This window comes from Roseateles violae (assembly GCF_030410485.1).
Classification (GTDB): Bacteria; Pseudomonadota; Gammaproteobacteria; order Burkholderiales; family Burkholderiaceae_C; genus Roseateles_D; species Roseateles_D violae.
In genome coordinates this window covers 1-111,476 of sequence record NZ_JAUHHC010000006.1, presented here as the reverse complement: position 1 = coordinate 111,476, position 111,476 = coordinate 1, and the positions used below count along the sequence as shown (strand labels likewise).

97 protein-coding genes, 2 tRNA genes and 1 pseudogene (1 of these 100 running past the window's edge) are annotated in these 111,476 nt (G+C 69.7%); 59 read left to right on the top strand and 41 right to left on the bottom strand.

From position 1 onward, the window contains the following. From QWJ38_RS21095 to QWJ38_RS21070, 6 genes are all read left to right on the top strand, one after another. Nucleotides 1–775, top strand: partial view of a phosphoadenylyl-sulfate reductase gene (locus tag QWJ38_RS21095; protein ID WP_290361111.1) — the 3' portion only. 8 nt of this gene lie to the left of the window's left edge; the window shows 775 of its 783 coding nt (coding positions 9–783); its start codon lies off the left edge, out of view; its stop codon occupies nucleotides 773–775. Next, nucleotides 772–1,743: a sulfate adenylyltransferase subunit CysD gene (gene cysD / locus QWJ38_RS21090; protein ID WP_290361110.1), complete on the top strand. Its 972-nt coding sequence runs from the start codon at nucleotides 772–774 to the stop codon at nucleotides 1,741–1,743. The genes QWJ38_RS21095 and cysD overlap by 4 nt, the downstream gene beginning before the upstream one ends. A 2-nt stretch (nucleotides 1,744–1,745) precedes the next feature. After that, nucleotides 1,746–3,044 (top strand): sulfate adenylyltransferase subunit 1, encoded by a 1,299-nt coding sequence (locus tag QWJ38_RS21085; RefSeq protein WP_290361109.1) that lies wholly within the window; start codon nucleotides 1,746–1,748, stop codon nucleotides 3,042–3,044. A gap of 13 nt (nucleotides 3,045–3,057) precedes the next feature. Next, on the top strand, nucleotides 3,058–3,831 hold the full coding sequence (gene cobA, locus QWJ38_RS21080; protein WP_290361108.1) for a uroporphyrinogen-III C-methyltransferase: 774 nt from the start codon (nucleotides 3,058–3,060) through the stop codon (nucleotides 3,829–3,831). A gap of 69 nt (nucleotides 3,832–3,900) precedes the next feature. Continuing rightward, nucleotides 3,901–4,224: a ferredoxin FdxA gene (fdxA, locus tag QWJ38_RS21075; RefSeq protein ID WP_290361107.1), complete on the top strand. Its 324-nt coding sequence runs from the start codon at nucleotides 3,901–3,903 to the stop codon at nucleotides 4,222–4,224. A gap of 42 nt (nucleotides 4,225–4,266) precedes the next feature. Next, nucleotides 4,267–5,379, top strand: coding sequence for an NAD(P)/FAD-dependent oxidoreductase (locus QWJ38_RS21070; RefSeq protein ID WP_290361106.1), 1,113 nt, complete (start codon nucleotides 4,267–4,269; stop codon nucleotides 5,377–5,379). 51 nt (nucleotides 5,380–5,430) lie between these two features. Here the strand turns inward: QWJ38_RS21070 and QWJ38_RS21065 are convergent, their stop codons facing one another. Further along, nucleotides 5,431–6,126, bottom strand: coding sequence for an anti-sigma factor family protein (locus tag QWJ38_RS21065; RefSeq protein ID WP_290361105.1), 696 nt, complete (start codon nucleotides 6,124–6,126; stop codon nucleotides 5,431–5,433). 1 nt (nucleotide 6,127) lies between these two features. Next, nucleotides 6,128–6,616 carry an RNA polymerase sigma factor gene (locus QWJ38_RS21060; protein WP_290361104.1) on the bottom strand — a complete coding sequence of 163 codons (489 nt, stop codon included), beginning with the start codon at nucleotides 6,614–6,616 and terminating at the stop codon, nucleotides 6,128–6,130. A 68-nt stretch (nucleotides 6,617–6,684) separates the two neighbouring features. On the opposite strand from QWJ38_RS21060, the gene QWJ38_RS21055 reads away from it, so the two are divergent. The 6 genes and pseudogenes from QWJ38_RS21055 (at nucleotide 6,685) to QWJ38_RS21030 (ending at nucleotide 12,071) form a co-directional block, all read left to right on the top strand. Further along, a complete protein-coding gene (locus tag QWJ38_RS21055; RefSeq protein ID WP_290361103.1) occupies nucleotides 6,685–7,953 on the top strand; it encodes a S8 family serine peptidase in 1,269 nt (422 codons plus the stop codon). Nucleotides 7,954–8,081: 128 nt separating this feature from the next. Further along, nucleotides 8,082–8,534: a hypothetical protein gene (locus QWJ38_RS21050; protein WP_290361102.1), complete on the top strand. Its 453-nt coding sequence runs from the start codon at nucleotides 8,082–8,084 to the stop codon at nucleotides 8,532–8,534. 281 nt (nucleotides 8,535–8,815) lie between these two features. After that, a complete protein-coding gene (locus tag QWJ38_RS21045) occupies nucleotides 8,816–10,942 on the top strand; it encodes a TonB-dependent siderophore receptor (protein WP_290361101.1) in 2,127 nt (708 codons plus the stop codon). 36 nt (nucleotides 10,943–10,978) lie between these two features. Further along, a tRNA-Asn gene (locus tag QWJ38_RS21040) sits at nucleotides 10,979–11,054 on the top strand. Nucleotides 11,055–11,129: 75 nt separating this feature from the next. Then, nucleotides 11,130–11,205, top strand: a tRNA-Asn gene (locus tag QWJ38_RS21035). 114 nt (nucleotides 11,206–11,319) lie between these two features. Continuing rightward, nucleotides 11,320–12,071, top strand: a pseudogene (locus QWJ38_RS21030) (YoaK family protein). Between the two features lie 93 nt (nucleotides 12,072–12,164). Here QWJ38_RS21030 and QWJ38_RS21025 read toward each other — a convergent pair. Continuing rightward, a complete protein-coding gene (locus tag QWJ38_RS21025; protein WP_290361100.1) occupies nucleotides 12,165–12,806 on the bottom strand; it encodes an RpiB/LacA/LacB family sugar-phosphate isomerase in 642 nt (213 codons plus the stop codon). 365 nt (nucleotides 12,807–13,171) lie between these two features. On the opposite strand from QWJ38_RS21025, the gene QWJ38_RS21020 reads away from it, so the two are divergent. Continuing rightward, nucleotides 13,172–16,666, top strand: a complete 3,495-nt coding sequence (locus QWJ38_RS21020) for an autotransporter-associated beta strand repeat-containing protein (RefSeq protein ID WP_290361099.1) — start codon at nucleotides 13,172–13,174, stop codon at nucleotides 16,664–16,666. Between the two features lie 83 nt (nucleotides 16,667–16,749). After that, nucleotides 16,750–18,093 (top strand): leucine-rich repeat-containing protein kinase family protein, encoded by a 1,344-nt coding sequence (locus QWJ38_RS21015; RefSeq protein ID WP_290361098.1) that lies wholly within the window; start codon nucleotides 16,750–16,752, stop codon nucleotides 18,091–18,093. A 63-nt stretch (nucleotides 18,094–18,156) separates the two neighbouring features. Here QWJ38_RS21015 and QWJ38_RS21010 read toward each other — a convergent pair whose 3' ends face one another. Then, nucleotides 18,157–18,798, bottom strand: coding sequence for a TetR/AcrR family transcriptional regulator (locus QWJ38_RS21010; RefSeq protein ID WP_290361097.1), 642 nt, complete (start codon nucleotides 18,796–18,798; stop codon nucleotides 18,157–18,159). A gap of 78 nt (nucleotides 18,799–18,876) precedes the next feature. Between QWJ38_RS21010 and QWJ38_RS21005 the strand changes: the two genes are divergently transcribed. From QWJ38_RS21005 to QWJ38_RS20990, 4 genes are read left to right on the top strand one after another with little or no spacing between them, the layout of a single operon-like run. Beyond that, nucleotides 18,877–20,586: an MFS transporter gene (locus tag QWJ38_RS21005; protein ID WP_290361096.1), complete on the top strand. Its 1,710-nt coding sequence runs from the start codon at nucleotides 18,877–18,879 to the stop codon at nucleotides 20,584–20,586. After that, nucleotides 20,583–21,668, top strand: a complete 1,086-nt coding sequence (locus tag QWJ38_RS21000) for a dipeptidase (protein ID WP_290361095.1) — start codon at nucleotides 20,583–20,585, stop codon at nucleotides 21,666–21,668. The genes QWJ38_RS21005 and QWJ38_RS21000 overlap by 4 nt, the downstream gene beginning before the upstream one ends. Continuing rightward, nucleotides 21,665–23,638 carry an amidohydrolase family protein gene (locus QWJ38_RS20995; RefSeq protein ID WP_290361094.1) on the top strand — a complete coding sequence of 658 codons (1,974 nt, stop codon included), beginning with the start codon at nucleotides 21,665–21,667 and terminating at the stop codon, nucleotides 23,636–23,638. The genes QWJ38_RS21000 and QWJ38_RS20995 overlap by 4 nt, the downstream gene beginning before the upstream one ends. After that, entirely contained in the window at nucleotides 23,635–24,024 is a 390-nt protein-coding gene (locus QWJ38_RS20990) for a RidA family protein (protein ID WP_290361093.1), read from the top strand. Before QWJ38_RS20995 ends, QWJ38_RS20990 begins: the two co-directional genes overlap by 4 nt. A 12-nt stretch (nucleotides 24,025–24,036) precedes the next feature. On the opposite strand, the gene QWJ38_RS20985 is transcribed toward QWJ38_RS20990, so the two are convergent. Continuing rightward, nucleotides 24,037–24,636, bottom strand: a complete 600-nt coding sequence (locus QWJ38_RS20985) for a TetR/AcrR family transcriptional regulator (RefSeq protein ID WP_290361092.1) — start codon at nucleotides 24,634–24,636, stop codon at nucleotides 24,037–24,039. 117 nt (nucleotides 24,637–24,753) lie between these two features. Between QWJ38_RS20985 and QWJ38_RS20980 the strand changes: the two genes are divergently transcribed. The 3 genes from QWJ38_RS20980 (at nucleotide 24,754) to QWJ38_RS20970 (ending at nucleotide 30,105) form a co-directional block, all read left to right on the top strand. Further along, entirely contained in the window at nucleotides 24,754–26,031 is a 1,278-nt protein-coding gene (locus QWJ38_RS20980; protein ID WP_290361091.1) for an MFS transporter, read from the top strand. Between the two features lie 495 nt (nucleotides 26,032–26,526). Continuing rightward, nucleotides 26,527–27,609 carry a ribosome small subunit-dependent GTPase A gene (gene rsgA, locus QWJ38_RS20975; protein ID WP_290361090.1) on the top strand — a complete coding sequence of 361 codons (1,083 nt, stop codon included), beginning with the start codon at nucleotides 26,527–26,529 and terminating at the stop codon, nucleotides 27,607–27,609. Nucleotides 27,610–27,759: 150 nt separating this feature from the next. After that, complete coding sequence (locus QWJ38_RS20970; protein ID WP_290361089.1) at nucleotides 27,760–30,105, top strand: TonB-dependent receptor plug domain-containing protein; 2,346 nt, start codon at nucleotides 27,760–27,762, stop codon at nucleotides 30,103–30,105. A 3-nt stretch (nucleotides 30,106–30,108) separates the two neighbouring features. On the opposite strand, the gene QWJ38_RS20965 is transcribed toward QWJ38_RS20970, so the two are convergent. The 7 genes from QWJ38_RS20965 to QWJ38_RS20935 form a co-directional block, all read right to left on the bottom strand. Further along, complete coding sequence (locus tag QWJ38_RS20965) at nucleotides 30,109–30,309, bottom strand: hypothetical protein (protein WP_290361088.1); 201 nt, start codon at nucleotides 30,307–30,309, stop codon at nucleotides 30,109–30,111. Nucleotides 30,310–30,462: 153 nt separating this feature from the next. Next, nucleotides 30,463–31,611, bottom strand: coding sequence for a BMP family ABC transporter substrate-binding protein (locus tag QWJ38_RS20960; protein ID WP_434064012.1), 1,149 nt, complete (start codon nucleotides 31,609–31,611; stop codon nucleotides 30,463–30,465). 6 nt (nucleotides 31,612–31,617) lie between these two features. Continuing rightward, a complete protein-coding gene (locus QWJ38_RS20955; protein ID WP_290361086.1) occupies nucleotides 31,618–32,544 on the bottom strand; it encodes an ABC transporter permease in 927 nt (308 codons plus the stop codon). Beyond that, nucleotides 32,541–33,617, bottom strand: coding sequence for an ABC transporter permease (locus QWJ38_RS20950; protein ID WP_290361085.1), 1,077 nt, complete (start codon nucleotides 33,615–33,617; stop codon nucleotides 32,541–32,543). Before QWJ38_RS20950 ends, QWJ38_RS20955 begins: the two co-directional genes overlap by 4 nt. Next, nucleotides 33,604–35,136: an ABC transporter ATP-binding protein gene (locus QWJ38_RS20945; protein WP_290361084.1), complete on the bottom strand. Its 1,533-nt coding sequence runs from the start codon at nucleotides 35,134–35,136 to the stop codon at nucleotides 33,604–33,606. Before QWJ38_RS20945 ends, QWJ38_RS20950 begins: the two co-directional genes overlap by 14 nt. 9 nt (nucleotides 35,137–35,145) lie before the next feature. Further along, entirely contained in the window at nucleotides 35,146–36,468 is a 1,323-nt protein-coding gene (gene guaD / locus QWJ38_RS20940; protein WP_290361083.1) for a guanine deaminase, read from the bottom strand. Further along, complete coding sequence (locus QWJ38_RS20935) at nucleotides 36,465–37,454, bottom strand: LysR family transcriptional regulator (protein ID WP_290361082.1); 990 nt, start codon at nucleotides 37,452–37,454, stop codon at nucleotides 36,465–36,467. The genes guaD and QWJ38_RS20935 overlap by 4 nt, the downstream gene beginning before the upstream one ends. A 70-nt stretch (nucleotides 37,455–37,524) precedes the next feature. Here QWJ38_RS20935 and xdhA point away from each other — a divergent pair, with 70 nt between their 5' ends. Together xdhA and xdhB are read left to right on the top strand one after the other, a co-directional pair. Further along, nucleotides 37,525–39,060 (top strand): xanthine dehydrogenase small subunit, encoded by a 1,536-nt coding sequence (gene xdhA, locus QWJ38_RS20930; RefSeq protein ID WP_290361081.1) that lies wholly within the window; start codon nucleotides 37,525–37,527, stop codon nucleotides 39,058–39,060. Beyond that, nucleotides 39,057–41,393 (top strand): xanthine dehydrogenase molybdopterin binding subunit, encoded by a 2,337-nt coding sequence (gene xdhB / locus QWJ38_RS20925; protein WP_290361080.1) that lies wholly within the window; start codon nucleotides 39,057–39,059, stop codon nucleotides 41,391–41,393. Before xdhA ends, xdhB begins: the two co-directional genes overlap by 4 nt. Here the strand turns inward: xdhB and QWJ38_RS20920 are convergent. Next, on the bottom strand, nucleotides 41,374–41,838 hold the full coding sequence (locus tag QWJ38_RS20920) for a GNAT family N-acetyltransferase (protein ID WP_290361079.1): 465 nt from the start codon (nucleotides 41,836–41,838) through the stop codon (nucleotides 41,374–41,376). The two genes, xdhB and QWJ38_RS20920, sit on opposite strands and share 20 nt — an antisense overlap. A 109-nt stretch (nucleotides 41,839–41,947) precedes the next feature. Between QWJ38_RS20920 and QWJ38_RS20915 the strand changes: the two genes are divergently transcribed. The 3 genes from QWJ38_RS20915 (at nucleotide 41,948) to QWJ38_RS20905 (ending at nucleotide 44,921) form a co-directional block, all read left to right on the top strand. Beyond that, nucleotides 41,948–43,393 (top strand): cytochrome P450, encoded by a 1,446-nt coding sequence (locus QWJ38_RS20915; protein ID WP_290361078.1) that lies wholly within the window; start codon nucleotides 41,948–41,950, stop codon nucleotides 43,391–43,393. 30 nt (nucleotides 43,394–43,423) lie between these two features. Next, the gene (locus tag QWJ38_RS20910; RefSeq protein ID WP_290361077.1) at nucleotides 43,424–44,041 is read left to right on the top strand and encodes a peptidoglycan recognition protein family protein; all 618 of its coding nucleotides are present in this window, start codon (nucleotides 43,424–43,426) and stop codon (nucleotides 44,039–44,041) included. 133 nt (nucleotides 44,042–44,174) lie between these two features. Continuing rightward, complete coding sequence (locus QWJ38_RS20905; protein ID WP_290361076.1) at nucleotides 44,175–44,921, top strand: substrate-binding periplasmic protein; 747 nt, start codon at nucleotides 44,175–44,177, stop codon at nucleotides 44,919–44,921. 243 nt (nucleotides 44,922–45,164) lie between these two features. Here the strand turns inward: QWJ38_RS20905 and QWJ38_RS20900 are convergent, their stop codons facing one another. From QWJ38_RS20900 to uraH, 13 genes are all read right to left on the bottom strand, one after another. Further along, nucleotides 45,165–46,469: a glycerate kinase type-2 family protein gene (locus tag QWJ38_RS20900; RefSeq protein ID WP_290361075.1), complete on the bottom strand. Its 1,305-nt coding sequence runs from the start codon at nucleotides 46,467–46,469 to the stop codon at nucleotides 45,165–45,167. A gap of 7 nt (nucleotides 46,470–46,476) precedes the next feature. After that, the gene (locus tag QWJ38_RS20895; RefSeq protein WP_290361074.1) at nucleotides 46,477–47,373 is read right to left on the bottom strand and encodes a 2-hydroxy-3-oxopropionate reductase; all 897 of its coding nucleotides are present in this window, start codon (nucleotides 47,371–47,373) and stop codon (nucleotides 46,477–46,479) included. Between the two features lie 21 nt (nucleotides 47,374–47,394). Next, nucleotides 47,395–48,183 (bottom strand): 2-dehydro-3-deoxyglucarate aldolase, encoded by a 789-nt coding sequence (gene garL, locus QWJ38_RS20890; protein WP_290361073.1) that lies wholly within the window; start codon nucleotides 48,181–48,183, stop codon nucleotides 47,395–47,397. Nucleotides 48,184–48,197: 14 nt separating this feature from the next. Then, the gene (locus QWJ38_RS20885) at nucleotides 48,198–49,160 is read right to left on the bottom strand and encodes a Bug family tripartite tricarboxylate transporter substrate binding protein (RefSeq protein ID WP_290361072.1); all 963 of its coding nucleotides are present in this window, start codon (nucleotides 49,158–49,160) and stop codon (nucleotides 48,198–48,200) included. Nucleotides 49,161–49,190: 30 nt separating this feature from the next. Further along, nucleotides 49,191–50,516, bottom strand: a complete 1,326-nt coding sequence (locus tag QWJ38_RS20880) for an enolase C-terminal domain-like protein (protein ID WP_290361071.1) — start codon at nucleotides 50,514–50,516, stop codon at nucleotides 49,191–49,193. 3 nt (nucleotides 50,517–50,519) lie between these two features. Continuing rightward, nucleotides 50,520–51,527: a Bug family tripartite tricarboxylate transporter substrate binding protein gene (locus QWJ38_RS20875; protein ID WP_290361070.1), complete on the bottom strand. Its 1,008-nt coding sequence runs from the start codon at nucleotides 51,525–51,527 to the stop codon at nucleotides 50,520–50,522. A gap of 79 nt (nucleotides 51,528–51,606) precedes the next feature. Then, a complete protein-coding gene (locus tag QWJ38_RS20870) occupies nucleotides 51,607–52,389 on the bottom strand; it encodes a FadR/GntR family transcriptional regulator (RefSeq protein ID WP_290361069.1) in 783 nt (260 codons plus the stop codon). Nucleotides 52,390–52,455: 66 nt separating this feature from the next. After that, nucleotides 52,456–53,640: a urate hydroxylase PuuD gene (locus tag QWJ38_RS20865; RefSeq protein ID WP_290361068.1), complete on the bottom strand. Its 1,185-nt coding sequence runs from the start codon at nucleotides 53,638–53,640 to the stop codon at nucleotides 52,456–52,458. 118 nt (nucleotides 53,641–53,758) lie between these two features. Then, nucleotides 53,759–54,472 (bottom strand): glutathione binding-like protein, encoded by a 714-nt coding sequence (locus tag QWJ38_RS20860; RefSeq protein ID WP_290361067.1) that lies wholly within the window; start codon nucleotides 54,470–54,472, stop codon nucleotides 53,759–53,761. A 40-nt stretch (nucleotides 54,473–54,512) separates the two neighbouring features. Beyond that, on the bottom strand, nucleotides 54,513–54,959 hold the full coding sequence (locus tag QWJ38_RS20855; protein ID WP_290361066.1) for an SRPBCC family protein: 447 nt from the start codon (nucleotides 54,957–54,959) through the stop codon (nucleotides 54,513–54,515). Nucleotides 54,960–55,072: 113 nt separating this feature from the next. Next, nucleotides 55,073–56,305 carry a glycerophosphodiester phosphodiesterase gene (locus QWJ38_RS20850; RefSeq protein WP_290361065.1) on the bottom strand — a complete coding sequence of 411 codons (1,233 nt, stop codon included), beginning with the start codon at nucleotides 56,303–56,305 and terminating at the stop codon, nucleotides 55,073–55,075. 85 nt (nucleotides 56,306–56,390) lie between these two features. Next, entirely contained in the window at nucleotides 56,391–57,200 is an 810-nt protein-coding gene (gene xdhC, locus QWJ38_RS20845; protein WP_290361064.1) for a xanthine dehydrogenase accessory protein XdhC, read from the bottom strand. Nucleotides 57,201–57,355: 155 nt separating this feature from the next. Further along, nucleotides 57,356–57,718, bottom strand: a complete 363-nt coding sequence (gene uraH, locus QWJ38_RS20840) for a hydroxyisourate hydrolase (RefSeq protein WP_290361063.1) — start codon at nucleotides 57,716–57,718, stop codon at nucleotides 57,356–57,358. A gap of 46 nt (nucleotides 57,719–57,764) precedes the next feature. On the opposite strand from uraH, the gene QWJ38_RS20835 reads away from it, so the two are divergent. From QWJ38_RS20835 to QWJ38_RS20820, 4 genes are read left to right on the top strand one after another with little or no spacing between them, the layout of a single operon-like run. Further along, entirely contained in the window at nucleotides 57,765–58,445 is a 681-nt protein-coding gene (locus QWJ38_RS20835) for a GntR family transcriptional regulator (protein ID WP_290361062.1), read from the top strand. Continuing rightward, the gene (gene puuE, locus QWJ38_RS20830; RefSeq protein ID WP_290361061.1) at nucleotides 58,442–59,395 is read left to right on the top strand and encodes an allantoinase PuuE; all 954 of its coding nucleotides are present in this window, start codon (nucleotides 58,442–58,444) and stop codon (nucleotides 59,393–59,395) included. Before QWJ38_RS20835 ends, puuE begins: the two co-directional genes overlap by 4 nt. A 5-nt stretch (nucleotides 59,396–59,400) precedes the next feature. Continuing rightward, nucleotides 59,401–61,173 (top strand): 2-oxo-4-hydroxy-4-carboxy-5-ureidoimidazoline decarboxylase, encoded by a 1,773-nt coding sequence (gene uraD, locus QWJ38_RS20825; RefSeq protein WP_290361060.1) that lies wholly within the window; start codon nucleotides 59,401–59,403, stop codon nucleotides 61,171–61,173. Next, nucleotides 61,170–62,402, top strand: a complete 1,233-nt coding sequence (locus tag QWJ38_RS20820; RefSeq protein ID WP_290361059.1) for a M20/M25/M40 family metallo-hydrolase — start codon at nucleotides 61,170–61,172, stop codon at nucleotides 62,400–62,402. The genes uraD and QWJ38_RS20820 overlap by 4 nt, the downstream gene beginning before the upstream one ends. A gap of 496 nt (nucleotides 62,403–62,898) precedes the next feature. Here QWJ38_RS20820 and QWJ38_RS20815 read toward each other — a convergent pair whose 3' ends face one another. The 3 genes from QWJ38_RS20815 to QWJ38_RS20805 form a co-directional block, all read right to left on the bottom strand. Further along, nucleotides 62,899–63,672, bottom strand: a complete 774-nt coding sequence (locus QWJ38_RS20815) for a DUF899 domain-containing protein (protein ID WP_290361058.1) — start codon at nucleotides 63,670–63,672, stop codon at nucleotides 62,899–62,901. 96 nt (nucleotides 63,673–63,768) lie between these two features. Beyond that, a complete protein-coding gene (locus QWJ38_RS20810) occupies nucleotides 63,769–64,446 on the bottom strand; it encodes an NHL repeat-containing protein (RefSeq protein ID WP_290361057.1) in 678 nt (225 codons plus the stop codon). A 45-nt stretch (nucleotides 64,447–64,491) separates the two neighbouring features. Beyond that, the gene (locus tag QWJ38_RS20805; protein ID WP_290361056.1) at nucleotides 64,492–65,709 is read right to left on the bottom strand and encodes a helix-turn-helix domain-containing protein; all 1,218 of its coding nucleotides are present in this window, start codon (nucleotides 65,707–65,709) and stop codon (nucleotides 64,492–64,494) included. A 101-nt stretch (nucleotides 65,710–65,810) separates the two neighbouring features. Here QWJ38_RS20805 and QWJ38_RS20800 point away from each other — a divergent pair, with 101 nt between their 5' ends. From QWJ38_RS20800 to QWJ38_RS20755, 10 genes are all read left to right on the top strand, one after another. Next, nucleotides 65,811–66,758, top strand: a complete 948-nt coding sequence (locus QWJ38_RS20800; protein WP_290361055.1) for a PEP-CTERM sorting domain-containing protein — start codon at nucleotides 65,811–65,813, stop codon at nucleotides 66,756–66,758. Nucleotides 66,759–66,965: 207 nt separating this feature from the next. Continuing rightward, nucleotides 66,966–68,036 carry an ABC transporter substrate-binding protein gene (locus tag QWJ38_RS20795; RefSeq protein ID WP_290361054.1) on the top strand — a complete coding sequence of 357 codons (1,071 nt, stop codon included), beginning with the start codon at nucleotides 66,966–66,968 and terminating at the stop codon, nucleotides 68,034–68,036. Then, complete coding sequence (locus QWJ38_RS20790) at nucleotides 68,033–68,863, top strand: ABC transporter ATP-binding protein (protein WP_290361053.1); 831 nt, start codon at nucleotides 68,033–68,035, stop codon at nucleotides 68,861–68,863. Before QWJ38_RS20795 ends, QWJ38_RS20790 begins: the two co-directional genes overlap by 4 nt. Continuing rightward, the gene (locus tag QWJ38_RS20785) at nucleotides 68,860–69,648 is read left to right on the top strand and encodes an ABC transporter permease (RefSeq protein ID WP_290361052.1); all 789 of its coding nucleotides are present in this window, start codon (nucleotides 68,860–68,862) and stop codon (nucleotides 69,646–69,648) included. The genes QWJ38_RS20790 and QWJ38_RS20785 overlap by 4 nt, the downstream gene beginning before the upstream one ends. Before the next feature lie 32 nt (nucleotides 69,649–69,680). After that, nucleotides 69,681–70,679, top strand: coding sequence for a porin (locus tag QWJ38_RS20780; protein ID WP_290361051.1), 999 nt, complete (start codon nucleotides 69,681–69,683; stop codon nucleotides 70,677–70,679). Nucleotides 70,680–70,714: 35 nt separating this feature from the next. Continuing rightward, nucleotides 70,715–71,107: a DUF2946 domain-containing protein gene (locus QWJ38_RS20775; RefSeq protein WP_290361050.1), complete on the top strand. Its 393-nt coding sequence runs from the start codon at nucleotides 70,715–70,717 to the stop codon at nucleotides 71,105–71,107. 81 nt (nucleotides 71,108–71,188) lie between these two features. Continuing rightward, nucleotides 71,189–73,579: a TonB-dependent receptor gene (locus QWJ38_RS20770; RefSeq protein ID WP_290361049.1), complete on the top strand. Its 2,391-nt coding sequence runs from the start codon at nucleotides 71,189–71,191 to the stop codon at nucleotides 73,577–73,579. 10 nt (nucleotides 73,580–73,589) lie between these two features. Further along, the gene (locus QWJ38_RS20765) at nucleotides 73,590–74,132 is read left to right on the top strand and encodes a YcnI family copper-binding membrane protein (protein WP_290361048.1); all 543 of its coding nucleotides are present in this window, start codon (nucleotides 73,590–73,592) and stop codon (nucleotides 74,130–74,132) included. 29 nt (nucleotides 74,133–74,161) lie between these two features. Further along, the gene (locus QWJ38_RS20760) at nucleotides 74,162–75,001 is read left to right on the top strand and encodes an urease accessory protein UreD (RefSeq protein ID WP_290361047.1); all 840 of its coding nucleotides are present in this window, start codon (nucleotides 74,162–74,164) and stop codon (nucleotides 74,999–75,001) included. A 110-nt stretch (nucleotides 75,002–75,111) separates the two neighbouring features. Beyond that, a complete protein-coding gene (locus QWJ38_RS20755; RefSeq protein WP_290361046.1) occupies nucleotides 75,112–76,854 on the top strand; it encodes a methyl-accepting chemotaxis protein in 1,743 nt (580 codons plus the stop codon). A gap of 210 nt (nucleotides 76,855–77,064) precedes the next feature. Here QWJ38_RS20755 and urtE read toward each other — a convergent pair whose 3' ends face one another. The 5 genes from urtE to urtA form a co-directional block, all read right to left on the bottom strand. After that, a complete protein-coding gene (gene urtE, locus QWJ38_RS20750; RefSeq protein ID WP_290361045.1) occupies nucleotides 77,065–77,784 on the bottom strand; it encodes an urea ABC transporter ATP-binding subunit UrtE in 720 nt (239 codons plus the stop codon). Nucleotides 77,785–78,090: 306 nt separating this feature from the next. Beyond that, nucleotides 78,091–78,972 carry an urea ABC transporter ATP-binding protein UrtD gene (gene urtD / locus QWJ38_RS20745; RefSeq protein WP_290361044.1) on the bottom strand — a complete coding sequence of 294 codons (882 nt, stop codon included), beginning with the start codon at nucleotides 78,970–78,972 and terminating at the stop codon, nucleotides 78,091–78,093. Continuing rightward, on the bottom strand, nucleotides 78,969–80,087 hold the full coding sequence (urtC, locus tag QWJ38_RS20740; protein WP_434064017.1) for an urea ABC transporter permease subunit UrtC: 1,119 nt from the start codon (nucleotides 80,085–80,087) through the stop codon (nucleotides 78,969–78,971). The genes urtD and urtC overlap by 4 nt, the downstream gene beginning before the upstream one ends. Nucleotides 80,088–80,104: 17 nt before the next feature. Further along, nucleotides 80,105–81,667 carry an urea ABC transporter permease subunit UrtB gene (urtB, locus tag QWJ38_RS20735; RefSeq protein ID WP_290361042.1) on the bottom strand — a complete coding sequence of 521 codons (1,563 nt, stop codon included), beginning with the start codon at nucleotides 81,665–81,667 and terminating at the stop codon, nucleotides 80,105–80,107. Nucleotides 81,668–81,680: 13 nt separating this feature from the next. Further along, nucleotides 81,681–82,958, bottom strand: coding sequence for an urea ABC transporter substrate-binding protein (gene urtA, locus QWJ38_RS20730; RefSeq protein WP_290361041.1), 1,278 nt, complete (start codon nucleotides 82,956–82,958; stop codon nucleotides 81,681–81,683). Nucleotides 82,959–83,167: 209 nt separating this feature from the next. Here urtA and QWJ38_RS20725 point away from each other — a divergent pair, with 209 nt between their 5' ends. Beyond that, nucleotides 83,168–83,599, top strand: coding sequence for a GFA family protein (locus tag QWJ38_RS20725; protein ID WP_290361040.1), 432 nt, complete (start codon nucleotides 83,168–83,170; stop codon nucleotides 83,597–83,599). Between the two features lie 24 nt (nucleotides 83,600–83,623). Here the strand turns inward: QWJ38_RS20725 and QWJ38_RS20720 are convergent, their stop codons facing one another. Continuing rightward, entirely contained in the window at nucleotides 83,624–84,613 is a 990-nt protein-coding gene (locus tag QWJ38_RS20720) for a LysR family transcriptional regulator (protein ID WP_290361039.1), read from the bottom strand. Between the two features lie 142 nt (nucleotides 84,614–84,755). Between QWJ38_RS20720 and QWJ38_RS20715 the strand changes: the two genes are divergently transcribed. The 3 genes from QWJ38_RS20715 to QWJ38_RS20705 all read left to right on the top strand — a co-directional run bounded on the left by QWJ38_RS20715 (nucleotide 84,756) and on the right by QWJ38_RS20705 (nucleotide 88,086). Next, on the top strand, nucleotides 84,756–85,847 hold the full coding sequence (locus QWJ38_RS20715) for a tartrate dehydrogenase (protein ID WP_290361038.1): 1,092 nt from the start codon (nucleotides 84,756–84,758) through the stop codon (nucleotides 85,845–85,847). A gap of 34 nt (nucleotides 85,848–85,881) precedes the next feature. Then, complete coding sequence (locus tag QWJ38_RS20710; protein ID WP_290361037.1) at nucleotides 85,882–86,859, top strand: Bug family tripartite tricarboxylate transporter substrate binding protein; 978 nt, start codon at nucleotides 85,882–85,884, stop codon at nucleotides 86,857–86,859. A gap of 147 nt (nucleotides 86,860–87,006) precedes the next feature. Continuing rightward, nucleotides 87,007–88,086 carry a hypothetical protein gene (locus QWJ38_RS20705; RefSeq protein WP_290361036.1) on the top strand — a complete coding sequence of 360 codons (1,080 nt, stop codon included), beginning with the start codon at nucleotides 87,007–87,009 and terminating at the stop codon, nucleotides 88,084–88,086. A gap of 10 nt (nucleotides 88,087–88,096) precedes the next feature. Here the strand turns inward: QWJ38_RS20705 and QWJ38_RS20700 are convergent, their stop codons facing one another. Next, on the bottom strand, nucleotides 88,097–89,398 hold the full coding sequence (locus tag QWJ38_RS20700) for a class I SAM-dependent methyltransferase (protein WP_290361035.1): 1,302 nt from the start codon (nucleotides 89,396–89,398) through the stop codon (nucleotides 88,097–88,099). 23 nt (nucleotides 89,399–89,421) lie between these two features. Between QWJ38_RS20700 and QWJ38_RS20695 the strand changes: the two genes are divergently transcribed. The 5 genes from QWJ38_RS20695 (at nucleotide 89,422) to truD (ending at nucleotide 94,799) form a co-directional block, all read left to right on the top strand. Beyond that, a complete protein-coding gene (locus QWJ38_RS20695) occupies nucleotides 89,422–90,414 on the top strand; it encodes a formylglycine-generating enzyme family protein (RefSeq protein WP_434064010.1) in 993 nt (330 codons plus the stop codon). 202 nt (nucleotides 90,415–90,616) lie between these two features. Then, nucleotides 90,617–91,420, top strand: coding sequence for a hypothetical protein (locus tag QWJ38_RS20690; protein ID WP_290361034.1), 804 nt, complete (start codon nucleotides 90,617–90,619; stop codon nucleotides 91,418–91,420). Between the two features lie 31 nt (nucleotides 91,421–91,451). Next, entirely contained in the window at nucleotides 91,452–92,486 is a 1,035-nt protein-coding gene (locus QWJ38_RS20685) for a hypothetical protein (protein ID WP_290361033.1), read from the top strand. A gap of 456 nt (nucleotides 92,487–92,942) precedes the next feature. Beyond that, complete coding sequence (locus QWJ38_RS20680; protein ID WP_290361032.1) at nucleotides 92,943–93,554, top strand: OmpA family protein; 612 nt, start codon at nucleotides 92,943–92,945, stop codon at nucleotides 93,552–93,554. A gap of 216 nt (nucleotides 93,555–93,770) precedes the next feature. Then, on the top strand, nucleotides 93,771–94,799 hold the full coding sequence (truD, locus tag QWJ38_RS20675; RefSeq protein ID WP_290361031.1) for a tRNA pseudouridine(13) synthase TruD: 1,029 nt from the start codon (nucleotides 93,771–93,773) through the stop codon (nucleotides 94,797–94,799). A gap of 72 nt (nucleotides 94,800–94,871) precedes the next feature. On the opposite strand, the gene QWJ38_RS20670 is transcribed toward truD, so the two are convergent. Beyond that, complete coding sequence (locus tag QWJ38_RS20670; protein WP_290361030.1) at nucleotides 94,872–95,870, bottom strand: GGDEF domain-containing response regulator; 999 nt, start codon at nucleotides 95,868–95,870, stop codon at nucleotides 94,872–94,874. Nucleotides 95,871–96,117: 247 nt separating this feature from the next. After that, complete coding sequence (locus QWJ38_RS20665) at nucleotides 96,118–96,462, bottom strand: hypothetical protein (RefSeq protein WP_290361029.1); 345 nt, start codon at nucleotides 96,460–96,462, stop codon at nucleotides 96,118–96,120. Nucleotides 96,463–96,687: 225 nt separating this feature from the next. Between QWJ38_RS20665 and QWJ38_RS20660 the strand changes: the two genes are divergently transcribed. Next, nucleotides 96,688–97,377, top strand: a complete 690-nt coding sequence (locus QWJ38_RS20660; RefSeq protein ID WP_290361028.1) for a PEP-CTERM sorting domain-containing protein — start codon at nucleotides 96,688–96,690, stop codon at nucleotides 97,375–97,377. Nucleotides 97,378–97,407: 30 nt separating this feature from the next. Here the strand turns inward: QWJ38_RS20660 and QWJ38_RS20655 are convergent, their stop codons facing one another. Then, complete coding sequence (locus QWJ38_RS20655; RefSeq protein ID WP_290361027.1) at nucleotides 97,408–98,082, bottom strand: histidine phosphatase family protein; 675 nt, start codon at nucleotides 98,080–98,082, stop codon at nucleotides 97,408–97,410. A gap of 87 nt (nucleotides 98,083–98,169) precedes the next feature. Here QWJ38_RS20655 and QWJ38_RS20650 point away from each other — a divergent pair, with 87 nt between their 5' ends. From QWJ38_RS20650 to QWJ38_RS20630, 5 genes are all read left to right on the top strand, one after another. Further along, complete coding sequence (locus QWJ38_RS20650) at nucleotides 98,170–98,835, top strand: alpha/beta hydrolase (RefSeq protein ID WP_290361026.1); 666 nt, start codon at nucleotides 98,170–98,172, stop codon at nucleotides 98,833–98,835. A gap of 1 nt (nucleotide 98,836) precedes the next feature. Continuing rightward, nucleotides 98,837–100,039: an MFS transporter gene (locus QWJ38_RS20645; RefSeq protein WP_290361025.1), complete on the top strand. Its 1,203-nt coding sequence runs from the start codon at nucleotides 98,837–98,839 to the stop codon at nucleotides 100,037–100,039. Nucleotides 100,040–100,133: 94 nt separating this feature from the next. Further along, nucleotides 100,134–100,787: a ferredoxin gene (locus tag QWJ38_RS20640; protein WP_290361305.1), complete on the top strand. Its 654-nt coding sequence runs from the start codon at nucleotides 100,134–100,136 to the stop codon at nucleotides 100,785–100,787. Then, a complete protein-coding gene (locus tag QWJ38_RS20635; RefSeq protein ID WP_290361024.1) occupies nucleotides 100,780–102,408 on the top strand; it encodes an FAD-binding protein in 1,629 nt (542 codons plus the stop codon). Before QWJ38_RS20640 ends, QWJ38_RS20635 begins: the two co-directional genes overlap by 8 nt. After that, nucleotides 102,405–103,655 carry a complex I 51 kDa subunit family protein gene (locus QWJ38_RS20630; RefSeq protein ID WP_290361023.1) on the top strand — a complete coding sequence of 417 codons (1,251 nt, stop codon included), beginning with the start codon at nucleotides 102,405–102,407 and terminating at the stop codon, nucleotides 103,653–103,655. Before QWJ38_RS20635 ends, QWJ38_RS20630 begins: the two co-directional genes overlap by 4 nt. 7 nt (nucleotides 103,656–103,662) lie before the next feature. Here the strand turns inward: QWJ38_RS20630 and QWJ38_RS20625 are convergent, their stop codons facing one another. After that, nucleotides 103,663–104,715 carry a response regulator gene (locus tag QWJ38_RS20625; RefSeq protein ID WP_290361022.1) on the bottom strand — a complete coding sequence of 351 codons (1,053 nt, stop codon included), beginning with the start codon at nucleotides 104,713–104,715 and terminating at the stop codon, nucleotides 103,663–103,665. Further along, nucleotides 104,699–108,130 (bottom strand): ATP-binding protein, encoded by a 3,432-nt coding sequence (locus tag QWJ38_RS20620; RefSeq protein ID WP_290361021.1) that lies wholly within the window; start codon nucleotides 108,128–108,130, stop codon nucleotides 104,699–104,701. Before QWJ38_RS20620 ends, QWJ38_RS20625 begins: the two co-directional genes overlap by 17 nt. Before the next feature lie 57 nt (nucleotides 108,131–108,187). Here QWJ38_RS20620 and ureA point away from each other — a divergent pair, with 57 nt between their 5' ends. The 4 genes from ureA (at nucleotide 108,188) to ureC (ending at nucleotide 111,345) form a co-directional block, all read left to right on the top strand. Further along, nucleotides 108,188–108,490, top strand: a complete 303-nt coding sequence (ureA, locus tag QWJ38_RS20615) for an urease subunit gamma (RefSeq protein ID WP_290361020.1) — start codon at nucleotides 108,188–108,190, stop codon at nucleotides 108,488–108,490. Nucleotides 108,491–108,509: 19 nt separating this feature from the next. After that, the gene (locus QWJ38_RS20610) at nucleotides 108,510–109,067 is read left to right on the top strand and encodes a HupE/UreJ family protein (RefSeq protein WP_290361019.1); all 558 of its coding nucleotides are present in this window, start codon (nucleotides 108,510–108,512) and stop codon (nucleotides 109,065–109,067) included. Continuing rightward, complete coding sequence (locus QWJ38_RS20605; protein WP_290361018.1) at nucleotides 109,064–109,375, top strand: urease subunit beta; 312 nt, start codon at nucleotides 109,064–109,066, stop codon at nucleotides 109,373–109,375. Before QWJ38_RS20610 ends, QWJ38_RS20605 begins: the two co-directional genes overlap by 4 nt. 248 nt (nucleotides 109,376–109,623) lie before the next feature. After that, complete coding sequence (gene ureC, locus QWJ38_RS20600; protein ID WP_290361017.1) at nucleotides 109,624–111,345, top strand: urease subunit alpha; 1,722 nt, start codon at nucleotides 109,624–109,626, stop codon at nucleotides 111,343–111,345. The last annotated feature ends 131 nt before the right edge of the window (nucleotides 111,346–111,476 follow it).

Sequence of the window (111,476 nt, the reverse complement as noted above, 5' to 3'; positions counted from 1 at the left end):
CGCGGAAGTGTCTTCCTTGTCGCCGTTGCCCGGCGCGGCGAGCAGTTCGGCCAAGAGCCTCTATGCCCGCCAGACCACCGGCTTCGACGCGCGGCTGGCGCGCACGGTCGAGCTGCTGCGCGCGGCCGTCGCCATGCATGGCGCGGGCCTGCTGCAGTCGACCTCGCTGGGCGCCGAGGACATGGTGATCACCGACCTGATCGCCCGCCATGCGCTGCCGGTCGCGATCGCGACGCTGGACACCGGCAAGCTGCACGCCGAGACGCTGGCCCTGATCCCCGCCATCGAGGCGAAGTACGGTCTCAAGGTCGAAGTCTTCCGCCCGGCCGCGGAGGCGGTGATCCATTTCGTCCGCACGAACGGCGAGGACGCGATGTACCGCAGCCTGGCGCTGCGCAAGGCCTGCTGCGGCCTGCGCAAGCTGGAGCCGCTGTCGCGCATGCTGGCCGGCCGCAGCGCCTGGATCACCGGCCTGCGCCGCGAGCAGAGCACGAATCGCGCCGAGGTGCCCTTCGACGAGGACGACGGCCAGGGCCGCCGCAAGCTCAATGTGCTGGCCGAGTGGAGCTGGGCCGATGTCTGGCACTACATCGAGCAATTCGATGTGCCCTACAACCCGCTGCACGACCAGTTCATGCCCTCGATCGGCTGTGCGCCCTGCACCCGCGCGATCGCCGTCGGCGAGGACTTCCGCGCCGGCCGCTGGTGGTGGGAGGAAAGTTCCAAGGAATGCGGCTTGCACGCGACGAACAAGACGATTGGAGTAACGGCATGAATGCCCCGGTGAATCTGCAGAGCCTGCTTCCCACGGTCGACCACCGCCATCTGGACCATCTGGAAGAAGAGGCGATCTTCATCCTGCGCGAGGTCGCCGCCTCCTTCGAGCGGCCGGGCCTGCTGTTCTCCAGCGGCAAGGACAGCTGCGTCGTGCTGCGCCTGGCCGAGAAGGCCTTCAAGACGCGCGACAGGAGCGACCCCACCGGCAACAGCTTCAAGGGCCGCCTGCCCTTCCCGCTCGTCCACGTGGACACCGGTCATAACTTCCCCGAGGTCATCGAGTTCCGCGAGCGTCGCGTCGCCGAGATGGGCGAGCGCCTGATCGTCGCCCATATGGACGAGTCGATCGCCCGCGGCACCGTGCGCCTGGCGCATCCGCTCGAGTCGCGCAACGGCCACCAGACGGTGACCCTGCTGGAGGCAATCGAGGACAACCGCTTCGACGTGCTGATCGGCGGCGCCCGCCGCGACGAGGAAAAGGCGCGCGCCAAGGAGCGCATCTTCAGCCACCGCGACGCCTTCGGCCAATGGCAGCCGAAGGAACAGCGGCCCGAGCTGTGGAATCTGTTCAACACCCGCATCCGCCCGGGCGAGCATTTCCGTGCCTTCCCGATCAGCAACTGGACCGAGCTCGACGTCTGGCTCTACATCGCCCGCGAGAACATCCCGCTGCCCAGCCTCTACTACGCGCACGAGCGCCAGATCGTCCGCCGCAAGGGCCTGCTGGTGCCGGTCACCGAGGTCACGCCGCCCGAGGGCGACGAGCGGATCGAGACCGAGACCGTGCGTTTCCGCACCGTCGGCGACATGACCTGCACCTGCCCGGTCGAGAGCAGCGCCGCCAGCGCGGCCGACATCGTTGCCGAGACGCTGACCGTCACCGTCAGCGAGCGCGGTGCCACCCGCATGGATGACCGGACCAGCGAGGCCTCGATGGAGCGCCGCAAGAAGGAAGGCTATTTCTGATCATGAGTGCAGTCTTGAACACCCTGATCCACGACGACGAAGTCGACACCCAGCACCGCGCGCTGCGCTTCCTGACGGCCGGCAGCGTCGACGATGGCAAGAGCACGCTGATCGGACGCCTGCTCTATGACAGCCGCGCGATCCTGGCCGACCAGCTGGACACGCTGGAGCGCCGCGCGGCCGGCCAGCCCATCGATCTGTCGCTGCTGACCGACGGCCTCGAGGCCGAGCGCGAGCAGGGCATCACGATCGACGTCGCCTACCGCTATTTCGCGACCAAGCGCCGCAAGTTCATCATCGCCGACGCGCCGGGCCACGAGCAGTACACGCGCAATATGGTGACGGCCGCGGCCGGCTCCGACGCCGCCGTCGTGCTGGTCGACATCACCAAGCTCGACACCACGGTCGACGAGGTGCAGCTCTTGCCGCAGACGCGCCGCCACAGCCTGCTCGCGCATCTCTTGCGCGTGCCCTCGATCGTGTTCGCCGTCAACAAGCTCGACGCCGTCGCCCAGCCGGGCCCTGCCTTCGCCGCCGTCGCCAAGGCGCTGAACGCCTTTGCGGCCCAGGCCGGCATCAGCATCGCCGCCATCGTGCCGGTCTCGGCCCTGCGCGGCGACAACGTCACGCAGCCGCTGGCGGCCGACTGGTACGACGGCCCCTCGCTCTTGCAGGTGCTGGAAGGCCTGCCCGGCGTGCAGGAGAAGGTCGAGGGTCAGCTCTTGATCCCGGTGCAGTACGTGGCCCGCGAGGGCGAGGGCACCGGCAACCAGCCCCGCACGCTGTGGGGCCGCATCGCCCACGGCCAGATCAAGGCCGGCGACGAGGTGCAGATCCTGCCCAGCGGCGAGAAGGCTCTGGTGGCCGAGCTGCGCCGCGCCGGCGAGACGGTCGAACAGGCGGTGGCCGGCCAGTCGGCCGGCCTGGTGCTGGACCGCCAGCTCGATGTCTCGCGCGGCGACTGGATCGTGACGCCCGGCTCGGCCACGCCGGTGCAGAGCTTCGAGGCGACGCTGGCCTGGCTGGACACCGAGCCCGCCCTGCCCGGCCGCAAGTACTGGCTGCGCCATGGCAATCGCTGGGTGCAGGCGCGCATCGCCGCGATCGAGCACAAGGTCGACATCCACACGCTGGCTGAAGACCCGGCCCAGCAGCTGAACGTCAACGAGATCGGCCATGTGCGCATCGAGGTGCAGGCGGCCCTGCCGGTCGAGGCCTATGCCAGCAACCGCGTCGGCGGCAGCCTGATCGTCGTCGACCCCACCAGCAACCGCACCTCCGGTGCGCTGCTGGTGCGCTGAAGGAGCAAAGACCATGAGGGGCAAGGTCATCTTCGTCAGCGCCGGCCCCGGCGCGGCCGATCTGATCACGCTGCGCGGCGCGCGCGCGCTGGCCGCGGCCGATGTCGTGCTGTTCGACGCGCTGACCGATCCGGCCCTGCGCGAACTGGCGCCGCGCGCGCAATGGCTGGACGTCGGCAAGCGGGGCTTCTGCCACTCGACCAAGCAGGAGGCGATCAATGCCGCCCTCGTCAAGCAGGCGCAGCAGCACCGCCTGGTCGTGCGCCTGAAGGGCGGCGACGCCAGCGTGTTCGGCCGGCTCGAAGAAGAGCTGCTGGCGCTGCAGGAGGCCGGCATCGGGAGCGAGGTCGTGCCCGGCGTGACCGCCGCGATTGCCGCTGCCGCCCAGACCCAGCGCCCGCTGACCCGGCGCGGCACGGGCCGCAGCGTCAGCCTGACGACGGCGATGACCAAGGACGGCGAGCTGCAGGCCGCCCGTTCGGCCGACACCGAAGTCTTCTACATGGCCGGCCAGCAGCTGGCCGCGCTGAGCCGCAAGCTGCTCGAGGCGGGCTGGCCCATCGACACGCCGGCCCTGGTCGTCTCGCGCGCCGGCTGCGCCGATGCGCTGTCCAGCGAGCACCGCCTCGCCGACCTGGCCGCGGCCGGCATGCTGCACCGTGGCCGGCCGACCGTCGTCACCGTCGGCGCCGGCGCCCGCGCGCTGGGCGGCAAAAAATCATGGCCCCTGACCAAGAAAACCGTGGAATCTGCGCCGGAAGCCCTGGTAAACACCCTGAACGATTAAAATCCCGCATTTGCCGTCGCTGCGCCCAGATGCAGCCCGGCCCGGCCACACCAACAACAGCTTCAAGCCATGACCCACGTCGTCCTCGAATCGTGCATCCGCTGCAAGTACACCGACTGCGTCGATGTCTGCCCGGTCGACTGCTTCCGCGAAGGCCAGAACTTCCTGGCCATCGACCCGGATGAATGCATCGATTGCGCCGTGTGCATCCCCGAATGCCCGGTCAACGCCATCGTCCCCGAAGAGGACGTGCCCGGCGATATGCAGCACATGATCAAGCTCAATGCCGAGCTGTCCAAGAAATGGCCCAGCATCACCAAGCGCAAGGCCTCGATGCCGGACGCCGAGGAATGGAAGGACCGCACCGGAAAGCTGTCCGAGCTGATTCGCTGATTTCCCACTGACTCCCGGCTTAGTCCCCGGGCTCAAATCCCTATGGAACCCCAATTGAACGCAGAGATCGCCAAGACCGCGGCCGAACACGGCGGCCCCATCGAAACCGATGCCGTCATCGTCGGCGCCGGCCCGGTGGGCCTGTTCCAGGTGTTCGAACTCGGCCTGCTCGAGATCAAGGCCCATATCATCGACTCGCTGGCCTACCCCGGCGGCCAGTGCATCGAGCTGTACCCGGACAAGCCGATCTACGACATCCCGGCCGTGCCCGTGTGCACCGGCAAGGAGCTGACCGACAACCTGATGAAGCAGATCGAGCCCTTCGGCGCGACCTTCCATCTGGGCCAGGAAGTGACGACGGTGCAGAAGCAGGACGACGGCCGCTTCTATGTCGAGACCTCCAAGGGCACGAGCTTCCTGACCAAGACGATCTTCATCGCCGGCGGCGTCGGTTCCTTCCAGCCGCGCACGCTGAAGGTCGAGGGCGTCGACAAGTACGAGGGCAGCCAGGTCCACTACCGGGTGCGCAATCCCGAGCAGTTCGCCGGCAAGAACATCCTCGTCATCGGCGGCGGCGATTCGGCGCTGGACTGGGCGCTGAATTTCTGCGGCGGCAATGCCGACGGCAACCCGCACAAGGCCGAGAGCGTGATCCTGCTGCACCGCCGCGACGGTTTCCGCGCCGCGCCGGCCAGCGTCGCCAAGATGCATGAGCTGTGCGAGCAGCACGAGATGCAGTTCCTGGTCGGCCAGGTCAGCGACATCGTCGAGACCGACGGCCAGCTCACCGGCGTCAAGGTCACCGGCGCCGACGGCGTCACCCGCGTCGTGCCGGCCGATCAGGTGCTGGTGTTCTTCGGCCTGTCCCCCAAGCTGGGCCCGATCGCCGAATGGGGCCTGGCGCTGGAGCGCAAGCAGATCGTCGTCGACACCGAGAAGTTCCAGACCTCGATCCCCGGCATCTTCGCCGTCGGCGACGTCAACACCTATCCGGGCAAGAAGAAGCTGATCCTGTCGGGCTTCCACGAGTGCGCGCTGGCCGCCTTCGGCGCCGCGCCCTATGTCTTCCCCGAGAAGCGCGTCCATCTGCAGTACACGACGACCAGCCCGAAGCTGCACAAGGTGCTGGGCGTCGACTCCCCCGTCTTCGACTGAGTCACGAACTCAGCCGCCATGCCAGGCCGCCCCTCGGGGCGGCCTTGTCTTTTACGGCCCAGCCTGCCAGCCGCGCTCGCGCGCCCGCCGCTCGGCCTCTGCATCCAGCGCATCGCCCTGGCGCAAACCGTCGATCGCCTCCAGCAGCGCCGGCGGCAGGGCGGTGGCGGCGCTACGGTAGGCGGCGGCATCCGGGCTCGCCGCCGGCAGCGGCTGTAGCTGGCGCAAGCGCCAGTGATCGCCCTCGCGGCAGGCCAGGCCGGCGCTGCCGCCCTGGGTGAAGCTGCGGCAATAGCCGCCGCCCTGAGCCACGAAGCTCAGGCCCGGCGTGACGCCGCCGGCCGATTCGCCGGACAGGCGTGTGTCCAGCGCCTGCGCCAGCGTGCCGCGCGCCAGCAGGCCGTCTTGGTTGAAGTCACCGAGTAGCTTCGGGCCTAGCACGAGGCCCAGCACGAGGCTCGCCGCCATGCCGCCCCACTGAATCCAGCCGAGGCGCCTCTGCGCTCGCATGCTGTCCAGCGATACGACGGTGGCACTCGGTTTCAGCAGCGCGCTGAGCCGCTCAGGCACCGGCTCCTGCAGCACCGGCGCGTAAGCCCGGCCCAGCGTCTCGCGCAGGCGCTGCTCGCGCGCGAGCGCCTGCCGCAGGGTCGGGTCTTGCACCAGCCGCTGCTCGAAAGCCGCCCGCGCGGCCGCATCGAGCTCGCCGTCCACATAAGCCATCAGGGTTTCGTCGATCCCGCTCATTTCAAAGCTCTCCATCACCGAGCATGCGCTGCAGCGCCTCGCGGCCGCGCGCCAGGCGGCTGGTCAGCGTGCCGATCGGCACGCCCAGGGCCTCCGCCGCGTCCTTGTAGGCCAGGCCCTCCACCAGCACCAGGCCCACGGCCAGGCGCTGCTCCTCGGGCAGGCGCGCCATCGCGGCCTCGACGGACAGCCGGGTGATCAGGCTGCCGGTTTCTGAGACGCCGACCTGCTCGCCGTCGGGTGCCAGGACCTCGTCGCGGCGGCCGCGGGCGCGCAGCTCATCGATCCAGGCGTTCTTCATGATGCGAAACAACCAGCTGTCCAGGCGCGTGCCTTCCTGCCATTGATCCTGCGCGCGCAGCGCACGCTCCAGCGCGATCTGCACCAGGTCGTCTGCGTCTTCGCGCTGCCAGGCCACCGTGCGGGCGAAGCGACGCAGCCGGGGCAAGAGCTCGGCGATGCGTTGGCGCAGGTTATCGTGGGCACTCATGCTTGCTTGATGATCGAAGAACGTCGGCGCGCCGGATTTTCTTCCATGCCTGCCGCGTTATCGTGTGAATGAAGAAGAAGAAAACAGCTCTTGCCCTGCTTGCCGTCTTGCTGCTGCTGGTCAGCGAGGCCGGCCTGGCCCAGCTGCGCCTGCCCGGGCTGCCGCAGCTGCCCAACCTGCCGCCCCGCAGCGACGGCCTGCTGCGTCAGCGCCTTGAACCGCTACAGGCGCCGCTCGAGGAGCTGCAGGGCCTGCGCCAGCGCCTGAGCGAACAACTGCTGCAGCGCCACCCGCGCGAGCTGGCGCGCGACCCGGCCGGCGAGCTGATCCTGCGCCGGCAGTTGCTGGCCCTGCCCTCCAGTGCCTCGGCGCGCGAGCGCCTGCTGGCCCTGCCCGAGGTCCGGCTGCTCGAGGAAACCCGGCTCGATGGCCTCGATCTGGGCTGGCTGCTGCTGCAGGTCGACACCGCCCTGCTGCCGCGCCTGCGCGCGCTCGACCCGGAGGGGCTGTACGACTACCAGCATGTCTATCTGGGCAGCGGCACGGTCACGAACGCCGCCGACGCGCCCGCAGCGGCCGCGCCGCCGCCAGGCCCCGTCGGCCTGATCGACAGCGGCATCGATGCCCGGCACCCGGCCCTGCGCGAGATCGCGCTGGAACGCTTCGGCTGCGCGGGGGCGACCCGGCCGGCGGCGCACGGCACGGCCGTGGCGTCCCTGCTGGCCGGTCGCGACGGCGGCTTCCGCGGCGCGCTGCCCGGGGCCACGCTCTATGCCGCCGATGCCTATTGCGATGCCGCCGACGGTGGATCGGTGCAGCGCATCGCCCAGGGCTTGGCCTGGCTCGTGCGCGAGCGGGTGGGCGTCATCAATATCAGCCTGGTCGGACCGCCAAATCAGCTGCTGCAGCGCGCCGTGGCGGCGGCCCAAGCCAAGGGGCATCTGATCGTGGCGGCGGTCGGCAACGACGGGCCGGCCGCGCCACCGCTGTATCCGGCAGCCTGGCCTGGCGTCGTCGCGGTGACCGGCGTCGATCGGCGCCGGCGCGCGCTGCCCGAGGCCGGGCGCGGTCCGCATGTGATGCTGGCGGCGCCGGGCAGCGAACTGCTGGCCGCCGATGGAAGCGGCGGCTATCGGCCGCTGCGCGGGACCTCCTTCGCCGCGCCGCTGGTGGCCGCCCTGCTGGCCGCCCACCTGCCCAGGCCCGACCCGGCGGCCGCACACGAGGCGCTGGCCCGCTTGCAGGCCGAGGCCCTCGATCTCGGCGCCAGCGGCCGCGACGAGATCTATGGCTGGGGTCTGGTCGGCGAGTCGCTGCGCACGGCTGCGCCGCGCTGAGCGGCGCAGGGCGAGCTTACCAAGCGTTGCATCTGCGGCGGAAGAAGCCGGCGGGCGGGCTCGTTCTTCGGATGTGGGTGCCGGATGGTCCGGTACCGCACGGCAAGAACGAACTGGAGATCCTCATCATGAAAGCCACCCGCAATCCTTCCAACATCCCGCTCACCACCGCCCTGCTCGCCGCGCTGGTCGGCGCCTTGTCTCTGAGCAGCACGCCGGTGCACGCCGGTCTGCTGGGCGGCGGTGCGGGCAGCGCCGGCAGCCGCGGCGCTGCCATCGGCGGGGCCATCGCCGGCAACGCCGGCGCTTCGATCAATGGTTCGATGGCGGGTCTGCAACGGCCCGATGCCGGGCGCGCACGCGACGCGCTGGGCCAGGGCCGCGACAAGCTGAGCGAAACGAAGAGCGGCGCGACCGACAAGCTGGAGCAGGGCAAGTCCACAGCTCAAGCGGCCGCGCCGACCGCGCCCGACACCACGGCGCCGAGCGGCAAGGCCGAGGCCTCCGGCCAGGCCTCGGCGCATCGCGAAGGCAGCTCCGTCGGCGGCAATGCCGCGCTGAGCGGCAGCGGCTCTCGCTGATGCGCCCAGACCTGCCTTAGAATTCACTGCCCCGCCGAGCAATCGGCGGGTTTCGCTAGGGGTGTTGAGTCGCGCCGATTTCGATCGCTGCGCCTCGACTGAGAAAGTCCCTTTGAACCTGTTTGAGGCCCGCTTGCGGGTCGCAAAGTCCCCGAAAGGGGATTGAGGTAATCCTCGCGCAGGGAAGCACGCATCAGCCGCCGTCGATCTCCGTTTCTCTTCTTTCTCGCTTCGACGCCCGGCCCTGTCGTTCGCCGACCTGCCATCGCTTTGTGGTTTCGATGGCAATCCAACGTTCTCTTCCTTCCCCGTCCCTGCTTGCTCTCGCGGCCGGACTCCTTTGCGCCGCCGCCCAGGCGCAGACCCTGCCCACCGTCTCGGTCAGCGGCCGCTCGGCCGAGACGCCGGTGCTAGTCGGCGGCTTCGGTGACGTACCGGTCGCCAAGCTGCCGATGCAGGCTGCCGTGCTCTCTGGCGAGCGCCTGCTGGACCTGGGCATCAACAGCTTGGCCGGCATCGTGAGCCTCGACGCCAGCATCGGCGATGCCTACAACTCGCAGGGCTATGTCTCCTATCTGAAGATCCGCGGCTTCGACCTGGACAACCGCTTCAACTACCGCCGCGACGGCCTGCCGATCAATGCGGAGACGGTGCTGCCGCTGACAAACAAATCGGCGGTCGAGGTGCTCAAGGGCACCAGCGGCGTGCAGGCCGGCACCAGCGCGCCGGGCGGTCTGGTGAACCTGCAGGTCAAGCGCCCGCAGGCGGGCAACTTCACCAGCGTCGGCCTGTTCTACAACGAGCGCGGCACGGTCGAGGGCACGCTGGACTGGAACCAGCGCCTGAGCCCCAGCCTGGGCCTGCGCGTCAACGCCAGCGCCGCCCATCTGGACCCGCTGCTGCACGACGCCAAGGGCAATCGCCATCTGCTGGCCGCAGCTGTCGACTGGCAGGCCGGTGCGGCGACGCGACTCGAAGCCGAATTCGAAGTCAGTCACCAGAGCCAGCCCAGCCAGCCCGGCTTCAGCCTGCTCGGCGACACGCTGCCCAGCGCGAAGAGCATCGACCCGCGCGTCAATCTGAACAACCAGGACTGGAGCCAGCCGGTCGTCTTCGACGGCCAGAACGCTTCGCTGCGCCTGACCCAGCAGCTCGATGCCGACTGGAAGGCGCAGGCCCATCTGGGCGTGCAGCGCCTGCAGAACGACGACCGCCTCGCCTACCCCTTCGGCTGCACGGCCGCCGACGGCAGCTATTACGCCGATCGCTACTGCCCGAACGGCGACTTCGATATGTACGACTTCCGCAGCGAGAACGAGCACCGCGACAGCGACGCGCTGGACCTCTCGCTGGCCGGCAAGTTCACGACCGCCGGCCTGCGCCACGACTTCGGCGCCGGCCTGCTCTTGAGCCGTTTCAAGAGCCGCTTTCAGCGCCAGGCCTACAACTGGGCCGGCACCGGCAATATCAGCGGCATTCCGCGCGCCACGCCCGATCCGAGCCTCACCGACGAGAACACCAACCGCGACGAGAGCAGCCGCGAGCTCTATCTGCGTGACGCCATCCAGCTGGGCGCCGACTGGCAGGCCTGGCTGGGCCTGCGCCACAGCTGGCTCGAGCGCGACAGCGTGCGCACCGACGGCTCGCGTGCCACCCACTACAAGCAGGACTTCACGACGCCCTGGCTGGGCCTTTCGTATGCGCTGTCGCCGCAGCTGATGGCCTATGCGAGCTGGGGCGAAGGCATCGAGTCGACCGTCGTGCCCAACCGCAGCCGCTACACCAATGCCGGCCAGGCGCTGCCGGCACTGCGCAGCGAGCAGTTCGAGCTGGGCCTGAAGGCCGGCAGCAACACGGTCGACTGGTCGATCAATGTGTTCGACATCACACGCCCGCTCTGGCGCGATATCGGCAGCTGCGATGTCGCAGCCAGCTGCACGACGACGGCCGATGGCGAGGCGCGGCACCGTGGCATCGAGGCGCAGGCCGATCTGAAATGGCAGGGCGGCGGCCTGCTGGCCAGCGCGATAAAGCTGAGGGCGCGCCGCGAGGGCAGCGCCGATCCGGCCCTGAATGGCCTGACCCCGCCGAACACGCCGGAGACGACGCTGAAGCTGCTGGCTCGCCAGGGCGTGCTGCCCGGCCTGCAGTTGCAGACCGGCCTGGTCTACGAAGGCCCGCGCCCGGTGCTGCCCGACAACAGCGTCGCCATTCCCGGCTGGACCCGGCTCGATGCCGGCGCCCGCTACGACCAGGTCTGGGGCGGACAGTTGCTGATCTGGCGCGTCGGCGTGGACAACTTGGCCGACCGCCGCGCCTGGAAGGAGTCACCCTTCCAGTACGAGCATGTGTACTTGTACCCGCTCGCACCGCGCACCTGGCGCGCCAGTTTGGAAATCCAGTTGTAATAAGCCTCGAACTCGGTCTATAATGCAAGGCTCTGTTCCTCGATAGCTCAGTCGGTAGAGCGCCGGACTGTTAATCCGTAGGTCCCTGGTTCGAGCCCAGGTCGAGGAGCCACAGAACATAAGAGAAGCCGCTGCTTCGCAAGTTGCAGCGGCTTCGATTTGAAGAAGTACCGTAGTACCGATCAATTCCTCGATAGCTCAGTCGGTAGAGCGCCGGACTGTTAATCCGTAGGTCCCTGGTTCGAGCCCAGGTCGAGGAGCCAAATCAAAGCCCTGCATGCGAAAGCGTGCGGGGCTTTTTCTTTGCGCTCGAATCGGCGACCACGGGCGCCGGAACGACGCGGCGATACTAGAGGCTCTGTCAGTCCCCGCCTACCATGCCCCTCCACTACGCCCGCCGCCTCACCGGGCGCGACCGCACGGCCCTCGCCAACCAGCACCTCGGTTGCGCGCTCGCCTTCGTGGCCGGGGCGGCGAATGCGGGCGGTTTTCTGGCGGTCAGGCAGTACACCTCGCACATGACCGGCATCGCGTCGGTGATGGGCGACATCTGGTGCTGGGCGATCTGCCGCTTGTGTTAAAGCGGGCTCGGCGCGTTGCTGAGCTTCATGTTCGGCCCGGCCTGCTCGGCGGTGATGATCAATTTCGCGCGGCGGCGTCGACTGCACAGCGAGTACGCGGCGCCGCTGCTGCTCGAGGCGGGCCTGCTGATCGGCTTCGGGCTGCTGGGAGCGCGGCTGTCGCAGGTGCGGGCCTGTTCGTGCCGGTCACGGTGATGCTGCTGCGCTTCATCATGGGCCTGCAGAACGCCGTCATCACCAAGCTCTCGCAGGCCGAGATCCGCACGACGCGCCTGACCGGCATGGTTACCGACATCGGCATCGAGCTCGGCAAGCTGTTCTACTGGAACCGCACGAAGCGGGACGAGCACCCTGCCGTGCGGGCCAATTCGTGGCGGCTCTATCTGCTGTCCAAGCTGGTCGCCTTCTTCTTCGCCGGCGGCCTGCTCGGCGCCCTCGGCTTCAAACATGTCAGCTATGTGGCCACGGTGCCGCTGGCCTTGCTGCTGGTCGTGATGGCGAGCATGCCGGCGACCGACGATCTGGCTGCGATGGCAAACCGACGCTAGCCGGAACCCCTCGCACGATCCATCGGAACGCAAAAAAGCCCGGTGGCGCGAGCGACCGGGCTTTCTCGTTGAGGCGAATCGCCCGAGCGGAACTCAGGCGCCCAGCACGCCCCGGATATAGCTGCCGATCGCATCATCCTGGCAGTTCGTGAAGAACAGCTGCTGGAATTTCTCGCCCGACACGGCGGCCTTCAGCAGGTCCTGGTCGACGCTCTTCAGCACGCTGAGCATGTCCTTGCAGGAGGCGGCCTTCAGGTCCTTCAGGATGCCGCGGTTCTTGGCCATGATGGCGGCGCGTTCCTTCGGGTAGCCGGCGCCGCGCTCATGCTCGAACAGCTTGCGGTAGCAGTCCTGCAGATTCAGCTCGGCGGCCCAGCCGAAGCCCTTGGCATAGGGCATTGACAGGCAGTTACCGTCATTGATCTGGCCGAACAGGAAGGCATCGGTCGGGTCGATCACCAGGCCGCAGAACACGCCGGGCATCGAGTTGCAGGCCAGCATGGAGCCCATGCCGGTGCCGCAGCCGGTGACGACGAAGTCGGCGGCCCTGGAGTTCAGCAGGATGCCGGCCAGCAGGCCGTTCATCACATAGGTCAGCGAGGCCTTGTCCTCGGGCGTGTACATGCCGTAGTGGTGCACGCTGTGGCCCAGCGGCTCGGCGACGGTCTTCAGCGCGTTGTGGACGATCTCGGACTTGGCGGCTTGGCTGTTCTCGATGATGAGAGCGATCTTCATGGCAGGTGGCTTTCGGTTTGCGAAGCAAAGAAATGAAGGAACGGACAGACGGGCGGAGTTCCGCCCGGTGCATGGGTGGGCCGCAGCACCGCAGGCAGAGGGCCTGGGCGCGGGCCGTCATGCCAGGTGCAATCCCGAGAGCGGGCAAGACTGCGTGGTCCGAATGAGCCACCTGGCCAACCGCGCACCTCGTGCGAAGACGAGGCGCTGGCGCTGCCGACATTGTGCCGCCTTCTCGGCGCCACCGCCGGCGGCCGGGCAAATTCTGCTCCTGAGCCCGGCCAAGCACCCAGTTTGAATTCGCAAGCGCTGCTTGCATTGACTAGGGTAGACCGACGACATCGCCGCCGCCGCAGGAGGTCCGCATGAAGAAGACGCTCAGGTCCCGCCCGCCCCTGCTTCACCGCCAGGCTGGCGGCCGCGCGCGCGCCCTTGCACTGGCCTTCGGCTGCCTGGCAATGGTCTCATCGGCGCCGGCGCTGACGATCCAGTTCATCTACGACGATGCCGACGGCAGCGGCTTTCTCGATGCCAGCCTGGGCGCGCAGCGCCGCCAGGCCCTGAGCAGCGCCGCCGATGTCTGGGGGCGGCTGATCCGCTCGTCCTATGCCGACGAGGTGGTCACCGTGCGGGCCTCCTTCGCCGACTACGCGGCCGGCAGCACGACGCTGGCCTCGGCCAAGCCGAACTATTTCTACAGCGATTTCTCCTCGGCCGGCAAGTTCGACGACACCAACTACCCGAAAGCGCTGGCCAATCATCTGAACGGCGCCAACCTGTCGACCCGCCACGAAATCACGATGCGCGTCAACCGGGCGCAGAACTTCTACTTCGGCGACGGCACACCGGGCGCCTCGGAGGTCGACTTCATCTCGGTGGCGGCGCACGAGATCGGCCACGGCCTGGGCTTCTTCAGTTCCTTCCGCCAGGACGGCGATTACGGCCTCTATGGCGACGGCACTTACGCGCCCATCATGCTGCCCTCGATGTATGCGACGCCCTACGACCAGTTCCTGACCTCCGGCCCCAACGGCGCCTATCTGCTCTCGATGTCCGACGGCGCCCGCAAGGCCGCGATGACCAGCGGCAATGTCTTCTGGAGCGGCGCCAATGCGATCGCCGGCAACGGTGGCATGCCGGTGCAGCTGAACGCGCCCAGCCCCTGGGATCAGGGCTCCAGCATTGCCCACCTCAACGAGGGTTCGGGCCTGCTGATGGCGCCGTCGATCGGCCCCGGCGTGATGCGTCGCACGCCCAGCGCCACCGAGCGCGGCATGCTGCGCGATATGGGCTGGACGCTGTCGGTCTTCGCCTCCGAGCTCAGCTGGGCCGGCGCCGGCAAGCGCCTCGGCGATGCGGCCAACTGGATCGGCGGCGTCGCGCCCCTGCCCGGCGACAGCCTCGTCTTCGGCGCAGCAGGCGCCGGCGGCAGCGAGATCGACGTCGACGTGGTGCTGTATTCGCTGGGCCGCATCCGCTTCACCGCCGACGCACCCGCCTACACGCTGAACTTCGCCTCGGGCACTGACACCAGCTTCACCGGCGACGGCCTCGTCAACGAGTCGGCCCAGCGCCATGCACTGCGCCTCGCCACCGGCGTGCAGATGGCCTTCGAGAATTCGGCCGGCGCGTCCAATGCAAGCTTCCGGCTAGCCGGCGGCGACACGCGTGTCGTGTTCCAGCCGAACACGCCGGACTTCTACTTCGACCGCACGGCCGGGGCCGGTGCTGCCTTCCGCGATAGCGCCAGCGCCGTCAGCGCCGGCTTCGAGGTCGGTGGGGGCTCCGGCAATGGCGGCATCCGCGCCCGGGTCGTCTTCAGCGACCGGAGCACGGCCGCCGATGCCAGCTTCGTCAATATGGCCGGCAGGGCCGGCCAGGGCGAACCGTACCGGGGCATCCCCACGGTCCAGTTCGGCTTCGGCGGCGAGACCCGCTTCGAGGACGATGCGAGCGCCGGCCGCGCGCGCATCACGAACCAGGGCATCCATCACAGCTTCTCGGCCAGCCAGGGCACCGGCGGCTACACGACCTTTGCCGACCGCGCCAGCGCTGGCAATGCCGTCATCGAGAACCTCGGCGGCGATGGCTTCGCGGTCGGCGGCGTCACCGAGTTCATCGACGACTCGAACGCCGGCCAGGCAAGCTTCACCAACCGATCGGGCATGATCACCGGCGCCGGCCGCACCGCCTTCTTCGATCGCGCCAGCGCCGGCCGGGCGAACATCGTCAACATCGCCTCAGCCGGCTTCGCCCTGGGCAGCGGTGCCGACCCGGCCTTGACGGTGTTCCGCAACAACTCGGTCGCCGGCAGCGCGACGATCAGCAACCAGTTCGGCGGCCGCACCGCCTTCTACAACGACAGCAGCGCCGAGCGGGCGACGATACGGCTGGCGCAATGGGCGGCGTCGAACGGCGCCCTGTCCTTCCACGACCACGCCTCGGCCGGCGACGCCACCATCGTCGGCATCCAGGGTGAGATCGCCAACGGCGCCGTCTACATCACGGCGCAGTTCAACGACGACTCGACGGCCGGCAACGCGAGCTTCCGCAGCGAGGCCGGCGCGATGCCCTTCCAGCTCGATTTCCGCGGCCGCTCCACGGCCGGCAGCGCTCGCTTCGACGGCGGCATCGTCGGCCAGAACCGGATCGAGTTCTGGGCATCATCGAACGCCGGCAGCGCCAGCCTGACGCTGCGCAATAACGCGCTGATCGCCTTCTACGACAACAGCAGCGCCGGCAGCGCGACGATAGACGTCAATGGCTGGCTGCTGCTGCGCCACAACGCCACGCTCGGCGACGCGCGCGTGACGATCGCCGGCTCCGATGCACTCACCAACCGCGCCGAGCCGCTGACGATCGCCGACGCCGCGCGGGTCGGCAATGCCAGCATCACGCTCCTGGGTGGCACGGCCCCGAACGTGCGCGGCGCCGAGATGGTGATCCGCAACACCGGCCGCGCGATCGACGAGCGGGTCGGCAATGCCTCGATCACCGCATTGGCCGGGCAGAACGGCGGCCAGGGCGGCGCGCTGCTGCTCGAGACCGAACTGCGGGCGCCGGGTCTGCGGCTGGCGACCGAGGGCAATGGGCGCCTGCGCATGCTGCCGCTGTTCCGGCCCGGCGGCGCGGGCATCCTCGAGATCGGTGCCATCGAGGGCTCGGGTCTGTTCCAGATCGACGGCGGCATCGGCGTCGAGTTCACGACCGGCCGACTGAACACCAGCACGACGGTCTCGGGCACGATCGCCGGCTACTTCAAGCAGTTCAGCAAGGTCGGCACGGGCACCTTGACGCTGGCCGGCGCCAATAGCTACACCGCACTGACCACGGTGGACGGCGGCACGCTGTCGGTCACCGGCTCCATCGGCGGCGATGTCGTCGTCAATGCCGGCGCCGCGCTGGCCGGCACCGGCAATGTCGGCGGCAAGGTGACCGTCAACGCCGGCGGCCTGCTGGCCCCGGGCCTGTCGCCGGGCACCCTGCACATCGGCTCGCTGGACCTGCTGCAGGGCGGCGTGCTGCAGATGGAGGTCGGCGCCGAGCGCCGCGACCTGCTCGTCGTCGCCGGCGACGCCGCACTGGCCGGTACGCTGCAGTTCGAACTCTGGGACGGCTATCTGCCGCACGCCGGCGATACGATTGCGCTGTTCGAGCTTGGCGGCAGCCGGCAGGGTGCGTTCTCGCAGGTGCTGTTCCCCGACTTCGCGCCGGGCTTCCAGTACCGCTTCGCCTTCGATGACAACACGCTGAGCCTGGTCGCGCTGAGCAACGCCCAGCCGGTGCCCGAGCCGGCCAGCGCCCTGCTGCTGCTGGGCGGCCTCTTGCTGCTGGGCGGCCGCCGCCTCAGGCTCCATTAAAATCGCTACCGGCGAATCGCCACGCTGCGCCCCGATGCCGATGCATCGGGGCTTTTTTCTGCCCCCGCCGCCCCAGGCCTGCCGTGCACGACGATCTTCGCCCCCATACCCTTGAACTGCTGCGCAGCGGCGCGCTGGCCGGCAGCCGGCGCCTGAACCTGGTCGGCCTCGGCCTGCGCGAGTTCCCGCCCGAGATCCTCGAACTGGCCGACACGCTGGAGATCCTCGACCTGTCCGGCAACGCGCTCGATGCGCTGCCCGAGGAGCTGCCGCGCCTGCGCAAGCTGCGCATCCTGTTCTGCTCCGGCAACCGCTTCGGCGCGCTGCCGGCGGTGCTGGGGCGCTGCGAGCAGCTGGAGATGGTCGGCTTCAAGTCAAACCGGATCGCCGAGCTGCCGGCCGAGGCGCTGCCGCCGCGGCTGCGCTGGCTGATCCTGACCGACAACGCGATCGAGACGCTGCCGGCGGCGATCGGCCGCTGCGTGCGCCTGCAGAAGCTGGCGCTGGCCGGCAACCGGCTGCGCGAGCTGCCGCCGCAGCTGGCCGATTGCCATCGCCTGGAATTGCTGCGCATCTCGGCCAACCGGCTCGAGCAATTGCCCGACTGGCTGCTGGAACTGCCGCGGCTGTCCTGGCTGGCCTTTGGCGGCAACCCCTGCAGCGAGGCGCGCGAGCAGGCGGCGCTGGCGCAGAGCACGCTGGCCGACCTGCCCTGGAGCGCGCTGCGCATCGAGGCGCGGCTCGGCGAGGGCGCCTCGGGCGTCATCCATCGCGCCATGCGCAGCGATGGCACCGAGGGGGCCGTCGCGGTCAAGGTCTTCAAGGGCGCGGTCACCAGCGATGGCTGGCCCGGCAGCGAGCTGGCGGCCAGCATCCATGCCGGCGCGCATGCCAACCTGATTCCGCTGCGCGGGCGCCTGAGCGGCCACCCGGCGCAGGCCCAGGGCCTGGTGATGGCGCTGGTCGGCCCCGAGTTCCGCAGCCTGGCCGGGCCGCCCAGCCTGGCCTCCTGCAGCCGCGACGTCTATGCCGAGGGCACGCGCTTCGAGCTGGCGGCCCTGCTGCGTCTGGCCGGCGGCATCGCCTCGGCCGTGCAGCAATTGCACCGGCGCGGCATCATGCATGGCGATCTCTACGGCCACAACATCCTGCACTGCGGCCAGGGCCGCGCGCTGCTGGGCGACTTCGGCGCCGCCTCCTTCTTCGATCCGGCGGCCGCGGCACAGGCCGCCGCCGTGCAGCGTATCGAGGCGCGCGCCTTCGGCTGCCTGCTCGAGGAACTGATCGAGCGCTGTACACCGGCCACCGCGCACGAAGCCGCGGTCATCGAGGCGCTGGCCGCGCTGCGCGATGCCTGCCTGGACGAGCGCCCCGGCCGCCGCCCGCTGTTCGACGCGATCATGCACAGCCTGGCGGCGCACGGCTGAGCCGCAAGGACGAGAGTCCTTGCTCGCTGGCCGCCACGCTCCTGCCGGCGGCCAGCGGCGGCATCAGGCCGCGATCGAACGCCAGGCCGCCGCGGCCAGCGCCTTGGCATGGCGGCCCGGCGCGGTCTGCCGCCGGCCGGCCAGCCAGGCGCGGCAGTAGGACTCGGCCGGGCCCAGGATCAGCGCCGGGATCAGCTCGACCGGCAGGCGCAGCGCCTCGCCCCCGGCCATCGCCGCCTCCAGGCGCTCATCCAGCGGCCGGTAGCGCTGCTGCAGCTTCTCGGCCAGCAGCGCGCCGCCGGGACCCTTGGCCACCGCCTCGCGCGCCAGCAGCACGAAGCGCGCCATCTCCGGCGTGTCCTCCGCCCATTGCAGATAGGCCCCGATCAGGGCCGCCACCATGCGCGGCGTGCTGTCGGCCGCCGCCTCCACGGCCGCGGCGATCGCGCGGCTCTGCTCGTCCAGGCCGACGAAGAACAGCGCCGCGACGACGCCTTCCTTGTTCTTGAAGTGGTGGTAGATGGTGCCGACGCTCTGCCCGCTGCGCCGGCGCAGCTCGTCGATCGTGCAGGCCTCGATGCCCAGCTCGTTGAAGCACAGCAGCGCCTGCGACAGCACCTCGCGCTTGGCCGCGCCGCGCGGCCCGGGAAAGGCGGCGGCGATCAGGGCGAGGGATGACTCCGAGGGCGAGGCTTGGCTTGACATGATGGGGAATTTCTAGAATATTATTCTAATTTCAGAATCCCGAGAAGCCGGGGCGTCGAGGACCGAAGCAAGACTGATATGGGCTTTCTACCGAATCTGCTCGTCGGGCGCCACGGTCGCGCGGCCGCCTTCTTCCTGCTCTATCTGACCGAGGGCATCCCGCAGGGCTTTGCCACCGGCATGGTCGCCACCCATCTGCGGCGCCTGGGCGTCGGCCCGGCCGAGATCGGCGCGACCCTGGGCCTGATCATGCTGCCCTGGGCCTTCAAATGGGCCTACGGCCCGCTGATCGACGTGCTGGGCCTGGGCCGCATCGGCCGCCATGGCCGGCGCCGCGGCTGGATCCTGCTGACCCAGAGCATGATGGTGCTGACCCTGCTCGTGCTGCCGCTGCTGGAGCTGCCGGCGCAGCTGGGCCTGTTCGGTGCGCTGCTGCTGGTGCACAACCTGTTCGGCGCGATGCAGGACGTCGCCGTCGACGGCCTGGCCTGCAACAGCCTGAAGGAGAACGAGCGCGCCTTCGCCAGCGGCCTGATGTTCGCCGGCCAGCATATGGGCATGCTGGTCGGCGGCAGCGGCGCGCTGTTCCTCAGCGCCTGGCTGGGCTTCCAGCCGCTGGCGCTGTTCATCGCGCTGGCGATCGCGCTGGTGACCTGGCTGGTGGTCCTGCCGATGCGCGAGGACGAAGCGACCGCGGCGCAGGCGCCGGCCGAACCGCGGGCCTCGGCCATCGCCAGCGCCGGCCGCGAGATCCGCCGCTTTGCCATCGAGGCCTTCGGCGCCTTCCTCGGCTCGCGCCGCGCCTTCGGCGGCCTGCTGTTCGGCCTGCTGCCGATCGCGGCGATGTCGCTGTCGCTGTCCCTGCAGTCCATGCTGGCCGTCGACCTGGGCCTGAGCAACCAGGACGTCGCCTGGCTGGGCACCGCCTCGGCGCTGCTGACGGCGATCAGCTGCGTGCTCGGCGGCCTGCTGTCGGACCGCATCGACCGCCGCCGCGCGCTGGCCGTCTACATCGTGCTGATCAGCCTGCCGGTGCTCTATCTGGCCTCGGCGCTGCAGCAGCATGGCTGGCTGATGCCGAGCAGCGGCAAGCAGGCCGCAGCCGGGCTGATCCAGGCCTTCTGGATCGCGACCCTGGCCTACCACCTGGCCAACGGCCTGATCTACGGCGCGCGCGCGGCGCTGTTCATGGACGTGACCCGGCCGGCCGTGGCGGCCACGCAGTTTGCCGTCTTCATGGCGCTGACCAATCTGTCGATCGCCTACAGCTCGGTCTGGCAGGGCATTGCCGTCGAGCAATGGGGTTATCCCAAAACGTTGCTGGTCGATGCGCTGTTCGGTCTGAGCAGCATCGTCTTCCTGCCGATGATGGGCAGGCAGCTCGCCGGCGACGGCGAAGCGCTGGCCGGCCGGCGTGCGCGCCAGCTCGCGCTGGTGCTGGGCCTGCTGTGCTGGGCCTGGCTGCCCTTCCACCACTACGGCGCACAGCTGGGCGCCGGGCAGAAGATCGGCCAGCTGCTGTTCAGCGTCATCTTCGTCGCCGCGGCGCTGTTCCTGCTGGCCGCCGGCGCGCTGCTGGCGAGGCGCGCGCTGGCGCTGGCCGCGCTGGCCCTGCTGCTGATGCACGGCCGCCAGCAGATCGAGGCGCTGGCCGGCGGTCCGCTGCTGCTGGACCTGGTCCCGCTGGCCGGCGGCCTGCTGCTCTTGCTGCTGGCGCGCCAGCGCTGGAGCGCGCTGGAACCGGCCGCGCCCATTTCTTCCCAGCCCATCGAGGCCGTTCCCGCATGAGCAGCACCCCCCTTCCCCTTGTCATCAACGCGCTCGGCACGCTGGACAACCCGAACCTGCAGTTCGCGCCCGGCGCTGCCGACCGCGCCAAGCTCGCCTATGGCAATAGCGCAGCCGGCGTCGATGCGCGCTCGCTGGCCGACGCGCTGGCCTCGGGCCTGACGGCGGTCAACATCACCCTGGGCCATGTGGCGGGCAGCGACGATCCCTTCGAGACCACCGTGCGCGACATCGCCAGCTGGGACGCTCTCATCCGCAGCCATGGCGAGCAGCTGCGCAAGGTCCATGTCGGCGCCGATATCGCCGCCGCCCGGGCGGCGCGCCAGATCGGCGTGATCTATGGCTTCCAGAACACCGAGATGCTGGGCACGCAGCTGGAGCGCGTGCGCCTGTTCGCCGATCTGGGCGTGCGGGTGATCCAGCTGACCTACAACGGCCGCAACCAGGTCGGCGATGGCGCGACGGTGGCCGACGATCGCGGCCTGAGCGCCTTCGGCCGCGAGGTCGTCGAGGCCTTGCAGCAGCAGGGCGTGCTGGTCGACCTGAGCCACAGCAGCGAGCGCAGCTGCCTGGCCGCGCTGGACCTCGCGCGCCGGCCGCTGGCGATCACGCACAGCGGCTGCCGCGCGGTGGCCGACCATCCGCGCAACAAGAGCGATGCCGAGCTGCGCCGGCTGGCCGAGGGCGGCGGCGTGATCGGCATCTACTGGATGCCCTATCTGCGCCTGCAGGGCCAGCCGCTGGCGGCCGACCTGATCGCGCATCTGGAGCATGCGATCGATGTCTGCGGCGAGGACCATGTCGGCATCGGCACCGACGGCTGCGTCAGCGCGATCGACGACAGGGACGCCTACCGCCGCCATCTGGAGGCCGAGGTCGAGACGCGCCGGCGCCTTGGCATCGGCGCGCCGGGCGAGACGGCCGAGGTCTCGCTCTTCCTGCCCGATCTCTGCGGCCCCGGCCAGTTCGCCCGCCTGGCCGAGCTGCTGGCCGCGCGCGGCCACGGCGAGGCGCGCATCGCCAAGCTGCTGGGCGGCAATTTCGCCCGCCTGTTCAACGAGACGCTGACGAAGACCCCATGAAGAAGACCACCATGCTGCTGGCCGCCCTGCTGCTGATGGGCGCGGCCCAGGCGCGCGAGGACAAGGTGCAGATCCACGGCCAGGCGGCCGGCACGCAGACGGTCGACGTCGCTGCCGCCACGACCACGGTCGACTACCGCTATGCCGACCGCGGCCGCGGCGATCAGCTGAAGGCCAGCTGGACGCTGGACGAGAAGGGCCTGCCGCTGCGCTACGAGGCCCGGGGCCTGGACTACTGGCATGCGCCGATCGAGGAGCGCTTCGAGGCCGCCGGCGGGCGGCTCAGCTGGCACAACCGCGTCGACCGCGGCGAGCAGGCGCAGACGGCGACGCCGGCCTTCTACCTGCCGGCCAACGCGCCGCCGGAATACCAGGCGGTGCTGGCGCGCGCGCTCTTGAAGGCGCCCGGCCACAAGCTGGCGCTGCTGCCCGGCGGCGAGGCGAGCCTGCGCCGGCTGCAGACGCTGCAGCTCAATGGGCAGGACCTGACCCTCTATCACATCGCCGGCCTGGACTTCATGCCGACGCCGATCTGGCTGCATGCCGACGGCAGCACCGCCGCCGTGCTGACCGACTGGCTGGAGACCCTGCCGCCCGAGCTGCTGGCCGTGCGCGGGCAGCTGATGGCCGCGCAGGACGCCGCCGCCCAGGCCTGGCATGCCGAGCTGGCGCGCACGCATCTGCGCACGCCGGCCGGCGGCACGCTGCTGATCCGCAATGCGCGGCTGTTCGACCCGCGCGACTTGAGCGTGCGCGAGCGGGTCAGCGTGCGCATCGTCGGCGATCGCATCGTGCAGGTCGACGAGGACGCCAAGCTCGCCGCGCCGGCCAGCGGCGAGGTGATCGATGCACGCGGCCGCTTGCTGATGCCGGGGCTGTGGGACGTGCACCAGCATTTCAGCGGCGTCGACGGCGTGTTCGACCTGATCGCCGGCGTCACCAGCGCGCGCGATATGGCCAATGACAACGAGGCGCTGCTGGCGCGCGTCAGGCGCTTCGACGCCGGCACCGAGCTCGGTCCGCGGGTCGTGCTGGCCGGCATCATGGAGGGCACCGGCCCGCTGGCCGGTCCGACCGATGTGCGCATCGACAGCGTCGAGAAGGCGCTGGCCGCCGTCGACTGGTATGCCGACCGCGGCTACGAGCAGATCAAGATCTATTCCTCCTACCCGCCGACGCTGATCGCGCCGACCGCCGAGCGCGCCCATGCGCGCGGCCTGCGCGTCAGCGGCCATGTGCCGGCCTATGCGACGGCCCGGCAGTTCATCGAGGCCGGCGCCGACGAGATACAGCACCTGAACTTCATCCTCCTGAACTTCTTCCCCGAGTTCCAGGAGACGCGCGGCAAGGACCGCTACACGGTGGCCGCCCAGAAGATCGGCGCCTTCGATCTGGACCAGCCGCGCTTCGCCGAGTTCGTCGCCTTGCTGCGCCGCCACGGCACCGTGCTCGATCCGACCATGGTGACCCTGGAGGGCCTGTTCTCCGGCGAGCCGGCCAAGGCGGCGCCGGCACTGCGGCCGGTGGTGCAGCGCTTCCCCATCGTCGCACGGCGCCAGGCGCTGTCGGGCGCCGTCGCCGTGCCGGCCGGCCACGAGGCCGACTATGCCAAGGCCCTGCCCGGCTTCCTGCGCATGCTCAAGCGCCTGCACGAGGCCGGCGTGCCGCTGATGCCGGGCACCGACGCCTTCGCCGGCTACAGCCTGCACCGCGATCTGGAGCTCTATGTGCAGGCCGGCATCCCGAATGCCGAGGTGCTGCGCCTGGCGACGCTGGGGCCGGCGCGCGTGCTCGGCGCCGAGTTCGACCGCGGCGTGATCGCGCCCGGCAAGCGCGCCGACCTGATCCTGGTCGACGGCGACCCGCTGACGAACATCGCCGACATCCGCAAGATCCACCGCACGATCAAGGGCGGGCGCATCATCGACCCGCTCGCGCTCGAGCAAGCCCTCGGAATCGCCAAGCCATGATCGAACATTTCAACTCCGGCCAGGTCCTGCCCGCCGGCGTGCCCTTTCCCGAGGGCACGCGGGTCGGCCATCTGCTGTTCCTCTCCGGCGCGCTGGGCAACATCCCCGGCCGGCTGGAGCTGGTGCCCGGCGGCATCGCGGCCGAGGCGCGCCAGACGATGGAGAACATCCGCACCGTGCTGCGCGGCCAGGGCCTCGATCTGCAGCATCTGCTCCGCTGCACGGTGATGCTGGCCGATATGGCCGAGTGGCCGGCCTTCAACGAGGTCTACAAGGCCTTCTTCGGCGAGCTGCCGCTGCCGGCGCGCAGCGCCTTCGGCGCCAGCGGCCTGGCCCTGGGCGCGCGGGTCGAGGTGGAGTGCATCGCGGCGCTGCCGCAGGCCTGAGCGCCCAGACTCCTAGGCCCGGCCCCAGCAGTCGCCGAGCTGCTGCTGCAGGCTGGCCAGGATCTCGTCCGACAGCGCCGGCGCGCCGGCGGCCGTCGCGCGCGCCAGCACCATGCCGCCGACCAGGGCCGACAGGCTGAGGATGGCACGCGCCTTGTCGGCCGCGTCCGGCGCCTCGGTGCGTGTGCCGTCGGGCCGCTGTCCGGCCAAGGTTTCCAGATAGGCGGCGATGCCGCGCGTCAGCGCGTCGGCGATCGGCCCCGGCGCGCGCGCCGCGTCGGCCGCCAGCGCCGGCATCGGGCAGCCCTGGCCGGCCGCGTCGCGGTGCTGCGGTCGCAGATAGTTCTGGAAATAGGGCCGCGCATCGCCGCCATGCTTGTCCAGGCTCGCCCGCAGCCGCGCCAGCGGCGCCGCGAAGGCCAACTCGCAGGCCTCGGCGGCCAGCGCCTCCTTCGATTCGAAATGGCCGTAGAAACCGCCATGGGTGAAGCCGGCCTCGCGCGTGATCTCGGCGACGCCGACCCCGTCGAAGCCGCGCTCACGGTAGAGCCGCGCCGCCGTTTCGAGAATGGTCTGGCGGTTGGCGCTGGCCTGTTCCTTCGAGACCTTCATCGTGTCGACTCCTGTTGCACAGGGTCTCATTCTAGGCCGGCCACCCTTTTTTGAGTATGGTCGTCATCAAAACACTTATGATGACGATGCCAATCAATAACCCGAGGTGAACCCGACATGCTCGCAACCGCCCTCTCGCCCTGGCTGCAAAGGCGCCGCCTCCATTTCGCCTGGGTCATCGCCGGCCTCACCTTTCTGACCATGCTGTTCATGTCGGCGGCGCTGGGCCTGCCCGGCGCGATGCTGCAGCCGCTGGCGCGCGAGTTCGGCTGGAGCACCGGCGACATCTCCTCCGCGCTGGCGCTGCGCTTCGCGCTGTTCGGCCTGATGGGGCCTTTTGCCGCCGTGCTGATGGACCGCTTCGGCCTGCGCGCGGTGATGTGCATGGCGCTGGCCCTGGTCGGCGGCGGCATGCTGCTGGCGGCCGGCATCAGCGAGCTCTGGCAGCTGGTGCTGCTGTGGGGCCTGCTGCTGGGCCTGGGCAGCGGCATGACGGCCCTGGTGCTGGGCGCCGTGGTCTCGAACCGCTGGTTCGCGACGCGCCGCGGCCTGGTGATGGGCCTCTTGACCGCCAGTGCCGCCACCGGCCAGCTGGCCTGCCTGCCGATCGCCGCCTGGATGATCGAGCACTGGGGCTGGCGCGCGCCGCTGCTGCCGCTGGGCCTGATCTGCTTGGCGGTGATGGCCCTGGTCTGGACGCTGATGAAGGACCGCCCGGCCGATCTCGGCCTGGCCGCCTTCGGCGCCGCGCCCGATGCGCCGCCGGTGCCGGTGCCGCCGCCGATGCGCGTGACGGCGCCGTTCACCGCGCTGCGCGAGGCGGCCACGCAGCCCACCTTCTGGCTGCTGTTCGGCAGCTTCTTCATCTGCGGCCTGTCGACCAATGGCCTGGTGCAGACGCATTTCATCTCGCTGTGCGGCGACCAGGGGCTGGCCGCGGTGCCGGCCGCCTCGGTGCTGGCGATGATGGGCGCCTTCGATCTGGTCGGCACGATCGCCTCGGGCTGGCTGAGCGACCGCTACGACGCCCGCAAGCTACTGTTCTGGTACTACGGCCTGCGCGGCCTGTCCCTGCTGTGGCTGCCGCAGGCCGACTACACGCTCACCGGCCTCTCGCTGTTCGCGCTGTTCTACGGCCTGGACTGGATCGCCACCGTGCCGCCGACGGTGCGCCTGGCCGCCCAGACCTTCGGGCCCGAGCGGGTCGGCCTGGTCTTCGGCTGGGTCTTCGCCGCGCATCAGATCGGCGCGGCGGTGGCCGCCTGGGGCGCGGGCCTGAGCCGCAGCGTGCTGCTCAGCTATTCCCCGGCTCTGTACGCGGCCGGCGCGGCCTGCATGGCAGCGGCGCTGATGGCGATGGCGATCCGCCGCCCGGCCGAGCCGAAGAAGAACTGAAGGGAAAACCCCTTGCTTTTCGTCAAAAAGCCGTCACGAATCGCGGGCACAATGCAAGGCATCCAAGGCGAGAAACCGGCTGCAGATTGGGCAGAGTACTGGAACCCGTGACCAGCGCCGCGGAAACCGTCCCCACGATTCGTCGCGGGTGTCCGGAAGTCAACAGGGCCATGCCGCAAGGCTTGGCCCTTTGCTTTTGTGGCGCCGCTTTGACGTCCGGCACTTGACCGCGGCCCCCGCGGCTGGGCACACTGCGCATCCCTTCCACACACAACAAGGAGTCCGCCATGGCTGCAAATGATCTTGCCCTGCGCTCGTCGGCCGCCTTGCTGCTGTCGCGCTAAGACTCCCCGGGGCGTCTTTCGCCCCCGAGCCGCCGCGCCCTCCTCGTCGCGGCCGACGACCGAACCCTCCGATTGCCACCCGCCTGCGCGGGCGCGGCCTTGCCGTGCGCGCCGCGGGCTCCTTCTGGATTCGTTCGTCGAAACCATCATCATGCTCGACTCTTCTCTCATCGAGGCCTTGCGTCCGCTGGGCCTGAACCTTTCACTGCTGTCTCAACTCGATCGGGAACTGGAGCCCGATACCGAACTCTGGCGCCTGGCCGAAGTCCAGCGCGAGCGCCTGGGCCTGATCGGCGCCACCGGCCGCTGCGAGGCGCGCGCGCTGCCGGCGCTGCGCGAAGCGCTGCTGGCCGACGGCGAGGCCCTGGCCGTCGGCGACTGGCTGCTGGCCCGCCGCAACGCGCAGGGCGAATGCTGGGTGCAGCAGCGCCTGACGCCGCTGAGCCAGATCGCGCGCCGCGACCCCGAGGGCCGGCGCCAGCCGCTGGTCAGCAATGTCGATCTGGCCCTGCTGGTGATGGGGCTGGACCACGATTTCAATCCGGCGCGGCTGGACCGCTATCTGGTGCTGTGCCATGCGGCCGGCGTGCCGGCGCTGCTGCTGCTGAGCAAGGCCGATCTCTGCCCGGACGTGGACGGGCGCGTCGCCACGCTGCGCGCGCATCTGGCACAGAGCCCTGCGGCGGTGCTGGACATCGTGGCCGTCGACGGCACGGCGGCCGCGGCCACGCGCGCGCGGCTGGCGCCTTGGCTGGGCACGGGCCAGACCCTGGTGCTGCTGGGCTCCAGCGGCGCCGGCAAGTCGACGCTGAGCAACGCGCTGTGCGAGGCCACGCTGCAGGACACCGGCAGCGTGCGCGCGGACGACAGCCGCGGCCGCCACACCACCACCGCGCGCAGCCTGCATCGCCTGCCCGGCGGCGCCTGCATCATCGACACGCCGGGGCTGCGCGGCCTGCAGCTGGACGCCAGCAGCGCCGAGGTCGGCGCCGCCTTCGACGATGTGACGCGTCTGGCCGGCGCCTGCCGCTACCGCAACTGCAGCCATGGCGGCGAGCCCGGCTGCGCGGTGCGGGCACAGCTGCATCCGGCACGGCTGAAGAGCTATCAGAAGCTGCAGCGCGAGGCGGCGCGCGAGCAGATGACGCAGCAGGACCGGCGCGAGCGGCTGGCGCTGTGGAAGGCGCGCGGCCGCGAGGCGGCGGCCTCGCTGAAGGCCAAGCGTGGGGAATGAGCACTGCGCAATCGGTCACGCCGGCCCGCGCGGGGCGCACAGCGCCCCGTAAAGAAGTTAAAAACCGGGCGCTGCGCGGCCCGTCGCTTGCTGCTTCCATGCGATGCTTCGGCCCCGCCGCATCCTGCAACAACGCCCTCGCCGTCCACCGTGTCGCCCCGCTCCGTTCCCGCTCCCCGCCCCTCGCGCCTGCCGGCGCCGAGGCCGCTGAACCTGGCCCTGCTGCTTGCCCTGGCCGCGCCCGGCGCGCTGTGGGCGCAGATCAGCGAGGAGGCGGCGGCCAAGCCGCCGGCCAGGCCCGCCAGCGCGACGGCGCCCGAGAAGGACGGCAAGGCGCAGCTGCAGCGCGTCGAGGTCAGCGGCCAGCCCAGCGACGAGGCGGTGCGGCGCGCCTCGACGGCGGCCAAGATCGTCATCGGCCGCGAGGAGATCGAGCGCTTCGGCGACAGCACCTTGGGCGAGGTGCTGAAGCGCCTGCCCGGCGTGACCACCGGCGGCCGGCCCGGCCGCGGCGGCGACATCCGCATGCGCGGCATGGGCGGCGGCTACACGCAGATCCTCGTCGACGGCGAGCGCATGCCGCCGGGCTTCTCGCTGGACCAGCTGCCGCCGGACCAGGTCGAGCGCATCGAGATTCTGCGCGCGCCCTCGGCCGAATACGGCGCCCGCGCCGTGGCCGGCACGATCAATGTCGTCTTGCGCCAGGCGCTGCAGAAGAAGATGAACGATGTGCGCCTGGGCCTCTCGTCCGAGCGCGGCCGGCTGCAGCCGAACTTCGGCTGGACCCGCAACGACAAGCTCGACGAGCATGGCGGCGCCTACAACCTGACCGTCAATGCGATGGGCATGGAACGCATCGACGACATCAACACGGTGGCGACGACCTTGCTGCCGGCCAGCGGCCGCCAGAGCACGCTGACGACGCTGGGCCAGAGCGAGGAATCGCGCCGCGGGATCAACATCAATGCGCGCCTGCAATGGCGCTTCGACGGCGGCGACACCTTGTCCATCCAGCCCTTTCTGCTGGCCGGCAGGGGCAGCACCGGCAGCCAGTTCACGCAGCAGCAGAGCAATTGCGATGCGGCGCTGGGCGACCCGGCCAGCTCCATCCCCTGCGTCGGCTTCGACAAGGCGCAGACGAATGGCGAGGGCCGCAACACGGTGCTGCGCCTGAATGTGCAGGGCATGAAGCGGCTCGGCGAGGACAGCCGGGTCGAGCTGCGCGGCAGCGTCGGCGGCGCCGACTCGCAGCAGCACAGCTTCCGCCAGGAATACCTGGGCGGCGCACCGGTGCGCAACCAGGACGACACGATCAACAGCCGCGACAAGTCCTGGAACCTGACCGGCAAGTATTCGCGCCAGCTGGAAAACGAGCACAGCCTGGTCGGTGGCCTCGAGGGCGAGGGCACCGCGCGCGAGCAGACCCGAGTCAGCCTGCAGAACGGCCTGCCGCGGCCCGAGCTGGCCGACTTCGGCGACAACCTCGAGGCCTCGACCTCGCGCCTGGCCGGCTATCTGCAGGACGAGTGGAACGTCGGCAAGCAATGGTCCTTCTACGCCGGCCTGCGCGGCGAGACCATAGCGACCCGCAGCACGGCGGCCAACTACAAGGTCAGCAACCGCTCGACCGTCTGGACGCCGCTCTTGCACGGGGTCTGGAAGTTCAGCGAGAAAAGCCGCGACCAGATCCGCGCCAGCCTGACGCGCAGCTACAAGTCGCCCAATCTGAACGACCTGATCGCGCGGCCCGGCATCAATCCGCAATACCCCTGCACGCCGGACGGCGGCTGCGGCCCCAACGAGCCCAACTACCCGGACCGCACCGGCAACCCGGACCTGCGGCCCGAGCTGGCGACCGGCATCGACCTCGCCTACGAGAGCTATCTGGGCAAGGGCGGCGTGCTCAGCGCCAATGTCTTCGCCCGCCACATCAAGGACCTGATCCGCAACACGACCGAGCTGGAGGACGTGTCCTGGTCCGAGGTGCAGCGCTGGGTCTCGCGGCCGCGCAATATCGGCACGGCGCAGACCTATGGCATCGAGCTGGAGGCCAAGTTCCGCGTCGACGAGTTCATCGCCGAGGCCTGGCCGGTCAATATCCGCAGCAATCTGAGCCTGTTCCACTCGAACGTCGACGGAATCCCGGGCCCCAACAACAAGCTCGACCAGCAGCCGCGCGGCACGGCCAATCTGGGCTTCGACTACCGGCTGCGCAGCCTGCCGCTGAGCTGGGGCGCCAGCGTCAACTACACGCCGTCCAACGAAGTGCGCCAGTCCGAGCTGCAGGCCAGCAGCACCTCGAAGAAGGTCGTCACCGACGCCTTCGCGCTGTGGAGCTTCAACCCGAACGCGCAGCTGCGCCTGTCGGCGACCAATCTGACGCCGCTGGACTACAGCAACGGCACGATCGTCGCGACGCCGGACAAGATCATCAGCACCGAGAGCAGCGGTCGGACCTTCATCACCTGGGGCTTACGGCTGGAGCTCAAGGTTTAAGGTTCAAGGCTGACGCCCGCCGCCCAGCAGGCGCGCGGGCAGCATGACGAGGGCGCGCAGCAGCGCGAAAACGCCCTCGACGCCGATGCCGATCAGGCGCAGCGGCAGCGAGATCAGCCAGACGAAGGGCCACAGCAGCAGGGCGAGCAGGGCCAGCGGCCAGCACAGAAACAAGAGCAGCAACCAGAGCAGCAGTTTCAGCATGCTGGCGACTATAGAGAGCCTGCGCCCCGCGCTCCAAGCTGCGGCGACGGGCTGCGTCACGGCCCGGACAGGCCGCGTGAGAGCCCGACGGTCGCGGCCTGGAAAAGAAAAAGCCGCTGAGGGCAGCGGCTTGCGGTCGTCGGGGGTGGCGGCTTACTTCCCGCTCGGCACCTTGCCCTCGACACCCTTCACATAGAAATTGATGCCGGAGAGGAACTTGTCGTCGGCGCTCTCGCCGGCCTTCAGGATCTCCTTGCCGTCCTGGCCGACGAGCGGGCCCTTCCAGATCACGAACGAGCCGTCCTTCAGGCCGGCCTTGACCTTGTCGAGCTCGGCCTTGGCCTCGGCCGGCACGGCCTCGGCGACCGAGACCAGGTCGATCGCGCCTTCCTTGACGCCCCACCAGGCATGCTTGCCCGGGCCGGCCGTCCACTTGCCGTCCAGCGCCTCGCGCACCGCGGCGATGTAGTAGGGCGCCCAGTTGATGACGGCCGAGCCCAGATGGGCCTTGGGGCCGTAGGCGGTCATGTCCGAATCCCAGCCGAAGGCGTACTTGCCGTTCTTCTCGGCGGCCTGCAGCACGGCCGAGGAATCGGTGTTCTGCATCAGCACGTCGGCACCGCCGTCGATCAGCGATTGCGCGGCCTCGGTTTCCTTGGGCGGATCGAACCACTGGTTGACCCAGACCACCTTGACCTTGATCTTCGGATTGGTGGACTGCGCGCCGAGCGTGAAGCTGTTGATATTGCGGATCACCTCGGGGATGGGGATGGAGCCGACGACGCCCAGGGTGTTGGTCTTCGTCATCTTGCCGGCGATCACGCCGGCCATATAGGCGCCCTCGTAGGTGCGCGAGTCATAGGTCCGCATGTTCGCGGCCTGCTTGTAGCCGGTCGCGTGCTCGAACTTGACGGCCGGACTGTCCCCGGCGACCTTCAGCATCGGCTCCATATAGCCGAAGGTGGTGCCGAAGATCAGCTGGTTGCCCTGCTGCACCATGTCGCGGAAGACGCGCTCGGCATCGGCCGCCTCGGGCACCTTCTCGACGAAGCTGGTGGCGATCTTGTCGCCGAACTCCTTCTCCAGCGCCTTGCGGGCGTTGTCGTGCGCGAAGGTCCAGCCGCCGTCGCCGACCGGGCCGACATAGGCAAAGGCGATCTTCAGCGGCGCCGGCTTGGCGGCCGCGGCCGGCTCCGAAGCGGCCGGCGCCACCGGCGCGGCCTCTTCCTTCTTGCCGCAGGCGGCCATCGCCAGGGCCAGCACGGTGAGGCCGGCGAGTTTGATCAGTTTCATTGTTGGCATCTCCATTCAGGAACCGGGAACGAAAGGCTTGCCCAGCGAGGCCGGCATATTGGCGCGGATGAAGCCGGCATTGCTGGAGATCAGCACCAGCACGGCGATCGTCGACAGATAGGGCAGCATGCTGAGGAACTGGCTGGCCACCTCGACCCCCTGCCCCTGCAAATGGAACTGCAGCATCGTGACGAAGCCGAACAGATAAGCCCCGAGCAGGATCCGTGCCGGCCGCCAGGTGGCAAAGGTCGTCAGGGCCAGGGCGATCCAGCCCTTGCCGGCGATCATGCCCTCCACCCACAGCGGCGTGTAGACCACCGACACATAGGCGCCGGCCAGGCCGCACAGGGCGCCGCCGGCCATCACGGCGGCCAGGCGGATGCGCCGCACCGGATAACCGAGCGCATGGGCGGACTCCGGCGACTCGCCGACCGCGCGCAAGACCAGGCCCGCGCGCGAGCGGTAGAGGAACCAGGCCAGTGCAAGGGTCAGCGCGATTGCCCCATAGACGAGCGGATGCTGGCGGAACAGGGCCGGGCCGATGAAGGGGATATCGGCCAGGCCGGGGATCGCGAAGCGCGGCCGGGCGCCGAGCTTCTCCTGCACATAAGCGATGCCGACGAAGGCCGAGAAGCCGCTGCCGAACAGGCTCAGGGCCAGGCCGGCCGCATACTGGTTGGTGTTGAGCCAGATCACCAAGAGGCCGAACAGACCGGCCAGCAGCGCGCCCGCGCCCATGCCGGCGGCAAAGGCCAGCCCGTCGCTGCCGGTGTGCACGGCGGTCGCGAAGCCGGCGATGGCCGCCACCAGCATCAGCCCCTCCGCGCCGAGATTGACGATGCCGGCCCGCTCGTTGATCAGGAGGCCCAGCGCGGCCAGCGCCAAGAGCGTGCCGGCGTTCATCGAGGCGGCAATCAGGGCCGCGATCGCGTCGAGATTCATGCGGCCGCCCTCGGTGAAGCGGGGACCCAGCGCAGGCGATAGAGGATCAAGGTGTCGCAGGCCAAGAGCGCGAACAGCAAGAGGCCCTGGAACACGCCGGTGATCGCCTTGGGCAGGCCCAGGCGCGACTGCGCCAGCTCGCCGCCGATATAAAACATGCTCATCAGGATGCCCGAGAAGACGATGCCGACCGGATGCAGGCGGCCGACGAAGGCGACGATGATGGCTGCGAAGCCATAGCCGGCCGGCACATAGGGCGTCAGCTGGCCCAGCGGTCCGGCCGCCTCCAAAGCGCCGGCCAGGCCCGCCATGCCGCCGGACAGTAGCAGCGCCGTCCACAGCGCCTTGGTCGAGGAGAAGCCCGCATAGCGCGCCGCCGCCGGCGCCAGGCCACCGACCTGCAGGGCGAAGCCCGCATAGGTGCGGAACAGCAGCACCCAGAAGCCGATCACCGACACGAGCGCGATCAGCACGCCGATATGGACCCGCGTGCCCTCGATCAGGCGCGGGATCTTGGTGACCGGCAGGAAGCTGATCGTCTGCGGGAAGTTGTAGCCGGCCGGATCCTTCCAGGGCCCGTAGACCAGGTAGGCGAGCAGCAGCTCGGCCACATAGACCAGCATCAGGCTGACCAGGATCTCGTTGGCGTTGAAGCGCGCGCGCAGCAAGGCCGTAATCGCCGCCCAGGCCATGCCACCCAGCACGCCGGCCACCAGAATGAGCACGACGATCCAGCGCCCGGTGTCGGGGCCGGCCTGCATCGCGACGAAACCGCCGGCCAGCGCACCGATGACGAACTGGCCCTCGGCGCCGATATTCCAGACGTTGGAGCGGAAGCACAGGGCCAGGCCCAGGGCGATCAGGATCAGCGGGGTCGCCTTGATGCCCAGCTCGCCCCAGCCGTAGGCGCTCTTGATCGGCTCCCAGAAGAACATCTGCAAGCCGCGCAGCGGGTCCTTGCCGAGGATCAGGAAGAGCCCGACGCCGAGCAGCACCGTGATCGCCAGCGCCAGCAGGGGCGAGGCCAGCGACATCCAGCGCGAGGGCTGCGGCCGCGTCTCAAGCCGCAGCATGGCGCGCTCCTTGTTGCCGCGGCTGCTCTTTCCACAGCCCGCTCATCCATTCGCCCAGCAGGGCCGGCGTCGCGTCCGCCGGGTCCAGCGGCGGCGACAGCCTGCCCTTGGCCATCACGACCAGGCGATCGCTGATCTCGAACAGCTCGTCAAGCTCCTCGCTGACGACCAGCAGCGCGCAGCCGGCATCGCGCAGCTGCAGGAGCTCGGCGCGGATCTGCGCGGCGGCGCCGACGTCGACACCCCAGGTCGGCTGAGAGATCAGGAGCACCTTGGGCCCGGCGGCGATCTCGCGGCCGACGATGAACTTCTGCAGATTCCCGCCCGAGAGGCTGCGCGCCGCAGCGCCGCTGCCATCGGCCTTGACCTTGAAGCGCTCGATCAAGGCCTCGGCCAGGCGCCGCACCTCGCCCATGCGCAGCCAGCCGCCCGGGCCAACGGTCTCGGTGCGGGTCAGCAAGGTGTTCTGCGCCAGCGACAGGGTCGGCACCGCGCCGCGGCCCAGCCGCTCCTCGGGCACGAAGTGCAGGCCCAGGCGGCGCCGGCGTCGCGTGCTGGCGGCCGCGATGTCCTGGCCGAACAGCAAGACGCTGCCGGGCAGGCCGCGCGGGTCCTCGCCGGACAGGGCCGCCATCAGCTCCTGCTGGCCATTGCCGGACACGCCGGCCACGCCGACGATCTCGCCGGCGCGCAGGCACAGATCGACGTCGACCAGGGTGGTGCCGAATTGCGTTGCCTTGGCCAGGCTCAGGCGCTTCAACTCCAGCGCGGGCTCGCCCGCTTTGCGCTTGCCATGCGGCAGCTGTGGCGGCTCGGCGCCTATCATCAGCCTGGAGAGCTCGGCGCTGCTCTGCGTGCGCGGATCGACCTCGCCGCTGACCTTGCCGGCGCGCAGCACCGTGCAGTGGGTGCACAGCGCGCGGATCTCGTCGAGCTTGTGGCTGATATAGAGGATGGCGCAGCCCTGCTCGGCCAGGCGGCGCAGGGTGACGAAGAGCTTGTCGACCGCCTGCGGCGTCAGCACCGAGGTCGGCTCATCCAGGATCAGCAGTTGCGGACCGGTCAGCAGCGCCCGCACGATCTCGACGCGCTGGCGCTCGCCGACCGACAGCGTGTGCACCGGCCGCAGCGGATCGACCTCCAGCCCGTACTGGCCGGCCAGTTCGCGGATGCGCGTCGTCACCTCGGCCAGGCTCAAGCTCTTGTCCAGGCCCAGCCAGACGTTCTCGGCCGCCGTCAGCGTGTCGAACAGCGAGAAATGCTGGTAGACCATGCTGATGCCCAGCGCGCGCGCCTGGGCCGGGCTCTTGATGCGCACCGGCTGGCCGTTCCAGCGCAGCTCGCCGGCATCGGGCTGGACCGCGCCGTAGATGATCTTCATCAGCGTGGACTTGCCGGCGCCGTTCTCGCCCAGCACGGCGTGGATCTCGCCGGCGCGCACGCTGAGCCCGATACCCTGGTTGGCCCGGACATTGCCGTATTGCTTGCTGATGCCGACGGTTTCCAGGCGCAGGGTCATGGGGGCGGATTATCGATCGGGCCTTCTTCGGAATTGCGGCTTGCCCGCCACATAGCTGGCAAGCAGATTGCGCTCATCGGACAGGATCATCCAGGCAAAGACCTTCTCATGCAATTCGCGCGCCACGGCATGGCGGGCCTCGGCGACCGGCCCTCTCGCCCAGTCCCAGACGCAGACATCGGCCAGGCGGCCGGCGTCGAAGGAGCCGATCTCCCCGCCCAGGCCCAGCGCCTCGGCGGCGCCGCGCGTCGCCGCATGCAGGGCCGCCCAGGCGCTGAGCCGATGGCCGGCCATGGCCTGCACCTTGTAGCCGTCGAGCAGATTGCGCTGCATGGAGAGGGACGTGCCGCCGCCCACATCGCTGGCCGCCGAGACCCGGAAGCCGGCCGCGCGCGCCGCCGGCCAGTCGAACAGACCGCTGCCGAGGAAGAGGTTCGAGGAAGGGCAGAAGGCCACCTGGGCGCCGCTGGCGGCCAGCTGGCGCCGGTCGTCCTCGTCCAGCCAAATGCCATGGGCCAGCACCGCGCGCGGGTGCAAGAGCCCCTCGCGCGCATAGACGTCCAGATAGCTGCGTGCATCGGGAAAGAGCCGGGCCACCCATTCGACCTCGCTGCGGTTCTCGGCCACATGGGTCTGCATGAAGAGCGAGGCATCGGCCCGGCACAAGGCGCCGGCCATCGCCAGCTGCTCGGGCGTGCTGGTGGGCGCGAAGCGCACGGTCACCGCGTAGGCCAGGCGATCACGACCGTGAAAGCGCTGGATCAAGTCGATGCAATCGCGCTCGGCACCGGCCACATCGTCGCGCAGGCCGTCCGGCGCATGGCGGTCCATCAGCACCTTGCCGGTGACAAGCCGCATGCCGCGGGCGGCGGCGGCCTCGAACAGCGCCTCGGCCGAGGTCTTGTGCACGGTCGGGAAGACCACGGCCGCCGTCGTGCCATGGGCCAGGAGCGCATCGACAAAGCGCTCGGCGCCGGCGCGCGCCACGGCCGGGTCGGCATAGCGGCATTCGGCCGGGAAGGTGTAGGTGTTCAGCCAGTCGAGCAGCTCGGTGCCGTAGCTGGCGATCACGTCCAGCTGCGGGCAGTGCACATGGGTGTCGATGAAGCCGGGCAGGATCAGCTTGCCGCTGTGGTCCTCGCGGTCCCAGCTCGCATCGGGCGCGGCCGCCTGCGTGCCGACGATGCGGCCGTCCTCGATCAGCAGCCAGTGATCGGGCTGGAAGCGCACGGCCGGGCTGTCCAGCTGGGCCCAGCCGGGCATCGAAGTGAAGTCGAGCAGATCGCCGCGCAGGGCCAGGCGTTGCTTGGGGTTGGTTGTCGTCGTTGTCATTGCGTGTCGGAAGAAATCAGTCGGGCGGCGGCCGGCGCCTGGGCGACCAGCGCGCGGGCGACGTCGCGCACCTGCTCGCGCAGCCAGCGCATCGGCGCGGCGGCATGGCTCAGCTGGTGCCAGAGCTGGTAGTAGCTCATGGTCGGGAAGGCGATCGGGCAGCGCAGGATGCTCACCGGCAGCTGGCCCAGATAACGCGAGCAGAACAGCCGCCCGGTCGTCAGCACCAGCAGGCTGTTCGCCACCATCTGCGGCAGCTGGCCGAAATGCGCGCTGCGCACCGCCACCGAGCGGGCCAGGCCCAGCTCGGCCAGATGCTCGTCGATGACGCCGGCCTGGCCCGGCGACAGCGGCATCGGCGCCAGGTGCTGGCAGGCCAGGTACTTCTCCACCGTCCAGCCGCGGCCCTTGGCGCGGGCCATCGGATGCTCGTTGCCGACCAGGCAGACGACCTCGTCGCTGAGCAATCGGCCCAGATGCAGTTCCTCCGGCGGCTTCAGCCAGTTGCCGATCACCAGATCGACCTCGCCGCGCGAGAGGCTGCGGCGGTAGTCGTACTCGGCCGACAGCGGCTGCAGGTCCAGCTGCACGCCCGGCGCCAGGCGCTGCAGGCGCGCGACCAGCTCGGGCAGGAAGAGCGGGTCCAGATAGTCGCTGGCGGCGATGCGGAAGCGCAGCTCGGCCGCTGCCGGGTCGAAGTCGCCGCGCCGGCTGCGCTTGCCGAACAGGGCCTCGGCGTCGTGCAGCAGGCGCTGCGCCGGTTCCAGCAGTTCCAGCGCGGCCGGTGTCGGCGTCATGCCGGCGCCGCTGCGCACCAGGAGCGCGTCGCCGGTCAGCGCACGCAAGCGCCTCAGCTGGGCGCTGACGGCGGGTTGTGTGCTGTGCAGGCGCAGGGCCGCCCGGGAAACGCTGCGCTCGGTGATCACGGTGTGCAGGACTCGCACCAGTTGAAGCTCGATCTTGTCGAAATCCGCGCGCAGGCTCATACGCCCATCCTCATATAAACCATTCTTCAGATGGTATATCGTCGCTGGACATCAGCAGTAAGTTCCACCGATGGACCACCGACCGCTACGCTTCTTCCACCAGGGCCAGATCCGCGCCATTGCCGGCCTGCCGACGACGACGACCGTCCTGCAATACCTGCGCGAGCAGGCCCCGCATTGCACCGGCACCAAGGAAGGTTGCGCCGAGGGCGACTGCGGCGCCTGCACGGTGCTGCTCGGCGAACTTGACGCCGGCGGCGCGCTGCAGCTGCGCAATGTCAATGCCTGCACCCAGTTTCTGCCGACCCTGGACGGCAAGGCGCTGCTGACGGTCGAGGACCTCGGCAGCAGCGACAACTTGAATCCGGTCCAGCAGGCGCTGGTCGACTGCCACGGCTCGCAATGCGGCTTCTGCACGCCCGGCTTCGCGATGAGCCTGCAGGCCTGCTACGAGCAGCACGGCGAGGCCGGCACGCGGCCGACGCGCCAAGAGCTGGCCGACGAGCTGGCCGGTAATCTGTGCCGCTGCACCGGTTACCGGCCCATCCTCGATGCCGGCGAGCAGATGTTCGAGGCCCCGCCGCAGCGCCTCGACCGCGCGCCGATCCGCGCCGCGCTGCAGGCGCTGCGCGACGACGCGCCGCTGCACTATGCGGCACCGAGCCCCGCCTTCGGCGGCCGCATCGATCATTTCCATGCGCCGCGCACGCTGGCCGAGCTGGCCGCGCTGCGCGAGGCCAGGCCCGAGGCGCGGCTCCTGGCCGGCTCGACCGATATCGGACTCTGGGTCAACAAGCAGTTCCGCGATGTCGGCGAGCTGATTTATCTGGGCAACATCGCCGAGCTGCGCGAGATCCGCCCTCAGGCCTTCGACGATGCCGGCCGACCCGGCCTCTGGATAGGCGCCGGGGCGGCGCTGGAAGAGGCCTGGGCCGCGCTGAGCGCGATCGCAGCGCCGCTGCGCGAGCTGTGGCTGCGCTTCGCCTCCAAGCCGGTGCGCAATGCCGGCACGCTGGGCGGCAATATCGCCAACGGCTCGCCGATCGGCGATGGCGCGCCGGCGCTGATCGCGCTGGGCGCCGACATCGTGCTGCGCCGCGGCGCCGTGCAGCGCCGTCTGCCGCTGCAGGACTTCTATCTGGACTATATGAAGAACGCCTTGCAGCCCGGCGAGTTCCTCGAGGCGCTGCTTGTGCCCCTGCCCGCCGCGGACCTGCGCCTGCGCGCCTACAAGATCGCCAAGCGCTACGACAGCGACATCTCGGCCGTCTGCGCCGGGCTGGCGCTGCGGCTGGCGGACGGCGTGGTCGCCGAAGCGCGCTTCGCCTTCGGCGGCATGGCGGCCATCGTCAGGCGAGCGGCCAAGGCGGAGGCCGCCGTGCTGGGACAGGCTTGGAACGAAACAACGGTCGCGGCCGCCGCGGCCGCGCTGGCCGAGGACTTCAAGCCGCTGGACGATATGCGGGCCAGCGCCGCCTACCGCATGCGGGTGGCGCAGAATCTGTTCAGACGGCTGTGGCTGGAAACCCGCGAGGAGGCGCCGCTGCCGGCACCGGCGCTAAGCGTCTGGCAGGCCGTCTCGTTCACCAGGAGCGCCGCCGCATGAACAAGCCGCTCGATCTTCCCGTCGATACGACCGCCCTGCCCCAGGTCGGCGTCAGCCGTGCCCACGAGTCGGCCGCCCTGCACGTCAGCGGCGAGGCCGTCTACACCGATGACATCGCCGAGGCCCAGGGCACGCTGCATGCGGCCCTGGGCCTGTCGTCGGTCGCGCATGGGCGGCTGCTGTCCATCGATGTCGAACTGCTGAAGCAGCAGCCCGGCGTCGTCGCGGTGCTGACGGCCGCCGACTTCCCCGGCGAGAACAACTGCGGCCCGCTGGTCCACGACGACCCGATCCTGGCCGAGGGTGAGCTGCGCTATCTGGGCCAGCCGGTGTTCGCCATCATTGCCAGCGATCGCGAGCTGGCGCGCCGCGCCGCCTCGCTGGCCAAGCAGGTGATCAGGTTCGAGGCGCTGGAGCCGGTGCTGACAGCCAAGGCCGCCCACGCCAAAGGTCAGTACGTGCTGCCGCCCATGCACATGAGCCGCGGCGATGCGCAGGCCGCGCTGGCGAGCGCGCCGCACCGGCTGGACGGCGAGTGGGCCGTCGGCGGCCAGGAGCAGTTCTATCTGGAGGGCCAGATCAGCTACGCGCTGCCGCAGGAGAACAAGGGTCTGCTGCTGCACTGCTCGACCCAGCATCCCAGCGAGATGCAGCAGCTGGTCGCCCATGCACTGGGCTGGAGCGCGGCCCAGGTGCAGGTGCAATGCCGGCGCATGGGCGGCGGCTTCGGCGGCAAGGAATCGCAGTCGGCCTTGTTCGCCTGCGTGGCCGCGCTGGCCGCGAGCCGGCTGCGCCGGCCGGTCAAGCTGCGCATCGACCGCGACGACGATTTCCTGATCACTGGCCGGCGCCATGGCTTCGACTACCGCTGGAGCGTCGGCTACGACGACGAGGGCCATATCCTCGCCGCCGAGGTCGATCTGATCTCCAACTGCGGCCACTCGGCCGATCTGTCGGCGCCGGTGATGGCCCGCGCGCTGTGCCATTTCGACAATGCCTACTGGCTGCCGAATGTGGCCCTGCACGGCTATTGCGCGAAAACGAACACGCAGAGCAACACGGCCTTCCGCGGCTTCGGCGGCCCGCAGGGCGCGCTGGCGATCGAGATGATCATCGACTCGGTCGCACGGCGGCTGGGCCTCGATCCCTTGCTGGTGCGGCAGCGCAATTTCTATCGTGATGGGCATGACCTGACCCCCTACGGCCAGCGGGTCGAGGACAACATCCTGCAGCCGCTGACCGACCGTTTGATCGAGACCAGCGGCTATCACGCTCGCCGCGCCGACATCGCCGCCTTCAACGCCCAGAGCCCGGTATTGAAGAAGGGCCTGGCGCTCACCCCGGTCAAGTTCGGCATCTCCTTCAACGTCGTCCATCTGAACCAGGCCGGCGCCCTGGTCCATGTCTACACCGACGGTTCGGTGCTGGTGAACCATGGCGGCACCGAGATGGGCCAGGGGCTCAACACCAAGGTGGCCCAGGTCGTCGCGCACGAGCTGGGCATCGCGCTCGAAGACGTGCGCGCCAGCGCCACCGACACGCACAAGGTGGCCAACACCTCGGCCACGGCCGCCTCGACCGGCAGCGATCTGAACGGCAAGGCGGCGCAGGACGCCGCGCGCCAGATCCGCCTGCGCCTGGCCGCGCTGGCCGCTCGGCTGCTGGGCGGCGCGGCCGAGGACGTGCGCTTCGGCGGCGGGCTGGTGCAGCTGGGCGACCAGGCGATCGCCTTCAAGGAGCTGGTCGCCAAGGCCTATCTGGAGCGCGTTCAGCTCTGGAGCGACGGCTTCTACGCGACGCCGGGCCTGCACTGGGACCGCACGAAGCTGCAGGGCAAGCCCTTCTTCTACTACGCCTATGGCGCGGCCGTCGCCGAGGTGCTGATCGACACGCTCAGCGGCGAGAGCCGCGTGACCCGCGCCGACGTGCTGCACGACGTCGGCCAGTCGCTGAACCCCGCGCTGGACATCGGCCAGGTCGAGGGCGCCTTCGTGCAGGGCATGGGCTGGCTGACCATGGAAGAACTCGTGTGGCATCCGAAGACCGGCATGCTGAGCACGCATGCACCGAGCACCTACAAGATCCCCACCGCCAACGACAGCCCGCCGGACTTCCGCGTGCAGCTCTTCGACCAGCCGAATCGCGCCGACAGCATCCACCGCTCGAAGGCGGTCGGCGAGCCGCCGCTGCTGCTGCCCTTCTCGGTGCTGCTGGCGATCAAGGATGCCATCGCCTCGACGGGCGCGGAGCGCTGCGATCCGCTCTTGCGCGCGCCGGCGACGGCCGAAGCGGTGCTGGACGCCGTCGAGGCCCTCAGAGCGCCCGCGTCATGAAGACGCTGAACGGATCCTCGGCATAGCCGGCGAAGGGCCCGCAGCGCTCGAAGCCGAAGCTCTCGTACAGCGCATGGGCCGGCGCGAAGCCCTCGCGCGGGCCGGTCTCCAGGCTCAGCCGCGTGTAGCCGCGGCGCCGCGACTCCTCGACGATATGGACCAGGATCGCGCGCGCCGCGCCCTTGCGGCGATGTGCCATAGCGGTGCGCATCGACTTGATCTCGCCGTGGCCATCGCCGAGCGACTTCAGCGCGCCACAGCCGAGCAGCTGGCCCTCGGACCACAGGGTCCAGAAGCTGATCTCGGGCCGGCGCAGCGCGTCCAGGTCCAGCGCATGCACGCTCTCCGGCGGCGACAGCGCGCGCATATTCCGCAGATGCTCCTCCAGCAGCGCGTGGATCTCCGGCCCCGTCAGGTCGTCAAGGCGGATTTCTTGAGCCGACATATCTGTCCCTTGTTCGGTTGATGGATGAAACGATAAAGGCTCGCAAGATCGGTGCCATTGTCGGCCGCCACCGTTCAGAATCGAGCCGCCGCCATCGGGAGTCGCCATCATGGATGCATCGATCGCCAAGCCCGACGCCGTCGGGCGCCCGCTGTCCTCGCTGCCCGGCCCGCGGCCACTGCCGCTGCTGGGCAATCTGGCCCAGATCGAGCCGGCCCGCATGCACCAGCAGCTCGAGCAATGGGCGCGCGACTACGGGCCGGTCTACCGCCTGCGCCTCGGGCCGAGCGAGGCGCTGGTGGTCGCGCGGGCCGATCTGGTGCTGGAGGCGATGCGCGAGCGGCCCGAGGGCTGGCGGCGCCTGCCGGCCATGCAGCGGGTGATCGCCGAGATCGGCGGCCATGGTCTGTTCTCGGCCGAGGGCGAGGACTGGCGGCGCCAGCGCAAGCTGGTGATGGCGGCCTTCGACCCCGGCCATCTGAAGCGCTACTTCCCCTCGCTGCTGCGCGTCACCGAACGTCTGCGCGCCTGCCTGGCCGAGGCGGCGCGCAGCGGCGAGGCGCTGGACCTGCAGACGGTGCTGATGCATTACACGGTCGACGTGACCGCGGGCCTGGCCTTCGGCATCGACATGAACACCTTGCAGCGGCCCGACGATGCGCTGCAAGGCCATCTGGACCAGATCTTCCCGATGCTGGGCAAGCGCATCTTCGCGCCCGTCCCCTGGTGGCGCGTCTTCAAGCTGCCGGCCGACCGCCGCTTCGACCGCCATCTGCAACAGGTCCACGAGGCCGCGCGGCGGCTGATCGCGCAGGCGCGCGAGCGCATCGCGCGCGATCCGGCGCTGCGCGAGCAGCCGAACAATCTGCTGGAGGCGCTGATCGCCGCGCGCGATGAGGAGGGCGGCGGCCTCTCCGAGGCGGACCTGCTGGGCAATGTGCTGACCGTGCTGCTGGCCGGCGAAGACACCACCGCCCACACGCTGGGCTGGACCCTGCACCTGCTGCACACGCATCGCCCCGAATGGGAGCGGCTGGTCGCCGCCGTCGACGCGGCGCTGGGCGAGGCGGACATGCCGCGCAGCTTCGAGCAGGCACGCGCGCTGGAAGCGATCGAGCGGGCCGTCAACGAATCGATGCGGCTGCGGCCGGTGGCGCCGCTGTCGCTGATGGAAAGCAATCGCGATCGGGTGTTCGGCGGCATCGCCCTGCCGCGAGGCGCCAAGCTGATCTGCCTGACGCGGCCCGGCGCCGTCGATACCGCCCTGGTCGGCGACGCGGCCGACTACCGGCCGCAGCGCTGGCAGGCCGCCGCGCCGGGCGAGGAGCCGGCCCATGCGCTGCTGAAGGCCTCCCTGCCCTTCGGCGCCGGCCCGCGGCTGTGCCCGGGCCGCTATCTGGCGATGCTGGAGATGAAGATGGTGCTGGCCATGCTGGCGCGCAACTTCGAGCTGGGCTCGGTCGCCACCGCCGACGGCTCGCCGCCGCAGGAGCGTTTCGCCTTCACCATGTTTCCGCTGGGGCTGAAGATCCGGCTGGCCGAGCGCCGCCGCTAGCCGGCCGGCGCTGGTGCGAGACTGCGGCCCATGATGCGCGCTGCCCTGCTCCGCCGCGGCCTGCTGGCCGCCCTGCCCTTGCTGCTGGCCGCCTGCGCCGCCACGCCGCCACCGCCGCCGGCCATCATCCCGGTCGCTGCCTGGGGCGGCGAGCCCGGCCCGGCGAGCGGCGCGCGGCAGACGATCAGCCGTATCACCCTGCACCACCAGGGCGAGACCTGGGTTGTCGGCCATGATCCGGCCGCCTATCTGCGCCGGCTGCAGCAATGGTCGCGGCTGAGCAAGCGCTGGGCCGACATCCCCTACCACTACGTGATCGCGCCGGACGGCCGCATCTATGCCGCGCGCCCGCCCGAGCAGGCCGGCGACACCAATACCGAGTACGACCCGCGCGGCCATGCGCTGGTGATGCTGCTGGGCAATTTCGAGGAGGTCGAACCGAGCCGCGAACAGCTGCTGGCGACGGCCGAGCTGATGGCCTGGCTGGCCCGCGCCCATCGCCTGAGCCCGGAGCTGATCGCCTCGCACAAGGACTACAGCGCGCAGACGGTGTGCCCCGGCAGGAATCTCTATGCCTATCTGGAAAACGGCTGGCTGAGGCGCGCGGTCGCGGCGCGCATGGCCGGACAGCCGGCGCCGCCGCTGTAGGCGAGCGCCCCGGCCACTCAGCGAAAACACCGAGGCCGGAAGTCACGACGCCTAGGGTGAGTCTGAATGTGCGGCCGCGCCGGAATCGCCATAGTCGGCGCAGAGGGAGCGACCGAGCTCCGAATCCGCCGAGATGAGAACGATATTGATCTGGCTGGTCTGGCTCTGCCCGGCCTTCGCCGCCGCCGATTCCTGGGATATCTACACGCACAGCCTGGGCGGCCAGGTGTCGATGGTCGGCGGCGAACTGCGCGGCCGCGAGCATGCCGGCAAGCGGGCCTATTACCTGGAGCTGGTCCGGCGCCTGCGCTCGGAACTGGGCATCGACGGCTTCATCCACGAGGTGCCCTTCGCGCGCGGCCTGCAGACCGTGCAGCGCCATCCCGGCGTGGTCTTCTTCAATCTGAACCGCACGCCCGAGCGCGAAGACACCGTGCAATGGGTGGGGCCGATCAGCCGCGAAAGCGACTATCTGTTCGAAAGCGCCGCGCGCCCGACCCAGGTGCGCAGTCTCGACGATGCGCGCGCCCTCTCGGTCTGCGTGCTCAAGGGCAATGTGCACGACGAGTTCCTCAGCCGGGCCGGCTTCACGCAGCTGACGCGCACCGGCAGCTACAGCGCCTGCCTGCGCATGCTGGCCGCCGGCCGCGTGCAGCTGATCGCCGCGGCGACCAGCCCGGGCATGGTGCAGCGCCTGAACGAGGCCGGCCTGCCGGACGCCAGCGTGGTCCGCACGCCGGTCATGCTGACCACCACCGTGGGCTATATCGCCTTGTCGCGCCAGACCCCGGCGGACGAGGTCTCGCGCTGGCAGCAGGCGCTGGACCGGCTGAAGCAGAGCGGCGAGCTGAGCGCGATGACGCGGCGCTACGAAGAGTAGACGGTAGATCGCTCGACACGCAGGCAGGCGGACAAAGAAAGACCCAGCCTTGAGGGCTGGGTCCTGTCGTCCCCGATATCACCAAGGCCTTGGGGGTAGTTGCCTTGCCGGCCTGCAGGCTTCTCGGGGAGGACGATGTCAGCCTAAGCCCGCGCGCGCCCGGGCGGCGTCATCCCGCGCCGCGCGGCGCTGTAGGACGAGCCCGCACGATCGCCGATGGTTCCGGCGACCAGACGCTCGGGCTCAGCGCACCAGCATCGCCCTGAAATCGTTGACGTTGGTGAAGGTCGGCCCGGGCGAGACCAGGTCACCCAGCGGCGCGAAGAAGCCGTAGCCGTTGTTGGCATCGAGCTCCTTGCGCGCGTTCAGCCCGAGCGCTGCAGCCCGCGCCAGGCTTGTGGGCGTGACGATGGCGCCGGCGTTGTCCTCGATGCCGTCGATGCCGTCGGTGTCGGCGGCCAGCACATGGATGCCGGGCTCGCCGTTCAGGCCCAGCGCGCAGCCGAGCAGGAATTCGGTGGCCCGCCCGCCCCGACCGCCCTTGGCCTTCACCGTCACCGTCGTCTCGCCGCCGGAGAGGATCACGCAGGGCTTGGCGAAGGGCTGGTCGCGGCGCTGGACCGCGCGGGCCAGGGCCGCATGCACCAGGCCGACCTCGCGCGATTCGCCCTCGATCTCGTCGCTGAGGATGTAGGCGGCGAGGCCCAGGGCGCGTGCCGCCTCGGCGGCCGCCTCCAGGCTTTGCTGCGGCGTGGCCAGCATGCGCAGCTCGTGGCCGGCCAGGCGCGGGTCGCCGGGCTTGGGCGTCTCGAAGGCGCCCGACTCCAGGCCCTCCCGCGCCGCCCTGGGCAAGTCGATCCGGTAGCGCTCGCAGATCGCCAGCGCATCGGCGCAGCTCGTCGCGTCGGCCACCGTCGGGCCGGAGGCGATCACGGCCGGGTCGTCGCCGGGCACGTCGCTGATCAGCAAGCTGACGACACGCGCCGGCGCGCAGGCGGCGGCCAGCCGCCCGCCCTTGATCGCCGACAGGTGCTTGCGCACGCAGTTCATCTCGCCGATCGCCGCCCCGCTCTTCAGCAGCGCGCGGTTGATCGCCTGCTTGTCCTCCAGCGTGAGACCCGGCGCGGGCAGGCTCAGCAAGGCCGAGCCGCCGCCGGAGATCAGGCAGATCACCAGATCGTCCGGGGTCAGGCCTTGCGTCAACGCCAGCATCTGCGCGGCCGCCTGCTGGCCGGCCGCGTCGGGCACCGGGTGCGCGGCCTCGACCAGCCTGATGCGGCGCGGTTCGTAGTCCGGCGGGCGATGGCCGTAGCGGGTGATCACCAGGCCGTCGAGCTTGGCATGCGACGGCCAGGCCGCCTCCAGCGCCTGCGCCATCGCGCCGCCGGCCTTGCCGGCGCCCAGCACCAGGGTGCGGCCCCGGGCCGGATCAGGCGGCGGCGGCAGCGCGGCCGCCAGCATGCGGGCCGGCAGCGCGCGCGCCACCGCCACATCGTAGAGATGGCGCAGCAGCGCCTTCGGGTCCTGCAGCAGCGGGTCGGAGCTCATGCGCCGATTATGCGGACGCGCCGCCGAGCTCGTGGGCTCCCATCAGTTCCAGCGCGCGCACCAGCGCCGAATGGTCGAGCTGGTCCCAGCCCTGGGCGGCGCAGGCCTGCATCAGCTGAGCCGCGTTGGCGGTGCCGGGCAGGGCCAGCGACAGGCTCTTGGCGCTCTGCAGCGCCAGGTTCAGGTCCTTCTGGTGCAGGCCGATGCGAAAGCCCGGATTGAAGGTCCGCTTGATCATCCGTTCGCCATGCACCTCGAGGATGCGGCTGGAGGCGAAGCCGCCCATCAGCGCCTCGCGCACCTTGGCCGGGTCGGCGCCGGCCTTGCTCGCGAACACCAGCGCCTCGCCGACCGCCGCGATGTTCAGCGCGACGATGATCTGATTGGCGACCTTGCAGATCTGGCCGGCGCCGGCCTCGCCGACGCGGGTGATGTTCTTGCCCATCAGCTCGAACAGCGGCTTGATCCGGTCGAACACCGGCTGCCTGCCGCCGACCATGATGGTCAGGCTGCCGGCCTTGGCGCCGACCTCGCCGCCGGAGACCGGCGCGTCCAGCCAGTCGGCGCCCAGCGCCTCGATGCGGCGGGCGAAGTCCTGCGTCTGCAGCGGCGCGATCGAGCTCATGTCGACGACGGTTTTTCCGGCGGAGAGCCCTTGCGCCACGCCGCCCTCGCCGAACAGCACCTTCTCGACATCGGGCGTGTCCGGCACCATGGTGATGATCACGTCCGCCGCGCGCGCGACCTCGGCGGCGCTGGCGCAGACGGTGGCGCCGGCCGCCTTCACCTCTTCCCGCAGCGCGCCGCGGGTATGGACGAAGAGCGGATGGCCGCCCGCCGCCAGCCGCGCCGCCATCGGCGCGCCCATGATGCCCAGGCCGATGAAGCCGATCTTGATGCTCATTGCTGGTTTTCCTCTGAATCTTCAGTCTTGCTTGAACTTGTCGCGCAGCGCCTGCGTCGCGCCGCGGAACACGCCCAGATCGCTGCCGACGGCGACGAAGCGGGCGCCCTGCTCGATATAGCGGCGCGCATCGGCCTCGACCGGCGCCAGGATGCCGACCGCCTTGCCGGCCGCCTGGCAGGCGGCAAAGATCTCGGCCATCGCCGCCTGCACCTCGGGATGCAGCGGATTGCCGAGCTGGCCGTAGCCGGCCGCCAGGTCCGAGGGACCGATGAAGATGCAGTCGACGCCGTCGACCGCCGCGATCTCGGCCACCGCGGCCACGCCGGCGCGGCTCTCGATCTGCACGATCACGCTGATCTGCTCGTTGATGCCCTGGAAGTAGCCGGGCACCGTGCCATAGCGGTTGCTGCGCTGCGCCACCGAGACGCCGCGTATGCCTTGCGGCGGATAGCGGGTCGCGGCCACGGCGCGCCTGGCTTCCTCGGCGCTCTCGACGAAGGGCACGAGGAAGTTGTAGAAGCCGGCGTCCAGCAGGCGCTTGATCTCGACCGCGTTGTTGGACGAGGGCCGCACGACCGGCGCGCTGACGCTGTCTTTCAGCGCCATCAGCTGCGGCACGAAGCTGCTCACCTCGTTGGGCGAATGCTCGCCGTCCAGCAGCAGCCAGTCGAAGCCGGCCACGCCCAGCACCTCGGTGCTGATCGGGTTGGCCAGCGAACACCAGCAGCCGATCAGCTGCTCGCCCGCCAGCAGGCGCTGGCGGAAGCTGTTCGGAAAGGGGCAGTAGGGGGTGGTGGGCGTCGGCATGGCGGGGCTCGCTCTCAGTCCAGCTTGATATTGTTCTTGGCCACGACGGCCGACCAGTTCTTGCGCTCCTTGGCGAAGAAGGAGCCGAACTCGGCCGGGTTCATCGTGAAGACCTCGGCGCCCTGGGCGCTCAGGCGCGAGCGGATCTCGGGGCTGCGGATGATGCGCACCAGCTCGGCCGAGAGCCTGGCCACATCGGCGGCCGGCATTCCGGCCGGCACCAGCACGCCCTGCCAGGTGCCCGACTCGAAGCCCGGCGCGCCCTGCTCGGCGATCGTAGGCACGTTGGGCAGCAGCGGCACGCGCGTCGCCTTGGACACGCCCAGCACCTTCAGCTTGCCGTTCTGCACATGCGGCAGGGTCGCCAGCATGCCGTTCATCAGCACCTGGGTCTGGCCGGCGATGGTGTCGGTCACCGCCTGCGAGCCGCCCTTGTAGGGGATGTACTCCCACTTCGCGCCGGTGGCCGCGGCGACGGCCAGGCCGGCCACATGCGGCGCGCTGCCGATCGCGGTGACGGCGAAGTCGAGCTTGCTGGTCTTGGACAGCGCGACCAGTTCCTTCAGATTGTTGGCCGGCACGGAGGGGTGGACGACCAGCATATGCGGCGAATAGGCCAGCATCGCCGCACCCTTCAGGTCCTTGCTGGGATCGAAGGGCAGCTTGGTATAGACCGAGGGGCTGATCGCCAGCGCCGTCACGTCGCACAAGAGCAGCGTGTGGCCGTCATTGGCCTTGGCGACGAAGTCGGCGCCCAGATTGCCGCTGGCGCCGGCCTTGTTCTCGACGATCACCGGCTGCTTCAGCGCCTCGGACAGCGGCTGGCTGATGGCGCGGGCGATGATGTCCGAGCTGCCGCCCGGCGTGTAGGGCACGACGATGCGCAGCGCCTTCGTGGGCCAGGCCTGGGCCAGGGCCAGCGCCGGCAGCGTGAGGGCCAAGGCGGCGAGCGTGCGCCGGATCGTTCTGTCTTGCATTGCTTGTCTCCGAAAGAAAGGGGTGACGCCTCAGCGCAGCAGGCAGGGCCGCTTCGGATCAAATTTCCAGCCGCGGATCAGGTACTGCATCGCCACCGCGTCGTCACGCGCCCCGAGGCCATGCTGCATATAGAGCTGATGCGCCTTTTCGACGGCGGCCATGTCCAGCTTGACGCCCAGGCCCGGCACCGTCGGCACCGCCACCTCGCCGCCGACGATCTGCAGCGGGGCTTCGGTCAGGAACTGGCCGTCCTGCCAGATCCAGTGGGTGTCGATCGCGGTCAGCCGCCCCGGCGCGGCGGCGGCCGCGTGGGTGAACATGGCCAGCGAGACATCGAAATGGTTGTTGCTGTGCGAGCCCCAGGTCAGGCCCTGGTCGCGGCAGGTCTGGGCGACGCGCACCGCGCCGCTCATCGTCCAGAAATGCGGGTCGGCCAGCGGGATGTCGACCGACTGCAGGGCCAGCGAATGGACCAGCTGGCGCCAGTCGGTGGCCACCATATTGGTCGCCGTCGGCAGGCCGGTCGCGCGGCGGAATTCGGCCATCACCTCGCGGCCGGAGAAGCCGTCCTCGGCGCCGCAGGGATCCTCGGCATAGGCGATCACGCCGTGCAGATCGCGCAGCAGACGGATCGCGTCCTTCAAGAGCCAGCCGCCGTTCGGGTCCAGCGTGATGCGGGCCTCGGGGAAGCGGGCCTTGAGCGCCTTGATCGCCTCGACCTCGGCCTCGCCGGCCAGCACCCCGCCCTTGAGCTTGAAGTCGGCGAAGCCGTAGCGGGCCTGGGCCGCCTCGGCCTGGGCGACGATGGCCTCGGGCGTCAGCGCGGTCTGGTGGCGCTGGTGCAGCCAGCCGCCAGCCCGGTCTTCGCGCACATAGGGCAGATCGGTCTTGCCGGCATCGCCGACGAAGAACAGATAGCCCAGCATCGGCACCTTGTCGCGCTGCCGGCCCTCGCCCAGCAGCTCGCAGACCGGCACGCCGAGATGCTGGCCCAGCAGGTCCAGCAGCGCGCACTCGACCGCCGTCAGCACATGGATGGTCGTGCGCAGATCGAAGGTCTGCAGGCCGCGGCCGCCGGCGTCGCGGTCGGCGAAGCGCTCGCGCACCAGCTGCAGCAAGGCATTCCAGCGCGCGACCGGCTGGCCGATCAAGAGCGCCGAGGCCTCTTCCAAGGTCTGGCGGATGGACTCGCCGCCGGGCACCTCGGCCACGCCGGTGTGCCCGGCGCTGTCCTCCAGAAGCAGCAGATTGCGGGTGAAGAAGGGCCCATGGGCGCCGCTCAGGTTCATCAGCATGCCGTCGCGCCCGGCGACCGGGATCACGCGCGCTGTCTTGATCGTCGGAGTCGTGCTCATCACTCAGTCCGCCGTGATTTTTCCGGTCTCGATGACCTTCTTCCAGCGCGCGAACTCGCTCTTCTGGAAGGCCTGCGCCTGCTCCGGCGTGTTGGCCACCGTCTCGATACCGATCTCGGCGTTCTTCTGCTTGACGGCCGCATCGTTCAGCGCCGCCTGCAAGGCCGCGACGATCTGCGTGCGCACCGCCGGCGGCAGGCCCGCCGGCGCGGCCACGCCCTGCCAGGAGTAGACGTCGACGCCCTTGGCGCCGGCCTCGGCCAGGGTCGGCACATTGGGCAGCACGGCGGAGCGCTTGTCGCCGGTGACGGCCAGCGCGCGGAGCTTGCCGCTCTGGATGTGCTGCAGCACCGCGTTGATGTTCTGGAAGGAGGCGTCGACCTGACCGCCCAGCAGATCGGTGATCGCCGGTGCGCCGCCCTTGTAGGGCACGTGCAGGCCCGAGGTCCCGGTCTGCTGCCAGAACAGCTCGACCGTCAGGTGGTCGGAGGAGCCATTGCCGCTCGACGCGAAGCTCAGCTTGCCGGGTTCCTTCTTCTGCTGCGCGATCACATCGGCCACCGAAGTCAGCTTGGACGCCGCCGGCACCACCAGCACATTCGGTGCCTGCACGGCCACCGTCAGCAGGTCCAGGTCTTTCAAGGCGTCGTACTGCACGCCCTTGATCAGATGCGGGGCGATCACGAAGGGACCGAGGGACGACACCAGCAGGGTGTAGCCGTCGGCCGCCGTGCGCTTGACCTGGGCCGTGCCCATGGTGCCGGTCGCGCCCGGCTTGTTCTCGACCACGACGGTCTGGCCCAGCTTCTCCTGCAGCTTGGGCGCGATCGCGCGGGCCAGCGAATCGGTGGAGCCGCCCGGCGGGAAGGGCACGACCAGGGTGACCGGCTTGTCCGGATAGGCGGCCAGCGCCGGCAGGCCCAGGCTCAGACCCAGAGCCAGGCCGCCCAGCAGCCGCAGCAGCGGCCGGCGACCATGGAAAGAGGAAGAAGGAAGCGAACGAGGCGTCATCGAACTTGTCTCCGTCTGATGTTGTCAGTCATCATACAACTGCAAATTCGGCGCTGACAAGCCCGGCCGAGGAATGTCCCTACTCGGTGCTGCGGCCAGTGGCGCCGCCCGCGCCGAGCAGGCTCAGCGCCGCGCGCCGGCGCCGCTCGCGGCTGTTCGCCAGGTGGGTGCGCATGGCCGCGCGGGCCGCCTCGGCATCGCCGGCGGCGATGGCGTCGAGGATGCTCTCGTGCTCGGCATTGACCTTCTTCAGATAGGCCTGGCGCTCGGCCGTGTCGCTCTGCGGCAGCGCGGCCAGGCGCGCGCGCGGGATGCTGGGCGCGCCCAGGGTCGCCATCAGCTGCTCGTAATGCGGATTGCCGGTGGCACGCGCGATCTCCAGATGGAACTGGAAGTCGGCCGCCACCGCATCACGGCCGGCCGCGATCGCGGCCGTGAAGGCGGCGAGCGCCTCGCGCATGGCCGCCAGTTGCGCCTCGCTGCGCCGCTGCGCCGCCAGCGCGGCCGCCTCGGTCTCGACGCCGATGCGCAGCTCCAGCACCGCGACCACATCGTTGAGCGTCTCCATCTGCTCCGGCGCGATGCGGAAGGGCCCGCCCTCGCCCAGGCCCAGCACGAAGGTGCCGATGCCATGCCGCGTCTCGACCAGGCCGGCCGCCTGCAGCTTGGAGATCGCCTCGCGCACGACGGTGCGGCTGACCTCGAACTCCGCCATGATGGCCGCCTCGGTCGGCAGCTTGTCGCCCACCGCCAGGCGCCCGTCGCGGATGCGATCGCCCAGGGCCTCGACCAGGCCCAGGGCCAGGGTCTTCGGGCGGCGGCGGGCGGAGGTCGGCGTCGATTCGGCGGGGGCGAGGGTCATGAGGCGGGCGGCGGGTTGTATGACGACATTGTCGCAAAGCCGCGGCCGCCTGCGAAGCCGGGCCGGCTAGCGCCGGCGGGCCTCGAACCAGCGCCCCAGCAGCGCCCGCTCCTCCTCGCTGATGCCGGTCGCGTTGTTGAGCGGCATGGTCTTCTGCAGGACCGCCTGTTGGTACAAGGCCTGTGCGTTCTGCTCGATCAGGGCCGGCGTGTGCAGCTGCACGCCCTTCTGCGCCAGCTGCGCGTTGTGGCACATCACGCAGCGCTGCTCGACGACGGCCTGCACTTGCGCGAGGGTCGGCGCGGCCGCGAGCTTCGGTCCCGGCGCCGGGGCCAGCCAGACGATCAGCACGGCCAGCAGGGCCAGGACGATCGCGACCAGGGGCCAGGCATTGACGCCCTTGTGTCGTTTGACGAAGAAGGTCCGCACCAGCGCGCCGGTCAGCATCAAGAGCAAGAGCACGGCCCAGTTGTGCGGATGGCTGTAGAGCATGCCGTAGTGGTTGCTCAGCATCGCGATCAGCACCGGCAGGGTGAAATAGGTGTTGTGCACGCTGCGCTGCTTGCCGCGCTGGCCGTGGATGGGGTCGACGGCCCGGCCGGCGCGCATATCGGCGATCACCTGCCGCTGTCCCGGGATGATCCAGAACAGCACATTGGCGCTCATCATCGTCGCGATCATCGCGCCGGTGATCAGGAAGGCGGCGCGGCCGGCGAACAGCTGGGCCGCGGCCCAGGCCGCGAAGCCGATGAAGACGGCGATCAGGCCCAGCACCAGGCCGTCGTTGCCGATGCTGCCATCCTTCGTGTGGCCGAAGCGGCGGCAGATCTGGTCGTAGGCCAGCCAGCCGGCGGCGAGAAAACCGAGGGCGGCGCCGACGGCCGCCGGCGTCGAGCCCCAGTCATGCACGCGCCGGTCGATCAGGAAACTGTCGGCATTGACCAGGTACAGCAGCACAAACAGCGCGACGCCGCTGATCCAGGTCCAGTAGCTCTCCCAGTAAAACCAGTGCAGATGCTGGGGCAGGTTCGCCGGCGCGACCATGTACTTCTGCGGGTTGTAGAAGCCGCCGCCGTGCACGGCCCAGAGCTCGCCGTCGACGCCCTTGGCCTTCAGATCGGGCGTCTCGGGCTTGAGCAGGTGGTTGTCCAGCCAGACGAAGTAGAAGGAGGCGCCGATCCAGGCAATGGCGACGATCACATGCAGCCAGCGCAGCAGCAGATTGGCCCAGTCGAGCAGATAGCTTTCCATGCTTACTCGGAAATGGGCCGGTCACCACGGCTGGCGCAACTGTGAACCGGCGGATGTCGCGCTGACCGGCCGGGCCGGGCGCCGCTGCGACTTGTGGCGCAGTGTAGCGAGAAGCCCTTCAGGCGGCCGCCGGCCGCTGCGGAATCTTCAGCCCGCGCTGCACCGCGGGCCGCGCCAGGAACTTCTCCAGCACCCGCTTCACCTCGGTGAAATCGTCGAAGCCGACCAGCTCCCCGGCGCCGTAGAAGCCGACCAGATTGTTGATCCAGGGAAAGCTCGCGATGTCGGCGATCGTGTACTGGTCGCCGACGATCCAGTCGCGGCCGGCCAGATGCCGGTCGAGCACGGCCAGCAGGCGCCGCGCCTCGGCGACGTAGCGGTCACGCGGGCGCTTGTCCTCGTAATCCTTGCCGGCGAATTTGTGGAAGAAGCCGAGCTGGCCGAACATCGGCCCGATGCCGCCCATCTGGAACATCAGCCACTGGATCGTTTCATAGCGCAGGGCCGGGTCTTGCGGCAAGAGCTGGCCCGTCTTCTCGGCCAGATAGAGCAGGATCGCGCCCGACTCGAACAGCGGCAGCGGCCGGCCGCCGGGGCCGTTCGGGTCGACGATGGCCGGGATCTTGTTGTTCGGGTTCAGCGACAGAAACGCCGGCGAGAGCTGGTCGTTGCTGTCGAAGCGCACCAGATGCGGCTCATAGGGCAGGCCGGTCTCCTCCAGAAAGATGGAGACCTTGACGCCGTTGGGCGTCGGCAGCGAATAGAGTTGAAGGCGATCGGGGTGCTGGGCGGGCCATTTCTGGGTGATGGCGAAGGCGGACAGATCGGTCATGAAGCGATGAACGGATGGAAGAAAGTAAGGAAGAAGAAGCTCAGCCCGGGATATCCGGCTCGACCAGCTGCGCCAGCTGCACGAGCGACTCCTGCCAGCCGAGATAGCACATCTCGGTCGGTATCATCTCGGGGATGCCCTCCTGCACCACGCTGATCTCGGTGCCGCAGGACACCTGCTTCAGCTCCACCGTGGTCTGCATCTCGCCCGGCAGATTGACGTCATCGAAACTGGCCGTGTAGCGCAGTCGTTCGTTCGGCACCAGCTCGCGGTAGCTGCCGCCGAAGCTGTGGCTGTGGCCGGTGGAGAAGTTGGTGAAGGACATGCGATAGCCGCCGCCGACCCGGGCGTCCATCTGATGGACGCTGCCGGTGAAGCCGAAGGGCGGCAGCCAGCGGGCCATGGCGTCGGGCGTCAGGAAGGCGCGATAGACGCGCTCGGGCGGCGCGCGCAGCACGCGATGCAGGCGGACGGTTCCGGTGGGCATGGGCGGTCTCCTTGTGGGGATGCTTACGGGTCGGGCGATTCTCTGCGATTGCGTCCGCCCATGTGCAAGGCGGGCCGAATCGGCCCGCCTCAAGTCCCCGGGACTCTTCCGGCTCAGCGCATCCAGCGCCGCCGCATCAGCGCCAGCAGGCCCAGGCCGCCCAGCATCAGCGCATAGCGCTCGGGCTCCGGCACCGCCGAGACGGCGGCGACGCCAGTATCGGCGAAGTCGGTGAACACGCCGTCGACGCCCAGGCGCAGATAGGCCTCGATCTCGGCCTGGCCGTTGGCATAGCCGAGGATGCCGGCATCGTTGCGGAAGGTCCAGGTGTGGACGAAAAGGCCGCGCTGGTGGGCCGCCTCGATGACGCCGGTGCTGCCGACGACCCGGCGGTCGGCGCCGGTGATCTGGCCGTCGCCGTTGCGGTCGACACCGTCGGCCACCGTCTTCAGCAGATAGGGCTTCCAGGGCCCGACGCCATCGGCATAGGTGGCGACGAAGGACAGGCCGACGTCGCTGACGATGTCGGCAAAGCTCAGCTTGCCGCCGCGCGCGGCGACGTCGAAGGGCCGGTCATAGGGCGCGACCAGGGACAGCGAGCCGTCCGGCTTCACATCGTCGGCATCGACCAGCTGCACCAGCTTGATGTCGGTCTTGGTGTTCAGGTACTGCAGGTTCGAGACCTCGAAGCTCTGGATGAAGACCGGCGCACTGCCCGTGTTGCCATAGGCCGCGTGCAGGGTGCTGACCAGCTTGTCCTCGAAATAGGTCTTGGACAGGCCCAGGCTCTGGGCGACGCCGGACATATAGGTCGAGTGCTTGAGCTCCGGATAGATGCCGATCTGGCGGCCGGTCTCGACGCTCTTGGCCTTGGCCAGCGCGATCACCTCGTCCAGGGTCGGGATCTCGAACAGGCCGTTATAGGCCTGCGAGCGGTTCGCGCGCGGCTGGACCGCGCGCAGGGTCTTCAGCTCGGCCAGGGTGAAGTCCTCGACGAACCAGTCGGTCGTCTGCACGCCGTCGACGGTCTTGGTGGTCTTGCGGCCGGCAAAGGCGGCGATGCTGGCCACATTGGTCGTCGCGCCTATCATCGGCTCGTGGCGGGCGACCAGCACGCCGTCCTTGGTCATCACCAGATCGGGCTCGATGTAGTTGGCACCCAGCTCGATCGCCTTGGCATAGCCCTCCAGCGTGTGCTCGGGCAGATAGCCGGAGGCGCCGCGGTGGGCGATCACCAGCGGCGCCTTGCCGTCCAGCGTGTTCCAGGCCTGCGCCGGCAGGGCGGTGGCGGCGAGGGCCAGCGCGGCCGCGAGCGTGGTGAGCAGCGGGGCGTTCTTCTTGCTCATGGGGTCTCCTTGTAAGGTGGTCCCCAAGTGTTTGCGTGCTCCGTGACAGAATCAAGAAACCAAAGCAGGCGACGCTCCTCACCCCCTAATCCATCAGGAGCTGGGCCGCGACGGCCACTGCGATCACCGCGGGCTGCTTGCCGGCGATGCCGGGCAGGCCGATCGGGCTGGTGACCCGGGCCAGTTCCTCGGCCGAGAAGCCGCGCGCCTCGAGCCGGTTCCGGAAGGCCGCCCATTTGCTCTTGCTGCCGATCAGGCCGATGAAGGGCAGATCGCCGCGTTCGCGCTGGCGCCGCAGGCAGGCGGCGACGATGTCCAGGTCCTCCGCGTGGCTGAAGCTCATGATCAGCAGCTTCGAACCCGGGGCCAGGTCTTGCACGGCTGCCTGGACCGGGTCCGAGTGCTCGGCGACGACGTTGTCGGGCAGCGCCTCGGGAAAGATCCCGTCGCGGCTGTCGATCCAGCGCACGCTCAGCGGCAGCCGGCCCAGCAGCTCGACGATCGCCGCGCCGACATGGCCGCCGCCGAACAGCGCCACCGGCTGCCGAGATCCCTCCTGCGCCAGGCGTTCGCGCAGGCCGGCGATGTCCTCGCGGCCCAGCAGCTCGTAGCGCAGATGGACGACGCCGCCGCAGCATTGGCCCAGGCTCGGCCCCAGGGCATAGCGCCGCAGGGCCTGGCTGACGGCGCCGCGCTCCAGATCCGCGCGTGCCTGCTCCATCGCATCGAACTCGAGCCGGCCGCCGCCTATCGTGCCGATACACCGCCGCGGCTGCGTCACCGCCATCCAGGCACCGACCTCACGCGGCCCGCTGCCCTCGACCCGGTCCACCGTCACTAGCAGCGCCCGGCCTTCCTGAGCCAGAACTTCTTGCAGCCGTTGCCAGTCACGCATGGCGGATCGCCACGAAGTATTGAGGCCGCGGCGGGTCGAGCGCCGGGCCGCCCCAAGCCGGCCCGCCATGGCGATGTGCTTGCCGGTCGATCCGGCAAGCATCGCCGTCCCCTCGGGGGACCGGCCAGCGTACGCGCTGGACGAGAGGCATCATGTCAGCTGCCCCGGTAGGTCGAGTAGCTCCAGGGGCTGGCCAGCAGCGGCACGTGGTAATGCGCGGACTCGTCGGCAATGCCGAAGTCCAGCGGCACCTCGTCCAGAAAGGGCGGCTCGGGCAGCTCGACGCCGCAGCCCCGGAAATAGTCGGCCACGCCGAAGACCAAGCGGTAGCGGCCCGGCTCCAGCGCCGGGCCTTCGAGCAGCGGCGCATCGGCGCGACCGTCGGCATTCAGCAGCAGCGACTTGATCGCCTCCACCTTGTGCCCGTCGAGTCCGTCCAGCCGGTACAGGCGCACGGCCATGCCGGCGGCCGGTCGGCCCTGCATCGTGTCCAGCACATGTGTGGTCAGCTTGCCCATTGTGGTGATCTCCGGTTCAGGCAAAGTGTATACACTTCGGCACACAATGCCAGCCAAGCAAGCCCCCGCCTCCGCGACCGAGCGCATCGCCGCCGCGATCACGCAGGCCATCGTCGAGCGGCGCCTGATGCCGGGCACCAAGCTGGCCGAGCAGAAGCTGGCCGACATCTTCAAGGTCTCGCGCACGCTGGTGCGCCAGGCGCTGAACCAGCTCAGCCGCGATCGGCTCGTCACCCTGACGCCGGCGCGCGGCGCCTTCGTCGCCGAGCCCAGTGTCGAGGAGGCGCGCCAGGTCTTCGAGGTGCGGCAGATGCTGGAGGCGGCGATGCTGGCCCGCCTGGCCCGGACGATCACGGCCGGGCAGCTGGCCGAGCTGCGCGCCCATCTGCGCGCCGAGCGCGAGGCGATCGCGCGCAGCGACGTCTCGGGCCGCACGCGGCTGCTGGCCGACTTCCATGTGCTGCTGGCGCGCATGCAGGGCAACGAGGTGCTGGCCCAGCTGCTTGGCGATCTGCTCTCGCGCAGCTCGCTGATCTCGCTGATGTACCAGAGCTCGCATTCGGCCGACGAATCGCAGCGGGAGCATGCCGCCATCGTCGACGCGCTGGCGCGCGGCGATGCGAAGGCGGCGCTCGAGCTGCTCGAACAGCACCTCGGCAATGTCGAGGCCAATCTGCGGCTGAAGCCGCGCATCCAGGACCTCGCCGAGGCGCTGACGACATCATGAGCGACACCCCACCCCGCTATCCGCGCGACCTGATCGGCTATGGCGAGAACCCGCCGCAGGCGCAGTGGCCGGGCCAGACCCGCATCGCCGTGCAGTTCGTGCTGAACTACGAGGAAGGTGGCGAGAACTCGGTGCTGCACGGCGATGCCGGCAGCGAGCAGTTCCTGTCCGAGATGTTCAACCCGGCCGCCTACCCGGCCCGGCATCTGAGCATGGAGGGCATTTACGAGTACGGCTCGCGGGTCGGCGTCTGGCGGCTCCTGCGCGAGTTCGAGAAGCGCGCGCTGCCGCTGACCGTGTTCGGCGTCGCGATGGCGCTGGAGCGGCATCCGGAGCTGACCCAGGCCTTCGTCGAGCTCGATCACGAGATCGCCTGCCACGGCCTGCGCTGGATCCACTACCAGAACGTCGACGAGGCCACCGAGCGCGAGCATATGCAGCGCGCGATCGCCACCATCCAGCGCCTGACCCTGGCTCGCCCGACCGGCTGGTACACCGGCCGCGACAGCCCCAACACCCGCCGCCTGGTCGCCGAGCAGGGCGGCTTCGACTACGACAGCGACTACTACGGCGACGACCTGCCCTTCTGGCTGCAGGTGAGGAAGAGCGACGGCGCGCTCAGCCCGCATCTGGTCGTGCCCTACACGCTGGACTGCAACGATATGCGCTTCGCGCTGCCGCAGGGCTTTTCGCATGGCGACGAGTTCTTCGACTATCTGCGCGACAGCTTCGATGTGCTCTATGCCGAAGGCGCCGACGCGCCGAAGATGATGAGCATCGGCATGCACTGCCGGCTCTTGGGCCGGCCCGGCCGCATGCGCGCGCTGCAGCGCTTCCTCGACCACATCGAGAAGCACGACCGGGTCTGGATCTGCAAGCGGGTGGACATCGCGCGGCATTGGCGCGCCACCCATCCCTTCGATGCCAGGACCGCCTTTGTCTGGGAGTGAGCGCCATGACGCTGGATGATCTGAACCGGGCCGATGCGGCGGGCTTCGTGCGCCTGCTGGACGGCGTCTACGAGCATTCGCCCTGGATCGCCGAACGAGCCGCCGCCGCACGGCCTCCCGCCGGTTTTGACAGCCTCGCGCAGCTCAAGCATGCGCTGGCCCGCGTCGTGCGCGAGGCCCGGCGCGAGGAGCAGCTGGGCCTGATCCGCGCGCACCCGGAGCTGGCCGGCAAGGCCATGGTGGCGAAGACGCTGACGGCCGAGTCGACCAACGAGCAGAGCAAGGCCGGGCTGACCGATTGCACGCCCGAGGAGTTCGCGCGCATCCAGCAACTGAACGCCGACTACAAGGCCAAGTTCGGCTGGCCCTTCATCCTCGCCGTGCGCGGCCCGCGCGGCCTGGGCCTGACGCGCGCGGAGATCATCGACAGCTTCGCACGGCGCCTGACGGGCCATCCGGACTTCGAGCGCGCCGAATGCCTGCGCCAGATCCACCGCATCGCCGAGATCCGCCTGAACGACAAGTTCGGCGTCGAGCCGGTGCTGGGCAATCGGGTCTGGGACTGGGCCGAGCAGCTGGCCGTCCATTCGGACCCCGGCTTCAAGGAACAGGGGCAGCTGACCGTCACCTATCTGACCGACGCGCATCGCGCGGTCGCCGCGCAGCTGGCCGCCTGGATGCGCGAGGACTGCGGCTTCGACGAGGTCGGCATCGACGCGGTCGGCAATGTCGTGGGCGTCTACCACGGCAGCGACACCGATGCGCCGCGCCTGCTCACCGGCAGCCATTACGACACCGTGCGCAATGCCGGCAAGTACGACGGGCGGTTGGGCATTCTGGTGCCGATGATCTGCGTGCGCGAGCTGCAGCGCGCCGGCCGCCGCCTTCCCTTTGGCATCGAGGTCGTCGCCTTTGCCGAGGAGGAAGGCCAGCGCTACAAGGCGACCTTTCTCGGCTCCGGCGCCTTGATCGGCCGCTTCAAGCCCGAGTGGCTCGCGCAGCAGGATGCCGACGGCATCAGCATGGCCGAGGCCATGCGCGCGGCCGGTCTGCCGGCGACGCTGGACGCAATCAAGGCGCTGCAGCGCGAGCCGGCGCGCTACCGCGGCTTCGTCGAGGTCCATATCGAGCAGGGCCCGGTGCTCAACGAGCTGGACCTGCCGCTGGGCATCGTGACCTCCATCAACGGCAGCGTCCGCCATGTCGGCGAGGTCCAGGGCATGGCCTCGCATGCCGGCACGACGCCGATGGACCGGCGCCGCGACGCCGCGGCCGCCGTGGCCGAGCTGATCCTCTTCGTGGAAAAGCGCGCCGCGGCCGTGCCCGATGTCGTCGGCACCGTCGGCATGCTGGAGGTGCCGGCCGGCTCGATCAATGTCGTGCCCGGCCGCTGCCGCTTCAGCCTCGACCTGCGCGCGACGACGAATGCGGCGCGCGATGCGCTGGACGCCGATGTGCAGGCCGAGCTGGCGCGCATCTGCGAGCGCCGCGGCCTGAGCTTCCAGCTGACGCCGACCGAGAAGGCCTCGGCCGCGCCCAGCGACCCGGCCTGGCAGCGGCGCTGGGAGGCGGTCGTCGAGGGCCTGGGCCTGCCGGTCTTCCGCATGCCCTCGGGGGCCGGCCACGACGCGATGAAGCTGTTTGAAGCCATGCCGCAGGCCATGCTGTTCCTGCGCGGCCAGAACTCGGGGATCAGCCACAACCCGCTGGAGTCCATCACCAACGATGACGCCCAGCTCTGCGTGCAGGCCTTTCAGGCGCTGCTGGAGTCGCTATGAGTCACGCCTACGAACAGCTCGATGCCTGGATCGCCGCGCATTTCGACGAGCAGATCGGCTTTCTGCAGGCCCTGGTCCGCCAGCCGACCGACACGCCGCCCGGCGACAACGCGCCGCATGCGGAACTGACCGCGCGCCTCCTGGCCGCGATGGACCTGCCCGCCGACGCCTATCCGGTGCCGGCCGCCGAGGTCCAGGCCCAGGGCATGCAGTCGATCACCAATCTGATCGTGCGCCGCCGCTATGGCGAGGGCGGGCCGGTGATCGCGCTGAACGCGCATGGCGATGTCGTGCCGCCGGGCGAGGGCTGGACCCACGGCCCCTACAGCGGCGAGATCGTCGACGGCAAGCTCTACGGCCGCGCCGCCGCCGTCAGCAAGAGCGATTTCGCGACCTACACCTTTGCGCTGCGCGCGCTGGAAGCGCTGGGCCTGCCGCTGCAGGGCGGGGTCGAGCTGCATTTCACCTATGACGAGGAATTCGGCGGCGAGCTGGGCCCGGGCTGGCTCCTGAAGAAGCGCCTCACCCAGCCCGATCTGCTGCTGGCCGCCGGCTTCAGCTACCAGGTCGTCACCGCCCACAACGGCTGCCTGCAGCTGGAGGTGACGGTGCATGGAAAGATGGCGCATGCGGCCATCCCCGACACCGGCGTCGATGCGCTGCAGGGCGCGGTGGCGATCCTGAATGCGCTGTACGCGCAGAACCTCGAATACAAGAAGATCAGCAGCCGGGTCGAGGGCATCAAGCACCCCTACCTGAACGTCGGCCGCATCGAGGGCGGCAGCAATACCAATGTCGTGCCCGGCAAGGTGGTGTTCAAGCTCGACCGGCGGATGATTCCCGAGGAAGACCCGGCCGTCGTCGAGACCCAAGTCCGCGCGGCGATCGCCGCAGCCGCCGCAAGCTGCCCCGGCATCACGGTCGAGATCAAGCGCCTGCTGCTGGCCCGCGCGCTGCAGCCGCTGCCCGGCAACCAAGCGTTGGTCGAGGCGCTGCAAAGACATGGCGAGGCGGTGTTCGGCGAACCCATCCCGACCTCGGGCACGCCGCTGTACACCGATGTGCGGCTTTATGGCGAGCAGGGCATCCCGGCGGCCATCTATGGCGCCGGCCCGCGCACGGTGCTGGAAAGCCAGGCCAAGCGCGCCGACGAGCATCTGGTCCTCGACGATCTGCGCCGCGCGACCCAGGTCGTCGCGCGGACGCTGCTCGATCTGCTGCGCAAATAGCGGCCCAGGGTCCGCGCGAGCAGACCGGCCGTCGCCAGCATCGCGGCCATGTGCACGGCCAGCGCCGCCAGCCCCAGCGCCAGCGAACCGGAGGCGGTGATCTGGCGTGCCGGCCCCTCGCCCAGGCATAGCGGCAGCAGGGCCGGCAGCAGCAGCATGCCGCTGCCCTGCGTGCAGCCGCCCAGCAGCGCGCCCAGCCCGACCAGCCAGCCGCTGCCGCCGCTCCTTCGGCGCCGCAGCCACAGCATGGCGATCAGCAAGGCGGCACCGAGCGCATAAAGCAGCCGGCGGTCCGGATTCAGGCCCATGGGGAACACAGCGGCCACCAGCGCGATCGAGGCCAGATGGCCACCGGCCAGCGCCAGCAGGCCGCGACCCCGGCCATCGATCGCGCAGAACAGCCAGCCGCTGGCCGGGTTCAGGCCATGCAGGGCGCCGAGGCCGGCCAGCGCCAGCCAGGGCCAGGGACCGATGTCGGCGGCCATGGCGGATCGCCTCAGCGCTGGGCCGCGCAGCAGCCGCCCGCGGCCGGGGTCGAGGCCGGGGCGTCATAGCGGTCGTGATGCCGCACCCATTCCATGCTGTAGGCCAGCGCCTGCTCGTCGCGGCCCTTGGGCGCCAGGTCCAGCAGCGGATAGGTGCCCATCATCACCTCGACGCCACGGCCATAGCTGGAATAGCAGTGGAAGACGCTGCCGTCCGCCTCGCGGTAGAAGACGCTGAGGCCGGGCGCCTCCTCGTGCGGGAAGGGCTGCCGCACATAGTTGTAGGGCACGGCACCCTCGGCGCGCTGCTGCGGCGTGAAGGAGACGCCGAAGTCGTAATTGAAATCGCTGTGCTGGGAGGACACCCAGCGGAACCGCCAGCCCATGCGCTGGCGAAAGCGCTCGATCTCGGCCAGCGGCGCGCGCGAGACGGCCAGGAAGCTCAGATCGCGCTGCGCCAGATGGGCGCGGGCGCCGTCGATATGGTCGGCCATGAAGGAGCAGCTCTTGCAGCCCTGCTCCCAGCCGGGCGCGAACATGAAATGCTGGACCAGCAGCTGGCGGCGGCCGTCGAAGAGCTGGTCCAGGCCGCGCTCGCCCTCGGGCGTGTCGAAGAGATAGCGCTTGTCGACGCGCCGCCAGGGCAGCGCGCGGCGCTCGCGGGCCAGCTCGTCGCCGAGCCGGGTCAGCTCCTTCTCGCGCGCCAGCAGGCGGCGGCGCTCGGCCAGCCAGCGCTCGGGCGAGACGACCGGGTGGGAATCGGAGGTGCTAGTGGCGGTGCTCATCGGTTCAGCTCCTTGCTCGTGGGGTTGAAAAAAAGGCGCAGTGATCCACGGCGGCGCGGCCCGCGCGCGCCGGGACGGGTCAATGAATTGATGGAGTTAGGCCGCGGCCTTGCGCGGCCGTCGCACCGCGCGGACCTTGCCGCTGGCGCCGCCGCCGCAGTAGAAGAGCTCCGCGCCGTCGGACTCCAGGCCGCTGACGAAGGCGCCGGCCGGCATCGCCAGCCGCTGCAGCACCGCGCCGCTGTCCGCATCGATATGGCGCAGCTCGCTCTCCTCGCCCTCCCAGGTTCCGTGCCAGAGCTCGCCGTCGACCCAGCTGACGCCGGTGACGAAGCGGTTGGACGCGATCGTGCGCAGGATTGCGCCGCTGGCCGGGTCGATCTGGTAGATGCGGCGCTCGCGGTAATGGCCGACCCAGAGGCTGCCCTCGGCCCAGGCCAGGCCCGAATCGCCGCCCTGCCCCGGCGCCGGGATCGAGGCCAGCACGGCGCCGCTGGCCGGGTCGATCTTGTCGATGCGGGCCTCGGCGATCTGGTAGAGATGCCGGCCGTCGAAGGCGGTGCCGGCGTCGCAGGGCCGCTCCAGGCTGCGCAGCGGCTCGCCGCTGGCCGGATCGAAGGCCAGCAGGCGCTCGCCGGTGGCGGCCCAGACGCGCTGGCCGTCGTGCGTGATGCCGGCGATCTTCGCCGCGCCCTCGAAGGGGCCGTATTCGCGCACGATCTCGGCCTGCTGCACCGGCGCCGGCGTCGAGGGGGACTCGTTCTTGCTGCTCATCGCGGGGTCCTTGTCGGCACCAGGCAGCGGCGCCGTGAACACAATTTAGCCGGACGCCAGCGCGCCCGGGAGTAACAAGATCGTCGTGAATCCGGCCGGCGCCAGCCAGCGCTGCGCGCGCCCGCGGCCGACCGAGCGCACCCGCCGCTGCGCCTGCAGTTCCGCCAGCGCGCGCTGCACGCTGCGCTGGCTGGCGGCGAGTGCCAGGGCCAGGGCCGAGGTCGACCAGGCCGCGCCGTCGGCCAGCAGGGCCAGCAGCGCGCCCTGCTCGCCCTCGACCGGCGGCGCCAGCACGATGAGCTCGCCCGAGCGCGGCCGTAGCGCGTAGCCGCGCGGGCTGGCCGCGATGTCCGCCAGCGGCGCGATTAGCGCGCGCAGGCGCCCGATCTCGACCCGCAGCCGCGCGCGGTGCGAGTCCTCCGGCTCGCGCAGGCGGAACAGGCGCAGGATCAGCTCGCCGCGCTCGACATCGCCGGGCCAGGCCTCGGCCAGCGCGCGCAAGAGCGCGAACAGCAGCGGCCGCCGCGCCAGCGGCAGCCACTGTTCGCCGGCGCGCAGGCCGTGGCGGCAGGCATCGACGAGCAAGGCGCCCGAGGCCAGCAGCGCCTCGACCTCGTCCAGCCGCAGCAGGGCCGGCTCCGCACCGGCCAGCAGGCGCCGCGCCGCCGGCCGAAGCAGCGCCTGTCGCGCCTCCTCGACCTCGGCGATCAGCGCCGGCACGCCGGCGCGCTCGGCGGCGGCGCGGGCCTCGGCCAAGGCGGCCCGCGCCGCCGCGCTGCGCAGCGAGCGCTGCGCCAGCTCGGCCGTGGCCAGCGCCGCGACGGCCGCCAAGGCCGGCGGCAGACCGCGGGCATCGATCGTGGCGAGTGCCGCGGCGGCCTCGTCCAGGCGCCCCAGCAGCAGCAGGCGGCGCAGGCCGATCAGCCGCGCCTGCAGCGCATTGGCGCGGTCGCCGCGGGCGGCCAGCAGCGCCGCGGCGGCGTCCAGCGGGCGCGGCGAGCCGCCCAGCTCCTCGCGCATCGCCAGCGCCACCTCGGCCTCGGCGACCCGGCAGCGCGCCCGCGCCAGCTCCTCGTGCGCACCGAAGCCGCGCGCGGCGCGGCGCAGCAGCTCGCGGGCACGCCCCAGCTCTCCCAGCTGGGCCATCGCGATGCCGCGCAGCGCCACGGCCGGCGGATCCTCGCGCAGGCCGACGCGCTTCAGCGCCGCCAGCGCATCGCCGACGGCCAGCGCGCGGGCCGCGGCGGCGATCATCGAATCCATCGCGCCATCCTAGGGCCGGCCGGACCGGCAAGCCAGGGATGGACGCGCGCCGGTGCTCGTCGTAGAAGGACGCTGGTCTTGTCCACAGGCAGGAGTCCGCCATGCAAGCGATCCAACGACTGCTTCGCCGCCCGAGCATCGCCGCATGGGCCGCCGCCGCGCTGCTGGCGGCCGCGCCGGCGGCGGCCCGGGCCGAGATCCGCGTCTCGGTCGCCGCCGAGGCGGACCATTCGGCCAGCGACCAGGTCGTCTTCGACGACGCGGTGAAGAAGGCCTCCGGCTATATGTTCGCCGCGCCCAGCGGCGCCGGCGGCAGCGTCGAGCCGGGATTGCTGGACGGCTGCCCGCCCATCGTCTGCGGCCAGGCGCTGACGCCCGGCGCCACCGCCGCGGCCAGCGCCGACATGAGCCTCGGCCATCTGGGCGTGGCCGCGCGCGGCTGGTCCAATCCGCCCGAGCTCTACAACGCTCAGGGCCTGTCGGTCGTCCAGGTCCGCGACACCCTGTTCGCCAACGGCACGCTCAGCTTCAATATCCGCGTCAACCTCGGGCTGAACGCCAGCCAAGGGGAGGACACCTTCGCGCGCTACGAGTTCTCGCTGTGGCTGCGGACCGACCCCGACACGATCGAAACCTTCTTCGGTTTCTCGGCCTGGGACAACCCGAGCGGCGCCTCGAACCTGGTGCCCGAAGGCCGCGGCGCCTCGGCCTTCACCAAGCGTTTCTGGGACGGCCCCGGCCAGGGCAGCTACCAGGACTTCGACGAGGTTCCCTCGGTATTCACGATCAGCATCGCCGTGCCCGCGGCCAGCATCAGCGGCAAGGAGTTCGGTATCGCCAACCTGGCCCAGGCCGAGGCCGAGGACAGCAACACCGCCTCGGTTTCCTCGCTGAACTCCGGCTGGCTGGGCATCAGCGGCGACTACGCCTCGGCCGCCGGTTACAGCTACACCGGCTTCAGCGCAGCGGTGCCCGAGCCCGGCACGGCCGCGCTGTGGCTGGCCGGCGCGGGCCTGCTGCTGGCCGCCCGGCGCCGCCGCCGCGGCTGATCGCTCGCCGCCCGCGCGACCCAAGCTGGGGCGCCCTGCCCCGCGCCGCAACCCCAAGCCGGTGCCCATGCACCGCCGCGACGCCCGCCGGCCCGGCGGTGGCTTGCCAAGGCCCGGCGCCGGTGGCACGGAGCTTGCATTTTTGCTGCGAGCGCGGACGGCCACAGTCCGCGCGGAGATCCACCGCCCCACGCCCCGGAAGACACGATGCCGCAAGCCAAAGAGAACCAAGCCGCACGCCGCCCCTGGCTGCTCAAGAATCTGGGCCTGCTCGCCCTGTCCGGCCTCGCCCTGCTGGCCGCTCCGGCCCGGGCGCAGACGGCGCCGACGCCGATCAAGTTCCAGCTCGACTGGCGCTTCGAGGGCCCCTCGGCCCTGTTTCTCCTGCCCATCGCCAAGGGCTATTTCAAGGACGCGAAGCTGGACGTGACGCTGGATGCCGGCAACGGCTCCGGCGGCGCGGTCACCCGTGTCGCCTCGGGCTCCTACGAGCTCGGCTTCGCCGACCTGGCCGCGCTGATGGAGTTCCATGCCAACAACCCGGATGCGCCGAATAAGCCGGTGGCCGTGATGATGGTCTACAACAACACGCCGGCGGCGGTGCTGACGCTGAAGAAGAGCGGCATCGCCAAGGTGGCCGATCTGTCGGGCAAGAAGCTCGGCGCACCGGTCTTCGATGCCGGCCGGCGCGGCTTCCCGATCTTCGCCAAGGCCAACAAGCTCGGCGCCGTCAACTGGATCAGCATGGACCCACCGCTGCGCGAGACCATGCTGATGCGCGGCGACGTCGACGCGATCACCGGCTTCTCCTTCACCTCGCTGCTCAATCTCGAAGCGCGTGGCGTCAAGGCCGCCGACGTGACGATCTTTCCCTATGCCGACAACGGCGTGAAGCATTACGGCAACGCGATCATCGCCAGCCCCAAGCTGATCAAGGAACATCCGGAAGTCGTCAAGGCCTTCCTGCTTGCCTTCGCCAAGGGCGCCAAGGAGGTGATGGCCCAGCCCGATGCGGCGATCGCCTTCGTCAAGCAGCGCGACGGCATCATCAACGAGGCGCTGGAGAAGCGGCGCCTGCGCCTGGCGATCGATGCGGTGATCGCCAGCCCCGACGCGCGCGCCGAGGGCTTCGGCCAGGTCAGCACGCCGCGCCTGGCCCTGATGGCCAGCCAGATCTCGGACGCCTATGGAACGAAGACGCGGGTGCAGCCCGAGGCGGTCTGGAACGGCGGCTTCCTGCCCAGCAAGGCCGAGCTCGACGTGCTGCCCAAGCCATGAGCGACAACGGGCCCTTCGTCCAGTTCAACCGCGTCTGGCTGGCCTATAACGACGAGTTGTGGGCGGCCGGCAAGTTCGCCGTCGAGGACATCTCGCTGCAGCTGGCGCGCGGCGAGTTCGCCGCCATCGTCGGGCCTTCCGGCTGCGGCAAGTCGACCTTCATGAAGCTGGCCACCGGCCTGAGAAAGCCCAGCCGCGGCGAGATCCAGGTCGACGGGCTGGCGGTGGACGGGCCGCTGAAGATCAGCGGCATGGCCTTCCAGGCCGCCTCGCTGCTGCCCTGGCGCACGACCCTGCAGAACGTGATGCTGCCGCTGGAGATCGTCGAGCCGCACCGCTCGCTGCTGCGCGAGAAGAAGGCCGAGTACACCGAGCGCGCCCGCGCGCTGCTGGCCAGCGTCGGCCTCTCGGGCTACGAGGACAAGTTCCCCTGGCAGCTGTCCGGCGGCATGCAGCAGCGCGCCAGCATCTGCCGCGCGCTGATCCACGAGCCGCAGCTGCTGCTGCTCGACGAGCCCTTCGGCGCGCTGGACGCCTTCACCCGCGAGGAGCTGTGGTGCGCGCTGCGCGACCTGCAGGCGGCGCGCGGCTTCAATGTGATCCTGGTCACCCATGATCTGCGCGAGAGCGTGTTCCTGGCCGACACCGTCTATGTGATGAGCCGCAGCCCCGGCCGCATCGTCCACCGGCGCGCGATCGAGCTGCCGCGGCCGCGCGAGCTGGAGCTGACCTACACGCCGGCCTTCACCGAGATCGTCCATGAGTTGCGCGGCCATATCGGTGCGCTGCGTCATGTCGGTAAGAGCGCCGCGGAGCTGGCCCCATGAAGGCGCGTCAGCAGAAACTGTTCCGCCCCGTATTCCAAATCTGGGCGCCCTGGCTTCTGCTGCTGGCGATCCTGCTGCTCTGGCAGGTCCTGTGCAGCGCGCTGCAGGTCTCGGACTTCATCTTCCCCAGCCCCTCGCGGATCGCCGAGGCCCTGGTCGAGTTCCACACGGTGATCCTCGGCCATGCCTGGCGCACCTTCTGGGTCACCGTGCTGGGCTTCGGCATCTCAATCGTCGTCGGCGTGCTCCTGGGCTTTCTGATGGGCAGCTCGCCGCTGGCCTACAAGGCCATGTACCCGCTGATGACCGGCTTCAACGCCCTGCCCAAGGCGGCCTTCGTGCCCATCCTGGTCGTCTGGTTCGGCATCGGCGTCGGGCCGGCGGTGCTGACCGCCTTCCTGATCAGCTTCTTCCCCATCATGGTCAATATCGCCACCGGCCTGGCGACCCTGGAGCCCGAGCTCGAGGACGTCTTGCGCGTGCTGGGCGCGCGCCGCTGGGACGTGCTCATGAAGATCGGCCTGCCGCGTTCGCTGCCCTATTTCTTCGCCGCGCTGAAGGTCGCGATCACGCTGGCCTTCGTCGGCACGACGGTGTCCGAGATGACGGCCGCCAACGAGGGCATCGGCTATTTGCTGATCTCGGCCGGCGCCTCGATGCAGATGGGCCTGGCCTTCGCCGGCCTGGTCGTCGTCGGCGCGATGGCCATGCTGATGTACGAGTTGTTCGCCGTGCTGGAGCGCCGCCTGACCGGCTGGGCGCATCGCGGACAGGAAGCGCATTGAATCGAGACCATCCAAACCGAGGAGTGATGATGATGAGCAAGACGAAGACCGCAAGCACCCGTATCGCCACCGCCGCCCTGCTGGCGCTCGCCGCCGGCGCCGCCAGCGCGCAGTCCAAGGTGACGTTGTACGGCCTGATGGACATGAGCGTGGGCTCGACCAAGAATGTCGGCGGCGAGGCCATCATCGGCGCCGAGAGCGGCAAGATGAGCACCAGCTATTTCGGCCTGTCCGGCACCGAAGACCTGGGCAACGGACTCAGCGCCTTCTTCACGCTGGACAGCTTCATGCGCATGGACAGCGGCGCCTCCGGCCGCTTCAACGGCGACGCCTTCTGGGCCCGCAATGCCTTCGTCGGCCTGAGCAGCAAGGATCTCGGCACCGTGCGCGCCGGCCGCAACACGACGCCGCTGTTCGTCTCGACCCTGCTGTTCAATGCCTTCGGAGACTCCTTCGGCTACTCGCCCAGCATCCGCCACTACTTCACCAGCGGCACCGTCACCGGTGACAGCGGCTGGAGCGATTCGGTGCAATACCTGACCCCGACCTGGTCCGGCTTCAGCGCCGGCGCCATCATCGCCGCCGGCGAGGGCGCGGGTGGCAAGAACTACGGCGTCAATGCCGGCTACAACAGCGGCGCCTTCGCCTCGGCCCTGGTCTGGCAGCATGCCTACAAGGACCCGAGCACGACATCGCCGCTGGACAATACCGAGACCTGGCAGCTCAACGGCAGCTACGACTTCGGCGCTGCCAAGCTCTTCGGCCAGTACGGCGAGGTCGACAACAAGAGCATCCACCGCGACTACAAGATCTTCGGCCTCGGCGCGACCATCAATGTCGGCGCCGGCAAGATCCTGGCCCAGTACGGCCAGATCTCGGCCTCGGCCGGCCCGGATCGCAAGACCTTCAGCATCGGCTACGACTACTGGCTGTCCAAGCGCACCGATCTCTATCTGGTGGGCATGAGCGACCAGCTGGACGGCCAGTCCGACGGCGCCAGCTACTCGCTGGGCCTGCGCCACCGCTTCTGAGCCCGGCCCGGGGGCGGCGGCTAGAATGCCGCCCCATGTTCCATCGCCGCGCCCATCACCGCCTGCAAGCCTGGTTCGCCATCGCGATCCTGCTGCTGGGCGCGCTCGCGCCCTCGATCAGCGCGGCGCTGAGCCATGCGCGCGGTGATGCGCTGGCCTGGCAGGAGATCTGCAGCAGCTCGGCCACGCCGCGCGGTGCCGCCAAGCAGGCGCCGGCCCAGCCCTCGAGCTTGGACCTGCTGACCATGGGCCATTGCGCGATGTGCCATCTGCACGCGAGCGATCTGGCGCTGCCGCCCCCGGCGGCGCAGGCCTTGGCGCTGCGGCTCGATCTCGGGTTCGCGATGCCCGAGCGCTTCTACAGCGCCAACGGCACGCCCCATGCATGGCGCAAGGCGCCGGCGCGCGCGCCTCCGCTGTCCGTCTGAGTCTCTGCGGCGCCCTCCGCGGCGCCCTCGCGGCCCCGCTTTCTCCAGCCGGGGCTCCGCTGCTACTCATTCGGACCTTCGATGTACGACAAGAAGAATTTTCCGTCCGCGCTCGGCGGCGCGGCCCTGGCCTGCATGCTGCTGAGCCCGGCCGCCCGGGCCTGCGACGATTGCGGCGACGAGGCGGCGGACATGGCCGAGGCCGTCCCCGCGCCGGCGGCCAAGAAGCTGGGCCTGGTCCAGGTGCTGGGCCAGGCGCCGAGCTCGCTGCCCAGCAATATCCCGACCACGCGCGAGAGCATCACGCGCGAGGAGATCGCCCGCACGGTCAACGCCAGCGATGCCGAGGATGCGCTGAAGTACTTCCCCAGCCTGCTGGTGCGCAAGCGCTATATCGGCGACTACAACCACGCCATCCTGTCCAGCCGCGCCTCCGGCACCGGCAATAGCGCGCGCTCGGCCGTCTATGCCGACGGCGTGCTGCTGTCCAACTACCTGGGCAACGGCGTCGGTGGCCTGTCCTTTCCGCCGCGCTGGGGCCTGGTGACGCCGGAGGAGATCGAGCGGGTGGACGTGATGTACGGCCCCTTCTCGGCCGCCTACCCGGGCAATTCGGTCGGCGCCGTCGTGGACTACCAGACCCGCATGCCGAGCCGCTTCGAGGCCCATGCCAAGCTGGGCTACAGCAGCCAGGACTTCGAGCTCTACGGCCGGCGCGAGCATTACCGCGCCTGGCAGGCCAGCGCCGCCATCGGCGACCGCGCCGGCGCGCTGTCCTGGTGGCTGAACCTCAGCCGGACCGACAGCGAGGGCCAGCCGCTCACCTTCGCCAACCGCCTGCTGGCCAATGGCACGCCCGGCAGCGCCGGCACACCGGTCAGCGGCGCCCTGCTGCAGCCGAACAGCGCGAACCAGCCCTGGTTCCTGCTCGGCGCCGGCACCCAGTACCAGACCCGCCAGGACCATCTGAAGCTGAAGCTGGCCTACGACCTGGACCCGACGCTGCGCGCCAGCTATCTGCTGGGCGTCTGGCGCAACGAGGCGCGGGGCGATTCGCAGAGCTGGCTGCGCGATGCGAAGGGCCAGCCGGTCTACGCCGGGACGATCAATATCGACGGCATCCAGTTCAGCGGCGCGCAGGCGCTCAGCGGCGGCGATTTCGCGCTGACGCGCGAGCAGCTGCAGCACCTGATGCACGGCCTCTCGCTGAAGAGCCGCACCCAGGGAGAATGGGACTGGGAGCTGGCCGCCAGCCTCTACGACTACCAGCGCGACGACAAGCGCCAGAACGCCGCCGCCAATCCGCAGCCGGGCGCGCTGAGCGGCGGCGCCGGCACCCTGGCCGATGGCAGCGGCAGCGGCTGGAACTCGCTGGCCGCCAAGGCCGTCTGGCGCCCGGCCGCGGCGGCCGGCCGCCATGTGATCGAGCTGGGCCTGCAGCAGGACAGCTATCTGCTCAGTTACCTGGCGTCCCAGATTCCCGGCAACTACCTGCTCGATGGGCCCGGCGCGCTGTCCAGCCAGGTGCGCGGCAAGACCCGGCTGCAAAGCGCCTATGCGCAGGACGCCTGGCTGATCGCCGAGGACTGGAAGGCCGTGCTGGGCCTGCGCGCCGAGCATTGGCGGGCCGATCAGGGCCGCACCGACTTCTCCGCCGGCAGCGGACAGGATTACCCGGCACGCAGCGAGACCGACTGGTCGCCCAAGGCGGCGCTGTCCTGGCAGCTGCGGCCCGACACGCTGCTGAAGCTCGCAACAGGCCGCGCGCTGCGCATGCCGACGGTGGCCGAGCTCTATGGGGCGACATCGACGACGAACTCGCAGTACATCAACGACCCGAATCTGCGGCCCGAGAAGTCCTGGACCGCCGAGCTGACGGCGGAGCAGGCCTTCTTCGGCGCACTGCAGGTGCGGCTGACCCTGTTCGCGGAGGACACGCACGACTCGCTGTATTCGCAGACGATCCTGGACCCGGCCGCCAACCGCAATATCAGCCGGGTGCAGAACATCGATCACATCGCCACGCGCGGCGCCGAGGCGACGGCCTCCATGGTCGACGCGCTGCTGTCGGGGCTGGATCTGTCCGCCAGCCTGAGCTACGCCGACTCCATCATCAAGGCCAATAGCGGCTTCGTGACGACGCCGGGCGACACCCTGGGCAAGTGGCAGCCGAACATCCCGCGCTGGCGCGCCACCGCCCTCGCCGCCTACCGCTTCAACGCCCAGTGGAGCGCCAGCCTGGCCGGCCGCTTCAGCGGCCGCCAGTACCGGACCCTGAACAATGCCGACGTCAACGGCTTTGCGTACATGGGGGTCAGCAAGTTCGCCAGCGCCGATCTGCGCCTGCTGTGGAGGCTGGACCGGCACTGGAGCGCCGCCTTCGGCATCGACAACCTGAACGACTACCACTACTGGAACTTCCACCCCTATCCGCAGCGCAGCTACAGCGCCGAGCTGAAGTTCGATCTCTGAAAGGCAGACGATGAAGCACAAGAAACCATCCCTGATCGCCGCCCTGCTGGTGCTGGCCGGCAGCGCCCGGGCGCATATCGTGCTGGAGCAGCCTTCGGCCGAGGCGGGCAGCGCCTACAAGGCGGTGTTCAAGGTCGGCCACGGCTGCGAGGGCTCGGCGACGCGGCATATCACGGTCCGCCTGCCGGAGGGCTTCCGTGGCGCCAAGCCGGTGCCCAAGCCGGGCTGGACCCTGAGCCTGCGCATGGCCCCGCTGGCCCAGCCCTATGAGAGCCACGGCCGCCGGATCGAGCAGGACCTGGCCGAGGTCACATGGACGGCAAATAGTGAGGCCGATCAGCTGCAGGACGCCTGGTACGACGAGTTCCAGCTGCGCGGCACGCTGCCCGAGCAGCCCGGCGAGCTCTGGTTCAAGCTGCGCCAGGTCTGCGCCCAGGGCGAGACGGACTGGGCGGAGATTCCGGCCGCCGGCGCGAGCAGCAAGGGCCTGAAGGCGCCGGCGGCCCGCTTGAACGTCACGGCCAGGACGGCCGAGGCCGGCCACGCCCACTGAGCGCGCACGGCTCTTGCTAAGCTCCTCCCATGGGATGGATGGGACGCTTGACGCTGGACTACCGGCCGGACGATGAGGGCCGCACGATCGCGCTTGATCGGCACGAGGGCCCGCTGCGCGTGCTGCAGCGGCTTTATCCGGAGGGGCCCGGGGTCTGCCACCATGTTCTGGTCCACCCGCCCGGCGGCATCGTCGGCGGCGACCGGCTCGAGATCGAGGCCAGCCTGGCCGCCGGCAGCCATGCGCTGATCACCACGCCCAGCGCCACCCGCTTCTACCGCAGCGCCGGCGCGACGGCGACGCAAAGCCTGCGGGCCCGGCTGGCCGATGGCGCGCGGCTCGAATGGCTGCCGCTGGAGACCCTGGTCTACGACGCGGCGCTGGCCGAGAACCGCATGCGCTTCGAGCTCGCGCCGGGCGCCGAGATGATGGGCTGGGACCTGGTCGCGCTGGGCCTGCCCGGCGCCGGCCTGCCCTTCCGCCGCGGCCGCTATCTGCAGCATCTGGAACTGCCCGGCCGCTGGCTTGAGCGGGGCCGGCTCGATGCCGAGGCCGACGCGGCCCTGCTCGACTCGCCGCTGGGCCTGGCCGGCCGCCGGCTGCTGGCGACCGCCTGGTTCGCCGCCGGCCGGCCGCTGAGCGCCGCGCGGCGCGAGGCGCTGCTGGAGGCGGCGCGCGCGCACTGCGCCGCCGATCCGCTGCTGGCCGCCAGCGCCGGCGCGACGGCGCCCGAGGACGGTGTCGTCGTGCTGCGCCTGCTGGCCGAGCGGGTCGAGCCGGCCTTCGCCCTGCTGCTCAAGGTCTGGGCCGACTGGCGCCGCCTCGCCTGGGGCCTGCCGGCCTGCCCGCCGCGGATCTGGCGCACCTGAGCCGGAGAAACACCGCTTCGGCCGCCCTCTTCGGCCGATCGAAGCCCGGCCATTCCGCCGATGATTCCACCCGTCATCGAGGGGAATCTGACGTGGGATTGATCAAGAACATGAGCATCGCCAACAAGCTGAAGGGCGCTTTCGCGCTGCTGACCGGCCTGCTGCTGCTGTTGGCGCTGTTCTCTTACACGCGCCTGCAGATCGTGCAGGGCGAATCACGCGAGATCAGCGGCAACTGGCTGCCGGCCGTGCGCTACGCCGGCGCGATGGACACCGACATCGCCGACTACCGGATCAGCCTGCTGCAACAGATGGCCGCGACGACGCCCGAGCAGATGGCGACGGCCGACAAGAACATGAGCGATGCCTCGGCCTTGTTCAAGACGGACAGCGAGCAGTACGCGAAGCTGATCAACAGCGACGAGGAGCGCAAGCTCTACGAGCGGTTCAAGGACAGCTTCGGCCGCTACCAGGATCTGGCGCGGAAGGCCGTCGCGCTGAACAAGGGCGGCCAGCAGGACGAGGCCCGCAAGATCCAGGGCGGCGAAGCGCGTCAGGCCTATCTGGAATCGAACAAGACCATCGGCGAGATCGTCGAACTGAACAACAAGGGTGCCCAGGCGTCGGCCGAGCGTGCCGAGCAGACCTACGGCCGCGCGACGACGCTGCTGCTGGTGGTCGCGCTGGCCGCGGCCGGCGTGGCCGCCGCGATGGCGGTGGCGCTGATCCGCGCGATCACCACGCCGCTGGAGCGCGCCGTGCAGGCCGCCGACCGCGTCGCCGACGGCGATCTGAGCCAGGCGATCGAGTTCAGCGGCAAGGACGAGACGGCCCGCCTGCTCGAAGCAATGCAGCGCATGCAGCAAAGCCTGATCGCCACCGTCGGCGGCGTGCGCAGCGGCGCCGACTCGGTCGCCACCGCCAGCGCCCAGATCGCCCAGGGCAATGCCGATCTGTCGGCCCGCACCGAGGACCAGGCCGCCTCGCTGGAAGAGACCTCGGCGACGATGGAGCAGCTGAACGCCACCGTGCGTCAGAACGCCGACAACGCCGCCCAGGCGAACCAGCTGGCGCAGAGCGCCAGCCAGGTCGCCCGCGACGGCGGCCAGGTCGTCGGCGAGGTGGTGACGACGATGCGCGGCATCGAGGACAGCTCCAAGCGCATCGCCGACATCATCTCGGTGATCGACGGCATCGCCTTCCAAACCAATATCCTGGCCCTGAACGCGGCGGTCGAGGCCGCCCGCGCCGGCGAACAGGGCCGCGGCTTCGCCGTCGTGGCCGGCGAGGTGCGCAGCCTGGCGCAGCGCAGCGCCGAGGCCGCCAAGGAAATCAAGAGCCTGATCAACGACTCGGTCGAGCGCGTGCAGAGCGGCACCCAGCTGGTGGACCGCGCCGGCCAGACCATCCAGGACATCGTCAACTCGGTGCAGAAGCTGGCCGATCTGGTCGGCGAGATCAGCAGCGCCAGCCGCGAGCAGAGCTCGGGCATCGGCCAGGTCGGCGAGGCGGTCACGCAGCTGGACCAGGCCACCCAGCAGAACGCCGCCCTGGTCGAGGAAAGCGCCGCCGCAAGCGAGAGCCTGAAGACGCAGGCCCAGGCGCTGCTGCAGGCGGTCGCCAGCTTCAAGCTGAACGCCGCGCAGGCGACGAACGGCAGCAACGCGATCCGCAAGCCGGTCGCGGCGCCCGCTCCGCGCCCCACGCCGGCGGCCCGGCCGCTGGCCGCCAAGGCCGCAAGCGCCAGGCCCGCTCCGCTCGTCAAGCCGGCCACGCCGAAACCGGCTCCGGCCCCGGCGCTGGCCGCGACGGCCGCGAAGGCGGAGACGGACGGCGACTGGACCTCGTTCTAAGCGTCCGGCGCTCACCCTCAAATTCCGCGCCAGGGCTGCATGCCGCCAGGCATGCCCGGCCCGCGCGATCCGCGCTCGCCTTTCCACACCGCGGCCCCACATTGCTAGCGATTGCCGCAGCGATGTCCAGGGCGGTGTCCCGCGCTCCCCAAGCCCCGGCCTCGTGCCGGGGCTTTCTTGCTTCTAGGGGTTCTCCATCGGCTGGGCGCGCTAGACCGAAACCAGCGCGCGCACGCCCTGGGCCTGCATCTCGCTGCCACGGCCGCGCGCGATGACCTGGCCGCGCTCCATCACCAGGTACTGGTCGGCCAGCTCCTCGGCAAAGTCGTAGTACTGCTCGACCAGCACGATGGCCATGCGCTGGCGCTGACCCGGCTCGAGTTCCAGGCCCTGGTCGGCCAGCTGGCGCAGCACGCGGCCGATGTCCTTGATGATGCTGGGCTGGATGCCCTCGGTCGGCTCGTCGAGGATCAAGAGCCGCGGCCCCGCCGCCAGCGCGCGCGCAATCGCCAGTTGCTGCTGCTGGCCGCCGGAGAGATCGCCGCCGCGGCGATGCAGCATCTGCTTGAGCACCGGGAACAGCTCGAACAGCTGCGGCGGGATGCGGCTGCCGGCGCGCTTGTAGGCCAGGCCCATGCGCAGGTTCTCCTCGACCGTCAGCCGACCGAAGATCTCGCGCCCCTGCGGTACATAGCCGATGCCGCGGCGCACGCGCTGATAGGGCGTGTCGCGCGCGATGTTCTGCCCGTCCAGCAGCAGCTCTCCGCTTCTGATGGGCACCACGCCCATCAGGCTCTTCAGCAGCGTCGTCTTGCCGACGCCGTTGCGCCCGAGGATCACCGTGATCTCACCCTCGCGCGCTTCGAAGCCCACGCCGCGCAGGATGTGGGAGCCGCCGTAGTACTGGTGGAGGTCGGTGGCTTTCAGCATCGCGCTTGCCTCTGGTGTCCTGCTTCTTCCGCGATGAGCGGGGCATGCCGATGCCAGCCGGTATCCATCCGACTTCGTGTCCCCCGGCCCTGCGGGCCTCCTCCTTTACCTACGTCGGACGGACACCGACTGCCATCGGCCCAACGACCACCCCGCTTCCGCGCCAAAGCAAGGGCCGGGGGAGCGAGCTCGGACACGAACAGTCCGGGGGACTGTTCGTGCCTAGCGAGCGCCAGGGCGTCCTCGCCCTGGCACGGAGGTCGGCGGGTACCCGCTGTCGGCCGACCAGCGCAAGTCACCATCAACTCAGCGCCCAAGGTACACCTCCACCACCTTCTCGTTCGCCTGCACCTCGGCCAACAGCCCTTCCGCCAGCACCGAGCCCTCGTGCAGCACGGTCACCTTCTTCTTTCCCTGGGTCAGCTGGTCGACGAACTTCATATCGTGCTCGACGACGACCAGCGAATGCTGGCCCTCCAGCGACAGGAACAGCTCGGCCGTGCGCTCGGTCTCCTCGTCGGTCATGCCGGCCACCGGCTCGTCGAGCAGCAGCAGCTTCGGGTCCTGCATCAAGAGCATGCCGATCTCCAGCCACTGCTTCTGGCCGTGCGAGAGCAGGCCGGCCTGGCGTTGCGCGGCCGGCAGCAGGTGGATCAGCTCGAGGATCTCGGCGATGCGGTCCAGCTGCGCGCCGGAGAGGCGATGGAAGAGACTGGCACGGGCGCGGCGGTCGGCCTTCAGCGCCAGCTCCAGGTTCTCGAACACCGACAGCGGCTCGAACACCGTGGGCTTCTGGAACTTGCGGCCGATGCCGATCTCGGCGATCTCGTTCTCGCGCAGGCGCAGCAGGTCGATGTTCTGGCCGAAGCTGACCGTGCCCTCGTCGGGCCGGGTCTTGCCGGTGATGACATCCATCATCGTCGTCTTGCCGGCACCGTTGGGGCCGATGATGCAGCGCAGCTCGCCGACATTGATCAGCAGGCTCAGCCGGTTCAGGGCCTTGAAGCCGTCGAAGCTGACCGTCACGTCGTCGAGGTAGAGCGCGACGCCATGGGCAAAGTCCGGCAGGCCGGCGGTCAGCAGGCGGCCGAAGGACGCGCCGCGGCCACCCGAGGCATCCTTCTGGGCCTCGAGCTCGGCATGGTGTTGCAGCGCCTCGGCGCCGGCCTCCATCAGCTCGGGCGTCATTCCCGCTCTCCCTTCTTGCGGAACAGGCCGATGATGCCGTTCGGCAGGAACAAGGTCACCGCGATGAACAGCGCGCCCAGGAAGTAGAGCCAGAACTCCGGAAACACCTGGGTGAACCAGCTCTTCGCGCCGTTGACGAAGAAGGCGCCGACGATGGGGCCGATCAGGCTGGCGCGGCCGCCGACAGCCGTCCAGATCGCGATCTCGATCGAGGCGGCCGGGCTCATCTCGCCCGGGTTGATGATGCCGACCTGGGGCACATAGAGCGCACCGGCGACGCCGCACATCAGCGCCGACAGGGTCCAGATCGCCAGCTTATAGGCCAAGGGGTCGTAGCCGGTGAACATCACCCGGCCCTCGGCATCGCGGATCGCCTGCAGCACGCGGCCGAACTTGCTGGCGACGATCCAGCGCGCCATCAAGTAGAAGCCCAGCAGGACGAGGCCGGTGGCGACGAACAGCGCCATGCGCGTGCCGGGCAACTGCAGCGGGATGCCGGCGATGCGCTTGAAGTCGGTGAAGCCGTTGTTGCCGCCGAAGCCGGTCTCGTTGCGGAAGAACAGCAGCATCGCCGCATAGCTGAGCGCCTGCGTGATGATGGAGAAGTAGACGCCCTTGATGCGCGAGCGGAAGGCGAAGAAGCCGAACACGAAGGCCAGCAGGCCCGGCACGGCCAGCACCATCAGCAGCTGAAAGGCGAGGCTGTCGCTGAAGCCCCAGTGCCAGGGCAAGGCCTTCCAGTCGAGGAAGACCATGAAGTCCGGCAGATCGCTCTGGTAGTTGCCGTCGCGGCCGATCTGGCGCATCAGGTACATGCCCATCGCATAGCCGCCCAGCGCAAAGAAGAGGCCGTGGCCCAGCGACAGGATGCCGGTATAGCCCCAGATCAGGTCCATCGCCAGCGCGCAGATCGCGTAGCACATGATCTTGGCCGTCAGGCCGACGCTGTAGTCGCTCAGGTGCAGCCAGTGGCCCGGAGGCACCCAGAGGTTCAGCAGCGGCACCAGCACCGCGATCGTCAGCAGGGCGACCAGCACGGCGCTCCAGCCGCGCGCGGACAGCAGGCGCGGCGCCTGCGGCAGCAGCGCGGCGGTCGAGGTGGTGGGGGTGTTCATCATCATCTCGTGGCTCATCAGGCTTCCGCGCTGCGCCCCTTCATCGCGAACAGGCCCTGCGGCCGCTTCTGGATGAAGACGACGATGAAGATCAGCACCATGATCTTGGCCAGCACCGCGCCGGCCACGCCCTCCAGCAGCTTGTTCAGCACGCCCAGGCCCAGCGCCGCGATCACCGTGCCGGCCAGCTGGCCGACGCCGCCGAGCACCACGACCATGAAGCTGTCGACGATATAGCTCTGGCCCAGATCGGGGCCGACATTGCCGACCTGGCTCAGCGCGCAGCCGGCCAGGCCGGCGATGCCGGCGCCCAGCGAGAAGGCATAGCAGTCGATGCGCGCGGTATTGACGCCCATGCAGGCGGCCATGCGGCGGTTCTGCGTGACGCCGCGCACGAACAGGCCCAGGCGCGTCTTCGCGATCAAGAGCGCGACGCCGCCCAGCACCGCGAAGGCAAACACAATGATGGCGATGCGGTTGAAGGGCAGGGTCAGATTGCTCATCACCGCGACGCCGCCGGACAGCCAGGCCGGGTTCTCGACCGGCACGTTCTGCGCGCCGAACAGCGAGCGCACCGCCTGCATCAGCACCAGCGAGATGCCCCAGGTGGCCAGCAAGGTCTCCAGCGGCCGGCCGTAAAGCCAGCGGATCACGCTGCGCTCGAGCACGGCGCCCACCAGGGCCGCCGCCAGGAAGCTGGCGGGAATGGCCAGCAGCACGTAGTAGTCGAAGCCGCCCGGCAGCCAGGCGCGGAAGGCGTTCTGCACCAGATAGGTCGCATAGGCGCCGATCATCATCAGCTCGCCGTGGGCCATATTGATGACGCCCATCAGCCCGTAAGTGATGGCCAGGCCCAGCGCCACCAGCAGCAGGATGGAGCCCAGGCTCAGGCCGGTGAAGACCAGGCCCAGGCGTTCGCCCCAGGCCAGGCGGCCGTCCAGCGCGGCCAGCGCCTGCTTGAGCGCCGACTTCACCTCGGCGTCCGGCTCGGCGGCGATGCGCTCGACCAGCAGGCTTTTGACGGCCGGGTCGCTGGCGTCGGCCAGCTGCTGCGCCGCCTCCAGCCGCCGCGACTTGTCCGGCGAGGCGACGACCAGGGCCGCGCGCAGCAGGCCCAGCTGCTGCTTCAGCGCGGCATCGCTTTCCTGGGCCAGGGCCTTGTCCAGCAGCGGCAGCTGCGACTCGTCCAGCCCCTGCTTGCCCAGCTCGGCGACGGCCGCGCGCCGGGCGGCGGGATCGGGCGAGAACAGCTTCAGCGCCGCCAACGCCGCCTGCAGCGCGCCGCGCATGCGGTTGTTGTTGACGACGTCCTCGGCGCCGTCCGGCGCCGGCTGATCGGCCGCGGCGAGCACGACGGCCCGGTCGGCCAGCAGCTTGACCCGGTCGTCGAGCAGCGCCTGCACGAAGGCGGCCAGCTCCGCATCGCCGCGCGCCGCGGCCGCATTCAGCGCGGCGATACGCTCATCGGTCTCGCCGGCCGCGATCGCGCGGCTCTGGTCCGGGGTCAGGGCATGCGCCTGGCTGCTCAGAATGACAAGCAACAGCCAAGCGCCCGCCTTCAGCAGCAGGCGCTGGATCATCACGGAGGCCCGATCAGGAGGACTTGGCGACCGGCTCGTCCTTCTTGCCCTTGTTCTCGGGAATGAAGGGGCTCCAGGGCTCGGCCTTGACCGGTCCGGGCGTCTTCCAGACCACGTTGAACTGGCCGTCGGCCTTGACCTCGCCGATGAAGACCGGCTTGTGCAGATGGTGGTTCTTGGCGTCCATCGTCGAGGTGAAGCCGCCCGGCGCCTTGACCGTCTGGCCGGCCATCGCGGCGATCACCTTGTCGGTGTCGGTGCTCTTGGCCTTGGTCACCGCCTGCGCCCACATATTGAAGCCGATATAGGTGGCCTCCATCGGGTCATTGGTCAGCGGCTTGTCCTTGTGGCCGGCAATGCCCTTGGCCTTGGCGTAGTCCGCCCATTTCTTGGTGAACTCGGCATTGGCCGGGTTCTTGACCGACATGAAGTAGTTCCAGGCGGCCAGGTGGCCGACCAGCGGCTTGGTATCGACGCCGCGCAGTTCCTCCTCGCCGACCGAGAAGGCCACGACCGGCACGTCGGTCGCCTTCAGGCCCTGGTTGCCCAGCTCCTTGTAGAAGGGCACATTGGAGTCGCCGTTGATGGTCGAGACCACGGCCGTTTTCTTGCCCTCGGCCGAGAACTTCTTGATCTTGGCGATGATGCCCTGGTAGTCGCTATGACCGAAGGGGGTGTACTCCTCCATGATGTCGGCGTCGGCGACACCCTTGCTCTTCAGGAAGGCACGCAGGATCTTGTTGGTCGTGCGCGGATAGACATAGTCGGTGCCCAAGAGCACGAAGCGCTTGGCGGAGCCGCCGTCCTTGCTCATCAGGTATTCGACCGCGGGGATGGCCTGCTGGTTGGGCGCGGCGCCGGTGTAGAAGACGTTCTTGCTCAGCTCCTCGCCCTCGTACTGCACCGGGTAGAAGAGCAGCGAGTTCAGCTCCTCGAAGACCGGCAGCACCGACTTGCGCGACACGCTGGTCCAGCAGCCGAACACGACGGCCACCTTGTCCTGCGAGATGAGCTGCTTGGCCTTCTCGGCGAACAGCGGCCAGTTGGAGGCCGGGTCGACGACCACCGGCTCCAGCTTCTTGCCCAAGAGGCCGCCCTTGGCATTGATCTCCTCGATCGCCATCAGCACGGTGTCCTTCAGCACGGTCTCCGAGATCGCCATCGTGCCGGACAGCGAGTGCAGCACGCCGACCTTGATCGTGTCGGCGGCGAAGGCGCTGGGCAGGCCGAGGGCGGCGAGGCCCAGGCTCAGGGCGGACAGGCTCAGGGCGCGGCGGGATAGCAGTTTCATGGCGACAGGCTCCGTGGTTGGTCGTGGAGAAGAAGAAGGACGGGGACAACTGGATGCAGTCTGTCCAGGCCCGCGCGGCGGCGGAATACGCCATCTGGCGTAGGTCGTGGCGGCCGCGCCGCGTGCGCCGCTGCTCGGCGGGCCTGCGCGAACCCCGAGCAGCGGGCGGGGCTGGCGGGCGCCGCCGCTTCATGGCAGCATCGGCCGCCATGCTGATCCACGGTGCCTGCCACTGCCGCAATATCCGCTTCGAGCTCGACTGGCGGCCTGAAGCGCCGCTCGAGATCCCGGCGCGCGCCTGCGGCTGCAGCTTCTGCCGCAAGCATGGCGGCGTCTGGACCTCCTGCCCCGGCGGCACGCTGTCGGTGCGCATCGCCGATCCGGCCCGGCTCAGCCGCTACGCCTTTGGCACGCGCACGGCCGACTTCCATGTCTGCGCCAGCTGCGGCGCCGTCCCGCTGGTGACCAGCACCATAGCCGGCCGGCTCTACGCGGTCGTCAACGTCAATGCCTTCGAGAACGTCGCCCCGGCGCTGCTGAAGCGCTCGAGCGCCGACTTCGACGGCGAGGACGAGGCCGGCCGGCTGGCCCGGCGGGCGCGCGGCTGGATCGCGGACGTGCGCTTCGTCGAGGGTGAGTAGCGCTGATCGGCGCGGCGGCCTGTCCTAGCCGGCCCTGCCCTCGCCCAGCTGCGCCGCCAGATGCTCGACGAAGGCGCGCACCCGCGCCGCCGTCTGGTGGCGCTGCGGGTAGACGGCGTAGATGTCGGCGTCGGGCGTCCAGTAGTCGGGCAAGACCTGCACCAGGCGGCCGCTCTGCAGATAGCGGGCGATGTCCCATTCGGCGCGCATCAGGATGCCGTGGCCGTCGAGCGCCCAGTTGACGGCGATCTCGCCGTCGTTGGTGCTCAGATTGCCGCGCGTCTTGATCGCCTCGCTGTGCTTGTCGCCCCCATTGCGCCCGCTGCCCTGGGCCAGCCGCCACAGGCCATAGGCCTCCTCGCCCTGGCGGATGCCGATGCAGTTGTGGGCGCTCAGATCGGCCGGCACCTTGGGCGTGCCGCGGCGCGCCAGATAGGCCGGCGCCGCGCACAGCAGGCGCCGATTCGGCGCGATGCGGCGCGCGATCACGCGCGCGTCCGGCGGCGGGCCGAAGCGGATGCAGACGTCGAAGGCGTCCTCGCTGAGCGGCGGCGGGCTGACCGAGAGCTGCAGCTGCACCTCGACCTGCGGATGGCGGCGCACGAACTCCGAGACCAGGGGCGCCACATGGCTGCGGCCGAAGCCCAGGGTCGCGTTGACGCGCAAGAGCCCCTTGGGCGAGCCCTGGGCCGCGCCGAGCAGGTCCTCCAGATCGCCGATCTCGCCGAGGATGCGGCGCGCATGTTCGAGCATCAGTTCGCCCTCGGGCGTCAGGCTCATCCGTCGCGTCGTGCGGTTGACCAGGGCGACGCCGACGCGCAGCTCCAGCTGCGCCAGATGCTTGCTGACGGCCGGCGTCGTCACGCCCAGCTCGCGCGCTGCGGCGCTGAGGCTGCCGGCGCCGGCCAGCGCCGAGAAGAAGCTCAGATCGGCCGGCTGGATGCCGCCGCCGCTGCCGCTCTTGCCACTGCCGTTGCCGCCGCTTCTGCCGCTTCTGCCGCTTCCGGAAGCCATGGTGACTTGTGAACTCAGGTTAACAATGGCTTCACTTTAGCGGCGTCCCCAGCGACCGTCGACTTTCTACAGTTCGCCCATGGCAGACATCCCCTGCCGCATTGACGGGTCCGAGGACCCAGGAACTGAAGGAGACAGCGCTATGAAGACCTATCGCATCGCCACGATCCCTGGTGACGGCATCGGCAAGGAAGTGATTCCGGCCGGCCAGCAGGTGCTGGAGGCGCTGGCGACGGCCAGCGGCGGCGGCTTTGGCTTCGAGTTCGAGAACTTCGGCTGGGGCGGCGACTGGTACCGCGCGCATGGCGAGATGATGCCCATCGACGGGCTCGACGCGCTGCGCGACAAGGACGCGATCCTGTTCGGCTCGGCCGGCGATCCGGACATCCCCGATCACATCACGCTGTGGGGCCTGCGCCTGAAGATCTGCCAGGGCTTCGACCAGTATGCGAACGTGCGGCCGACCCGCATCCTGCCGGGCATCGACGCGCCGCTGAAGCGCTGCGGGCCCGAGGACCTGAACTGGGTGATCGTGCGCGAGAACTCCGAGGGCGAGTACGCCGGCGTCGGCGGCCGCGTCCACCAGGGGCACGCTATCGAGGCGGCCACCGACGTGTCGATGATGACCCGCACCGGCGTCGAGCGCATCATGCGCTACGCCTTCAAGCTGGCCCAGTCGCGCCCCCGCAAGCTCTTGACCGTGATCACCAAGAGCAATGCGCAGCGCCATGCGATGGTGATGTGGGACGAGATCGCCCTGCAGATCAGCAAGGAGTTTCCCGACGTCACCTGGGGCAAGGAACTGGTCGACGCAGCCACCGCGCGCATGGTCAACAAGCCCGACACCTTGGACACCATCGTCGCGACCAATCTGCATGCCGACATCCTCAGCGACCTGGCCGCCGCCCTGGCCGGCAGCCTGGGCATCGCGCCGACTGGCAATATCGATCCCGAGCGCCGCTACCCCTCGATGTTCGAGCCGATCCACGGCTCGGCCTTCGACATCATGGGCAAGGGCCTGGCCAATCCGGTCGGCACCTTCTGGTCCTGCGTGATGCTGCTCGAGCATCTCGGCGAGCAGGCCGCCGCGGGGCGGCTGATGGCGGCGATCGAGCGCGTCACCGCCGACCCGGCCCTGCACACCGGCGACCTCGGCGGCCAAGCCCGCACGGCCGATGTGACCGCCGCCGTCTGCGCGCAATTGCGCGACGAGCAGCAACGCAAGGCCGCCTGAGCGGTCCGATCACGATCACAAGAGGAGACAAACGATGAGCCACAAGCCCAATCGCCGCCGGCTGCTGCTGGCCACCGCCCTGTTCGCCGCCGCCACGACGGCGGTTCATGCCCAGGCCTGGCCGGCCAAGCCGGTCACCCTGGTCGTGCCCTTCCCGGCCGGCGGCACGACCGATGTGCTGGCCCGTGCGCTGGCCGACAAGCTGCAGCCCGTGCTGGGCCAACCGGTCATCGTCGAAAGCAAGCCGGGCGCCGGCGCGACCCTGGGCGCCGACTATGCGGCCAAGTCCAAGCCGGACGGCTACACGCTGCTGGTCGGCGCCGTCCACCACACGATTGCCAGCAGCGTCTACAAGAAGCTGCCCTACGACTTCCAGAAGGACTTCCAGCCCATCACCGAGATCGCGCTGGTGCCGAATGTGCTGGTCGTCAACGCGGCGACGCCGGCCAGGAACGTCGCCGAACTGGTGGCCCTGCTGAAGACGCAGCCGGGCAAGTTCAGCTACGGCTCGAACGGGAATGGCACCGCCCAGCATTTGATCGGCACGCAGTTCGAGAACGTCACCGGTACCGACCTCATGCACATCCCCTACAAGGGCAGCGGTCCGCTGGCGACCGACCTCCTGGGCGGGCAGATCACGATGTCATTCGACACGGTGACGCCGGTGCTGCCGCATATCAAGGCCGGCAAGCTGCGCGCGCTGGCGGTGACGACGGCCAAGCGCAGCTCGGCCCTGCCCGATGTACCGACCCTGGACGAGGCGGGGCTGAAGGGCTTCAATATCGGCACCTGGTTCGGCGTGCTGGCGCCGGTAGCGACGCCCAAGGACATCGTCGCGCGGCTCAATGCCGAGATGGTCAAGGTGATCCAGTCGCCGGACTTCAGGAAGCGCATGGACGAGATCGGCGCCGAGCCCATCGGCAACAGCAGCGATCAGATGGCCCAGCAGATCAAGGGCGAGACCGAGAAGTTCGCCAAGCTGGTCAAGGACGCGAAGGTGACGATCGAATAGCGATCGGGCAAGCCTTGCGCCGCTTTGGGGCGCCCCGGCCGTGACGTATTCGGCGGACCGCCCGCGCCGACCCGGCCGTCGGCGCTTGACGCTTTCTAGAATCCGGCGACCCTGCCCCCAGGGGACGTACTCGAACGGATCAAGAACATGAACGGACTCCTGCGCCGCGGCGCGATCGTTGTCGCGGCCTGCCTGCATCTCGCCGCCTCGGCCCAGGACGGCGCCGCCCCGGGCAAGATGGTCGACATCTTCAAGGAGGTGCGGAACAAGCACCTGATCGACTGCATGAAGCTGAAGGCCGACAGCTGCGCAGCCCTGATGGACGGTTACGAGCGCGCCTACCGCGCCCCCGATGCGACCGAATCGGAGCGCCACGATCTCTTCAAATATGCGATGCAGGCGCTGACCTGGCGCGGCGCGGCCCTGCGCGAGAGCGGCAAGCCCGAGGAGGCGCTGCAGGTGCTGGGCGCCGGTCTGGCCGGTGTGCGCGAGCATTTCGACGGCGGCAAGCATTTCCACACCTATATCGAGAACCAGCGCCTGTTCAAGGAAGCGGCCCTGACCCTGCTGCAACTGGATCGCGTCCCCGAGGCCGACCGGGTCATCGCGACGGGACGCCAGGCCCTGGATCGCTTCGACGACAACCGCGCCAAGCTGACTTCCGAGCGCCAGCGCGACCTGCTGAAGGGCGGCTTCGTCGACGGCGAGGAATTCGAGATGGCGCTGGCCAAGGTCTACACCAGCAACTACTTCCCCGGCCGCCGGCCCTCGCAGGGCATCCAGCCGAAGATCGAGAAGACCGAGTTGCAGAACCGCGGCATCGAGGCGCTGCGGCGCGCCGAGCAATGGCTGTGGCGCAAGGACGAGGCCGGCGTCAAGAACGCGCTCGACGTCGATCCGCGCGTGCGCTATGCCGAGATCAAGAACGATCTGGGCTCGCTGCTCTACGACCAGGGCAAGAAGAAGGAGGCCGAGAAGGAGTACCTCGCCGCCGCCTCGGTCGCCTGCGATCTGGTCGAGACCGGCAAGAAGGCCACCGGTGGCAGCGCCGACTATGTCAGCGCGGCGATGGCCAAGCCCGCCTGCTCGCGCGCGTCCACCGGCTGGTCACTGGCCAGCGGCGAGTACGAGAAGGCCTTCAATGCCGTCTTCGACAAGTGGTACAAGGCCGAGCTCAAGCTGATGCAGGAAGGCATGACGCCGGCGACGCCGTTTATCGGCAAATAAATAAGTTCGTTCAGGCCGGGCAGGCGGCGCCCTCGCCCTGCTGGATCAGGCTCTCCAGGCACTGCTCGCGGATGCCGTAGAAGCGCTTGATCTCTGAGATCTGCGCCAGCAGCTCGGGCCGTTTCTTCTCGGCCGCGGCCAGGGCCGCGCCGCTCTTCTTCACCGCCAGGATCATCTTGTTCTTGCTGGTGTGTTCCAGCGCGATGAACTCGAAGACCTGGGTCTCGTAGCCCGAAGCCTCCAGCAGCAGCGCGCGCAGGGCATCGGTGACCATTTCGGCCTCCTGGCCCAGATGGATGCCGTGCTGCAGCATCGGCCGCAGCTGCGGCGGCAGCTGCATCTGCGGGCGGATCTGCTTGTGGCAGCAGGGCGAGCACATGATGATGCCGGCGCCGGCCCGCAGGCCCAGGTGGATTGCGTAGTCGGTCGCGATATCGCAGGCATGCAGGGCGATCATCACGTCCAGCCGCGCGGGCTTGTAGTGGCGCACATCGTCCTGGACGAAACGCAGGCCCGCCAGGCCATGCTGCTGGGCCGCGGCATTGCAGAGCCGGACCATGTCCTCGCGCAGCTCGATGCCGCTGACCTCGGCCTGCTTGCCCTGGCTGCTCAGCCAGTCGTGCATTGCGAAGGTCAGATAGCCCTTGCCGGAGCCGAAATCGCTGACATGGATCTCGGCCGCCCCGGCCAGCGGGCTGCTCTTGATCGCCGCGCTCATCACCTCGATGAACTTGTTGATCTGCTTCCATTTGCGCGACATCGCCGGCACCAGCTGGCGCTCGCCGGCCCTGCCCTCGTGCGTCAGGCCCAGCGCGGTCCAGAACGGCTTGCCCAGCTCCAGATGGCGCTGCTTTTCCTTGTCGTGCGCGGTCGGCGCGGCGAGCTCGTCCGCGGCCAGCTTGGCGACGCGCAAGCTCGGCCGGCCCTTGCGGCTGAAGGCCAGCTGCAGCTCCTGGCCGCCGGCCAGCAGATGGGCGTTCTGGAATTGGGTGCCGAGCAGCTCGTCGATCAGGGCCAGGCCTTGCTCGAGCGGGTGGTTCTTGGTGACATCCTTGCTCGCATGCCGCCACAGAAAGGACAGCTGACGCTCGCCGCGCAGCTCGAGCTCGCGCACGGTCAGCCGCTCGATCTTCTCGTCCTTGGGCCCGCTGTACTTGCTCAGCAGCAGCTTGTTGAAGCCGCCCTCGCCGCTCAGCGCCAGGCGCAGCAGGCGCATGAAGCGCTGGCGGGCATCGGCCTCGGCGGCGGGCGGCGGAGTGATCAGATCGGTGAACATCGGCGAGGGCTGGCGGAAAACCCGATTCTCCCCCATGGCCGCGGCCCTAGCATCGCGGCATGGAACCGAGAACCCCACTTCTGCCGGCCTTGCTCGCGATCGCGTTCGCGGCCCAGGCCGCCGAGCCCGAATGGAGCAACAGCCTGGGCATGCGCTTCGTCCGGATCCCGGCCGGCGAATTCCTGATGGGCAGCGAGGAAAGCCCCGAGGCCCTGGCCGCGGCCTTCCCGGCGCTGCCGCGCGAGCGTTTCCTCAAGCTGACCGACGAGGGGCCGGTGCACCGGGTGCGCATCACCAAGCCCTTCCTGATGGGTCGGCACGAAGTCACCGTCGGCCAGTTCCGGCGCTTCCTGCAGGCCTCCGGCTATGTGCCCGAGTCGATCGCCGACGGCACCGGCGGCTACGGCTGGCGCAAAGACTACGACCCGGCGACCAGCCCGCGCGGCGACGCCTTCGAGGGCAGGCTGCCGCGCTATTCCTGGGCCGATCCCGGCTTCGCGCAAACCGACGACCATCCAGTCGTCAACATCACCTGGAACGACGCGGTTGCCCTCGCCGAATGGCTCAGCAAGACCGAGGGCCGGCGCTACCGGCTGCCGACCGAGGCCGAATGGGAGTACGCCTGCCGCGCCGGCACGCGCACGCGCTACGCGTCCGGCGACGATCCGCGCTCGCTGGCGCGCATCGCCAATGTCTTCGATGCCGACAGCGCCGCCCTGTGGCCGCGCTGGCAGGCGATGGCGCTGCCGCACCACGACGGCCACGCCTTCACCGCCCCGGTGGGCAGCTTCGCGCCGAACGCCTGGGGCCTCTACGACATGCACGGCAATGCCTGGGAGTGGGTGGCCGACTGGCATGGCGAGGACTACTACGCGCAGTCGCCGCTCGACGACCCGCAGGGCCCGCCCAAACCGGCCGGAGGCGGTGTCAAGGTCCGCCGCGGCGGCTCCTGGCACACCTGGGCTTTCTACGCGCGCTCGTCGTTCCGCAATTGGAATGCGCCGGACACGCGCTATACGCTGGTGGGGATGAGGTTGGTGAGGGAGGACTGAGCTTGGGCTGAGCCGACGGATTCAGCCGGCTTTCGGAAGCAGCCGCCGGTCTTGCGGGTGCGAGCGGCCAGCCCATTGTGAAAGAAGCGCTCCAGCGCGGCATTGTGCTCAGAACCTTGCCCGCGCGGACCACGAAGCTCGAACGGCCTCGACTAGGATGCCGCGGGGCCGGAGATGCCGCCCCTCTGGAGCACCATTCGATATGCCACTTCATCGTCTGATTTGTTTGCTGTTCGTCGCGGCGCTTGCGGGCCTTCCCTCGCTGTCGTCAGCCGCGGAGCTGGGCATCTGGTTCCCGTGCACGGGCAAGAAGGCCAAGGCCGAGGGGCGCTCCGTCGACATTCGCAGCTATCTGCGGGTCAACACCGTCGGCATGAATATCGACGACATCGAGAATCTTTACTGCGTGACACCTGTCAAATGCGTGGCTCTCGGCCACTGCAAGGCGGCGTCGCCGGAACAACAGCTCGCTGCCGACAAGCTGAAACAGGAACTCGCCGCCGAGGAGGCGCGCCTGCAGCGGGAGCGGGCGGCGAAGGCGGCCGCGGCACAACGGGCCCAGGAGCTCGAGCGCCAGCGTGTGGAGCAGGAGCGTCGCCAGAAGGAAGCGGCGCTTGCGGCCGAGAAGGCTCGCCGTGAACGGCTGATGGCGGAGGAGGCAAAGCGACTGCGCCTGTCTGCCCAGGAAGCCGAGCGCCTCGTCACCGCGCGCGAGGATGCCCGCAAGAAGATGCCGCCCCAGCCCGAGAAATGCACGATCGACTACCCGGCCTACTCGCAGAAGCTCGACATGACCCCTATCGTCATGCTGCAGGCCAAGGCGGAGCGCGACTACGCCAAGCTTGACCGAGCGACGCTTTGCAACGGCCGACCCGGCCGGCTCGATCCCCTGCAATGCGACAAGCCTGCCGACTTCTTCGGCGCCAAGTTCGCTTCCTGCTCCGCAACGATGCACTGCCCGGCGCGCCAGGAAACCAAGGCTTGCGCGCGCGCGAGTGCCCAATGAGGAGAATCGCTTGAATCCTTGCGCCCGTCTCTTGCCGGCCACGCTCGGCATCCCCGTTTTCATGCTGCTGGCCGCGTGCGCCGGCTTGCCCGGCTCGGCCCCCGAGGGCTGGCGGCAGCTCGCCACCGCCGCCGAGGCCAAGTCGAAAAGCGCGGGGGGCGTGACGATGCGCTTCGAGTGGCAAGTGCCCGGCAAGCGCCTCTTGATGCTCGCGAGCCTCGATGACGAGCAAGTCGCCCTGTACCAGTTCGATCAGGGCCTGCAGCCCGAGGCTGAGAAAAACCGGGTCCGCTGCCATTTCGAGGCCGACACGCTCAGCTGCGCGGGACTTGGCGAAGCCGCCGCTTCGCCGGTGGCCGGGGCCGGTACGGATCTTTGGACCGCGCTCGCCAGCCATGCCGCTCAGCAGATCCGCAGGTCCGATGCGCTTGTGCGGGGGGCGCGGCAGGGCCAGATGGCCCAGTCGCGAGCGCCTGTGGCGCTCGATTTGCTGCGCCAGCGCCATCCCTTCGAGTGGGGCGGCGATTACGAGACGGTGGAAAACGCCCAGGCCTTTCTCGAGGCCCTGACGGCGCGTGGCACCGCTTTCCGCAGCACCTGGCCTCAGGTGCCCGCACTCGGCTCCACGCTGAATCAGTGGAAGAACAAGGGCGACTTGGTCACCGTGAAGACGACGCAGCGTTGCGCGTCTCTGGCCAGCTCCGGCGCCCGCACGGCCTACCACCACAACCACGACTTCTGGGCCTCGGATACGGTGCTCTTCGAGTCGGTTTACGCTTGGCAGCAGCCGATCGACTGGAGCGCCGTCGAAGGCGTCAAGTTCGACGGCGGCGACGGCGTATTCATGTATGGCTCCTATGCGCGTGCTTTCAATGGCCAGGGCCTGAGCTATCGCAGCGGCTGGGATCCCGACATCCTCACGGCCAATGCCACCCGCTTCGATCCGGCCAAGTACAGCGTGCGCGACTGGAATCTGCATCTGGTGCTGCCCGATACCGGCGGACTGCGAGAACGGGCGCTGTATGCGGTGACCTTCCTCCAGATCATGTGCCGCAAGCAAGGCTGAACCCGATGCCTGCGGCTTGCCGATCTGCAGACCGGGATGGTCTGTGACTCGGCCGCCTTGAAGCACCGGCGTCGACAAGAGGTCGGCCCACAAATGACGCGGGCGCTGCCCTTCACAGGGGAGCGCCCGCGGGTCCGGCTACAGGCGCCGGGCTACGTGAGGTAGGAATCCGTCCCGGCCCTCTTTCAAGGGCCAGAGGCTGCCCCGGACCTAGAAGTTGTGTGCATATCACCTCCTTATCTGGTTGCCACGGAAACCGCAGCGTACTCGCTTCCATGATCTCCGTCGATGTCCTATGGGCGCCAATTTGAGTCTGCGCTGCCGCAGCGCCGTAGGTGCGGAACAGTAAGGCTTTGTTCGGCCCGGTTAATGGGGCATTGATTTATTACAGCTCCTTACCACCTCTCTTGGAGGACTGTCTAGAGTTGATTTACTTCTTCCCTCACGAATCCACCAATGTCGAGACTTTCTTCACTCTTTGTCGCCAGCAGCGTCATCTTGCTGAGCGCTTGCGCCACTCCGGATTTCGTCAAAGAGACCGTCGCTCCGGTGCAAACCAGCGTGGACGGCCTCGGCGCTCGCGTGCAGGCGCATGACGATCGCCTCAAGGCCCTGGATGGTCGTGTGCAAGGCAGCGAGGCGCAAATCTTGGCCTTGCAGCAGGAGGCTGCGGCGCGAGCCCAGGCTGCCGCCAATCTTCCCAAGCCGCCCGGCCTGCTGATGAGCACCGTGCTGACCGATGACAAGATCAAGTTCAGTTCGGGCCGTGCCCAGCTCACCGAGCAGGCCGGCCGTGAACTCGATCAACTGGTCGCCAAGCTCAAGGCCGACAACCAGCCGGTGTTCATCGAAATCCAGGGCCATACCGACGCCGCCGGCAGCGACACGGTCAACCAGCAACTGGGCCTCAAGCGGGCCGAAGCGGTGCGCCTGTACCTGGCCCGCGCCGGCCTGCCGCTGGCGCGCATGTCAACGATCAGCTACGGCGAATCTGCGCCGCTGGCCGATAACAAGACCCGCGAAGGCCGCAGCGCAAACCGACGCGTTCAATTGATCGTGATGCGCTGAGCGGAAAGGAGGGGTTGTTGGCACCCGGTCGGTCAACACTCCGACCAGCGGCTCAGCGTCGGCTCCGCCAGGCACGCAGCGCACAAGCGGTCCTCGGCCCGGCGGGATCGGGGGTCCCGAGCGTGCCGAGCGTGCCGCAAGCATCGGACATGCTGCCCCTCGTGTGAGCGCCTTCTAGGGCGAGAATCACGGCCTGGACTGCCCCCCAGACCGCTCATGACCGACGCTCAATACACGACCTTGCCGCAATGGCCCAAGGCCTATCCGGCCAGCGGCGCCAGCGCCACCTTGAAGCTCCTCAACGAGGATTTCATCGTGACCGAGCTGCCGCTGCAGCTGCCCTCCGGTGCAGGGGAGCACCTCTGGCTGGACGTCGAGAAGAACGGCGCCAACACCGCCTTCGTCGCCCAGCAGTTGGCCGAGGCCGCCGGCGTGCAGGAAAGGGACGTGGGCTATGCCGGCCTCAAGGACCGCTACGCCATCACCCGTCAGTGGTTCAGCATCTATCTGCCGAATGGAAAAAGCGAGACGCCCGACCTGACCGCGCTTCAGCACCCGGAATTCAGGGTGCTGAGCCAGAGCCGCCACCTGAAGAAACTGCGCCCCGGGGATCTGCACGGCAACCGGTTTCGCATCGTGCTGCGTGAGGTGAGCGGCGAGCGCGAGGCCATCGAGGCGAATCTCAAGGCCGTTGCGTCACAGGGCGTGCCCAACTACTTCGGCGCCCAGCGTTTCGGCCATGATGGCGGCAATGTGCAGCAGGGACTGGCCATGCTCGCGCGCGAAATCCGCGTGCGCAACCCGAAGAAGAAGGGCCTCTACCTGTCGGCGCTGCGCTCCTTCCTCTTCAACGAAGTGCTGGCGCTGCGCATCCAGCAGGGACTCTGGGGCAAGACCCTGCCCGGTGACGTGATGGACGAGGCGGGCCGGCCCACCGGACCGCTCTGGGGTCGGGGCCGCGTGATCACCAGCGATCAAGCGCAGGCCCTGGAGATGGGCGTGGCCGAACGTCACGCCAGCTTGTGCGACGGCCTGGAACACGCCGGTCTGGATCAGGAGCGCCGCGCCCTGGTGGCAAGCCCGATGGAGATGTCGTGGGAATGGCCGCAAGTCGATCAACTGGTGCTCAGCTTCTCTTTGCCCGCCGGGAATTACGCCACTTCCGTTCTGAACGAAATCCTCCGCAGCACGGAGCCGGACCGGCATACGGCAGCGGCTATGCCCTCGTTCGAGCTGGAGGCCTGAGAACTCAGCCAGAGCCGCTATCGCGGTCGCTGGCCCCGTAGCGCTTGCTGCCGCTTGCTGCGCTCCGCGTCTCTATCGCAGCTCCGCCCAATCGCTGGCGATGCAATCCCTCCCCAGCCCCTTGGCGCGATAGAGCGCCACGTCGGCCCGGTCCAGCACCGAGGACAAGGACTCGTCGGGCCGCGCCTGGGCAATGCCGGCGGAGAAGGTGAACGGCACACCTTCGTGCGGCTCGAGGGTGCGTCGCACCCGTTCCATAGCCGTGCAGGCATCGTCCAGCCCCGTGCCGGGCAAAAGCAGGAGGAACTCCTCGCCCCCCAGGCGCCCCAGCGCCTGACCCGCGCGCAGGTGCGCGAGCACATGATCGCAGAAGTGGCGCAGCACCGCGTCACCGAAGGCGTGTCCATGCGTATCGTTGATGTTCTTGAAGTGATCCAGGTCCAGCACCGCCATGCTGATCGGTTGCGATTGCTTGCGTGGATCGTCCAGCGTGCTCTGCGCCAGCTGCAAGATATGGCGGCGGTTCGGGACGCCGGTCAACTCGTCGGTGAAGGCGGCCTTGACCGCCTGTTCGTGCACGCGCTCGAGTTCGGCGGCCATCTGCTGCTTGTCGCGCAGCAGGCGTTCCAGATCGGCCTTCTGATCGCGCAGCGACTTCCGTTGCAGATAGAGCGCGGCGAACACCGAGACCTTGCTCTCCAGCACCAGGGGCTGGACCGGCTTGAGCAGGAAGTCGACGGCGCCGGCCTCATAGCCGCGGAAGGTCCGATCCGCATCCCCGGGCAAGCCGGTCAGGAAGATGATCGGGATTTCACGCGTGCGCTCGTCTTCGCGCATCGCTTCGGCCAACTCGAAGCCGCCCTGACCGGGCATGTGAACGTCCAGCAGGGCCAGCGCGAAATCGTGCAGCCGCAGCAGTTCGAGAGCCGCCTTCGCAGAGCCCGCGCTGATCACCTCGATGCCCGGGCGGTCGAGCAGCGACTTGGTGGCGATCAGCGTGTCCGCGTGGTCATCGACATGGAGCACCTTGGCCGTCTCTTGCACAGCCGGCTGCTGATCCGGCGCGCTCATCTTGCCGACCTTCTGGCGGTCTGGATTGCCTGGACCGGACCCAGCGGCGCGCGACGACGCGGCGCTGCGCCGTCCGTGCGCACCCTCCTCTTGCTGCCGGCCAGGGCATCCGGGCCGGCGTGGGCGGGTGAACGGGCATACCGTGGGCAAGCTGTGCGATCTGCCATGGGGGGACTCCGAGGACGGGCGGGAACGAGGCGGCCATGCGCGGACGGGCCGCAGCCGATCGGTCGGTCGACGAAGCGGCTCAGACTCTCAGTCGGAGCGTGGAAAGAAAGAGCGGCGCCGGCGGCGGGTGCGACCGCGGCAGCGCCACCCGGGCGCCGGTATCGGCTGCTTGGGCATCGCGGGCCGGCGTCAGCTCCAGCACATGGACGAGCAGCGGCGCCACAGGGGCCAGGACCTTGGACTCTTCGAACGATTGCGGCGTGCCGGACCGGCTCGCCGCACACAGAGCTGGCTGTTCCATGTCCATATCCTCGCAGGGCATGCTAGAGGCCGTCATCGTCAGCGTGGACGCGGCTTCCGGCTGCTGTGCCGGGCAAACATAGTTGGCCAGCACCAGCTGCGAGAACAGCAGCGACAGCACCATGCACAAGACGGTGCTCAGGCGGGTGGCGAAGCGACGGCCCATAGACGGGTTCAGTTTAGCTCAGGCCTTTCTCTGCCAGTTCAGCGCTCTGCGCGTCCCGCGGGCGCCTGGCGCCCGGGCGCAGCGGCGGCTCCCCTGTCCTTGGGGGTGGGGCCGATCATCCAGGAATGTTCATTGCCGCGGTGGCCGGCGCCGATCTGGCGTCTTTCTTCTCAGGAGCAGGAAATGAAACTGGCTATCAGCGTCACCGCCGCCTTGCTGGCGGCATCGGGGGCCGCCCAGGCCTCCTTGGAGTTCAAAGGGGTTCAGGATTTGAATGGGACCGGACTGGGCGCGGTCCAGACGGTGCTGACCTTGCATGCGACCGGCGGTGGCGACACGGCCATGGGCAGCGTCGGCGTCGGCGTCGGCAACACCATGCAGACCACCGGCGACGCGCTGACCGGCGCCTCGCAAACCCAGTTGCTGAGCTTCGGCGATGCGGGCATCAGGGATCTGTCGGCCTTGCGCGTCGTCTTCAACGCCGCCGAACCGGGCAATAGCGCCGCCAATGGCATCGAGCTGAACAATCTAATGTTGAGCTTCTACGACCCGAGCGGCAACCAGGTGTTCAGCTCCGGCGTGTTCTCGCCGCAGAGCTACGACGCCACCTTCACCGGCGTGGGCAAGGCCGGCTTCCTGTTCGGTCTCGATGCGACGCAGACCGCGGCCGCGCAAGCGGCGCTCGGGCCCAGCTTCAGCGGCTACCGCATCGGCCTGTCGGCATCCGTGGCCCAGGCCACCGGCGGACCGGAGACCTTCTACCTGAGCAATGCCGTGGTCGCCGCGCCGGTCCCCGAGCCCAGCAGCTACGCGCTGACGCTGATGGGCATGATCGCCGTGGGCGGCTTCGTGCTGCGCCGCCGCCGCGGCTGACGGCCGGCGCCTTTCCGGGGCCGCCCGCCCTCAGGCGTAGGTCACCATCGCCGCACCCTCGGCAAAGTCCAGGTGCGGCAAGGTGTTGTAGGTCACCAGCATGTGCCGCTTGGGCGTGAAGGCGAACTCGGTGACCGAGCTGTTGCGGATGCGCAGGTTCAGCTCGATCGTCGTCTCGGCCGGCGTCGCCAGCACCTGGCCGACGGCGGTCGAGATCGGTCCGCCGCTGGAGACGATCAGCACCTGGCCGCCGTGGTGGTGTTCGAGCACATGGTTCAGTGCGCCGGCCACGCCGGCGGAGAACTCGGCGTAGCTGGGCATGCCCGCCGGCTGCGCCGCGCCGCGCATCCAGGCCTGCAAGCCCTGGCGCAGCAGGCGGAAGTGATGGCGCACCATCTCCGGATTGCCGGGCCGCTCCAGCGGCGCCGGATGGATCGCGCGTATCACCGCCTCGCTGTCGTATTCATTCAGCCCGGGCCAGAGCAGCGGCGCGGGCGTCGCATCGGCCAGGCCTTCCGCGATGCCGGCGAAGGACTGCGCGTGGCGGCGCAGCGTGCCGGTCAGCACCGCATCGAAGCGCAGGCCGCGCGCGCGCCAGTACTCGCCGAGCTTCACGCATTGATCGTGGCCCAGCGCGCTGAGCTGGTCGTAATCGTCGGCGCCGAAGGAGGCCTGACCGTGGCGGACGAGATAGAGCGTTCCCATGCTTTTATCATCGCGGCAAACCGGGCCGGGGCCTGTCGCTTGGGCGACCGCCCCGGTGTCACGCCGCCATCTCCGAGGAAATCCTGAATGAACAGCAGCCCCGCGATCGAAATCGAAACCGCCCCGAATCCGCAGGCGACCCTCATCGTGCTGCACGGCCTGGGCGCCGACGGCAATGACTTCGTGCCGATCTGCAATGAACTGGACCTGCGCGCGATCGGCGGCGTGCGCTACCTCTTCCCGCATGCACCCGAGCGGCCGGTGACGATCAACGGCGGCTACCGCATGCGCGCCTGGTACGACATCCTCGGCACCGACCTCGTGCGCCGCGAGGACGAAGGCGGCCTGCGCGAATCGGCGGCGGCCATCGCCGCGATGATCGACGCCGAGATCGCGCGCGGCATCCCGGCCTCGCGCATCGTGCTGATGGGCTTCTCGCAGGGCTGCGCGATGACCCTGATGACCGGCCTGCGCTATCCGCAGCGCCTGGCCGGCCTGGTCGGCCTCTCGGGCTATCTGCCGCTGGCGGCGCTCACCGCGGCCGAGCGCCATGGCGCCAATGCCGATGTGCCGATCTTCCTCGCCCACGGCCGCATGGACCCGGTCGTGCCGATCGCGCGCGCGCAGGACAGCCGCACGGCGCTGCAGGCGCTGGGCCATCCGGTCGAATGGCATGACTACCCGATGCCGCACTCGGTCTGCGCCGAGGAGGTGGCCGACCTGAACCGCTGGCTGCTGGCCCGCCTGGGCTGAGATGGCCTCGGAGGCCGGCGCGGCAGCCCGTCGCCTGCTGCTGGCCCGCGCGCTGCGCGGCTTCGCCGACGGCTATATGGCGGTGCTGCTGCCGGCCTGGCTGCTGCTGCTGGGCCTGGGCACCCTGGAGGTCGGCATCCTCAGCACGGCTACGATGCTGGGCTCGGCGCTGGCGACCCTGGCCGTCGGCGCCTGGGGCCGGCATTGGCCGACGCGGCGCCTGCTGCTGGCCGCGGCGCTGCTGATGGCGGCCACCGGCCTCGGCTTCGCCGGCCTGGGCACGTTCTGGCCGCTGCTGCTGGTCGCCTTCGTCGGCACGCTGAACCCGAGCTCCGGCGACGTCAGCGTCTTCCTGCCGCTCGAGCATGCCTGGCTGGCCGGCGCGGCCCAGGGCCACGAGCGCACCGCGCTGTTCGCCCGCTACAGCTTGCTGGGCGCGCTGAGCGCCGCCGTCGGTGCGCTGGCCGCGGCACTGCCGGACGGCCTGGCCCAGCAGTTCGCGCTGCCGCGCGAGGCGGCGCTGCGCGCGATGTTCGTGCTCTATGCGCTGATCGGCCTCATCGTCTGGCTGCTGTACCGGCGGCTGCCGCGCGCCGCGCTGCCGGCGGCGCCGGCCCAGCACTCGGCGCTGGGGCCTTCGCGCGCCATCGTCCTGCGCCTGACCCTGCTGTTCAGCGTCGACGCCTTTGCCGGCGGTCTGGTCGTCAATGCGCTGCTGACGCTGTGGCTGCATCAGCGCTTCGGCCTCGGCCCGGCGCAGGCGGGTCAGGTCTTCTTTATGACCGGCCTGCTGGGTGCCCTCTCGCAGCTGGCCGCGCCGCGGATCGCACGCCGCATCGGCCTGATCAATACGATGGTGTTCACCCACATCCCGGCCAACTGCTGCCTGCTCGCCGCGGCGCTGGCGCCAGGGCTGCCGCTGGCCCTGGGCCTGCTGTTCCTGCGCGCGGCGCTGGCGCAGATGGATGTGCCGGCGCGCAGCGCCTATGTGATGGGCGTGGTCACCCCGCCCGAGCGCCCGGCCGCGGCCAGCTTCACCGCGGTGCCGCGCAGCCTGGCCGCCGCCCTCAGCCCCAGCCTGGCCGGCGCCCTGTTTGCCGCCGGCTTCTACGCGACGCCGCTGCTGGCCTGCGGCCTCCTGAAGATCGCCTACGACCTGGCGCTGTGGCGGGCCTTCCGCAAGCACCCGCCGCGCGAGGACTGAGCCCTGTCGCCCTGCGGCGGCCGATGCTATTCTGTCCGCGCCATCCGCCCCTCGTCCCGAGCGGCGGGGGCATCGCGGAGACGCAAGCGTGGACATCGTTGAGCTGAGCATCGAGGGCCGCGCGATCCGCTCGCCGGCCAGCTGTTCGATCCTGCAGGCCTATGTGCAGGCCGGGCAGACCCTGGTCGAGGGCGTCGGCTGCATGGGCCAGGGCGTCTGCGGCTCCTGCCGCGTGATGGTCCGGCGCGCCGGCGAGCGCGAGGTCCGGACCGCGCTGGCCTGCGAGACCGTCGTCGAGGCCGGCATGCAGGTCGCCTTTCTCGACTATCTGAGCGCCTCCGCCGTGCGGCACCGTTATGGCGCCGAGGACATCGGCGGCAGCAGCTGGGATGCGCTGGCCAAGGTCGGCGAGATCTTTCCCGAGGCCGCGCATTGCCGGCATTGCGGCGGCTGCGACCGGGCCTGCCCCAAGGGGCTGGAGGTGCAGCGCGGCGTCAATCTGGCCAGCGACGGCCGGCTCGGCGCGGCCAGCCGCGTCTTCGACGAATGCGTGATGTGCAATCTCTGCACCCTGGCCTGCCCCGAGCACATCCGGCCCAACCATCTGGGCCTGTTCGTGCGGCGGATGATGGCCGCGCAATCGCTGCGGCCGGCCAATCTGCTGCGGCGCCTGCGCCAGATCGACAGCGGCGAAATGACGATCGATTTCGACGCGCCCGGCGCCCGGCCGCCCGAAGCGCATGGCTGAGGGCATCGCCTACGAGCTGGCGCGCCAGCGCTACCGCCCGGGCACGGCCCCGCCGCTGCGCGGCGATGCGCTGCCGGTGCCGGAGCTGCTGCGCCGCTACCACCCGGACCATGGGCCGAATGCGCGCACGCCGCTGGCCGTCGGCGCCAACCGCGGCGAGCCCTGCCAGCCGGAGCTGGCGCGGCTGCTGCAGGCCAATGCGCTGATCGACGATGTCGACATCGCCGGCGCGGCCATGCTGACGACCGAGGTGCTGGTGGTCGGCGGCGGCGGCGCCGGCTGCGCGGCGGCGCTGGCCGCGGCCGCCGAGGGCGCCCAGGTGATGCTGGCGACCAAGCTGCGCCTGGGCGACAGCAATACGGTGATGGCCGAGGGCGGCATCCAGGCGGCGATCGGCGAGGACGACAGCCCCCAGCGGCATTTCGAGGACACCTTGCGCGCCGGCCATTTCTGCGCCGACCCGGCTCTGGTGGCGCAGATGGTGATGGACGGGCCGGACGTGATCCGCTGGCTGATCCGCCTGGGCATGCAGTTCGACCAGGAGGGCGACGGCCGCAGCGGCCATGCCGATCTGCTGCGCAAGAAGCCCGGCGGCGCCTCGGCCGCGCGCATCCTGTCCTACCGCGACTACACCGGCCTGGAGATGATGCGCGTGCTGCGCGAGGCGGTCGAGCTGGAGCCGCGCATCGAGCTTGCCAACCGCAGCCCGGTCGTCGAGCTGCTGTCGGACGAGCGCGGCCGCTGCGCCGGCGCCGTCATCTACCAGCTCGAGGGACGACGCTTCGTGCTGGTGCGCGCCCGCGCGGTGATCCTGGCCACCGGCGGCGCCGGCCGCCTGCATCTGAACCGCTTCCCGACCTCCAACCACTACGGCGCGACCGCCGACGGCCTGGTGCTGGCCTACCGGCTCGGCGCGCGGCTGCGCGAGCTCGACTCGTTTCAATACCACCCGACCGGCATCGCCCATCCGGCCCATCTGGCCGGCGGCCTGATCTCGGAGGCGGCGCGCTCGGCCGGCGCCACGCTGATCAACGGCCTGGGCGAGCGCTTCATCGACGAGCTGGCGCCGCGCGACGTGGTCGCCTCGGCCATCCTGCGCGAATGCGAGGAGGGCCGGGGCATCAGGCGCGACGGTCAGCTGGGCGTCTTCCTCGACACGCCCTCGCTGGAGGCGGCCCAGCCCGGCATCCTGGCCGAGCGCCTGGTCACGCTGAGCCATCTGGCCCATCGCTGCGGCCAGGACCCGGCGCTGGAGCCCTTTCTCGTCTACCCGACGCTGCACTACCAGAACGGCGGCATCGCGATCGATGGCGACGGCGCCAGCAGCGTGGCCGGGCTCTACGGCGCCGGCGAGGCCAGCGGCGGCCTGCATGGCCGCAACCGGCTGATGGGCAATGCACTGCTGGACATCCTCAGCATGGGCCGGCGCGCCGGCACGGCCGCGGCCCTGGCGGCCCGGGCGGCCGGCGGGCCCATCGTCGGCCGCGCCGGCATCGGCCATGTCCATGCCTGGCAGCGCGAGCTGACGCTGGCCGGCCTGCCGCTGCACACGCAGGCGCCGCAGCTGTTTCCCGGCTATGCCAATTTCGATCTGCACGCGCAACGAGGGGCGGCGGCATGAGCAAGAGCAGCGTGAACCAGGTCCTGCTGAGGGAGCAGATCCACGTCGGTGCGGACCTGCCCGCCTGGCTGGCCCAGGGCGGCGGCGCGGGCCTGGCGCGGGCGCTGCAGCAGCCCGAGGCGATCATCGCCACCATTGCCGCCGCCGATCTGCGCGGCATGGGCGGCGCCGGCTTCGCCACCCACCGCAAATGGTCGGCCGCTGCGGCGGCGTCGGGCCCCGACAAGACCATCGTCTGCAATGGCAACGAGGACGAGCCGGGCACCTTCAAGGACCGCTTCCTGCTCGAGCACACGCCGCACCAGGTGATCGAGGGCGCGCTGATCGCTGCCCTGGCCATCGGCGCGAACCAGGTCGTGCTCTACATCAACCCGCATGAGCCGCGCGCGCTGGCCGCCGTAGGCGCGGCCCTGCAGCAATGGCGCGGGCATGCGCTGCTGGCGCAGATCGAGCAGCGGCTCGGCGGGCCCGTGTCGCTGGCCGTGCTGCCGAGCTCGGGCCTTTATGTGGGCGGCGAGGAGACGGCGGTGATCGCCAGCGTCGAGGGCGGCTTCCCCTTCCCGCGCCGCAAGCCGCCCTACCCGGCCGAACAGGGCGTCCATGGCCGGCCGACCGTCGTCAACAACACCGAGACCCTGGCCCATGTGCCGGGCATCCTGCGCCATGGCGCCGACTGGTACCGCGGCCTGGGGCTCGGGGCGGCCAGCGGCACGAAGCTCTATTCGCTGTCCGGCGACGTGCTGCGGCCGGGCCTGTACGAGCTGCCTATGGGCACGCCGCTGGAAGAGCTGGTCTTCGGCCATGGCGGCGGCATGCTGCAGGGCAAGGAGTTCAAGGCGGTGTTCACCGGCGGCCCCTCGAACACGCTGCTGACCCAGCGCGACCTCGACGTGGCGCTGGATTTCGACTCGCTGCGCGAGCGCCGCTCGCGCCTGGGCACCGGCGCGATGATCGTCGTCTCCGAGGGCACCAGCATCGTGCGCAAGGTAGCGGAGTATGTTGAGTTCTTCGCCCAGGGCTCCTGCGGCCAATGCCCGCCCTGCAAGGGCGGCACCTTCCAGCTGACCCGGCTCTTGAACCGCATCGACACCGGCCGAGGAGTCGCCGCCGACCTGGAGTCGCTGGAGAACCTCTGCCGCATCCTGCCCGGCAGCGGCCGCTGCGGCCTGATCGACGGGGCGGTGACCGTCGTCGAAAGCTCCCTGCACCGCTTCCGCGACGAATACGAGGCGCTGCTGGGCCGTTAGCAGCCTGTCAGCGGCCGGTCTCCAGCCCGCGCACCTTGCCCATCGCCATCGCCGCCGCGGCGGTGCGGGTCTCGACGCCCAGCTTCTCGAACACATGCTCGAGGTGCTTCTGCACCGTGCGCGGGCTGGCGCCGACGATGTCGCCGATGTCCTGGTTGGTCTTGCCCTTGACGACCCAGTACAGCACCTCGGCCTCGCGCGCGGTCAGCTTGAAGCCGTGGATCAGCCCGTCCATCAGCGCCGCGTCGTCGGCCTCGCGCATGACGATCAGCCATTGCCCCTCGCCCAGCGCATCGGGGTCGACCGCATGCAGAGTGAAGGACAGCCGCCGCGCGCCGCGCGTCGCCGCCGCCGCATCGCCGGGCCGCAGCTGCGGCAGCACGGTCAGGCCGGCCGGCTCGGCGCCGGCGCGGCGGCGCAAGGCCTCGCGGTGCAGCCACAGCAGCAGCTCGGGCGGCAGGCGGCCGCGCTCGAAATGACCGCCGCTGAAATAGTCGGCCATCAGCGCGCGCGCCAGCGCCGTCTGCCAGACGCAGCGGCCGTCCTTCTCGTGCACCGCCATGCTGGCGTGGCCGAAGGCGTCCAGCGCATTGCGCGCCTGGCGCTGCGCGCGGGCGCTGCGCAGATGGGCGGCGATGCGGGCCAGCACCTCGCGCGGGCGGATCGGCTTGGTGACGTAGTCGACGCCGCCGGCGGCAAAGGCCGCCTCCACATGCTCGGTGTCGGAGAGGCCGGTCATGAAGATGATGGGCGCGGCGGCGGTCGCCGGGTCGGCCTTCAGCCGGCGCGCGACCTCGAAGCCATCCAGGCCCGGCATCAGCGCGTCCAGCACGACGACGTCGGGCGGCAGTTCGGCGGCGATGCGCAGGGCCGCCTCGCCGCCGATCGCCACCAACACCGTGTAGCCGGATTCGTCCAGCGCGTCGTGCAGCAGCGCCAGATTGTCCGGCACGTCGTCGACGATCAGCACCCGCTCGGCGTGGCTGGCCACCGGCGGGCTGCTGGGCAAGGCCGCATCGATTTCCTCGTGGTAGGGGGGGTGATCATTCCTCGGACTCATGGCGGTCCTGGGCTTGCAAGGCGCGTGCCACCAGCCGGCCCATCGCCTGCAGCTGGAACTCGCGCGCCAGCTGCTGCAGCTCGGCGAGGAAGTCGCCGGCCGCCCCCTCGGCCACCATTCTTTCGAGCTGCTCGTGGATGCCGCGCACATGGCCCAGCTGCAGCCGCTGCTGCAGGGCTTGCAGCAGCGCGCGGGTCGGCAGCCGGTCCGCAGCGGCCGGCGGCGCTGGCGAGGCGGCGGCGCTATGGCGCAGCCGCCATTGCAGCGCCAGCTTCTCGCCCAGCCAGTCCAGCAGTTCGTCCAGGCGCACCGGCTTGACGATGAAATCGCGCTCGGCCAGGCCATGGCCGGCCGGGCTCAGGCCGCGCTCGAAGGCATTGGCCGAGACGATGGCGACCGGCACGTCGGCCAGCAGGCCTTGCGCGCGGAGCGCCGCCAAGGTCTGCCAGCCATCCAGGCCCGGCATCGCCAGGTCCAGCAGCAGCGCATCGGGCCGCCAGTCCGGGATCATGGCCAGCGCCTCGGCTCCGCCGGCGGCCAGGCGGATCTCGAAGCCCAGCGGCTCCAGCATCGCGCGCAGCAGTTGGCGGTCGGCCTCCTCGTTGTCGACGATCAGCAGGCGCCGCGGCGGCCCGGCGAAGCCGATGCGCGCGGCGCGCAGGCGCTGCCGCGCGGCCAGTGCACCGTCGTGCAGGCTGGGCAGGAACAGGCGCAATTCGAAGCGGGTGCCCTGGCCCGGCGTGCTGCTCACCGTCAGCTCGCCGCCCATCAGATCGGCCAGCATCTTGGCGATGGTCAGGCCCAGGCCGGTGCCGCCGCTGGCGCTGGCCGCCTGGCCACGCTCGAAGGGTTCGAACACGCGGGCCAGCTCCTCGGCGCTCATGCCGGGGCCGGTGTCGGCGATCTCGAAGCGCGCCATCTCGCGCGCGTAGTGCAGGCGCAGCGAGACCGTGCCGGCGGCGGTGAACTTGATCGCGTTGCCGAGCAGATTGATCAGGATCTGCTGCACGCGCTTGGCGTCGGCACGCACCCAGTCGGGCAGGCGATACGGGCGCTGGTAGTCGAAGTCCAGGCCCTTGAGCCGCGCCTGCGGGCCCAGCAGGCGCACCAGATCGTCCATCGCCTCGGCGATCGCCCAGGGGCCCGGCTCGAGCGGGAAACGGCCGGCCTCGATGCGAGCCAGATCCAGGCTGCCCTCGATCAGCGACAGCAGATGCTCGCCGCCGCGGCGTATCACCTTGATCGCCTGCTGGCGATGCGTCGGCATGCCGGCGTCCTCGTCGAGGATCTGCGCATAGCCGAGGATGGAATTCAGCGGCGTGCGCAGCTCATGGCTGATGCTGGTGATGTAGCGCGTCTTGGCCTCGTTGGCGGCCTCGGCCTGCGCCTTGGCCTGCTGCAGCCGCGCGTCGGTCAGGCGGTGCGACTCGATCTCGGCGAACAGGGCCTGGCTCTGGCGGCGCGATTCCTCCTGCGCGACCTGGCGGCTCTTGTGCGTCAGCACCAGCCACCAGCCGATCACGCCGGACAGCAGCAGCAGCGCCACCAGCGCCTTCGCATAGGAGTCGCGCAGATGCGGGGCCAGCTCGGCCGCCCGCAGGCCCAGGCGACCGAGCTCGTGCTGGTAGAGCAGGCCGAACAGCAGCAGCAGCACCGGCGTGACCAGGGCCATCAGCCCCAGGTACTGGATCAGGCCGCTGTCCAGCAGGGGCCAGACCTTGCGCGGCAGCAGCTTCTGCAGAAGCGTGCGCGCCTGCACGGCCAGCCGCGCCTGCGGCTTGCACAGATCCTCGCAGCGCGCGTCGAGCGAGCAGCACAGCGAGCAGATCGGCCCGCGGTAGGCCGGGCAATGGGCCATGTCCTCGCCCTCGTAGGCCCGCTCGCAGATGCAGCAGAAGCGGCGTCCGCCCGCGCCCGGCTCGGCCCACCGGGCGATGTAGTAGCGCCCGCCGGTGGCCCAGGCCAGCAAGGGCGAGCAGACCATGGCGGCCACCAGGGCGATCAGGGCCGAGAAGGCCTGGGCCATGGCACCGAACAGGCCCAGATGCGCGCTGACCGACAGCAGCGAGGCGACCGCCATCGAACCGACGCCGACCGGGTTGATGTCGTACAGATGGGCGCGCTTGAACTCGATGCCCGGCGGCGAGAGGCCCAAGGGCTTGTTGATCACCAGATCGGCGACCACGGTCATGATCCAGGCGATCGCGATGTTCGCGTACAGGCCCAGCACCCGGTCCAGCGCCTGGAACAGCTCCATCTCCATCAGCAGCAGCGCAATCAAGGTATTGAACAGGACCCAGACCACGCGGCCCGGATGGCTGTGGGTCAGCCGCGCGAAGAAGTTGCTCCAGGCGAGAGACCCGGCATAGGCATTGGTGACGTTGATCTTCAGCTGCGAGACGATCACCAGCAGGGCGGTGGCCGCCACCGCCAGGCCCGGGCGGCTGAACACCGTGTCGTAGGCGACCAGGTACATCTGGTTCGGATCGACCGCGCGCTCGCTGGGCACCATCAGGCTGATCGCCAGATAGGCCAGCAAGGCGCCGCCCAGCATCTTGGCCACGCCCAGCAGCACCCAGCCGGGGCCACCGACGAAGACGGCCGCCCACCAGCGCCAGCGCTTCTTGGCATCGGCGGCGGGCTCGGGCATGAAGCGCAGATAGTCGGCCTGCTCGCCCATCTGCGTGATCAGCGCGATGCCCACCGTCATCGCCGCGCCGAACAGCGGCAGCTTGAATTCGCCCCCGCTGCCATGCACGCCGGCATAGCCCTGCACCTGCTGCAGCAGATCGGGATAGCGGCCGAACACGAAGCAGTAAGGCAGGATCAGCAGCGCCAGCCAGAGCGGCTGGGTCCAGGCCTGCAGCCGCGCGATCGCGGTCACGCCATGGGTCACCAGCGGCAGCACGACCAGCGCGCAGAGCAGATAGCCCCAGGCCGGCGGGATGTCGAAGGCCAGCTCCAGCGCATAGGCCATGATGGCGGCCTCCAGCGCGAAGAAGATGAAGGTGAAGCTGGCGTAGATCAGGCTCGTCAGCGTCGAGCCGATATAGCCGAAGCCGGCGCCGCGGGTCAGCAGATCCATGTCGACGCCGTGCCGCGCCGCATAGACGCTGATCGGCCAGCCGGCCAGCAGGATCACCAGGCCGGTGGCGAGGATCGCCCAGAAGGCGTTGACGAAGCCGTATTCGACCAGCAGCGTCGCGCCGACCGCCTCCAGCACCAGGAAGGAGGCCGCGCCGAAGGCGGTGTTGGCGACGCGCGCGCCCGACCAGCGCCGGAAGGCATGCGGGGTGAAGCGCAGCGCATAGTCCTCCAGCGTCTCGCGGGCGACCCAGGCGTTGTAGTCGCGCCGGATCTTGACGACGCGCTGGACGGGTTCGGCCGACTGGACGCTGGCGCTTGGAGGCTGCATGCTCCTTCCATATCAAGACCCGTGCCGTCTTGGCATGCCTTCTGCAAAGCCCGACCCATGGAACTGACGCCTAGGGAAAAAGACAAGCTGCTGATCTTTACCGCCGCGCTGCTGGCCGAACGCCGCAAGGCCCGCGGTCTGAAGCTGAATTACCCGGAGGCGGTGGCCCTGATCAGCGCCGCCATCATGGAGGGTGCCCGCGACGGCAAGAGCGTCGCCGCGCTGATGAGCGAGGGCAAGACCGTGCTTTCGCGCGCCGATGTGATGGACGGCATCGCCGAGATGATTCCGGAGATCCAGGTCGAGGCGACCTTTCCCGACGGCACCAAATTGGTGACCGTGCACCAACCGATTGCCTAACTCGAAAGCGCGCACCAAGATGAAGAAAACCCTCACCCTCGTCGCCTTGAGCAGTGTTTCGGGCCTGGCCTTGGCCCATGGCGGCAGCGACACCGGCGCCCATCATGGTTTTGTCGAGGGACTGCTGCACCCGTTCACCGGCCTCGATCACCTGGCCGCGATGTTGGCCGTGGGCGTCTGGAGTGCCGGCAGCGCCGGCCGCCGCTGGATCGCGCCGCTGGCCTTCGTGGCGATGCTGCTGATCGGTGCGCTGCTGAGCCAGGCCGGCCTGGCCCCGCCCGGCATCGAGACCATGATCGCCGCCTCGCTGCTGGTGATCGGCGCGCTGCTGCTGGCCCCGCGCCGTCCGCCGCTGGCGATCGCCACCGCGCTGATCGGCGGTTTCGCGCTGTTCCACGGTGCCGCCCATGGTCAGGAACTGGCCGGCGGACCGGCCTTGGCCGGCATGGCGCTGGGCACGGCGCTGCTGCATGGCCTGGGCATTGCCTTGGGTACGGCGCTGCGCCGCCAGGCCGCCTGGCTGCCTCGCGCGACCGGGCTGGGCGTCGCGCTGTTCGGACTGGGCCTGCTCGCATGATCCCCGGCGAACTGCTGATCGACGATGAGAACGCCGTCCATCAACTCAATCCAGGCCGGCGCACGATCACGCTGGTGGTCGTCAACGGCGGCGACCGGCCGATCCAGGTCGGCTCGCATTACCACTTCGCCGAAACCAATGGCGCGCTGAAGTTCGACCGCGCGGCGGCGCGCGGCATGCGGCTGAACATCGCCTCCAGCCTGGCCGTGCGCTTCGAGCCGGGCCAGCAGCGCACGGTCGAGCTGGTCGACTATGCCGGCGACCGGCAGGTCTGGGGCTTCCGCGGCCTCGTGCAGGGAAGGCTCTGAAGTGAAACAGCCCCTCGCCCAAGGAGTACCTTGGTCGGTCCCCCGCGGGGAAGGCGATGCTTGCGGCATCGAGCCGCAAGCACATCGCCGCCGCGGGCCGGCTTGGCGAACCGAGGCCGGACATGAACAGTCCCTGCGGACTGTTCATGCCTGCCGAGGGCCAAGGGCCTCCGGCCCTTGGCGGCCCGGCGCTCGGCCCGGAAACTTCATGCATCGCGGCTACCGCGAATGCGGAATGGACACCTGATATGGCGACGATCGGACGCCGCGCCTACGCGGAGACTTATGGCCCCACGGTTGGCGACCGCCTGCGCCTGGCCGACACGGCGCTGGTGATCGAGGTCGAACAAGACCTGACCCTGCGCGCCGGCGGCTATGGCGAGGAGGTCAAGTTCGGCGGCGGCAAGACCATCCGCGACGGCATGGGCCAGTCGCAGCGGGTCAACGGACCGGCCGCCAGCGACGCGGTCGACTGCGTGATCACCAATGCGCTGATCCTCGACCACTGGGGCATCGTCAAGGCCGATATCGGCCTGCGCGGCACCCGCATCGCGGCGATCGGCAAGGCCGGCAATCCGGACGTGCAGCCGGGCGTAGACATCGTCATCGGCCCGGGCACCGAGATCATCGCGGCCGAAGGGATGATCGTCACCGCCGGCGCCGTCGACACCCACATCCACTTCATCTGCCCGCAGCAGATCGAGGAGGCGCTGATGTCGGGCGTCACGACGATGATGGGCGGCGGCACCGGCCCGGCCACCGGCACGCTGGCGACGACCTGCACGCCGGGGCCGGAGAACCTGCGCCGCATGCTGCAGGCGGCCGATGCCTTCCCGATGAACCTGGGCTTTCTCGGCAAGGGCAACGCCAGCCGGCCCGAGGCGGCACGCCAGCAAATCGAAGCCGGCGCGATCGGCCTGAAGCTGCACGAGGACTGGGGCACGACGCCGGCGGCGATCGATTGCTGCCTGTCGGTGGCCGAGGAGACCGACACCCAGGTCTCCATCCACAGCGACACCTTGAACGAGAGCGGCTTCGTCGAGGACACGATCGCCGCGACCCAGGGCCGCACGCTGTGCGCCTTCCACACCGAGGGTGCCGGCGGCGGCCATGCGCCGGACATCATGCGCGTGGTCGGCGAGGCCAACTTCCTGCCCTCGTCCACCAATCCGACGATGCCCTACACGGTCAACACCGTGGACGAGCATCTGGACATGCTGATGGTCTGCCACCACCTGGACGCCTCGGTGGCCGAGGACCTGGCCTTTGCCGAAAGCCGCATCCGCCGCGAGACGATCGCGGCCGAGGACGTGCTGCACGACCTCGGCGCGATCTCGATGTTCTCGTCCGATTCGCAGGCCATGGGCCGGGTTGGCGAGATGGTGCTGCGCTGCTGGCAGACGGCGCACAAGATGAAGCTGCAGCGCGGCGCCCTGGCCGGGGACAGCGAGCGCAACGACAACGAGCGCGTCAAGCGCTATATCGCCAAGCTGACGATCAACCCGGCGCTCTCGCATGGGGCGGCGCACGAGATCGGCAGCATCGAGGTCGGCAAATGGGCGGACCTGGTGTTCTGGCGGCCGGCCTTCTTCGGCGTCAAGCCCAGCCTGATCCTGAAGGGCGGCTTCATCGCCGCCAGCGCGATGGGCGATCCGAATGCCAGCATCCCGACGCCGCAGCCGGTGCATTACCGGCCGATGTTCGGCAGCTTCGGCGGCGCGCTGCAGGGCGGCTCGCTGAGCTTTGTGTCGGAGGCGGGTCTGGCCGCGGCCGAGGGCTATGGCCTGAAGAAGCCGCTGGCCACCGTGCGCGGCAATCGCAGCGTGCGCAAGGGCGACATGATCCGCAACAGCTACCTGCCGCGCATGGAGATCGACGCCCAGACCTACGAGGTGCGCGCCGATGGCGAGTTGCTGACTTGCGAGCCGGCGCAGAGCCTGCCGCTGGCGCAGCGCTACTTCCTGTTCTGAGATGCACCTTGAATCGCCCCGGTTTCCGCGGAGGCCAGTTGGTTTAAGTCAGGCGGTCGCGGCCTGACCAGCGCGTTGACGATGGTAATTGGCTTCGAACTCCGCAGGCGGGACGTGACCCAGTGGCCCCA

Excerpts from the sequence above, each read along its gene's own strand:
- QWJ38_RS20790 (WP_290361053.1), top strand. The coding sequence starts at position 68,033 with ATGAGCGACAACGGGCCCTTCGTCCAGTTCAACCGCGTCTGGCTGGCC.
- QWJ38_RS20950 (WP_290361085.1), bottom strand. The coding sequence starts at position 33,617 with ATGCTGCGGCTTGAGACGCGGCCGCAGCCCTCGCGCTGGATGTCGCTG.
- urtE (WP_290361045.1), bottom strand. The coding sequence starts at position 77,784 with ATGCTGAAAGCCACCGACCTCCACCAGTACTACGGCGGCTCCCACATC.
- uraD (WP_290361060.1), top strand. The coding sequence starts at position 59,401 with ATGACGCTGGATGATCTGAACCGGGCCGATGCGGCGGGCTTCGTGCGC.
- QWJ38_RS21065 (WP_290361105.1), bottom strand. The coding sequence starts at position 6,126 with ATGAGCGGGATCGACGAAACCCTGATGGCTTATGTGGACGGCGAGCTC.
- QWJ38_RS20990 (WP_290361093.1), top strand. The coding sequence starts at position 23,635 with ATGATCGAACATTTCAACTCCGGCCAGGTCCTGCCCGCCGGCGTGCCC.
- QWJ38_RS20660 (WP_290361028.1), top strand. The coding sequence starts at position 96,688 with ATGAAACTGGCTATCAGCGTCACCGCCGCCTTGCTGGCGGCATCGGGG.
- QWJ38_RS20705 (WP_290361036.1), top strand. The coding sequence starts at position 87,007 with ATGAACGGACTCCTGCGCCGCGGCGCGATCGTTGTCGCGGCCTGCCTG.
- QWJ38_RS20955 (WP_290361086.1), bottom strand. The coding sequence starts at position 32,544 with ATGAATCTCGACGCGATCGCGGCCCTGATTGCCGCCTCGATGAACGCC.
- QWJ38_RS21070 (WP_290361106.1), top strand. The coding sequence starts at position 4,267 with ATGGAACCCCAATTGAACGCAGAGATCGCCAAGACCGCGGCCGAACAC.
- QWJ38_RS21055 (WP_290361103.1), top strand. The coding sequence starts at position 6,685 with ATGAAGAAGAAGAAAACAGCTCTTGCCCTGCTTGCCGTCTTGCTGCTG.
- urtD (WP_290361044.1), bottom strand. The coding sequence starts at position 78,972 with ATGACGCCCGAGCTGATGGAGGCCGGCGCCGAGGCGCTGCAACACCAT.
- QWJ38_RS21020 (WP_290361099.1), top strand. The coding sequence starts at position 13,172 with ATGAAGAAGACGCTCAGGTCCCGCCCGCCCCTGCTTCACCGCCAGGCT.
- xdhC (WP_290361064.1), bottom strand. The coding sequence starts at position 57,200 with ATGCGTGACTGGCAACGGCTGCAAGAAGTTCTGGCTCAGGAAGGCCGG.
- QWJ38_RS20810 (WP_290361057.1), bottom strand. The coding sequence starts at position 64,446 with ATGAGCAGCAAGAACGAGTCCCCCTCGACGCCGGCGCCGGTGCAGCAG.
- QWJ38_RS20860 (WP_290361067.1), bottom strand. The coding sequence starts at position 54,472 with ATGACCGATCTGTCCGCCTTCGCCATCACCCAGAAATGGCCCGCCCAG.
- QWJ38_RS20875 (WP_290361070.1), bottom strand. The coding sequence starts at position 51,527 with ATGACGCCTCGTTCGCTTCCTTCTTCCTCTTTCCATGGTCGCCGGCCG.
- QWJ38_RS20755 (WP_290361046.1), top strand. The coding sequence starts at position 75,112 with ATGAGCATCGCCAACAAGCTGAAGGGCGCTTTCGCGCTGCTGACCGGC.
- QWJ38_RS20820 (WP_290361059.1), top strand. The coding sequence starts at position 61,170 with ATGAGTCACGCCTACGAACAGCTCGATGCCTGGATCGCCGCGCATTTC.
- ureA (WP_290361020.1), top strand. The coding sequence starts at position 108,188 with ATGGAACTGACGCCTAGGGAAAAAGACAAGCTGCTGATCTTTACCGCC.
- urtA (WP_290361041.1), bottom strand. The coding sequence starts at position 82,958 with ATGAAACTGCTATCCCGCCGCGCCCTGAGCCTGTCCGCCCTGAGCCTG.
- uraH (WP_290361063.1), bottom strand. The coding sequence starts at position 57,718 with ATGGGCAAGCTGACCACACATGTGCTGGACACGATGCAGGGCCGACCG.
- rsgA (WP_290361090.1), top strand. The coding sequence starts at position 26,527 with ATGCTCGACTCTTCTCTCATCGAGGCCTTGCGTCCGCTGGGCCTGAAC.
- QWJ38_RS20855 (WP_290361066.1), bottom strand. The coding sequence starts at position 54,959 with ATGCCCACCGGAACCGTCCGCCTGCATCGCGTGCTGCGCGCGCCGCCC.
- garL (WP_290361073.1), bottom strand. The coding sequence starts at position 48,183 with ATGCCGACGCCCACCACCCCCTACTGCCCCTTTCCGAACAGCTTCCGC.
- QWJ38_RS20795 (WP_290361054.1), top strand. The coding sequence starts at position 66,966 with ATGCCGCAAGCCAAAGAGAACCAAGCCGCACGCCGCCCCTGGCTGCTC.
- QWJ38_RS20725 (WP_290361040.1), top strand. The coding sequence starts at position 83,168 with ATGCTGATCCACGGTGCCTGCCACTGCCGCAATATCCGCTTCGAGCTC.
- QWJ38_RS20770 (WP_290361049.1), top strand. The coding sequence starts at position 71,189 with ATGTACGACAAGAAGAATTTTCCGTCCGCGCTCGGCGGCGCGGCCCTG.
- QWJ38_RS21060 (WP_290361104.1), bottom strand. The coding sequence starts at position 6,616 with ATGAGTGCCCACGATAACCTGCGCCAACGCATCGCCGAGCTCTTGCCC.
- QWJ38_RS20835 (WP_290361062.1), top strand. The coding sequence starts at position 57,765 with ATGCCAGCCAAGCAAGCCCCCGCCTCCGCGACCGAGCGCATCGCCGCC.
- QWJ38_RS20625 (WP_290361022.1), bottom strand. The coding sequence starts at position 104,715 with ATGAGTCCGAGGAATGATCACCCCCCCTACCACGAGGAAATCGATGCG.
- QWJ38_RS20690 (WP_290361034.1), top strand. The coding sequence starts at position 90,617 with ATGCCACTTCATCGTCTGATTTGTTTGCTGTTCGTCGCGGCGCTTGCG.
- QWJ38_RS20920 (WP_290361079.1), bottom strand. The coding sequence starts at position 41,838 with ATGTCGGCTCAAGAAATCCGCCTTGACGACCTGACGGGGCCGGAGATC.
- guaD (WP_290361083.1), bottom strand. The coding sequence starts at position 36,468 with ATGACAACGACGACAACCAACCCCAAGCAACGCCTGGCCCTGCGCGGC.
- QWJ38_RS20805 (WP_290361056.1), bottom strand. The coding sequence starts at position 65,709 with ATGGATTCGATGATCGCCGCCGCGGCCCGCGCGCTGGCCGTCGGCGAT.
- QWJ38_RS20800 (WP_290361055.1), top strand. The coding sequence starts at position 65,811 with ATGCAAGCGATCCAACGACTGCTTCGCCGCCCGAGCATCGCCGCATGG.
- QWJ38_RS20635 (WP_290361024.1), top strand. The coding sequence starts at position 100,780 with ATGGCTGAGGGCATCGCCTACGAGCTGGCGCGCCAGCGCTACCGCCCG.
- urtC (WP_434064017.1), bottom strand. The coding sequence starts at position 80,087 with ATGAACACCCCCACCACCTCGACCGCCGCGCTGCTGCCGCAGGCGCCG.
- QWJ38_RS20895 (WP_290361074.1), bottom strand. The coding sequence starts at position 47,373 with ATGAGCATCAAGATCGGCTTCATCGGCCTGGGCATCATGGGCGCGCCG.
- QWJ38_RS20915 (WP_290361078.1), top strand. The coding sequence starts at position 41,948 with ATGGATGCATCGATCGCCAAGCCCGACGCCGTCGGGCGCCCGCTGTCC.
- xdhB (WP_290361080.1), top strand. The coding sequence starts at position 39,057 with ATGAACAAGCCGCTCGATCTTCCCGTCGATACGACCGCCCTGCCCCAG.
- QWJ38_RS21045 (WP_290361101.1), top strand. The coding sequence starts at position 8,816 with ATGGCAATCCAACGTTCTCTTCCTTCCCCGTCCCTGCTTGCTCTCGCG.
- QWJ38_RS20865 (WP_290361068.1), bottom strand. The coding sequence starts at position 53,640 with ATGGAAAGCTATCTGCTCGACTGGGCCAATCTGCTGCTGCGCTGGCTG.
- QWJ38_RS20785 (WP_290361052.1), top strand. The coding sequence starts at position 68,860 with ATGAAGGCGCGTCAGCAGAAACTGTTCCGCCCCGTATTCCAAATCTGG.
- QWJ38_RS20985 (WP_290361092.1), bottom strand. The coding sequence starts at position 24,636 with ATGAAGGTCTCGAAGGAACAGGCCAGCGCCAACCGCCAGACCATTCTC.
- QWJ38_RS20960 (WP_434064012.1), bottom strand. The coding sequence starts at position 31,611 with ATGCCAACAATGAAACTGATCAAACTCGCCGGCCTCACCGTGCTGGCC.
- QWJ38_RS20900 (WP_290361075.1), bottom strand. The coding sequence starts at position 46,469 with ATGAGCTCCGACCCGCTGCTGCAGGACCCGAAGGCGCTGCTGCGCCAT.
- QWJ38_RS21010 (WP_290361097.1), bottom strand. The coding sequence starts at position 18,798 with ATGTCAAGCCAAGCCTCGCCCTCGGAGTCATCCCTCGCCCTGATCGCC.
- QWJ38_RS20905 (WP_290361076.1), top strand. The coding sequence starts at position 44,175 with ATGAGAACGATATTGATCTGGCTGGTCTGGCTCTGCCCGGCCTTCGCC.
- QWJ38_RS20885 (WP_290361072.1), bottom strand. The coding sequence starts at position 49,160 with ATGCAAGACAGAACGATCCGGCGCACGCTCGCCGCCTTGGCCCTCACG.
- ureC (WP_290361017.1), top strand. The coding sequence starts at position 109,624 with ATGGCGACGATCGGACGCCGCGCCTACGCGGAGACTTATGGCCCCACG.
- QWJ38_RS20720 (WP_290361039.1), bottom strand. The coding sequence starts at position 84,613 with ATGGCTTCCGGAAGCGGCAGAAGCGGCAGAAGCGGCGGCAACGGCAGT.
- QWJ38_RS20695 (WP_434064010.1), top strand. The coding sequence starts at position 89,422 with ATGGAACCGAGAACCCCACTTCTGCCGGCCTTGCTCGCGATCGCGTTC.
- QWJ38_RS20655 (WP_290361027.1), bottom strand. The coding sequence starts at position 98,082 with ATGGGAACGCTCTATCTCGTCCGCCACGGTCAGGCCTCCTTCGGCGCC.
- QWJ38_RS20870 (WP_290361069.1), bottom strand. The coding sequence starts at position 52,389 with ATGACCCTCGCCCCCGCCGAATCGACGCCGACCTCCGCCCGCCGCCGC.
- cobA (WP_290361108.1), top strand. The coding sequence starts at position 3,058 with ATGAGGGGCAAGGTCATCTTCGTCAGCGCCGGCCCCGGCGCGGCCGAT.
- truD (WP_290361031.1), top strand. The coding sequence starts at position 93,771 with ATGACCGACGCTCAATACACGACCTTGCCGCAATGGCCCAAGGCCTAT.
- QWJ38_RS20650 (WP_290361026.1), top strand. The coding sequence starts at position 98,170 with ATGAACAGCAGCCCCGCGATCGAAATCGAAACCGCCCCGAATCCGCAG.
- cysD (WP_290361110.1), top strand. The coding sequence starts at position 772 with ATGAATGCCCCGGTGAATCTGCAGAGCCTGCTTCCCACGGTCGACCAC.
- QWJ38_RS20605 (WP_290361018.1), top strand. The coding sequence starts at position 109,064 with ATGATCCCCGGCGAACTGCTGATCGACGATGAGAACGCCGTCCATCAA.
- QWJ38_RS20945 (WP_290361084.1), bottom strand. The coding sequence starts at position 35,136 with ATGACCCTGCGCCTGGAAACCGTCGGCATCAGCAAGCAATACGGCAAT.
- QWJ38_RS20700 (WP_290361035.1), bottom strand. The coding sequence starts at position 89,398 with ATGGGGGAGAATCGGGTTTTCCGCCAGCCCTCGCCGATGTTCACCGAT.
- QWJ38_RS20980 (WP_290361091.1), top strand. The coding sequence starts at position 24,754 with ATGCTCGCAACCGCCCTCTCGCCCTGGCTGCAAAGGCGCCGCCTCCAT.
- QWJ38_RS20910 (WP_290361077.1), top strand. The coding sequence starts at position 43,424 with ATGATGCGCGCTGCCCTGCTCCGCCGCGGCCTGCTGGCCGCCCTGCCC.
- urtB (WP_290361042.1), bottom strand. The coding sequence starts at position 81,667 with ATGATCCAGCGCCTGCTGCTGAAGGCGGGCGCTTGGCTGTTGCTTGTC.
- xdhA (WP_290361081.1), top strand. The coding sequence starts at position 37,525 with ATGGACCACCGACCGCTACGCTTCTTCCACCAGGGCCAGATCCGCGCC.
- QWJ38_RS21000 (WP_290361095.1), top strand. The coding sequence starts at position 20,583 with ATGAGCAGCACCCCCCTTCCCCTTGTCATCAACGCGCTCGGCACGCTG.
- QWJ38_RS20620 (WP_290361021.1), bottom strand. The coding sequence starts at position 108,130 with ATGCAGCCTCCAAGCGCCAGCGTCCAGTCGGCCGAACCCGTCCAGCGC.
- QWJ38_RS20935 (WP_290361082.1), bottom strand. The coding sequence starts at position 37,454 with ATGAGCCTGCGCGCGGATTTCGACAAGATCGAGCTTCAACTGGTGCGA.
- QWJ38_RS20665 (WP_290361029.1), bottom strand. The coding sequence starts at position 96,462 with ATGGTGCTGTCGCTGCTGTTCTCGCAGCTGGTGCTGGCCAACTATGTT.
- QWJ38_RS20715 (WP_290361038.1), top strand. The coding sequence starts at position 84,756 with ATGAAGACCTATCGCATCGCCACGATCCCTGGTGACGGCATCGGCAAG.
- puuE (WP_290361061.1), top strand. The coding sequence starts at position 58,442 with ATGAGCGACACCCCACCCCGCTATCCGCGCGACCTGATCGGCTATGGC.
- QWJ38_RS21025 (WP_290361100.1), bottom strand. The coding sequence starts at position 12,806 with ATGAAGATCGCTCTCATCATCGAGAACAGCCAAGCCGCCAAGTCCGAG.
- QWJ38_RS20645 (WP_290361025.1), top strand. The coding sequence starts at position 98,837 with ATGGCCTCGGAGGCCGGCGCGGCAGCCCGTCGCCTGCTGCTGGCCCGC.
- QWJ38_RS20670 (WP_290361030.1), bottom strand. The coding sequence starts at position 95,870 with ATGAGCGCGCCGGATCAGCAGCCGGCTGTGCAAGAGACGGCCAAGGTG.
- QWJ38_RS20765 (WP_290361048.1), top strand. The coding sequence starts at position 73,590 with ATGAAGCACAAGAAACCATCCCTGATCGCCGCCCTGCTGGTGCTGGCC.
- QWJ38_RS20815 (WP_290361058.1), bottom strand. The coding sequence starts at position 63,672 with ATGAGCACCGCCACTAGCACCTCCGATTCCCACCCGGTCGTCTCGCCC.
- QWJ38_RS21085 (WP_290361109.1), top strand. The coding sequence starts at position 1,746 with ATGAGTGCAGTCTTGAACACCCTGATCCACGACGACGAAGTCGACACC.
- QWJ38_RS20710 (WP_290361037.1), top strand. The coding sequence starts at position 85,882 with ATGAGCCACAAGCCCAATCGCCGCCGGCTGCTGCTGGCCACCGCCCTG.
- fdxA (WP_290361107.1), top strand. The coding sequence starts at position 3,901 with ATGACCCACGTCGTCCTCGAATCGTGCATCCGCTGCAAGTACACCGAC.
- QWJ38_RS20775 (WP_290361050.1), top strand. The coding sequence starts at position 70,715 with ATGTTCCATCGCCGCGCCCATCACCGCCTGCAAGCCTGGTTCGCCATC.
- QWJ38_RS20995 (WP_290361094.1), top strand. The coding sequence starts at position 21,665 with ATGAAGAAGACCACCATGCTGCTGGCCGCCCTGCTGCTGATGGGCGCG.
- QWJ38_RS20880 (WP_290361071.1), bottom strand. The coding sequence starts at position 50,516 with ATGAGCACGACTCCGACGATCAAGACAGCGCGCGTGATCCCGGTCGCC.
- QWJ38_RS20610 (WP_290361019.1), top strand. The coding sequence starts at position 108,510 with ATGAAGAAAACCCTCACCCTCGTCGCCTTGAGCAGTGTTTCGGGCCTG.
- QWJ38_RS20780 (WP_290361051.1), top strand. The coding sequence starts at position 69,681 with ATGAGCAAGACGAAGACCGCAAGCACCCGTATCGCCACCGCCGCCCTG.
- QWJ38_RS20965 (WP_290361088.1), bottom strand. The coding sequence starts at position 30,309 with ATGCTGAAACTGCTGCTCTGGTTGCTGCTCTTGTTTCTGTGCTGGCCG.
- QWJ38_RS20630 (WP_290361023.1), top strand. The coding sequence starts at position 102,405 with ATGAGCAAGAGCAGCGTGAACCAGGTCCTGCTGAGGGAGCAGATCCAC.
- QWJ38_RS20760 (WP_290361047.1), top strand. The coding sequence starts at position 74,162 with ATGGGATGGATGGGACGCTTGACGCTGGACTACCGGCCGGACGATGAG.
- QWJ38_RS20680 (WP_290361032.1), top strand. The coding sequence starts at position 92,943 with ATGTCGAGACTTTCTTCACTCTTTGTCGCCAGCAGCGTCATCTTGCTG.
- QWJ38_RS21050 (WP_290361102.1), top strand. The coding sequence starts at position 8,082 with ATGAAAGCCACCCGCAATCCTTCCAACATCCCGCTCACCACCGCCCTG.
- QWJ38_RS21005 (WP_290361096.1), top strand. The coding sequence starts at position 18,877 with ATGGGCTTTCTACCGAATCTGCTCGTCGGGCGCCACGGTCGCGCGGCC.
- QWJ38_RS20850 (WP_290361065.1), bottom strand. The coding sequence starts at position 56,305 with ATGAGCAAGAAGAACGCCCCGCTGCTCACCACGCTCGCGGCCGCGCTG.